101 protein-coding genes and 2 pseudogenes are annotated in these 113339 nt (G+C 67.6%); 50 read left to right on the top strand and 53 right to left on the bottom strand.

What is annotated here, in order from left to right:
- The 10 genes from GD429_RS21435 to GD429_RS21390 all read right to left on the bottom strand — a co-directional run bounded on the left by GD429_RS21435 (window position 1) and on the right by GD429_RS21390 (window position 9584).
- A complete protein-coding gene (locus GD429_RS21435; protein ID WP_152859659.1) occupies window positions 1-384 on the bottom strand; it encodes a VOC family protein in 384 nt (127 codons plus the stop codon).
- A 105-nt stretch (window positions 385-489) separates the two neighbouring features.
- Window positions 490-1320, bottom strand: coding sequence for a heme ABC transporter ATP-binding protein (locus GD429_RS21430; protein ID WP_152859657.1), 831 nt, complete (start codon window positions 1318-1320; stop codon window positions 490-492).
- Window positions 1321-1339: 19 nt separating this feature from the next.
- Window positions 1340-2428 carry a FecCD family ABC transporter permease gene (locus GD429_RS21425; RefSeq protein ID WP_152859655.1) on the bottom strand — a complete coding sequence of 363 codons (1089 nt, stop codon included), beginning with the start codon at window positions 2426-2428 and terminating at the stop codon, window positions 1340-1342.
- A gap of 15 nt (window positions 2429-2443) precedes the next feature.
- Window positions 2444-3361, bottom strand: coding sequence for a helical backbone metal receptor (locus tag GD429_RS21420; RefSeq protein ID WP_321574763.1), 918 nt, complete (start codon window positions 3359-3361; stop codon window positions 2444-2446).
- Window positions 3358-4449 (bottom strand): hemin-degrading factor, encoded by a 1092-nt coding sequence (locus tag GD429_RS21415; RefSeq protein ID WP_152859653.1) that lies wholly within the window; start codon window positions 4447-4449, stop codon window positions 3358-3360. The genes GD429_RS21420 and GD429_RS21415 overlap by 4 nt, the downstream gene beginning before the upstream one ends.
- A 49-nt stretch (window positions 4450-4498) precedes the next feature.
- Window positions 4499-6766, bottom strand: coding sequence for a TonB-dependent hemoglobin/transferrin/lactoferrin family receptor (locus tag GD429_RS21410; protein WP_321574761.1), 2268 nt, complete (start codon window positions 6764-6766; stop codon window positions 4499-4501).
- A gap of 244 nt (window positions 6767-7010) precedes the next feature.
- Entirely contained in the window at window positions 7011-7238 is a 228-nt protein-coding gene (locus tag GD429_RS21405; protein WP_034181704.1) for a hypothetical protein, read from the bottom strand.
- A 210-nt stretch (window positions 7239-7448) separates the two neighbouring features.
- Window positions 7449-7832, bottom strand: a complete 384-nt coding sequence (locus GD429_RS21400) for a DUF6232 family protein (protein WP_072440201.1) — start codon at window positions 7830-7832, stop codon at window positions 7449-7451.
- 124 nt (window positions 7833-7956) lie between these two features.
- Window positions 7957-8217 carry a DUF2866 domain-containing protein gene (locus GD429_RS21395; RefSeq protein ID WP_011548992.1) on the bottom strand — a complete coding sequence of 87 codons (261 nt, stop codon included), beginning with the start codon at window positions 8215-8217 and terminating at the stop codon, window positions 7957-7959.
- A 206-nt stretch (window positions 8218-8423) separates the two neighbouring features.
- On the bottom strand, window positions 8424-9584 hold the full coding sequence (locus GD429_RS21390) for a porin (protein ID WP_152859651.1): 1161 nt from the start codon (window positions 9582-9584) through the stop codon (window positions 8424-8426).
- Window positions 9585-9891: 307 nt separating this feature from the next.
- Here GD429_RS21390 and GD429_RS21385 point away from each other — a divergent pair, with 307 nt between their 5' ends.
- A complete protein-coding gene (locus tag GD429_RS21385) occupies window positions 9892-10698 on the top strand; it encodes a MetQ/NlpA family ABC transporter substrate-binding protein (protein ID WP_034181708.1) in 807 nt (268 codons plus the stop codon).
- A gap of 136 nt (window positions 10699-10834) precedes the next feature.
- On the opposite strand, the gene GD429_RS21380 is transcribed toward GD429_RS21385, so the two are convergent.
- The 4 genes from GD429_RS21380 to GD429_RS21365 all read right to left on the bottom strand — a co-directional run bounded on the left by GD429_RS21380 (window position 10835) and on the right by GD429_RS21365 (window position 15166).
- The gene (locus GD429_RS21380; RefSeq protein WP_152859649.1) at window positions 10835-11950 is read right to left on the bottom strand and encodes a succinylglutamate desuccinylase/aspartoacylase family protein; all 1116 of its coding nucleotides are present in this window, start codon (window positions 11948-11950) and stop codon (window positions 10835-10837) included.
- Window positions 11951-12147: 197 nt separating this feature from the next.
- Window positions 12148-12930 carry an ABC transporter substrate-binding protein gene (locus tag GD429_RS21375; RefSeq protein WP_204422033.1) on the bottom strand — a complete coding sequence of 261 codons (783 nt, stop codon included), beginning with the start codon at window positions 12928-12930 and terminating at the stop codon, window positions 12148-12150.
- Between the two features lie 226 nt (window positions 12931-13156).
- The gene (locus tag GD429_RS21370; protein WP_034181711.1) at window positions 13157-14077 is read right to left on the bottom strand and encodes a LysR substrate-binding domain-containing protein; all 921 of its coding nucleotides are present in this window, start codon (window positions 14075-14077) and stop codon (window positions 13157-13159) included.
- A gap of 141 nt (window positions 14078-14218) precedes the next feature.
- Window positions 14219-15166: a GlxA family transcriptional regulator gene (locus GD429_RS21365; protein ID WP_152859645.1), complete on the bottom strand. Its 948-nt coding sequence runs from the start codon at window positions 15164-15166 to the stop codon at window positions 14219-14221.
- Window positions 15167-15273: 107 nt separating this feature from the next.
- On the opposite strand from GD429_RS21365, the gene GD429_RS21360 reads away from it, so the two are divergent.
- Window positions 15274-15582: a DUF3817 domain-containing protein gene (locus tag GD429_RS21360; RefSeq protein ID WP_111019019.1), complete on the top strand. Its 309-nt coding sequence runs from the start codon at window positions 15274-15276 to the stop codon at window positions 15580-15582.
- Window positions 15579-15980, top strand: coding sequence for a CopD family protein (locus GD429_RS21355; protein ID WP_152859643.1), 402 nt, complete (start codon window positions 15579-15581; stop codon window positions 15978-15980). Before GD429_RS21360 ends, GD429_RS21355 begins: the two co-directional genes overlap by 4 nt.
- 9 nt (window positions 15981-15989) lie before the next feature.
- On the opposite strand, the gene GD429_RS21350 is transcribed toward GD429_RS21355, so the two are convergent.
- From GD429_RS21350 to GD429_RS21340, 3 genes are all read right to left on the bottom strand, one after another.
- A complete protein-coding gene (locus GD429_RS21350) occupies window positions 15990-16583 on the bottom strand; it encodes a hypothetical protein (protein ID WP_152859641.1) in 594 nt (197 codons plus the stop codon).
- Window positions 16584-16795: 212 nt separating this feature from the next.
- Window positions 16796-18184, bottom strand: coding sequence for an NCS2 family permease (locus tag GD429_RS21345; protein WP_152859639.1), 1389 nt, complete (start codon window positions 18182-18184; stop codon window positions 16796-16798).
- Window positions 18185-18715: 531 nt separating this feature from the next.
- Window positions 18716-19348 (bottom strand): TetR family transcriptional regulator, encoded by a 633-nt coding sequence (locus GD429_RS21340; protein WP_227791699.1) that lies wholly within the window; start codon window positions 19346-19348, stop codon window positions 18716-18718.
- Window positions 19349-19441: 93 nt separating this feature from the next.
- Between GD429_RS21340 and GD429_RS21335 the strand changes: the two genes are divergently transcribed.
- The gene (locus GD429_RS21335; RefSeq protein ID WP_152859635.1) at window positions 19442-20107 is read left to right on the top strand and encodes an O-methyltransferase; all 666 of its coding nucleotides are present in this window, start codon (window positions 19442-19444) and stop codon (window positions 20105-20107) included.
- 140 nt (window positions 20108-20247) lie between these two features.
- Here the strand turns inward: GD429_RS21335 and GD429_RS21330 are convergent, their stop codons facing one another.
- The 7 genes from GD429_RS21330 to GD429_RS21300 all read right to left on the bottom strand — a co-directional run bounded on the left by GD429_RS21330 (window position 20248) and on the right by GD429_RS21300 (window position 26638).
- On the bottom strand, window positions 20248-20766 hold the full coding sequence (locus GD429_RS21330) for a DUF3455 domain-containing protein (RefSeq protein WP_152859633.1): 519 nt from the start codon (window positions 20764-20766) through the stop codon (window positions 20248-20250).
- A gap of 171 nt (window positions 20767-20937) precedes the next feature.
- Entirely contained in the window at window positions 20938-21942 is a 1005-nt protein-coding gene (locus GD429_RS21325) for an aldo/keto reductase (RefSeq protein ID WP_152859631.1), read from the bottom strand.
- A gap of 20 nt (window positions 21943-21962) precedes the next feature.
- Window positions 21963-23078 (bottom strand): alkene reductase, encoded by a 1116-nt coding sequence (locus tag GD429_RS21320; RefSeq protein ID WP_152859629.1) that lies wholly within the window; start codon window positions 23076-23078, stop codon window positions 21963-21965.
- A 69-nt stretch (window positions 23079-23147) separates the two neighbouring features.
- Window positions 23148-23954 (bottom strand): 2,5-didehydrogluconate reductase DkgB, encoded by an 807-nt coding sequence (gene dkgB, locus GD429_RS21315; protein WP_152859627.1) that lies wholly within the window; start codon window positions 23952-23954, stop codon window positions 23148-23150.
- Window positions 23955-24104: 150 nt separating this feature from the next.
- Complete coding sequence (locus GD429_RS21310; RefSeq protein ID WP_152859625.1) at window positions 24105-25067, bottom strand: LLM class oxidoreductase; 963 nt, start codon at window positions 25065-25067, stop codon at window positions 24105-24107.
- 13 nt (window positions 25068-25080) lie between these two features.
- Window positions 25081-25404, bottom strand: a complete 324-nt coding sequence (locus GD429_RS21305) for a MoaF-related domain-containing protein (protein ID WP_152859623.1) — start codon at window positions 25402-25404, stop codon at window positions 25081-25083.
- 31 nt (window positions 25405-25435) lie between these two features.
- Window positions 25436-26638, bottom strand: a complete 1203-nt coding sequence (locus tag GD429_RS21300) for an MFS transporter (protein WP_152859621.1) — start codon at window positions 26636-26638, stop codon at window positions 25436-25438.
- A gap of 101 nt (window positions 26639-26739) precedes the next feature.
- Here GD429_RS21300 and GD429_RS21295 point away from each other — a divergent pair, with 101 nt between their 5' ends.
- Window positions 26740-27684 (top strand): LysR family transcriptional regulator, encoded by a 945-nt coding sequence (locus GD429_RS21295; protein ID WP_152859619.1) that lies wholly within the window; start codon window positions 26740-26742, stop codon window positions 27682-27684.
- Window positions 27685-27796: 112 nt separating this feature from the next.
- Here GD429_RS21295 and zwf read toward each other — a convergent pair whose 3' ends face one another.
- On the bottom strand, window positions 27797-29272 hold the full coding sequence (gene zwf, locus GD429_RS21290) for a glucose-6-phosphate dehydrogenase (protein WP_152859617.1): 1476 nt from the start codon (window positions 29270-29272) through the stop codon (window positions 27797-27799).
- A 202-nt stretch (window positions 29273-29474) separates the two neighbouring features.
- Here zwf and GD429_RS21285 point away from each other — a divergent pair, with 202 nt between their 5' ends.
- From GD429_RS21285 to GD429_RS21270, 4 genes are all read left to right on the top strand, one after another.
- Window positions 29475-30053 (top strand): TetR/AcrR family transcriptional regulator, encoded by a 579-nt coding sequence (locus GD429_RS21285; RefSeq protein WP_321574757.1) that lies wholly within the window; start codon window positions 29475-29477, stop codon window positions 30051-30053.
- Between the two features lie 196 nt (window positions 30054-30249).
- On the top strand, window positions 30250-31122 hold the full coding sequence (locus GD429_RS21280) for an SDR family NAD(P)-dependent oxidoreductase (protein WP_152859613.1): 873 nt from the start codon (window positions 30250-30252) through the stop codon (window positions 31120-31122).
- Between the two features lie 265 nt (window positions 31123-31387).
- Complete coding sequence (locus GD429_RS21275; RefSeq protein WP_152859611.1) at window positions 31388-32578, top strand: M20 aminoacylase family protein; 1191 nt, start codon at window positions 31388-31390, stop codon at window positions 32576-32578.
- A 54-nt stretch (window positions 32579-32632) separates the two neighbouring features.
- Complete coding sequence (locus GD429_RS21270; protein ID WP_152859683.1) at window positions 32633-33955, top strand: MFS transporter; 1323 nt, start codon at window positions 32633-32635, stop codon at window positions 33953-33955.
- Window positions 33956-34019: 64 nt separating this feature from the next.
- On the opposite strand, the gene GD429_RS21265 is transcribed toward GD429_RS21270, so the two are convergent.
- Window positions 34020-34940: a LysR family transcriptional regulator gene (locus GD429_RS21265; protein WP_152859609.1), complete on the bottom strand. Its 921-nt coding sequence runs from the start codon at window positions 34938-34940 to the stop codon at window positions 34020-34022.
- A gap of 136 nt (window positions 34941-35076) precedes the next feature.
- Here GD429_RS21265 and GD429_RS21260 point away from each other — a divergent pair, with 136 nt between their 5' ends.
- Window positions 35077-35850 (top strand): transporter substrate-binding domain-containing protein, encoded by a 774-nt coding sequence (locus GD429_RS21260; RefSeq protein WP_152859608.1) that lies wholly within the window; start codon window positions 35077-35079, stop codon window positions 35848-35850.
- A 56-nt stretch (window positions 35851-35906) separates the two neighbouring features.
- Window positions 35907-37022 carry a succinylglutamate desuccinylase/aspartoacylase family protein gene (locus tag GD429_RS21255; RefSeq protein ID WP_152859606.1) on the top strand — a complete coding sequence of 372 codons (1116 nt, stop codon included), beginning with the start codon at window positions 35907-35909 and terminating at the stop codon, window positions 37020-37022.
- Between the two features lie 252 nt (window positions 37023-37274).
- On the opposite strand, the gene GD429_RS21250 is transcribed toward GD429_RS21255, so the two are convergent.
- The gene (locus GD429_RS21250; RefSeq protein WP_034181732.1) at window positions 37275-38060 is read right to left on the bottom strand and encodes an IclR family transcriptional regulator; all 786 of its coding nucleotides are present in this window, start codon (window positions 38058-38060) and stop codon (window positions 37275-37277) included.
- 444 nt (window positions 38061-38504) lie between these two features.
- On the opposite strand from GD429_RS21250, the gene pcaF reads away from it, so the two are divergent.
- A complete protein-coding gene (gene pcaF / locus GD429_RS21245; RefSeq protein WP_131949166.1) occupies window positions 38505-39707 on the top strand; it encodes a 3-oxoadipyl-CoA thiolase in 1203 nt (400 codons plus the stop codon).
- Between the two features lie 92 nt (window positions 39708-39799).
- Here the strand turns inward: pcaF and GD429_RS21240 are convergent, their stop codons facing one another.
- Together GD429_RS21240 and GD429_RS21235 are read right to left on the bottom strand one after the other, a co-directional pair.
- Complete coding sequence (locus tag GD429_RS21240) at window positions 39800-40327, bottom strand: DUF523 domain-containing protein (RefSeq protein ID WP_152859604.1); 528 nt, start codon at window positions 40325-40327, stop codon at window positions 39800-39802.
- Window positions 40328-40443: 116 nt separating this feature from the next.
- Window positions 40444-40722 (bottom strand): annotated as a pseudogene (locus GD429_RS21235) (SAM-dependent methyltransferase); the annotation flags it as partial.
- Window positions 40723-41029: 307 nt separating this feature from the next.
- Here GD429_RS21235 and GD429_RS21230 point away from each other — a divergent pair.
- Window positions 41030-42574 (top strand): PAS domain-containing methyl-accepting chemotaxis protein, encoded by a 1545-nt coding sequence (locus GD429_RS21230; protein WP_152859602.1) that lies wholly within the window; start codon window positions 41030-41032, stop codon window positions 42572-42574.
- A gap of 411 nt (window positions 42575-42985) precedes the next feature.
- A complete protein-coding gene (locus tag GD429_RS21225; protein WP_152859600.1) occupies window positions 42986-44530 on the top strand; it encodes a PAS domain-containing methyl-accepting chemotaxis protein in 1545 nt (514 codons plus the stop codon).
- Between the two features lie 115 nt (window positions 44531-44645).
- Here the strand turns inward: GD429_RS21225 and gabD are convergent, their stop codons facing one another.
- Together gabD and GD429_RS21215 are read right to left on the bottom strand one after the other, a co-directional pair.
- Window positions 44646-46115 (bottom strand): NADP-dependent succinate-semialdehyde dehydrogenase, encoded by a 1470-nt coding sequence (gene gabD, locus GD429_RS21220; RefSeq protein WP_034181738.1) that lies wholly within the window; start codon window positions 46113-46115, stop codon window positions 44646-44648.
- Between the two features lie 85 nt (window positions 46116-46200).
- The gene (locus GD429_RS21215; protein ID WP_105391109.1) at window positions 46201-47484 is read right to left on the bottom strand and encodes a 4-aminobutyrate--2-oxoglutarate transaminase; all 1284 of its coding nucleotides are present in this window, start codon (window positions 47482-47484) and stop codon (window positions 46201-46203) included.
- 126 nt (window positions 47485-47610) lie between these two features.
- On the opposite strand from GD429_RS21215, the gene GD429_RS21210 reads away from it, so the two are divergent.
- Entirely contained in the window at window positions 47611-49119 is a 1509-nt protein-coding gene (locus GD429_RS21210) for a PLP-dependent aminotransferase family protein (RefSeq protein WP_152859598.1), read from the top strand.
- A gap of 145 nt (window positions 49120-49264) precedes the next feature.
- Here GD429_RS21210 and GD429_RS21205 read toward each other — a convergent pair whose 3' ends face one another.
- Complete coding sequence (locus GD429_RS21205) at window positions 49265-50101, bottom strand: DMT family transporter (protein WP_152859596.1); 837 nt, start codon at window positions 50099-50101, stop codon at window positions 49265-49267.
- A 105-nt stretch (window positions 50102-50206) separates the two neighbouring features.
- Here GD429_RS21205 and selD point away from each other — a divergent pair, with 105 nt between their 5' ends.
- The 3 genes from selD (at window position 50207) to GD429_RS21190 (ending at window position 53297) form a co-directional block, all read left to right on the top strand.
- The gene (gene selD, locus GD429_RS21200; RefSeq protein ID WP_152859594.1) at window positions 50207-51271 is read left to right on the top strand and encodes a selenide, water dikinase SelD; all 1065 of its coding nucleotides are present in this window, start codon (window positions 50207-50209) and stop codon (window positions 51269-51271) included.
- Window positions 51272-51343: 72 nt separating this feature from the next.
- A complete protein-coding gene (locus GD429_RS21195) occupies window positions 51344-51934 on the top strand; it encodes a LysE family translocator (RefSeq protein ID WP_152859592.1) in 591 nt (196 codons plus the stop codon).
- A 283-nt stretch (window positions 51935-52217) separates the two neighbouring features.
- Window positions 52218-53297, top strand: coding sequence for a purine-nucleoside phosphorylase (locus tag GD429_RS21190; protein ID WP_152859590.1), 1080 nt, complete (start codon window positions 52218-52220; stop codon window positions 53295-53297).
- Window positions 53298-53505: 208 nt separating this feature from the next.
- Here the strand turns inward: GD429_RS21190 and GD429_RS21185 are convergent, their stop codons facing one another.
- Together GD429_RS21185 and ceoR are read right to left on the bottom strand one after the other, a co-directional pair.
- Window positions 53506-53799: a DUF4148 domain-containing protein gene (locus tag GD429_RS21185; RefSeq protein ID WP_152859588.1), complete on the bottom strand. Its 294-nt coding sequence runs from the start codon at window positions 53797-53799 to the stop codon at window positions 53506-53508.
- Between the two features lie 394 nt (window positions 53800-54193).
- A complete protein-coding gene (ceoR, locus tag GD429_RS21180) occupies window positions 54194-55198 on the bottom strand; it encodes a putative multidrug efflux transcriptional regulator CeoR (protein WP_152859586.1) in 1005 nt (334 codons plus the stop codon).
- Window positions 55199-55655: 457 nt separating this feature from the next.
- Here ceoR and GD429_RS21170 point away from each other — a divergent pair, with 457 nt between their 5' ends.
- From GD429_RS21170 to opcM, 4 genes are read left to right on the top strand one after another with little or no spacing between them, the layout of a single operon-like run.
- Entirely contained in the window at window positions 55656-56516 is an 861-nt protein-coding gene (locus GD429_RS21170) for an alpha/beta hydrolase (RefSeq protein ID WP_152859582.1), read from the top strand.
- A gap of 32 nt (window positions 56517-56548) precedes the next feature.
- Window positions 56549-57766 carry a multidrug efflux RND transporter periplasmic adaptor subunit CeoA gene (gene ceoA / locus GD429_RS21165; protein WP_152859580.1) on the top strand — a complete coding sequence of 406 codons (1218 nt, stop codon included), beginning with the start codon at window positions 56549-56551 and terminating at the stop codon, window positions 57764-57766.
- 45 nt (window positions 57767-57811) lie between these two features.
- Complete coding sequence (ceoB, locus tag GD429_RS21160) at window positions 57812-61012, top strand: multidrug efflux RND transporter permease subunit CeoB (RefSeq protein WP_152859578.1); 3201 nt, start codon at window positions 57812-57814, stop codon at window positions 61010-61012.
- 10 nt (window positions 61013-61022) lie between these two features.
- A complete protein-coding gene (gene opcM / locus GD429_RS21155) occupies window positions 61023-62558 on the top strand; it encodes a multidrug efflux transporter outer membrane subunit OpcM (protein ID WP_152859576.1) in 1536 nt (511 codons plus the stop codon).
- 104 nt (window positions 62559-62662) lie between these two features.
- On the opposite strand, the gene GD429_RS21150 is transcribed toward opcM, so the two are convergent.
- On the bottom strand, window positions 62663-63259 hold the full coding sequence (locus GD429_RS21150) for a TetR/AcrR family transcriptional regulator (RefSeq protein ID WP_152859574.1): 597 nt from the start codon (window positions 63257-63259) through the stop codon (window positions 62663-62665).
- 125 nt (window positions 63260-63384) lie between these two features.
- Between GD429_RS21150 and GD429_RS21145 the strand changes: the two genes are divergently transcribed.
- A complete protein-coding gene (locus GD429_RS21145) occupies window positions 63385-63816 on the top strand; it encodes a Tautomerase enzyme (protein WP_152859572.1) in 432 nt (143 codons plus the stop codon).
- Between the two features lie 65 nt (window positions 63817-63881).
- Here GD429_RS21145 and GD429_RS21140 read toward each other — a convergent pair whose 3' ends face one another.
- Window positions 63882-64772, bottom strand: a complete 891-nt coding sequence (locus tag GD429_RS21140) for a LysR family transcriptional regulator (RefSeq protein ID WP_321574751.1) — start codon at window positions 64770-64772, stop codon at window positions 63882-63884.
- A gap of 98 nt (window positions 64773-64870) precedes the next feature.
- On the opposite strand from GD429_RS21140, the gene GD429_RS21135 reads away from it, so the two are divergent.
- The gene (locus GD429_RS21135; RefSeq protein ID WP_034181836.1) at window positions 64871-65311 is read left to right on the top strand and encodes a PACE efflux transporter; all 441 of its coding nucleotides are present in this window, start codon (window positions 64871-64873) and stop codon (window positions 65309-65311) included.
- 176 nt (window positions 65312-65487) lie between these two features.
- Here GD429_RS21135 and GD429_RS21130 read toward each other — a convergent pair whose 3' ends face one another.
- From GD429_RS21130 to GD429_RS21110, 5 genes are all read right to left on the bottom strand, one after another.
- Window positions 65488-66339, bottom strand: coding sequence for an alpha/beta fold hydrolase (locus tag GD429_RS21130; RefSeq protein WP_152859570.1), 852 nt, complete (start codon window positions 66337-66339; stop codon window positions 65488-65490).
- A gap of 249 nt (window positions 66340-66588) precedes the next feature.
- Window positions 66589-66930 carry a DUF3579 domain-containing protein gene (locus GD429_RS21125; RefSeq protein WP_152859568.1) on the bottom strand — a complete coding sequence of 114 codons (342 nt, stop codon included), beginning with the start codon at window positions 66928-66930 and terminating at the stop codon, window positions 66589-66591.
- 25 nt (window positions 66931-66955) lie between these two features.
- Window positions 66956-68317, bottom strand: a complete 1362-nt coding sequence (locus GD429_RS21120) for a sigma-54-dependent transcriptional regulator (protein WP_152859567.1) — start codon at window positions 68315-68317, stop codon at window positions 66956-66958.
- Window positions 68307-70190 (bottom strand): sensor histidine kinase, encoded by a 1884-nt coding sequence (locus tag GD429_RS21115; RefSeq protein ID WP_152859565.1) that lies wholly within the window; start codon window positions 70188-70190, stop codon window positions 68307-68309. The genes GD429_RS21120 and GD429_RS21115 overlap by 11 nt, the downstream gene beginning before the upstream one ends.
- Window positions 70191-70312: 122 nt before the next feature.
- Complete coding sequence (locus GD429_RS21110) at window positions 70313-71677, bottom strand: 2-hydroxycarboxylate transporter family protein (protein ID WP_152859563.1); 1365 nt, start codon at window positions 71675-71677, stop codon at window positions 70313-70315.
- A 467-nt stretch (window positions 71678-72144) separates the two neighbouring features.
- On the opposite strand from GD429_RS21110, the gene GD429_RS21100 reads away from it, so the two are divergent.
- Genes GD429_RS21100 through GD429_RS21075 form a run of 6 tightly spaced genes read left to right on the top strand, consistent with a single transcriptional unit; the run spans window position 72145 to window position 78380 of the window.
- On the top strand, window positions 72145-72996 hold the full coding sequence (locus tag GD429_RS21100; RefSeq protein WP_152859559.1) for a MetQ/NlpA family ABC transporter substrate-binding protein: 852 nt from the start codon (window positions 72145-72147) through the stop codon (window positions 72994-72996).
- An 11-nt stretch (window positions 72997-73007) separates the two neighbouring features.
- Window positions 73008-74420 (top strand): LLM class flavin-dependent oxidoreductase, encoded by a 1413-nt coding sequence (locus GD429_RS21095; RefSeq protein ID WP_152859557.1) that lies wholly within the window; start codon window positions 73008-73010, stop codon window positions 74418-74420.
- A gap of 18 nt (window positions 74421-74438) precedes the next feature.
- Window positions 74439-75617 (top strand): methionine ABC transporter ATP-binding protein, encoded by a 1179-nt coding sequence (locus GD429_RS21090; protein WP_152859555.1) that lies wholly within the window; start codon window positions 74439-74441, stop codon window positions 75615-75617.
- On the top strand, window positions 75610-76266 hold the full coding sequence (locus GD429_RS21085) for a methionine ABC transporter permease (RefSeq protein ID WP_152859553.1): 657 nt from the start codon (window positions 75610-75612) through the stop codon (window positions 76264-76266). Before GD429_RS21090 ends, GD429_RS21085 begins: the two co-directional genes overlap by 8 nt.
- Window positions 76267-76320: 54 nt before the next feature.
- A complete protein-coding gene (locus tag GD429_RS21080) occupies window positions 76321-77172 on the top strand; it encodes a hypothetical protein (RefSeq protein ID WP_152859551.1) in 852 nt (283 codons plus the stop codon).
- Window positions 77169-78380, top strand: coding sequence for an acyl-CoA dehydrogenase family protein (locus GD429_RS21075; RefSeq protein ID WP_152859549.1), 1212 nt, complete (start codon window positions 77169-77171; stop codon window positions 78378-78380). The genes GD429_RS21080 and GD429_RS21075 overlap by 4 nt, the downstream gene beginning before the upstream one ends.
- A gap of 360 nt (window positions 78381-78740) precedes the next feature.
- Here the strand turns inward: GD429_RS21075 and GD429_RS21070 are convergent, their stop codons facing one another.
- The 3 genes and pseudogenes from GD429_RS21070 to GD429_RS21060 all read right to left on the bottom strand — a co-directional run bounded on the left by GD429_RS21070 (window position 78741) and on the right by GD429_RS21060 (window position 81527).
- Window positions 78741-80468 (bottom strand): YadA family autotransporter adhesin, encoded by a 1728-nt coding sequence (locus tag GD429_RS21070; RefSeq protein WP_152859680.1) that lies wholly within the window; start codon window positions 80466-80468, stop codon window positions 78741-78743.
- Between the two features lie 419 nt (window positions 80469-80887).
- Window positions 80888-81004, bottom strand: a pseudogene (locus GD429_RS21065) (transcriptional regulator); the annotation flags it as partial.
- A 58-nt stretch (window positions 81005-81062) separates the two neighbouring features.
- On the bottom strand, window positions 81063-81527 hold the full coding sequence (locus tag GD429_RS21060; protein ID WP_152859547.1) for an Lrp/AsnC family transcriptional regulator: 465 nt from the start codon (window positions 81525-81527) through the stop codon (window positions 81063-81065).
- 191 nt (window positions 81528-81718) lie between these two features.
- Here GD429_RS21060 and GD429_RS21055 point away from each other — a divergent pair, with 191 nt between their 5' ends.
- Complete coding sequence (locus GD429_RS21055; RefSeq protein WP_152859545.1) at window positions 81719-82345, top strand: LysE family translocator; 627 nt, start codon at window positions 81719-81721, stop codon at window positions 82343-82345.
- Between the two features lie 9 nt (window positions 82346-82354).
- Here GD429_RS21055 and GD429_RS21050 read toward each other — a convergent pair whose 3' ends face one another.
- On the bottom strand, window positions 82355-83200 hold the full coding sequence (locus GD429_RS21050; protein ID WP_152859543.1) for a helix-turn-helix domain-containing protein: 846 nt from the start codon (window positions 83198-83200) through the stop codon (window positions 82355-82357).
- 200 nt (window positions 83201-83400) lie between these two features.
- Between GD429_RS21050 and GD429_RS21045 the strand changes: the two genes are divergently transcribed.
- Together GD429_RS21045 and GD429_RS21040 are read left to right on the top strand one after the other, a co-directional pair.
- Window positions 83401-84354 (top strand): DUF2167 domain-containing protein, encoded by a 954-nt coding sequence (locus GD429_RS21045; protein ID WP_152859678.1) that lies wholly within the window; start codon window positions 83401-83403, stop codon window positions 84352-84354.
- The gene (locus GD429_RS21040; protein ID WP_152859541.1) at window positions 84351-85076 is read left to right on the top strand and encodes a site-2 protease family protein; all 726 of its coding nucleotides are present in this window, start codon (window positions 84351-84353) and stop codon (window positions 85074-85076) included. The genes GD429_RS21045 and GD429_RS21040 overlap by 4 nt, the downstream gene beginning before the upstream one ends.
- A gap of 74 nt (window positions 85077-85150) precedes the next feature.
- On the opposite strand, the gene GD429_RS21035 is transcribed toward GD429_RS21040, so the two are convergent.
- Window positions 85151-86527, bottom strand: a complete 1377-nt coding sequence (locus tag GD429_RS21035) for an MFS transporter (protein ID WP_152859539.1) — start codon at window positions 86525-86527, stop codon at window positions 85151-85153.
- Between the two features lie 247 nt (window positions 86528-86774).
- Here GD429_RS21035 and GD429_RS21030 point away from each other — a divergent pair, with 247 nt between their 5' ends.
- Together GD429_RS21030 and GD429_RS21025 are read left to right on the top strand one after the other, a co-directional pair.
- Window positions 86775-88352 carry an aldehyde dehydrogenase (NADP(+)) gene (locus GD429_RS21030; protein ID WP_152859537.1) on the top strand — a complete coding sequence of 526 codons (1578 nt, stop codon included), beginning with the start codon at window positions 86775-86777 and terminating at the stop codon, window positions 88350-88352.
- A gap of 289 nt (window positions 88353-88641) precedes the next feature.
- Window positions 88642-89193: a hypothetical protein gene (locus GD429_RS21025; RefSeq protein WP_152859535.1), complete on the top strand. Its 552-nt coding sequence runs from the start codon at window positions 88642-88644 to the stop codon at window positions 89191-89193.
- Window positions 89194-89391: 198 nt separating this feature from the next.
- Here GD429_RS21025 and kdgD read toward each other — a convergent pair whose 3' ends face one another.
- Window positions 89392-90306, bottom strand: a complete 915-nt coding sequence (gene kdgD, locus GD429_RS21020) for a 5-dehydro-4-deoxyglucarate dehydratase (protein WP_152859533.1) — start codon at window positions 90304-90306, stop codon at window positions 89392-89394.
- 231 nt (window positions 90307-90537) lie between these two features.
- Between kdgD and garD the strand changes: the two genes are divergently transcribed.
- On the top strand, window positions 90538-92091 hold the full coding sequence (gene garD / locus GD429_RS21015) for a galactarate dehydratase (RefSeq protein WP_152859531.1): 1554 nt from the start codon (window positions 90538-90540) through the stop codon (window positions 92089-92091).
- Window positions 92092-92175: 84 nt separating this feature from the next.
- On the opposite strand, the gene GD429_RS21010 is transcribed toward garD, so the two are convergent.
- Window positions 92176-92658: a cysteine hydrolase family protein gene (locus GD429_RS21010; RefSeq protein ID WP_152859529.1), complete on the bottom strand. Its 483-nt coding sequence runs from the start codon at window positions 92656-92658 to the stop codon at window positions 92176-92178.
- Between the two features lie 169 nt (window positions 92659-92827).
- On the opposite strand from GD429_RS21010, the gene GD429_RS21005 reads away from it, so the two are divergent.
- The 3 genes from GD429_RS21005 (at window position 92828) to GD429_RS20995 (ending at window position 94434) form a co-directional block, all read left to right on the top strand.
- Window positions 92828-93256 (top strand): nuclear transport factor 2 family protein, encoded by a 429-nt coding sequence (locus tag GD429_RS21005; RefSeq protein ID WP_152859527.1) that lies wholly within the window; start codon window positions 92828-92830, stop codon window positions 93254-93256.
- Between the two features lie 78 nt (window positions 93257-93334).
- Window positions 93335-93790 (top strand): RbsD/FucU family protein, encoded by a 456-nt coding sequence (locus GD429_RS21000; protein ID WP_152859525.1) that lies wholly within the window; start codon window positions 93335-93337, stop codon window positions 93788-93790.
- A 206-nt stretch (window positions 93791-93996) separates the two neighbouring features.
- Window positions 93997-94434 (top strand): DoxX family protein, encoded by a 438-nt coding sequence (locus GD429_RS20995; RefSeq protein WP_152859523.1) that lies wholly within the window; start codon window positions 93997-93999, stop codon window positions 94432-94434.
- 99 nt (window positions 94435-94533) lie between these two features.
- On the opposite strand, the gene GD429_RS20990 is transcribed toward GD429_RS20995, so the two are convergent.
- Window positions 94534-95844 (bottom strand): MFS transporter, encoded by a 1311-nt coding sequence (locus GD429_RS20990; protein WP_152859521.1) that lies wholly within the window; start codon window positions 95842-95844, stop codon window positions 94534-94536.
- Between the two features lie 317 nt (window positions 95845-96161).
- Window positions 96162-97298 (bottom strand): branched-chain amino acid ABC transporter substrate-binding protein, encoded by a 1137-nt coding sequence (locus GD429_RS20985; protein ID WP_321574748.1) that lies wholly within the window; start codon window positions 97296-97298, stop codon window positions 96162-96164.
- 648 nt (window positions 97299-97946) lie between these two features.
- Here GD429_RS20985 and GD429_RS20970 point away from each other — a divergent pair.
- Window positions 97947-98741 (top strand): AraC family transcriptional regulator, encoded by a 795-nt coding sequence (locus tag GD429_RS20970; protein ID WP_034181780.1) that lies wholly within the window; start codon window positions 97947-97949, stop codon window positions 98739-98741.
- 71 nt (window positions 98742-98812) lie between these two features.
- Here the strand turns inward: GD429_RS20970 and GD429_RS20965 are convergent, their stop codons facing one another.
- Window positions 98813-99076, bottom strand: a complete 264-nt coding sequence (locus tag GD429_RS20965; RefSeq protein WP_072444620.1) for a hypothetical protein — start codon at window positions 99074-99076, stop codon at window positions 98813-98815.
- 287 nt (window positions 99077-99363) lie between these two features.
- Window positions 99364-101256 carry a bifunctional sugar phosphate isomerase/epimerase/4-hydroxyphenylpyruvate dioxygenase family protein gene (locus tag GD429_RS20960; protein WP_152859515.1) on the bottom strand — a complete coding sequence of 631 codons (1893 nt, stop codon included), beginning with the start codon at window positions 101254-101256 and terminating at the stop codon, window positions 99364-99366.
- A gap of 257 nt (window positions 101257-101513) precedes the next feature.
- On the opposite strand from GD429_RS20960, the gene aroQ reads away from it, so the two are divergent.
- The 3 genes from aroQ to GD429_RS20945 are packed head-to-tail and all read left to right on the top strand — an operon-like array spanning window position 101514 to window position 104202.
- Complete coding sequence (aroQ, locus tag GD429_RS20955) at window positions 101514-101969, top strand: type II 3-dehydroquinate dehydratase (protein WP_034181783.1); 456 nt, start codon at window positions 101514-101516, stop codon at window positions 101967-101969.
- Window positions 101966-102820, top strand: coding sequence for a shikimate dehydrogenase (locus GD429_RS20950; protein ID WP_152859513.1), 855 nt, complete (start codon window positions 101966-101968; stop codon window positions 102818-102820). Before aroQ ends, GD429_RS20950 begins: the two co-directional genes overlap by 4 nt.
- 41 nt (window positions 102821-102861) lie before the next feature.
- Window positions 102862-104202, top strand: a complete 1341-nt coding sequence (locus GD429_RS20945; protein WP_152859511.1) for an MFS transporter — start codon at window positions 102862-102864, stop codon at window positions 104200-104202.
- Window positions 104203-104314: 112 nt separating this feature from the next.
- Here GD429_RS20945 and GD429_RS20940 read toward each other — a convergent pair whose 3' ends face one another.
- Window positions 104315-105424, bottom strand: a complete 1110-nt coding sequence (locus tag GD429_RS20940; RefSeq protein WP_152859509.1) for a 2-aminoethylphosphonate--pyruvate transaminase — start codon at window positions 105422-105424, stop codon at window positions 104315-104317.
- 402 nt (window positions 105425-105826) lie between these two features.
- Here GD429_RS20940 and phnS point away from each other — a divergent pair, with 402 nt between their 5' ends.
- From phnS to GD429_RS20900, 7 genes are read left to right on the top strand one after another with little or no spacing between them, the layout of a single operon-like run.
- The gene (gene phnS, locus GD429_RS20930; RefSeq protein ID WP_152859505.1) at window positions 105827-106918 is read left to right on the top strand and encodes a 2-aminoethylphosphonate ABC transporter substrate-binding protein; all 1092 of its coding nucleotides are present in this window, start codon (window positions 105827-105829) and stop codon (window positions 106916-106918) included.
- Between the two features lie 34 nt (window positions 106919-106952).
- Entirely contained in the window at window positions 106953-108056 is a 1104-nt protein-coding gene (phnT, locus tag GD429_RS20925) for a 2-aminoethylphosphonate ABC transport system ATP-binding subunit PhnT (RefSeq protein WP_152859503.1), read from the top strand.
- Window positions 108034-108954 carry a 2-aminoethylphosphonate ABC transporter permease subunit gene (gene phnU / locus GD429_RS20920; protein WP_152859501.1) on the top strand — a complete coding sequence of 307 codons (921 nt, stop codon included), beginning with the start codon at window positions 108034-108036 and terminating at the stop codon, window positions 108952-108954. The genes phnT and phnU overlap by 23 nt, the downstream gene beginning before the upstream one ends.
- Window positions 108944-109804: a 2-aminoethylphosphonate ABC transport system, membrane component PhnV gene (gene phnV / locus GD429_RS20915; RefSeq protein WP_152859499.1), complete on the top strand. Its 861-nt coding sequence runs from the start codon at window positions 108944-108946 to the stop codon at window positions 109802-109804. Before phnU ends, phnV begins: the two co-directional genes overlap by 11 nt.
- Window positions 109801-111108: a phosphonoacetate hydrolase gene (phnA, locus tag GD429_RS20910; RefSeq protein WP_193727156.1), complete on the top strand. Its 1308-nt coding sequence runs from the start codon at window positions 109801-109803 to the stop codon at window positions 111106-111108. Before phnV ends, phnA begins: the two co-directional genes overlap by 4 nt.
- Complete coding sequence (phnY, locus tag GD429_RS20905; protein WP_152859497.1) at window positions 111105-112559, top strand: phosphonoacetaldehyde dehydrogenase; 1455 nt, start codon at window positions 111105-111107, stop codon at window positions 112557-112559. Before phnA ends, phnY begins: the two co-directional genes overlap by 4 nt.
- 4 nt (window positions 112560-112563) lie before the next feature.
- Window positions 112564-113115: a phosphonate degradation HD-domain oxygenase gene (locus tag GD429_RS20900; protein ID WP_152859495.1), complete on the top strand. Its 552-nt coding sequence runs from the start codon at window positions 112564-112566 to the stop codon at window positions 113113-113115.
- The last annotated feature ends 224 nt before the right edge of the window (window positions 113116-113339 follow it).

Here is a 113339-nt window from a genome sequence, read left to right as displayed (position 1 = left end):
TCAGTCCGGCTGCATCACCTGAAAGACGTTACCCTCCGGATCGAGGCCGTCATACATCCGGTACGCGAAGCCGTCGTAGCGCTTGAGATCGCGCACGGTCACGCCATCACAGGCGTGCCGGTCGCGATGCGCGGCGATATCGGCGTCGATCGAGAACACGAGCTTCATGGTGCTTGCATCGGCATTCGCATGCACGGACGAGGCTGCATGGCGAAACGCCGGGCCCGCCAGATGCAGCGCCAGTTCGATTGCGCCCGCGTCGAGCACGACCCATTCACCGGCGATTTCCTCGATGACGGGAAGGTTGAAATACCGCTGGTAGAACGTCTTCAGCAATGCGACGTCGCGGACGTACAGGATGATGCGGGTCATCGGAAGCGGCATGTGGGTCTCCTCGAAGGCGATGCACGAATGATGTCGATTGAAAGTCGCTGTCGAAGGCAGCGCAGGACATCGAGCGACACGACGACCGTGCAGTATTTGCCTACGCTACGCAGGCACCATCACCGGCGGCGTACCGTCGCCGGTTTCCACCATCTTCACGGCGAATCCGTAGCACTGCGAGATATGCGCGGGCGTCATCACGTCGCGCGGCGCGCCGTGCGCGACGATCGTGCCGTCGGCGAGCATCGCGATCGTATCCGCGTGCCGCGCGGCGAGGTTCGGGTCGTGCACGATCGCAAGCACGCCGAGCCGCCATTCGCGTGCGACCGCGCGCACGGTATCGAGCAAGCGGTGCTGATGCGCGAGATCGAGCGCGGCGGTCGGCTCGTCGAGCAGCAGGTAGCGTGGGCCGCTTGCCGCACCGTCATCGTCCGGCCACAGCTGCGCGAGCACGCGCGCGAACTGCACGCGAGCGAGTTCGCCGCCCGACAGCGTCGTGACATCGCGACCGACGAGCGAGTCGGCACCCGCGCGTTCGAGCGCGCGCCACGCGATGTCGCGATCGCGGTGCGCGATCACGTGCCGCGCACCGCTGCGCCGCGCATGCGGATAACGGCCGAGCAGCACGATTTCGTCGACGCTGAACGGGAAAGCCGGCTGCGCGGCCTGCGGCAGCACCGCGCGCAGGCAAGCGAGCCTTGGCGCGTCGATGCGCGCGAGCGGTTCGCCGTTCAGCGTGATGTTGCCCGTCACGCGCACGCCGTTCGGCGCGACGCTGCCGGTCAGTTCGCCGGCGAAGGTCTTCAGCAGTGTGCTCTTGCCTGCGCCGTTGCGGCCGAGCAGCGCGGTCACGCGGCCGGGTTCGATCGACAGCGACAGGTCGCGAAGGATGGCGTTGTGTCGGCGGGCGACGTCGAGATGGTGAGCGGTCAGCATGGTCGTCGTGACGGAAGGGTTACCCGCCGAGCGCGCCGCGGCTTTTCCACAGCAGCGCGAGAAAGAACGGCGCGCCGAGCAGCGCGGTCAGCACGCCGAGCGGAATTTCGGCGGGCGCGGCGATCGTGCGCGCGGCGAGATCGGCGGCGAGCGTCAGCAACGCGCCGAGCAGCGCGGCGCCGGGCAGCACGACGCGCTGGTCGGGGCCGCACGCGAGCCGCACGCAATGCGGCGCGACGAGCCCGATGAAGCCGATGATGCCCGCGCACGACACGAGCGCGCCGACCGCGAGCGCGACCGCGACGAGCACGCGCCGCTTCAGACGCTGCACCGGCACGCCGAGATGCAGCGCCTCGGTTTCGCCGAGCTGCAACGCGTTCAGCGCATCGCGTTCGCGCGCGAGCAGCACGCAGCCGATCGCGACGCACGGCGCAACGGCCGCCAGCGCGGACCATTGCGCGCCGCCGAGGCTGCCGAGGCTCCAGAAGGTCAGCGAGCGCAGCTGCGCGTCGTCGGCGACGAACGTGAGCAACCCGATCGCCGCGCCGACCAGCGCGTTGATCGCGATGCCTGCGAGCAGCAGCAGCGGCAGCGCGAGCCGGCCGCGCGATGCGGCGAGCCGGTAGACGAGCGCCGCGACCGCGAGCGCGCCCGCGAAGGCCGCGACGGGCAATGCGGCCGCGCTCACGTGCGCGGCAAATAGGGCGGGGCCGAGCACGATCATCGTCGTCGCGCCGAGTGCGGCGCCGCTCGACACGCCGACGAGCCCCGGATCGGCGAGCGGATTGCGGAACAGCGCCTGCATCGCGGCGCCGGTCGCGCCGAAGCCGCCGCCGACCAGCAGCGCGAGCGCGACGCGCGGCGCGCGGATGTCGAACAGCACCGCGCGTGCCTGCCGCGCGGCCGCATCGCCGGTCAGCGCGGCCCATGCCTCCGCGAGCGGAATGCGGTACGCGCCGACGCACAGCGCGACGACGGACATTGCGCACACGAGGCACGCGAGGGCGGCCAGCGCGAACGGCGCGAAGCGGCGCGACGTGCCGACGCGCGCGGCGCCGGAGCGCGAGGCGGGCGACCGCGTGTGGAAAGGCGAAGCGTGTGCGGGCATCGGGGCGGTCCGGAATCAGGCGAGCGCATCCGACAGGCGTCGGTGCAGGGTCGTGACGGCGAGCGGCAGGCGCGGGCCGAACCCGAGCAGGAACAGCGCATCGAGCGACACGACGCGCTGCGCGCGGCCGGCCGGCGTCGCGCCGAAGCCGGGCGTGGCGAGCAGCGCGGCGCGGCCGCCGACGGCCGCGAGCCCTTCGTCGGAGATCAGCATGACGTCGGGCGCGGCGGCGGCGAGCGCCTCGGTCGTCAGCGGCTTGTAGTGATCGAAGCCCTGCATCGCGTTGCGCGCGCCCGCATAGCGGATCATAGCGTCGGCGGCCGTGCGCTGGCCGGCGACGAGCGCGTGGTTGCCGGTATGGTTCAGCACGAACAGCACGCGCGGCGGCTGCGCGCCGCCGGGCGCGCGCGCGGCGACCGCGTCGCGCGCGGCCTGCCAGTCGCGATCGAAGCGCTGCAGCAGCGCGGCGCCCGCATCGCGTACGTCGAGCGCCTGCGCGACGCCGGTGATCTTCGCGCGCACCGACTCGACGTCGTGGCGTTCGTCGAACGTCGTCACCGCGACGCCGGCGCCTTTCACCTGCGCGATCGCCGTGGGCGGGCCGGCTTCCGCCGACGCGAGCACGAGATCGGGCCGCAGCGACAGCAGTCCCTCGGCCGACAGCGCGCGCTGGTAGCCGACTTTCGGCAGGCGCTTCGCGGCGTCGGGGTACGTGCACGTCGTATCGGCGCCGACGAGCCGGTAGCGGGGCGTCTCGGCGCCGCCGAGCGCGAATGCGGTTTCCGCGAGCGCGCCGCCGATCACGACCACGCGCTTCGGCGCGGCCTGCGCAGTCTGTGCGAGCACGCGGCCCGGCAGCGCGCCCGCGAGCGCGCCGGCAGCCGCGCTCGCCAGCACCGCGCGGCGCCGCGGATCGAACGATCGCGCGCTCACCGCGCGTCCCCGCGTGCGGCCGGCGGCAGCGTCGCAACGAGCGCGCGCCAGTCGTCGCGTTCGACCTTGCCGGGCTTGCGTTCGCCGAACAGCAGCGCGACGTGGTCGCCCTGCCGGTCGAACAGTTCGAGCGACGTGACGATGCCGTCGCTCGTCGGCTTCTTCACGACCCACGCGGCGGCGATCAGGTCCTCGCGCACGTGCAGGTTGAAGCCCGGGTCGAGCACGTTGATCCAGGCGCCGACCTCGCGCACGTTCGCGACGGGGCCCGTATGGATCTGGATCATCCCCGCATTGCCGACGAACACCATGATCGGCTGGCCGCTTTGCGCGGCCCGTTCGAGCACGTGGCGCAGCGCATGCGCGGTTTCGACCGGATACGCGTATTGCGGATCGGCGAGGCGCAGCGCCTGCATGCGGCTCACGCCGAAACGCTGCGTGATGCCGAAGAACTGGTGCGTATCGGTCATTGCGTCCCACGCCGCGCGAAAGCCCGCGACGTCGATCTCGGTGTCGGCGCGCTCGGGCGTCTTCGGTGCGGCGGTCGCGACGTCGAGGCCCGGCTCCTGCGAAGGCGCGCGCCAGCGTTCGACGAATGCGTCGTACGCGGCGTGGTCGCTGTGCGCGCGCAGGTAAACCTTGTGGATCGCACGACCCTGCGCGTCGAAGAACTGCAGGCTCTTCAGCGGGCCGTGCGCGGTCTCGTCGCGCACCGCGAACGCCGACACCCAGTGGCGATAGAAGATCCGCAGGTCGATGTCGCCGAGCGCGAGGCCGACAGGGCCGTCATGGCTCATCTGCGCAAATTCGCCGTCCTTTTCGTGGACGGCCGTGTCGTTGCGCGTGAGCGCCATCACGCGGCCGAGGCGCGGCATTTCCTCGAACATCGCCGGAAAGCGCGCGTCGAGCCGCACGACGTGCTCGCCGACGAACGCGGCGAGCGCCTCGCCTTCGCTGACGCCGAGCGCTTGCGCGACGTCGCGGTTGCGAAGCTGGCGCTCGCTCTTGAGCTTGATGAACGCGTCGCGCAATGCGGCGGCCGCGCGGGCCGGGCCGGCCGGTTGGCCGGGAAGGGCGGATTGCATCATGTCGGACTCCTTCAAGGAACGGTTGGGGTGGCAGCGCGGGCGTCGCGCATCAGAAATCCACTTTCATGCTGACGGCGACCGTGCGTCCGGACGACGTATATGCATCGAGCACCTGCGAATCGGCGGCGATGCCGCGCACGTCCGACCAGTTCCAGTACTTGCGGTCGAACAGGTTGCGGATGCCGATCGTTGCGCTCACATGTTTGTTGAAGCGGTAGCCGCCGCGCAGGTCGACGACGAACGACGACGGCGGCGTGAAGCACGCCTTGTTCGAACAGTCGGACTTGTCGATGTCCTTGTCGCGTTTCGCGGCCTGGAACAGCAGGTCGGTCTGCACGAACCAGCGCTCGCCCGGCTCGTAGCGCACGCCGAACACGGCCGAGAACGGGTTGACCGTATTGAGCGGCTGGCTGGCCGCGCCGTCGTTCTGCGTCGAGCCCTTCGTGAACGCCATCGCCGTCTTCAGCGTGATGCCGTTCGGCATCGCCCATTCGGCGCGGCCCTCGAGGCCGTGGATGCGCGCGTCGGCGAAGTTCACGTACTGGAATACGAACGGGTCGGCCGGCCGGCCGCTGCCTGCGATCGTCGTGCGCGAGATGAAGTTGCGGTAGCGGCCCGTGAACGCGGCCGCGCTGTAGCGCACGACACCGTAGCCCGTGCCGGCCTTGCCGCGCAGGCCCGCTTCGAACGTGTCGCTCGTCTCGGGCTTGAGGTTCGGATTGCCGATCGACGTATAGCCGTACACCGGGTTCGAAAAGCTGCTGTTGACCTGGTCGGGCGTCGGCGCACGGAAGCCGTGCGCGTACTGCACGTACGGAATGACAGCAGGCGTGATCTCGTAGAGCACGGCGACGCGCGGCGACAACTCGTTCGCACTCGTCGACACGGCCTTGCCGGTGAACAGCGGATCGTTCCCGGTCGGGCTCAGCCGGTACGTGTCGAAGCGCAGGCCCGGCGTGACGAGCAGGCGGCCGTAGCCGATCTGGTCCTGCACGAACGCGCCGAACAGCGTGTAGTCGGTGTCGGGGAACGCCTTGTTCGGGAACGCTTCGCCGACGCCCGGCACCGTGCCATTGCGCATATTCGTCACGCGCGACAGGCTGCCGTCGACGCCATAGAGCAGCTTGTGCGCGAGCGGGCCGGTCGCGAAGCCGCTTTCGGCGAACGCGGAGCCGCCGAACGTGCGTTCCTTGTACTGGTTGTCGCGCGAACGCGAAGGCTGCCTGCCGCGCGTCTCGAACGCGTATTGATCCTGCTTCGCGTCCTGGTAGTAGAACTGCACGTGCGCGGTCTGGAACCAGCGGAACGCGTCGTCGCGGAAGTCGTAGTCGACGCTGAAGCGGTTGCGCTCGAGCCGGTCGTGGGTCGTGAGGCCGAGCGTGGTCGGCGGATTGATCGCGGACAGCACGTCGGTGCTCACGCGTCGCTGCACGGTTTCCGCGGTGAGCTTGATCGTGTCGCGCGCGGTGGGCGTCAGCACGAGCTTGCCGAGCAGCGATTCCGAATAGACGTCCTGCGGGTTCGACGTCGTGCGCAGCGTGCTCGCCGAGTTGTTGCCGCCGCGTGTGTCGACCTCGTGGCCGCGCCGGCCGTCGGCGATGATCATGCCCTGCACGCGATCGTTGCCGCCCGCGGCCGACACGGTCGCGCCGATGCTGCGGTCGGCCGAGTCGTAGCTCGGCCGGAACGAGAAGTAATAGGGCTTGTTGTAGATCGACAGCAGGTCGCGCGGATCCTTCGTGATGAAGTTCACCGCGCCGGTCAGGCCGTCGCTGCCGTAGAGCGCCGAGGCCGGCCCGCGCAGGATCTCGATGCGCTTGAGCGTGTCGAGATCGGCGTAGTCGCCGCGCCCGGCTTCGAGGGGCCCGAACGAGAACGCGCTCGGCAGGCGGATGCCGTCTTCCATCAGCAGCACGCGATTGCCTTCGAGGCCGCGGATGTTGATGCTCGAATCGCCGTCGCGGCCGCCGCCGAGCGCGGCGCTGCCGGGCCGGTACGCGGTGCGGCGCACCGTGATGCCCGGCTCGTAGCGCAGTGCGTCCTTGATGTTGGTGGCCTGCTGTTCCTCGAGATCGTCGTCGGTGATCACCGACACGGACGCCGCCGTGCGGCTCGCGGCGGTGGCGGTGCGGGTGGCCGTGACGGTGACGGGGTCGAGCAGCGCCGCATCGCCGCGCGTGGACGCGGCGACGAGGACGGCAGGAGGCGGGGTGGCGCCTTGCGGCGACGAATCGGCGTGAGCCGGGGCGGCGGACAGGCCGAACGCGCCGAACAGCGCGGCGCAGATCGGCCGCCGCGCCAGCGGATAGCAATGCACAGGTGGTCTCCCATTGACGAAAACAAGCCCGAAGGCTGGCTGGGTGACGCGTTCACCTGGCTGGCCCGTCCGCGCGCGGCATGCGGCGAACGGCGAATTGAAAGGAACTGATAACTTTACCATTGTAAATGAGAATCATTATCAATTCAAGGACGGCAAGCGGCCCATGCGGGTGAGCGCTTACCTGCTCGGCTCGAGCGAGCCGCGGCGGGAAATTCGGGAGAAACGCGTTGGCGCGCGAGCGCTAGGCCAGCGCTTCGATGCGGATCAGCAGGTTGCGCGCATGCGCGATGAACGCATCGTGCGTTGCGCGATCGCTGTGGCTTTCGAGGCCCGCCTGTTCGGCGAACGCGATCTGTTCGGTGTAGAGGTCGACGAGCGCGCGGCGTTCGTCAAGGGGAAGCGCGCGGATCATCGACACGAGCAGCAGTTCCTGCGCGCGAAGCATGCCGGACAGCAATTGAACGTTCATGCCGACCTCCTCGGACGATGCGGCGGCGGGCCGCTCTTTCCATACTAGGCGGTCGGCGTACGCAGCGCAGGCGCTGAACTCACGATGATGACGCGGGAAGCCGATTCGATGAAGACGACTCGGCCCGACGCAGCGATGCGCTGCGCGAGCCGATACGCGCCGCGCGCATCCGCGAACCGCGACCCGAAGCGTGCAGGGATGCGAAAGGAATCAGCCGGCAGCCGTCGCGGCCTGCGCATCTCGCACGACCTGCGCGACGCGTTCGACGAATTCGGCATCGACGCTCGACAGCGCTTCGCGCTTGCCGTCGGGCATCTCGACCATCAGGCGATACGTGACGTCCTGCGTGGTCCAGGCGAGATAACCGACGACGGCGAGCATCACGCCGACGACGAGTGCGGCGCTCGATGCGCCGATGCCGCCTGCAATGGCGGCCGCCGCGCCGATCAGCGAGATCAGCGCCGGAACGACGCGGTTTTTCGGAATCTTGACGACGTCGACATGGCGGATGTCACGCAGTGCGAATACCTGCCCGGCGGCCGACAGGCCGTTGCGCGTGATCATGACGCCGCGTTCGTTGAATGCGTTTTCCATCGTGTGTTGCGTGGACGAAAACGCGCAGCGTAGCAGGTTTCGTTGCCGCGTCAAACGAGACCGACTGCCGCACGATGCGTGCGGGGCGGCCGAAACACGGGAAGCGGGTGGAACAGGGAGCCGTTCAGAACTGCAGCCGGCCGTCGCCGTAAAGCCGGCCCGGCACGTGCGACGCGACGACCTCGGCGATCTCTTCGTCGGTCGATTCGGCCGGCACGATCTGGCGCCGCGCGGGCGCGTCGAGATGCATCGTCCATTCGACGAGCCGGTACGGGCGGCCCCACGGGCGCTGCATTTCTACCGATACGCGGCAGCTCTGGACCGGCAGCGAGTGTTGGCACGTCAGAATCGCGTGCAGATGGCTGAAAACGGTATCTTCGATCATCATGGCCTCCGATCCTGTCTTGTTGGCAATCGATGGCGGCGCCGTCGGCATTTAAAAAAAAAGCCGCCGATGCTCAGGCGGCCAACAGGGGGGGTGAGAGCATCCTCTCAGCCCAGAATTAAGCGAAACTTAAAAGCAGATAAAAAAGCGCCCCGCGTGGAGCGGGGCGCTTCTTGCCGTCGTGATCCGCGAGTTAAGCGGATGCTTTAGAACTTGTGACGGATACCGACGCGAGCGGCGAGCTGGTTCGACGAGCCGTTGCCCGACGTGTTGAAGTAGCTCGTGCTCGAACCGATCTGCGCCTGCACGTTGTTGCCCGACGCCTTCTGGTAGACGACGAGGCCGTACACGTCCGTACGCTTGCTGAGCGCGTAGTCGAGCGCCAGGTTGCCCTGGTTCCAGTGCGCCGAGCTGCCGCTCTGCGTCGCGTTCGTGTACGTGTAGCCGGCTGCTGCCGACAGGGCCGGCGTGATCGCGTACTTCAGGCCTGCTTCGTATGCGTTGTAGAACGTGCCCGATGCGCCGCTCGCGAGCGGGGTGAACTGCGTGCGCGTCCACAGCAGCCATGCGGTCGCCGGGCCGAAGATGTAGCGGCCGCCGACGCCATACGTGCGCAGGTCGCGGATGTTGCCCGTGCTGATGTTCGCGATCGTCGTCGAGAACGCCGGCGTCGACTGGCTCGGGAAGCGGATGTCCGTGTACGCGGCGCCGAGGGCGAACGGGCCGTTCGCGTAGTTCAGGCCGAAGCTGTATGCGCGCGACGAGCCTGCCGTCGTCGTCGTGCCCGACGTCGTGGCCGGTGCGCCGGCGAAGTCGGTCGAGTTCGAGAAGCCGTACAACGCGCCGAACGTGAAGCCCGCGTAGTTCGCGCTCTGGAACTTCACCGAGTTGTTGATGCGGCTGGACGTGAGCTGGTCGACGTCGTTCACGTGGTACGCGTAGTTGCCCGCGACCGTGTTGCCGCCCGTCGAGTAGTTCGAGCCGAGGACGTCGGTCGAGAACGAGTACTGACGGCCGAACGTGACCGTGCCGTATTGCGACTGGCTCAGGCCGACGTAAGCCTGGCGACCGAAGATCGCGCCGCCCTGGCCGATCGTGCCGTTGCCGCTGTTGAAGCCGTTTTCGAGCACGAAGATCGCCTTCAGGCCGCCACCGAGGTCTTCGGTGCCGCGCAGGCCCCAACGGCTGCCCTGGGCAACGCCGTCGTCGTACTTGAACAGCTTGCCCGAGCCGCCGGTGGCGGTCTTGCTGTGGTTCACGTAGCTGATACCGGCATCGATGACGCCGTACAGGGTCACGCTGCTTTGCGCGTGTGCCGTGCCGGCCGTTGCTGCGAGGGCGGCGATGGTCAACAGTTTCTTGTTCAAAGGATTCTCCGAGCGAATAAATGGCGTGTCCAGTTGCGGTTCCGGCGCTCTCTGTGGGCGCTTTCACGGACCGGCGGCAACTTTATCGGCGGGCCACGTAATGAATATGACAGCGACTGTCATATGAAGAATGTGTGGCGCCGATGCGACATTGGATTCTGCCCGGTTGTATAGCGGGGAGTTATACCGATTTCGGCTGAGATTCGATCGGAATCGGGAATATGCACATGAAATAAGCTTGGTTGGTGCTGTTCGGGCCCCGTGCCACGATCCGTGCTTCAACAACGACACGGGACAAGAGGACACCATGCGACGTTCGATCCTGACCGGCCTCGGCGCACTCGCCGCGGCGCTGGCATTCGCGGCGCCCGGCGCGCACGCCGACCCGCAAACGCTGAAGATCGGCACGATGAGCGGCCCCGACGCGCAGATCTGGACCGAAGTGACGAAAGTGGCCGCGCGCGAAGGGCTTGCGATCAAGGTCATCGAATTCAACGATTACGTGCAGCCGAACGCGGCGCTCGATTCGGGCGACCTCGACGCGAACGGCTTCCAGCACCAGCCGTTCCTCGACAGCCAGATCAAGCAGCGCGGCTACCGGATCGTCAACGTCGGGCTCACCTATACGGCGCCGATGGGCTTCTATTCGAAGAAGATCAAGTCGCTGAAGGACTTGCCGGTCGGGGCGAAGGTCGGGATCCAGAACGATCCGTCGAACGGCAACCGCGCACTGCTGCTGCTGCAGAAATACGGGGTGATCAAGTTGAAGCCGGGCGCCGGCACGAACGGCGTGAACGCGACGCCGCTCGACGTGGCCGAGAATCCGAAGAAGATCAGGATCGTCGAACTCGACGCCGCGCAGCTGCCGCGCGCGCTGCCCGATGTCGATGCCGCGTCGATCAACACGGATTACGCGGTGAAGGCGGGGCTCACGCCGGTGAAGGATGCGATCGCGATCGAGGATCTGCGCGGGCCGTACGCGAACCTGATCGCGGTGCGCGCGCAGGACAAGGACAAGCCGTGGGTGAAGAAGCTCGTCGCGGCCTATGAATCGGACGACGTGCGCAAGTTCATCGACCAGAAGTTCGGCGGCGCGATCGTGCCGGCGTTCTGAACGTTCACGCGTGCCGCCGCCCGGCGGGGATCGCCGGGCCTGTCGGAAAGCAAATCGCCCGCGCAAGCGGGCGATTTCATTGGTGCGTGTTGGAACGCGTCGATGCGCGCCGTTGCCCGGCGCGCGGGCCGATCGCTCAGGCCGACAGCAGCGAGCCCGTGCGGATCGCGGTCGCGCCGGCGATTCGCGCGACTTCCATGCCGGCCGTCGCGAAACGCACGATCTGGCGCGCATACAGCACGCCCGACACGCTGCTCTTCAGCGTGACGACGCGATCGGTCAGCGGATCGACGATGTCGGCCACTTCCTGGCCGGCCTCGATCATCGCGCCGACCGGCGTGCGGAACACGATCACGCCCGACACCGGCGCGACGAGCGGATCGGTGCCCGCGAGCGGTGTGGCCGGGTGCGCGAGCGGCGGCAGCGGCGCCGGCGTGCCGTCGACGACGCCACGCTCGGTCAGGTATTCGACGATTGCCTGAGAATCCTTTTCGGCAAACTCGTACGACACGTCGCGTTCGCTGCGCAGTTCCACCGTGACGGAAATGGCGCCGTTCGGGATCGGGAAGCGGTCGCCGAAGCGGTTGCGCAGATCCGACCAGCAGAAGCTGTGGATCTCGTCGAACGGGTTGCCGACCGAATTCAGCGCGAGCAGCGACGCCTGCGCGTCGAGGTAGCGCGACAGCGGCTCGACGTCCGGCCACAGATCGGGATTCGTATAGAGGTGCATCACCGCATCGCTGTCGCAGTGCAGGTCGAGCACGATATCGGCGTCGAACGACAGCTTCTGCAGCGCGAGGCGCTGCGAGTCGAGCTCGGTGCGCGGCTTCTGCTCGTCGAGCGCTTCGCGCATCGCGGCGCGCACGGCGACGAGGTTGTGCTGCGCGTCTTTCGTGAGCCGGCTTTCGACGCGCGGCAGCACGAGCGCCGCGAGATCGTAGAAATTGCGGTTGAAGTTCTGCATCGAGCCGAGCTCGAAGCGGCCGAGGTGATCGCCGAACACGTGTTGCGACAGGCCGATCGGGTTCGGCACGGGCACGATGACGACTTCGCCGCGCAGCTTGCCGGCCGTTTCGAGCGCGGCGATCTTGCGGCGCAGCAGCGCGGCGACCAGCATGCCGGGCAGTTCGTCCGCGTGCAGCGACGACTGGATGTAGACCTTCTTGCCGCCGCGCGGGCCGTAGTGGAAGCTCGTGATCTGGCGTTCGGTGCCGACGGCGGGGGAAATCAGCGGATGGGTCTGCGTTTGCATGATGAGGGGAGTGCGGCGCAGCCGCGAATGATCCGGTGTGCGTGGAAGATCGATTGTACGTTGCCTGCGTCGCCGCCATCAAACCGGTTACCGAACACGCTGATTTTCCTTGAGAATCATAGGGTTGGTGCGGAAAAAAAACGGGCTCCTTGCGGAGCCCGTTTGCGTCGAGGCGAATTGCTCGCTTGCTTGCCGTATTACTTGCCGTAGACGTCGAAATCGAAGTACTTCTTCGCGATCTTGTCGTACGTGCCGTCCTTGCGCATGCCGGCGATCGCGCCGTCGATCTTCGCCTTCAGGTCGGTGTCTTCCTTGCGCAGGCCGATGCCGGCGCCGTTGCCGAGCGTCTTCGGATCGTCGATATCCTTGCCGGCGAAATCGAAGCCCGCGCCGCGCGGCGTCTTCAGGAAGCCGATCTCGGCCTGCACCGCGTCCTGCAGCGCGCCGTCCAGACGGCCCGCGATCAGGTCGGCATAGACCTGGTCCTGGTTCTGGTAGGGGACGACCTTCACGCCCTTCGCGGCCCAGTAGGTCTTTGCGTAGGTTTCCTGGATCGTGCCCTGTTCGACGCCGATCGACTTGCCCTTCAGCGATTCGGCCGTCGGCAGCAGGCCGGCGCCCTTCTTCGCGACGAGGCGCGTCGGCGTGTTGAACAGCTTCGACGAGAAGCCGATCTGTTCCTGACGCGCCGGCGTCATCGACATCGACGACAGCACGCCGTCGAACTTGCGCGCCTTCAGCGCCGGGATCATCCCGTCGAAGTCGTTTTCGATCCACACGCACTTCGCGTTCATGCGGCGGCAGATTTCGTTGCCGAGGTCGACGTCGAAGCCGACCACCTTGCCGTCGGGGCCTTTCGATTCGAAAGGCGGGTAGCTTGCGTCGACGCCGAACCGCACGGTCGTCCAGTCCTTCGCGTACGCGCTGCCGGCCGATACGGCAAGCAGGGCCACGGTCACAGCCGCAAGAATCTTTTTCACTCGGTGACTCCTCGTTTTGTTCGATGGGTGCGCGGTTGTGCCGCGCCGTAAGCCTTCGGTCCGGCACGGCTTCGCGCCGGACTGTCCGTTTCGCCCGCCCGATGCGGGCGCGCGACGTGCGGAGATTATCAAGACAAAATACCGGCAGGGCGCCTAGGACAAGCCCCGATACCGGGCCCGGCGGCAGCGCGCGGACGCGCGCGACCGTTTCAGACACAGGAACGATTCAGCCGAGCGTTTCGTTGACCGCCCGCTGCAGGCACGTGACGAATTGCGAAACGGCGGGCGTGGGCAGCATGTCGCGCCGCGCGATGATCGACAGGTCGAAGCGCGGCATGCTTTCGTCGAGTTCGGCCGTGCGGACGCCGAGCGGCGCGACCATCGCGGCGAGCGGGCGCGTGAAGCAGCCGATCACGTCCGAGCGCGCGACGAGCCCGAGCGTCACCGCGAACGACATCGGCGATCTCAGCAGGCGTTTCGGCAGCGGCAGCCCGCGCGCCTCGAACATCCCGACCATCACGCTGTGCGGAAACTGCTCGGCGCCGACGGTGACGATCCACTCGGCGTCGAGCAGTTCCTCTAATCGGCGCGCATGCGCGAGCGGGTGGCCTTCGCGCATCACGACGGTGAATTCGGTCGACAGCAGCGGCGATTGTGTGAAATCGCGGTCGAGCGCGGGCACGTGGTGCATCGCGGCGATGTCGAGCGTGCCGTTGCGCAACTGCGCGAGCGCGTCGGGCACCGTCACTTCCTCGAGATGCAGGCTGACGTTCGGCATCGACCGGCGGAACGCCGTCACCGCGTGCGGCAGCGCCGTCAGCGCGATCGACGGCATCGTGCCGACCGCGACGCGCCCCGACATCTCGCCTTTCACCTGCTCGACGGCCTCGACCGTGCGGCGGATGTCGCCGAGCAACTGCTCGGCGCGCGGCAGCAGCGCGTGGCCGCAGGCGGTCAGCTCGACGCCGCGCACGCTGCGCGCGAGCAGCTCCGCGTTGAGCGCCGTTTCGAGTTCGCGGATCGTGTGCGTGATCGCGGGCTGCGTGACGCCGAGCTCGCGCGCGGCGGCGCGCAGGCTCTTGAGATGCGCGGCGGAGACGAACGCCTGGAGCTGCGCGATGTTCAGGGGATTGCGGATGCGGGTCATCGGTCGGGTCCGGTTGGCGCGAAAGGGGCTTTGGCGGGCGAGGTGGCGGGGGCGGCGGCCTCCGGTAGCGATCCTGACGATTGTGCGCGCGGGTTCACGTCGCCGGGTCGAAGCATCGGGTGCCGATGCGCAGCGCGAACGTCATGCGCCGGACCGCGCGCGGAACGCGTGGCGATACCGCTGCGGCGACGTGCCGACGATGCGCGCGAACCGCTCGCGAAACGCGGTCACCGAACCGAACCCGGCTTCCGTCGCCACATGTTCGATCGACAGCTCCGTGACTTCCAGCAACTGCTGCGCATGCCTGACGCGTGCGGTCTGCAGCCATTGCCGCGGCGACGTGCCCGTCTGCTCCTGAAAGCGCCGCGTCAGCGTGCGCACGCTCGTCGACGCCTTGCGGGCCATCGCGTCGAGCGTGAGCGGCTTGCGCAGGTTGGCCTGCAGCCAGTCCATCAGGCTTTGCAGCCCGTCGGTGCCGGCCGGCCATTCCGGCGCGATGAACTGCGCCTGCCCGCCTTCGCGCACGCGCGGCGCCACCGCGTAGCGCGCGGCGTCGACGGCGACCGCCGCGCCGTAGTCGGCCTGGATCATGTGCAGGCACAGATCGAGGCCGGCCGCTGCGCCGGCCGATGTCAGGATCCGGCCGTTGTCGATGAACAGCACGTTCGGGTCGACCGTCACGTTCGGGTAGCGGCGCGCGAGTTCGCCGGCCGCCAGCCAGTGCGTGGTCGCGCGCAGGCCGTCGAGCAGCCCGGCTTCCGCGAGCACGAACGCGCCGCTGCAGATCGACGCGATCCGGCAACCGCGTGCGGCTGCCGCGCGCAGTGCCGCGATCACGCGGCGCGACGTGGGCGCGAGCGGCACGGACGTGCCGGGGACGACGATCGTGTCGACGTCGGCGAGCGCATCGAGTCGAAACGCGGGCCGCAGTTCGAACAGGTCGCCGGCCACGCGCGCATGCTCGCTGCACACGCGCACGCGGTACGCAGGCTCGACGCCGGGCGAACGCACGCGCGCGAACGTGTCGCATGCGACGCCCAGATCGAACGGGACGACATCGGGCAAAGCGAGGACGGCGACCGTATGCATGGCGTTCGAGACCGTGGCCAGAATCCGTTTAAAGATGGCATTCTAGCCAATGGATCGGGCCTGTACCACACGCCATAATTGCGGCTGACCAACCTGGGGGCCCATCGATGAAACAAGACGATCGCAATGCGTTGCGCAACCTGCAATACCTGTCGCTGCTGGAGGCGACCACGCTCGTCGTGCTGGTGTGCATTGCGGTGCCGCTCAAGCACCTGGCCGGTTATCCGGTGGCGGTATCGATCATGGGGCCGATTCACGGCATCGCTTTCGCGATGTACGTGTGGGCGGTCGTCGGCACCGCGTCGAGCGGGCTGTGGAGCAAGGGCGACGTCGCGCGGCTCGTGCTGTCGGCCGTCGTGCCGTTCGCGGGGCTGGCGAGCGCCGGATGGATCGCGCGCAGGAGGCACGCGCAATGATCTACCTGCTGCTCAAGGCCGCGCATGTCGTCGCCGTCGTCACGTTCGTCGGCGGGCTGCTGATGTTGTCCGTCGGCGTCCGTATCGCCAACCTCGCCGTGCATCGCGCGGTGCGGCGCTGGGATCGTTCGGTAACGGCGCCCGCGCTCGCGCTCGTCTGGATCACGGGGATTGCGATCGCGCTGAGCGGACACTGGTTCGGCGCTGCGTGGCTGTCGGTGAAGCTCGCGGTCGTCGTCGCGCTGTCGGCGCTGCACGGGATGCTGGCCGGCACGCTGCGGCGCATGGAACGCGACGATCTCGTCGTCGTGCCCGCGCCATGGCTCGGTCAGGCAGCGGGCGCTGTCGTGGTCGCGACGGGGATCGTCGTCGGACTGGTCGTGATCAAGCCGTTTTGATGCGTGGGCCTACGCCAGCGCCGTTTCGACCGCCGCCAGCATGCGGCGCCGGATCCAGCCGCTCCCCAGCCGGATCGCGAGCCAGTACGGCGTGAACAGCCGCCGCGTCCGTGCGATCGGGCAGTGGATGAAGGTTTCGGTGCGCAGGATGTATGCACCCGATGCCAGCCCGACGACTTCGAACCGGAGCACCAGCTTCGCGTCGCGTGGGTCGTCGTGGCGGACGAAGGCCGCTGCATCGGCGATGGCGCGCACGTCGGTCGTCGGGCGCCAGAAGCGTCCGACGAGACCGAGCGACAGCGACGTGTCGTCCCGGTGAAGCAGCGTGAACGTGTGGAAACCGAAACGCGCGCGTTCGCTTCGGGCCGGCCCGTTGCGAAACGTGTCGACGACGGCCGTCGGGAATTCGCGCACCGTCATCAGGGTATCGATGACCGGATCGGCGCGCATGTCGAGCGACGCGACCGCGTCGATGATGCGGGCCGGCGGCGCATGGATCGGCTGCGATTCATGCACTTCGTGGAAGCCGAACGACGGGATGAACGGCGGCTTGCGCGCCGAGGTCCGGGTGCTCGATTCGGAGACGATGCCGAGCGCGTTCATGGCGGCTCCTGAAGGCAAAATGTGATCGTAGCACCGGCCGTGAATTCGCGTCGCGCCGCTTCGGCGATGCGCGTCGCACCGCGCCGCATCGACAAAAAAAGCCCGGAAACTCGCGTTTCCAGGCGGGAGACCATCAACGATGATGGTGGAGGAGACGTTGTCGCCCCGATGCGCGCCGTCCTTCTGTCGGCGACGTCGCGCATGATCCGCGGTCAGATTGCCCAGCCGCCGAGATAGAACGTGACGAGCACGGCCGCGATCAGCACGGTGCCGACGTTGAGCTTGCGGAATTCGCCGCTCGCGATGCGGCCGATCACGAGCGTCGAGAAGCCGAGCATGATGCCCGTCACGATGTTCGCGGTCAGCACGATGAACACGGCACACACGAGGCCCGACATCGCGTCGACCATGTCGTCCATGTGCAGCTTGCTCACGCTGCCGAGCATCAGCAGGCCGACGTACATCAGCGCGGGTGCGGTGGCGTACGACGGCACGAGGCCCGCGAGCGGCGAGAAGAACATCACGACGAGGAACAGCAGGCCGACCACGGCTGCCGCGAGGCCCGTCTTCGCGCCGGCGGCCACGCCGACGCTCGACTCGATGTAGGCCGCCGCCGGCGCACCGCCGAGGAAGCCGGAGAAGATCGAGCTGATCGAATCGGCGGTCAGCGCGCGGCCGCCGTTGATGATGCGGCCGTTCTCGTCGAGCTGGCCGGCCTGCCCGGCGACCGCGCGGATCGTGCCGGTCGCGTCGAACACGGCAGTCATCACCAGCGCGAGCACGCTCGGCAGCACGGCCATCGACAGCGCGCCCTTGATGTCCATCGCGCCGATCAGCGACGCATGGCCCGGCGCGCTCAGCGACGGCAGCGCGAAGATGCCGTGGTATTTCACGGCCGGGTCGAACACGAGGCCGAACACCGAGATCGCGATCACGACGAGCAGGATGCCGCCCGGCACGCGACGCTTTTCGAGGCCGAAGATCGCGGCGAGGCCGACGACCGACATGATGACCGGGAGCGCGGTGATCTGGCCGAGCGAGACCGGCAGGCCGGCGCCCGGGTTCTTGATCACGAGGCCGACGTCGTTCGACGCGATCAGCAGCAGGAACAGGCCGATGCCGATGCCGGTGCCGTGCGCGACGCCCGCGGGCAGGTTGCGCAGGATCCACGAACGTACGCCGGTGACCGAGATGCCCGTGAACACGAGGCCCATCAGGAACACGGCGCCGAGCGCGACCGTCGGATGCAGCCCCTTGCCGAGCACGAGGCCGAACGCGGTGAACGCGGTCAGCGAGATCGCGCAGCCGATCGCGATCGGCAGCTTCGCCCACAGGCCCATCAGCAGCGAGCCGAACGCGGTGGTGAGGCAGACCGCGACGAACACGGCGCTCGTGTCGAAGCCGGCCTTGCCGAACATGCCGGGCACGACGAACACGGAATAGACCATCGCGAGGAACGTGGTCACGCCCGCAATGATTTCGCGGCGCTGCGTGCTGCCGCGCGACGAAATGCCGAAGTACCGGTCGATGACTCCCGTGGTGCCAAAGTCAGTTTCTTTCGCGCCGACGCCGACCGTCGGCTGCACCGGGGTATCACTCATGAGCTTGCTCCTTTATCAGCATGCTGAAACGGCCCGTAGCGAGCCGTCGTCAGGGTGTCTCGAATCTGGTTGGAATTGTCGGCAACGTCGTGGGGACGAATGACGCACGATCCGTGTCGCTACGCGCGGATCGAAACGATCGCGAGCGAGTCGCGTCGTACGACGCGCGGTGTGGTCGACCCCGTCACGTGTGCTTTGCCGTAGCGAAGGTTAGGCGAACCGCCCATCACGTCCCATTGGAGGAAGAGCATGCAGCGCATGTCGCAGCGCTTATATCGGCGTGAAACGGGGCTTCGTCGTGCCGGAACGCGTGTATACGCCTAGTTCGAATCCGTTAACGCGACTATTTGAATGCGGCGTCGGCGGGCGGGGCGGAAGCGGGTGGCGCATCGAGTATTACGAAAGTCTTTCGTCGTGGCCGGGAACGCTGGCGGAAGCGGCTGCGCACGCGGTGGTTCGCGCGCTGCGCGCTACCTGCATCCGGACGATACGGCGCGTCGCGCGTGTGCGGATCTCGCTCCCGTCCAGGCATCAGTTGTGGGCGAGACGCTCGAGGTACGCGCAAAACATGTCGCTCATGGCCGCCGAATACGCGTCGATTTCCGCGAGCGTGCGCTCGCTTTCCGAAAACGCCTTGCCGGCCGTGGCGAGCGTGGTGGTGATCAGGTCGCATGCGAGCGCGCGTGCGGCATCCGGCGCATCGGGCAGCGCCTCTCGCATGAACGTCTGGAAGATGCGGTTGCCGGCCGCCTTCGCTTCCTGTGCCTCGGGCGCGTCGCGATAGAGCGGCGCGGCGTCGTCGAGCGCGATGCGCATGCGCGCCTCGTCGCATTCCGAGCGGATGAACGCGTGGACGGCCGTGCGCAGCCGCTCGAGTGGCGTTTGACGCGCGTCCTCCAGCATTGCGCGCAGCATCTCGGAGGTCTGCCGCCATTCGTCGTGCTGCAGCCGGAACAGCACGGCCGCCTTGTTCGGGAAGTACTGGTACAGCGAGCCGACGCTCACGCCGGCGCGCTCGGCGACGCGCGCCATCGTGAAACGCTGCGCGCCTTCGCTCGCCAAAACCTGAACAGCGGCCTGGAGGACGTCTTCGACGAGACGCGTCGAGCGGGCCTGCTGGGGCTGTTTGCGCGTGGCGATCCGGGTGTTTCGGCGGTCGGTCATGAGCGGTCTGCCAATGCGAATAGTGAAACCTGAATAGTTCGTCATATTCTAATCGGGTGCAACGACGCACTCAACCCGATCCCGGAGATTCGCATGACCACCCTGATTCTCGACCCGCTTGCCTCGCTGCTGGAGCGCCTGTTCGACGAGGCCGACGCGTCGTCGCCCGCGACGAGCCCGGACTTTGCCGACCTGTCGCACGACGAGCACGCGCGGCTGATGCGCAGCAAGACCGACTACACCGATTTCTATGCGCGCCTGAAGGACTATCCGCTTGCCGTATCGCGCGACACGGGCACGCTGCTGTACATGCTCGCGCGCAGCAGCGGCGCGCGGGCGATCGTCGAATTCGGCACGTCGTTCGGCATTTCGACGCTGCATCTCGCGGCCGCGCTGCGCGACAACGGCGGCGGCCGGTTGATCACGAGCGAGTTCGAGCCGTCGAAGGTCGTGCGCGCGCGGGCGAACCTGACGGCCGCCGGGCTCGCCGATCTCGTGGAGATTCGCGAAGGCGATGCGCTGCGCACGCTGGCGGCCGATCTGCCCGAAACGGTCGACCTGCTGCTGCTCGATGGCGCGAAGGCGCTGTATCCCGAGATACTCGCGCTGGTCGAACCGCGGCTCGGGGCGGGTGCGTTCGTCGTTGCCGACAACGCGGAATACAGTCCCGACTACCTTGCTCACGTGCGCGCGCCGGAAAACGGCTATCTGTCGGTGCCGTTCGGCGGCGATGTCGAGCTGTCGATGCGGATACGCTGACGCGCGCGCATCATTTCGTAGCCGGAACGACGACGAAGAAGACGCTGGGTGTCCGATCCATAAATGCAGGATAACTGATCAGATGGACGGACTGCGAGCAACCTGAAGGCGGCGTCCGCGCTTGGAGACGCCGCCGTGCGTTACTTCAGGAACACGTATCGTGCGAAATACGGAAAGCGGCCGATCGCATGCTCGGTCGCACACGTCGCGGCCGGCGGCGTGCCGCCCGCGGTATCGAGCCGCTGCACGAAGCGCACGCCGGTCAGCGTGCCGGTTGCGGCCGGCGTCGCGGCGAGCAGCAGTTGCGGAATGCTGTTCGCGCGTGCGCTCGGCGCTTCCGCGAGTTTCTTGCCGGTAATGCGGCTGCCGTCGAGCGCTTCCCACGACGGCCCCGCGCCGTGCCGGACGACGAGCGTGCCGCCGGCGTCGAACAGCGTCGCCTCCGGGCGCTGGAGCGCCCACGCGAGCCGGTGTTCATTGTCGTATTCGCATGCGTAGATCTGCACGCCGGTCGCGGTCGTCGACAGCAGGGGCGTCGCAGGCTCGGGCGGCGCGAGACCGGCCGCATCGTCGGCGTAAGCCGGCAACGTGAAAGCCGAGAAGGAAAGGCCGGCCGCGAGGGCCAGCAGCATGTCGCGTTTCGGGGAGCGGCTTGGCATGGCGGGGCGTCCTTTCAGGTCGGGTGACGGTCGTGCGGAGTCGATCCTGTAAACGCTAGACGCCGATTGCGCAGGCTGCAATTCGGAAATGGCAATCGCGGCGATAGTCGCCGCGATTGCGTGGGAGCGGATGTGCGCGGCCGCTCGTCGCGGCGGTCGCGCGGAAGCGGCTCAGGCCGCGCCGGCCGGCGTCGGCGCGTGCTCGGCGATCAGGCGTTCGGCCTTCAGCGCGTCCCACAGTTCGGACGGAATCGGCGCCGCGGCAAGCCGCAGGTTCTCGTCGATGCGATCGGGCCGGCTCGCGCCGGGGATCACGGCGGCGACGGCAGGGTGCGCGAGCGAGAACTGCAGCGCCACCGCACGAACATCGACGCCGAAGCGTTCGCTGATCTGCCGGATGCGCGCGACGCGATCGAGCATGTCCTGCGTCGCCGGCTGATACTCGAAGTGGGTGCCGCCGGCGAGCACGCCGGAGTTGTACGGACCGCCGACGATGATGCCGAGCCCGCGCGCGACGCTTTCCGGCATCAGCCGTTCAAGCGCGCCCGCATGGTCGAGCAGCGTGTAGCGGCCGGCCAGCAGGAAGCCGTCGGGATCCGAGCGTTCGAGTGCGAGCTCGCACGGCTCGACGCGGTTCACGCCGAGGCCCCAACCCTTGATGACCTTTTCGTCGCGCAGCCGCGTGAGCGCTTTCGCCGCGCCCGACATCGCGACGTCGAACACGTCGAGCCAGCGCTCGCCGTGGAAGTCGATGGCCGGATCGTGGATCCACACGGTGTCGAGCCGGTCGGTGCGCAGCCGCTCGAGGCTCGCTTCGATCGAGCGCAGCGTGCCGTCCTCGGTGTAGTCGTAGACGATCTTGTTCGGCAGGCCGTGGCGGAACAGGCCGCCCTTTTCGCCGAGATCGCGCTGCGACGCGTCCTCGTGTTCGTCGAGGACCAGCCGGCCGACCTTGGTGCCGAGCGAATATTCATCGCGCGGACGGCCTGCGAGCGCTTCGCCGAGGCGCAGCTCGGCGAGGCCCGCGCCGTACAGCGGAGCGGCGTCGAAGTAGCGGATACCGCTTTCCCAGGCCGTGTCGACCGTCGCCAGTGCTTCTTCGTTCGGGATGTCGCGATACATGTTGCCCAGCGGCGCCGTGCCGAAACCCAGGCGGGAAGGGAGCGTGATTCTCATGTCGGACTCCTGCGGATCGTTCACGCGGCGGCTTGCGCGAGCGTCGGATAGTCGGTCAGGCCTTGCGCACCGCCGCCGAACAGCGTGTTGCGGTCGTGCGGCGTGAGCGAGGCGCCGGTGCGCAGGCGCTCGGGCAGGTCGGGGTTCGCGACGAACGGGCGGCCGAATGCGACGAGGTCGGCCCAGCCGGCGGCGATCGCTTCGCGCGCGCGCTCGGCGGTGTATGCACCGGCGTAGATCAGCACGCCCGGGTACGCGGCGCGCAGTTGCCGCTTGAATTCGACCGGCATCAGCGGTGCGTCGTCCCAGTCGGCTTCCGCGATGTGCAGGTAGCCGACGCCGAGTTCGCCGAGCAGCTTCGCGGCAGCGAGGTAGGTCGTTTCCGGATCGTCGTCGACGCAGCCGTTCAGCGTGGTCAGCGGCGCGAGGCGGATGCCGACGCGCGATGCGTCGCCGGTGCCTTCGATCAGCGCCTGCGCGACTTCGCGCGGGAAGCCCAGCCGGTTTTCCAGCGAGCCGCCGTACGCGTCGGTGCGCGTGTTCGCGTTCGAGTCGATGAACTGGTTCACGAGATAGCCGTTCGCGCCGTGCAGCTCGACGCCGTCGAAGCCGGCTTCGATCGCGTGGCGCGCGGCGGCGCGGTACTGGCCGACGATCTCGCGGATTTCGTCGACCGTCAGCGCGCGCGGCTCGGACGCCTGCACGAAGCCCGGCGTGCTGCCGTCTTCGCCGGCGATGAACACGTTCACGCCCTTCGCCTGGATCGGCGACGACGACACGGGTTGCCGGCCGCCGAGCAGGCTCGTGTGGCTCAGCCGGCCGACGTGCCACAGCTGCGCGAAGATGCGGCCGTGCGCGGCATGCACGGCGTCCGTCACCTTGCGCCAGCCGGCGACCTGCGACGGCGTGTGAATGCCGGGCGTCCACGCGTAGCCCTTGCCGAGCGGCGCGATATAGGTGCCTTCGCTGACGATCAGGCCCGCGCTCGCGCGCTGCGCGTAATACGCGGCCATCAGTTCGTTGGCTTCGTCGCCGGGCTGGCTCGCGCGCGAACGCGTCATCGGCGGCATCACGATGCGGTTCGGCAGCGTCAGTGCGCCGAGTCGCAGCGGTTGGAAAAGCGGGTCCTGGGTCATGATGATGTCCTGTCGGTGCCGCGGCCGGCTGGCCGCGGACGGGTCAAATGTCGAATGGCGGGCGGCGCGTCAGTCCCACTTCGGCGCGAGGCCGGCCGGGTCGACTTCGCGGCCGTTGCGGTCGAGCGCGGCGATCTGCGCCATGTCGTCAGCGGTCAGGCGCAGCGTCTGCGCGAGCAGGTTGCTCGCGAGGTTCTCGCGCTTCGTCGACGACGGAATCACCGAGTAGCCGAGCTGCAGCGCCCACGCGAGTGCGACCTGTGCGGGCGTCGCGTCGTGACGTTGCGCGATCGCGCCGATCACCGGGTCGCCGAGCACCTTGCCGTACGCGAGCGTCATGTACGACGTCACGTGGATGCCTTCGCGGTTTAGGAACTCGACGAGCTTGCGGTTCTGCAGGTACGGGCTCAGTTCGATCTGGTTCGTCGCGATCACATCCTTGCCGACGGCCGCGATCGCTTCCTTCGTCAGTTCGATGTTGAAGTTCGAGATGCCGATCCGGCGCGTGAGGCCCTTTTCCTTCGCGTCGGCCAGCGCGGTCATGAACGTGTCGAGCGCGACGCCGTTGTCCGGGGCCGGCCAGTGGATCAGCGTCAGGTCGACATGGTCGGTGCGCAGCTTGCGCAGGCTTTCTTCGAGGCTCGGCACCAGCTTTTCCGGCGCGTAGTTGTCGACCCAGATCTTGGTGGTCAGGAACAGGTCCTCGCGGCGCACGCCCGATGCGGCGATCGCTTCGCCGACCTCGGCTTCGTTGCCGTAGATCTGCGCGGTGTCGATCGCGCGGTAGCCGACCTCGAGGCCGTTGCGGACCGAGTCGATCACGACCTGGCCTTGCAGGCGGAAAGTGCCGAGGCCGAATGCGGGAATCTTGCTCATCGTGTGCTCCTGGGAGAGGGGAACGGTTGCGGTATGCGAGTCATTCTGGCGTTTGAGACTGATGAGATAAACGCCTTTAGAGGTCAAAAATATTTGATTAAAATTCAAATATCGGTTGTGAGCCGGGCCCGCGGCGGGCTGGTGCCGGCCTTATGCGACGCGTGTTTGCGCGCTCGCGCTCGTGTTCGCATTCGCATGGAACGCAGGCAGCACCTCCGCTGCGATCTCGGCCATCGTCTCGTCGAGCGGACGGCGGTTGCGGCGGAAATGCAGGCCGATGTGCCGCACGCCGGCGTCGCGCATCGCAGCGAGTTCTTCGGTCAGCGCGATGCGTCCCGCGCGGGCGCCGAAGCGGTGCCGCTGCAGCGGTTCGTGCGGGTCTTCCGCGAGGTCGAGGTGGATGAAGCTCACGTACGGCTTGTCGCCGGCTACGGCGCGCCAGTTCGCGGCGCGCTGCGCGTGGTCGGCCGGCGTGCCCGGATACGCGAGGCAGCCGTCCATGTGCTCGCCGATCCACGCGGGCGTCTGCTGTGCGAGGCCTGCGACGAGCAGCGGCACCGGCGAACGGGCGGCGGGCAGCACGTCCAGCCCGGGCGGCAGGTGCCCGCGCGCGCCGTCGCGCAGCAGTGCGATCTGGTCGCGGAAATTCGCGCCGCGCGATGCGAAGTCGCGGCCGAACAGCGGATATTCGACGGGACGGTCGCCGCTCGCTACGCCGAGCAGCAGGCGGCCGCCGCTCAGTTCCTGGATCGTCGCGGCCGATTTCAGCGTCAGCAGCGGTTCGCGCAGCGGCAGCACGACGGCCGCCGTGCCGAGCAGGATGTCGCGCGTGATGCCGGCGAGGTAGCCGAGATACGAGAACGTTTCGAACACCTGCGCGGCGTCGCCGAACGACGGGTCGTACACCGGCACGTCGCGCACCCAGAGCGCGCGGAAGCCGAGCGTGTCGGCCAGTTGCGCGAGCTCCGCGTGGATGGCGAGGTCCGGCACGCCGGGGCGGCGGCCGTCGTGCTGGCGCTTCGCGTCGCCGGCCGGCGACCAGTCGTTGTCGAGCGGCAGTTCGATGCCGATGCTGAAGCCGCCGTCGGCGAGTTTGTCGAGTGAAGTGGACATGGTCTAGCTCCGTTCAGACCGCGCGCAGGCTGCCGTCGAGGCGGTGGAAATCGAGCGACGACGCGGTGAAGAACGAGCGCGACGTGCCGGCGGCGAAATCGTCGATATGCACGACCGTCGCGCGGTCGGCTTCCTGCCACGAGATCGCGTAGGTCTCGCCGGCGATGTGCTGCCACGTGCAGGCGACTTCGCCCTTCGCGCCGGCGTAGGTGCCTTCGGTGATCTCGTAGCGCATGCGGCGGCCGTCCTCGTCGTACGCGTTGAGCGCGGTGAGGCCGTCGTAACGGACTTCGAAGGTCTTGCCGGCGAACGGCGGACGCTGGGTCGATGCGTTCATGCTGATCAGCTCCTGCAAAAAGATGTGACGTTCAATGGGCGAGTTCGACGGGTTCCGCCGTGCGTTCCGGCAGCCCGTGGTGGCGGTCGAGACGGCCGCTCAGTGCGGTGAGCGCGAACGCGCCGAGCGTGACGACGGCGGCGATCCACGGCGTGTGGCCGAGGCCGACGCTCGCGACGATCAGGCCGCCGAGCGACGATCCGCCGGCGACGCCGAGGTTGAACGCGGCGATGTTGAAGCCCGATGCGACGTCGGTGGCGTCCGGCGCGAAGTGGCGCGCCTGCTTGACGACGTACACCTGCAGCCCGGGCACGTTGCCGAACGCGACCGCGCCCCACGCGAGCATCGTCAGCACCGCGAGCCATTTGACGTGGATCGTGAAGGTCAGCGCGAGCAGCACGATCGCGAGCAGCAGGAAGATCCGCTTGAGCGCCTTCACGGGGCCGACGGCGTCCGCGAGCTTGCCGCCCCACACATTGCCGACCGCGACCGACAGGCCGTAGCCGACGAGCACGAGGCTGACCTGCGACGGCGTGAAGCCGGCGATCTGTTCGAGCAGCGGCGCCATGTACGTGAACGCGATCAGCGAGCCGCCGTAGCCGACGGCCGTCATCGCAAAGACGAGCAGCAGGCGCGGCTCTCCGAGCACGCGGAGCTGGCGGGCGAGCGGCGCCGGCGGCGTTTGCGGCAGGGCGCGCGGCACGAATGCGACCGCGCCAAGGAACGCGACGAGGCCGAACAGCGCGACGATCAGGAACGTCGCGCGCCAGCCGAAGTGCTGGCCGATGAAGGTGCCGAGCGGAATGCCGGCGACGAACGCGACGGTCATCCCGCTGAACATCGTCGCGATCGCGCTGGCCGCCTTGTCCTTCGGCACGAGCGTGGTCGCGATGATCGAGCCGACCGAGAAGAACACGCCGTGCGCGAGGCCGGTGAGGATGCGCGCGACGATCAACGATTCGTAGCCGGGCGCCTGCCATGCGACGAGGTTGCCGACGGTGAAGAGCGCCATCAGCGCGGCGAGCAGCGTCTTGCGCGGCACGCGGCCGGTGAGCGCGGTAAGGAGCGGCGCGCCGATGGCGACGCTCAGCGCGTACAGGCTGACGAGCAGGCCGGCCGACGGCAGGCTGACGCCGAGGTCGGCGCCGATCGTCGGGATCAGCCCGACGATCACGAATTCGGTGGTGCCGATGGCAAACGCGCTGATGGTCAGCGCTAGCAGGGCGAGTGGCATGATGGGATCCTGGTTCCAGTAAGGATGGATCGCAGTGTGCCGCCTTTACTTTTGCTGAAAAACTGGTCTATAAACCAAATTGTTTTGATTTCAGATCAACAATGAAAGTCACGCTCGACGAACTCCAGGCCTTTGCCGCCGTGGTCGACACCGGTTCGATCACCGCCGCCGCGCAGCAGCTCGACCTCACCGTATCGGCGGCGAGCCGCACGCTCGCGCGGCTCGAGGAGAAGCTGAAGACCACGCTGCTGCGCCGGACCACGCGCCGGCTCGAACTGACCGAGGAAGGGCGCGCGTTCCTGCAGGACGCGCGCGCGATCATCGAATCGGTCGAGAACGCGGAGGAGCAGATGCTCGCGCGCCGCGAGATGCCGTCGGGGCGCCTGCGCGTCGACGCCGCGACGCCGTTCATGCTGCACGTGATCGTGCCGCTCGTGCGCGGCTATCGCGAACGCTTCCCGAAAGTCGAGCTGGAGCTGAACAGCAACGAAGGGATCATCGACCTGCTGGAGCGGCGCACCGACGTCGCGATCCGGATCGGCCGGTTGAAGGATTCGACGCTGCACAGCCGGCGCATCGGCAACAGCCGGCTGCGCATCCTCGCGAGCCCCGCGTATGTCGAAGCGCACGGACAGCCGCGCAAGGTCGAGGATCTCGGCAAGCACACGCTGCTCGGCTTCACGCAGCCCGAATCGCTGAACGTGTGGCCGATCCTCGGCACCGACGGCGAGCCGTGCCGGATCGAGCCGGGCATCTGGTCGTCGAGCGGCGAGACGCTGCGGCAGCTCGCGCTGGACGGCGCGGGCATCGTCTGCCTGTCGGATTTCATGACCGCGCAGGATCGCGAAGCGGGGCGGCTCGTGCAGGTGCTCGCGCGCCAGACGCTCGACGTCGAGCAGCCGATCCATGCGGTGTACTACCGCAATACCGCGATTTCGGCGCGGATCGCGTCGTTCGTCGACTACATGATCGAGGTGCTGGGCGGCGGCAGTAGCGGCAGCGATGCGCCGGCGCGGCGCAAGGCCGTGTGGCTGGAGTCGCGATAGCGGCGGCGGGCGGCTTGCGGGGGAAGGCGGGGCGAGGCGTGGCGGACATGCGCCCCGATCGGCCCGGCGTGCCGCGTGGCGGCACGCCGTCGTGCTGCGCGTCGTGTTGCGGTTATGCCTCTTCGGACCAGGACATGCCGTCGCGCGCGAGCAGCGCCGACGAGGCCGCGGGCCCGAACGTGCCGGCCGTATACAGGCGCGGCCGGTCGCCGAGCTGCTTCCAGCCGTCGAGGATCGGCTCCACCCACGACCATGCGGCTTCGAGCTCGTCGCGGCGCATGAAGTGCGTGAGGCGGCCGCGGATCACGTCGATCAGCAGCCGTTCGTACGCTTCCGCGCGCCGTTCCGGAATCGCCTGCTGCAGGTCGAGGTTCAGGCTCACGGGCACCATGTTCATGCCGCTGCCCGGTTCCTTCGCGAGCATCTGCAACTGGATCGATTCTTCCGGCTGGAGCTGGATCACGAGGCGGTTGCCGTAATGGCGCGGGCCGGTCGGGATGATCGAGAACGGCATGTCCGCGAACTCGATCACGATTTCCGACTGGCGGCGCTGCAGCCGCTTGCCCGTGCGCAGGAAGAACGGCACGTTCGCCCAGCGCCAGTTGTTGATGTGCGCGCGCAGCGCGACGAAGGTTTCCGCGCGGCTGTCCGCCGGCACGTTGTCTTCCTCGAGATAACCCTTGACCGGCTGGCCGTCGACCGCGCCGGCCGTGTACTGGCCGCGCACCGTTTCGCGCGCGACGTCCGACAGCGTCATCGGCCGCAGCGAGCGCAGCACCTTCAGCTTTTCGTCGCGTACCGCGTCCGGGTCGAGCGACACGGGCGGCTCCATCGCGACGATGCACAGCAGCTGCAGCAGGTGGTTCTGCACCATGTCGCGCAGCGCGCCGGTATGGTCGTAGAAGCCCGCGCGGCTGCCGACGCCGACCGTTTCCGCGACGGTGATCTGCACGCTGCGGATGTTCGGCGCCTGCCACAGCGGCCCGAAGATCGGGTTGCCGAAGCGCAGCACCATCAGGTTCTGCACGGTTTCCTTGCCGAGGTAGTGGTCGATCCGATAGATCTGCGATTCCTCGAAGTGCTTGCCGACCGCATCGTTGATCGCCTTCGCGGATGCGAGATCGTGGCCCAGCGGCTTTTCGAGGACGACGCGCGAGCGCGCGTCGACGAGGTGCGCGGCCGACAGGTTGTCGCAGATCGTCGTGAACAGCTCCGGCGACGTCGACAGGTAGAACACGCGGATCGCATCGCCGCGCGCCGCTTCGGCGAGCCGCAGGTAGTCGTCCGGCGCGTTCACGTCGATCAGCACGTACTTGAACAGGTCGAGGAAACGGCTCCATGCGTCGGCGTTGAACGCCTTCTCGTCGATGAACGGGCGCGACTGCTCGTCCATGAACTTGCGATAGCCGTCGATGCCCCAGTCGCGGCGGCCGACGGCGATGATGCGCGTCTCGGGCGGAAGGTTGCAGTGCAGGTGCGCCATGTACAGCGCGGGCAACAGCTTGCGGGCGGCCAGGTCGCCGCCGCCGCCGAAGATGATCATGTCGACGGGCCGGTCGGCCGCGGTCTGGGTAGGCTGATTCGTCATGAGTGGTTCGCGGTTTGAAACGGGGAACGTGAAACGAACGTCGAAGGCATCGGGCGCCGATGTGCCGGCACCGGTACGGCAAAACGATAATAGTGCACGGTTTTGATGGATTGCGTGTGCGTTCCCCCCAGATGTAACAGGGCTTGCGTTCCGTCGGACGGCCTGATTATGATTGAGCGCTCACTCATTAAAGGAATCGAACGTGGCCCGACCGCGCAGTCCCGACAAGCACGAAGCCATCCTCGCCGCCGCCGCCCGCGCGCTCGCCGAGGACGGCGCGACCGCGACGACCGCGCGCATCGCGCGGCTCGCCGGCGTGGCGGAAGGCACGGTGTTCACGTACTTCGAGACCAAGGATGCGTTGCTGAACGCGCTGTACCTGAGCCTGAAGGCCGACATGCGCGAAGCGATGATGGCCGGGTTTCCGGAAGGCGCGCCGGCGGAGCATGCCGTGCGGCATGCGTGGAACGGCTATGTATCGTGGGGTGTCGCGAATCCGGACGGGCGGCGCGCGCTGCAGCAGCTCGGCGTGAGCGGGCGTATCGACGACGCGCATCGCGCGGCCGGCGCCGAAGGCTTCGGCGCGATCCGCTCGCTGCTGCGGGAGCAGATCGTCGCGTCGCGCGGGCTGACGGCCGACGAAGCGCACGCTTTCTGCGCGGCGTTGTTTACGTCGATCGCGGAAACGGCGATGGAGTCGGTTGCGCGCGATCCGGCGCGGGCCGATGCGTACCGGGAAGCCGGGTTTCGTGCGCTGTGGGCTGTGCTGCACGCCGTGTGAGCGTGAGGCGAACGACGTGACGGAAGGGTTGGCCGTCGCGACGGCACAGGCGGTGCGTGCGCCGTACGACGGAAGGCAGGACGGTTTCACGGTTTCAGGCAGGGCGACGCATCGCACGAATCATCGATGCATCGTCGATATTAATGAGTGAGTAATCATTCATTTTCGTGGTTTCATCTTTTCGAGGAGTGGAAAAATGTCGAAGGTCTGGCTGGTAACAGGGGCCGCGCGCGGCCTGGGCCGAGCGATTTCGGAAGCCGTGCTGGCGGCGGGCGACCGGCTGGTGGCCGGCGCGCGCGATCCCGCGCGGCTGGCCGATCTGGCCGAGCAATACGGCGACCGGCTGCTGCCGGTGGCGCTCGACGTCACCGACGAAGCGGCGGCCGCGCGGGCCGTCTCGGCGGCACGCGAAGCGTTCGGCCGCATCGACGTGCTGGTGAACAACGCGGGTTACGGCCATACGGCGCCGTTCGAGCAGATGGGCGCCGATGACTTCCGTGACCAGATCGAAACGAACCTGTTCGGCGTGATCAACCTGACGCGCGCGGTGCTGCCGACGATGCGCGCGCAGCGCGCGGGCCACATCTTCCAGGTGTCGTCGGTCGGCGGGCGCACGTCGACGGCCGGTTTGTCCGCGTACCAGGCGGCGAAGTGGGCGGTCGGCGGGTTCAGCGACGTGCTGTCGAAGGAAGTCGCCCCGTTCGGCGTACGCGTGTGCACGCTGGAGCCGGGCGGGATGCGCACCGAATGGGCCGCGCAGGCGAAGCGCAGTGTCGACGGTCTGCTGCCCGACTACCAGCCTTCGGTCGGGACGATTCTCGAATTGCTCGGCGCGTATGGCGGCCATGAGGTTGGCGATCCGGTGCGGATCGCGAAGCTGATCGTCGAGCTGTCGCGTCGCGACGACGTGCCGATGCGCCTGCTGCTCGGCGGCGATGCGCTGTTCGTGTGCGAGCAGGCGGAAACGCAGCGCGCGGAAGAGGCGGCGCGGTGGCGGGATGCGACGCTGTCCACGCAGTTTCCGGATGCGAAGCTGCCGGAGGGGCTGGACGCGTTGAAGCGCGTGTAATGAGCGCGGCCATGCGCGGCTCGCGCGGCGGCGCGGGCCGTGCGTAGCGGCAGGTCCGACGCGAGCGGCCGGACGATCGGCGGCCGGCCGTTGTGACGGGGGCGCGATAAACGCTCGCCCCCGTATTAACCCTGATTAATAAACCTTATCGCGGTGAAAAATTCCGCATCTTATTGAACCGATATCGGCTCGATATAGTGGCTCGCTTTCCCGCACGCACCGTCCGCGTGTGGCTGACACGCTGACAATCAGCAGGAGCCGCTTGATGACCACCGACGTCCGCTTCACCGAAATCGAGGATCTGATGCCCGCCGCCGGCGGGCTGCGCGAGATCCGTCACCACATCCATCACCATCCCGAACTCGCGTACGAGGAGCACGACACGGCCGCGCTCGTCGCGGACAAGCTCGAGCAATGGGGCTGGCAGGTGACGCGCGGGGTCGGCAAGACAGGCGTCGTCGGCACGCTGCGCGTGGGCGACGGCGCGCGCAGCATCGGCATTCGCGCCGACATGGATGCGCTGCCGATCATCGAGGCGACGGGCCTGCCGTATGCGAGCGGCACGCACGGCAAGATGCACGCGTGCGGCCACGACGGCCACACGACGATGCTGCTCGGCGCCGCGCAGCATCTCGCGAAGACGCGCAATTTCTCCGGCACCGTGCACCTGTATTTCCAGCCGGCGGAAGAACACGGCGTCGACAGCGGCGCGAAGAAGATGATCGACGACGGCCTGTTCGAGCGCTTCCCGTGCGACGCCGTGTTCGGCATGCACAACCATCCGGGCGCGGCGCCCGGCGTATTCCTCACGCGGCGCGGCCCGTTCATGTCGGCCGGCGACAAGGCGATCATCACGATCGAAGGCGTCGGCGGCCACGCGGCGCGGCCGCACCTGACGGTCGACCCGGTCGTCGTCGCGGCGAGCATCGTGATGGCGTTGCAGACGATCGTCGCGCGCAACGTCGACCCCGCGCAGCCGGCGGTCGTCACGGTCGGCTCGATGCACGCGGGCACCGCGAACAACGTGATCCCGAACGGCGCGCGCCTCGAACTCAGCGTGCGCTCGTTCAGCCCCGACGTGCGCGCGCTGCTCAAGCGCCGCATCGTCGAGCTGGCCGAAACGCAGGCCGCGAGCTACGGCGCGAGCGCGAATGTCGAGTACATCGAAGGCTACCCGGTCGTCGTCAATACGGATGCCGAAACGGATTTCGCCGCGCAGGTCGCGCGCGAGCTCGTCGGCGATGCGCACGTGGTCGAGCAGACCGACCTGCTGATGGGCAGCGAGGATTTCGCGTTCATGCTGCAGCAGCGGCCGGGCTCGTTCGTGCGGCTCGGCAACGGCGAAGGCGAGGACGGCTGCATGGTGCACAACCCGAAATACGACTTCAACGACCGCAACCTGCCGATCGGCGCGGCGTTCTGGACGCGTCTCGTGGAGCGTTACCTGGGGCGGTGATCGCGGTGGCGCGCGGCCGGCGCTTCCGGCCGTATTGAGAAGGAGACCGGAATGATGCAGAAAGACAATCTCGCACTGCACCCCGCACCGGCGGTGGCCGTCGAAGCCGGCGCACCCGCCGTGACGCGGCGCGGCGCGATCGCGGCGGCCGTGATCGGCAACTGGCTGGAATTCTTCGATTTCACCGTGTACGGCTTTTTCGCGGTGCTGATCGGCAAGCTGTTCTTCCCGTCGAGCGATCCGACCACGTCGCTGCTGCTGTCGGTCGCGACGTTCGCCGCCGGCTTCTTCACGCGGCCGCTCGGCAGCGTCGTGCTCGGCGTCTACGCGGACCGCAAGGGGCGCAAGGCCGCGCTGAACCTGACGATCATGCTGATGGCGCTCGGCACGGGCCTGATCGCGATCGCGCCGACGTATGCGCAGGCGGGCATGGCCGCGCCGCTGCTCGTCGTGTTCGCGCGACTGATGCAGGGCTTCTCGCAGGGCGGCGAATTCGGCGCGGCGACTACCACGCTGCTCGAACAGGGCGGCGCGTCGCGCCGCGCGTTCCGCGCAAGCTGGCAGCTCGCGACGCAGGGCGGCGCCGCGCTGATGGGCTCGGGCTTCGCGGCGCTGCTGTCGAACACGATGACGAAGGATGCGCTCGAAAGCTGGGGCTGGCGGCTGCCGTTCCTCGTCGGCGTGCTGATCGCGCCGGTCGGCATGTATCTGCGCCGCCGGCTCGCGGACGACGCGCCCGGCGACAGCCATCACGCGATCGAGCGCGGCGTGCTGCACGAGCTGTTCTCGAAGCACGCGCGCACGGTGCTGCTGCTGATGCTCACGGTGATGGGCGGCACGGTGTCGACCTACATCCTGACTTTCTACATGCCGACCTACGCGATCCATACGCTCGGCCTGCCGATGAAGCTGTCGATGTTCGTCGGCGTCGCATCGGGCTGCGTGATGCTGGTCACGTGCCCGTTGTTCGGCTGGCTGTCGGACCGGATCGGCAGCCGGCGCGTGCCGATCTTCGTCGGCCGCGGCGTGCTGGTCGTACTGCTGTTCCCGGCGTTCTGGCTGATGAATCATCATCCGACGCTGTCGGTGATCCTGCCGCTGACCGCACTGATGCTGCTGTTCTATTCGCTCGGCTCGGCGTCGGAGATGGCGCTGATGTGCGAGTCGCTGCCGCGCCATGTGCGCGCGACGGGCATCTCGATCGCGTATGCGCTCGCGGTGACGATCTTCGGCGGCACCGCGCAGCTCATCGCGACCTGGCTCGTGAAGACGACCGGCAGCAAGCTCGCGCCGGCCGGCTACGTGGCCGCGTGCGTGGTGCTGTCGCTGATCGCGGTCGCGATGCTGCGCGAGACGGCTCGGGAGTCGATGGACTGACGCGCGGCGTAGCGGGCATCCGGCAACTGGCATCCGGCGACGGGCATCCGTCGGCAAGACGCGCCTACCGCCCGCGCACCATCCTCAGGTACGACGCGAGCATCGTCGCGAGTTCCTGCGCGGCCGGCGCCAGCGGCACGGCCGCGCGCTGCAGCAGGCAGACGTCCTGCGATTCCGCCTGCTCGCGCACGGGCACCTTGGCGAGCGCGCCGGCGAACGGGCCGTGCCGCGTGATGGCTTCGGTTTCGAGTGCGAGGGAATCGGTCTGCGTGACGATCTGCAGCGTCTCGAACATGCCTTCGACGGTCGCGAGAATCTTCGGCGGCGGCTGACCGTGCGCGTCGAAGTATGCGAGCAGCCGGTTGACGACCGGGTCGGCGCTCAGGTTCGGCGAGCGCGTGGACACCCACGCGTAGCCGGCCAGCTCGGCGAGCGATTGCGCGTGCATCGCCGGATGCCCGGTGCGGCACACGACCACCGGCGCCGACGCATGCAGCGGCGTGACCGCGAGGTCGGTCGTGTCGGTCTGCTTCGCGACGTGCGAGATCGCGAAATCGATCGCACTTTCCCGCAGCCAGCCGATCATCATCCGCGACGTGCCGGTGCGCAGGTGCACGTCGACCTTGTCGAAGCGCGCGCGAAACGCGGTCAGCACGGGCGCGAACGCGTCGATCAGCGGTTCGGTCACGAGACCGAGCGTGACGGTGCCTTCGTATGCGCCGCTCAGTTGCCGGATTTCCCGCTCGACCTGCTCGCATTCGCCGAGGATCGAACCGGAGCGCGCGAGCAGCCGCTGGCCGACGGCCGTCGGCACGATCCCGCGATTGGTACGCGTGAACAGCGTCGCGCCGAGCATCGCCTCGAGGCTTTGCAGTTGCTGCGTGACGCCGCTTTGCGCGAGATCGAGCGCACGCGCCGCGGCGCGCAGGCTGCCGTGCTCGACGACGGCCTGGAAGATGCGAAGCTGGGATAGCGTGAACGCCATGGGCAAGCGCGATGCCGGTGATCGGAAATGCTGATCATGATAAGGCAGCCGATGATTCCGGCGGCGGCGCGTGCGCACTACGATCGCTGGCAGTCCGGCTCATGCCGTTTGCCCCTCTTCCTGCCTCCCGTCGATCATGAAACGCTTCCTCGTCCCGCTCGTTTCCCTGTGCATCGGATTGGCGGCCACATCCGCCGGCGCGCTCGACGCGCATGTCGTGCGTCTCGGCATCGACCCGACCTATCCGCCGATGGACGCGAAGGCGCCCGACGGCAGCCTGAAGGGTTTCGACGTCGATCTCGGCAACGAGATCTGCCGTCGCGCGCAGTTGCGCTGCCAGTGGGTCGAGCTCGAGTTTTCCGGGATAATTCCCGCGCTGCAGGCGCGCAAGATCGACGCGATCCTGTCGTCGATGGCGATCACCGAGAAGCGCGAGAAGCAGATCCTGTTCTCGTCGAAGCTGTTCCGTTTCAAGTCGCGGCTCGTCGCGCGGCCCGAGAGCGGGCTCGGCAGTTCGGCGGCGTCGCTGGCCGGCAAGCGCGTCGGCGTGCAGTCGGGCACGCAGTTCGAATCGTGGGCGCTCGCGCACTGGGCGCCGGCCGGCGTCGGCGTGGTGCCGTACAAGAGCCAGGACGACGTGTTCGCCGATCTCGTCAACGGCCGGCTCGACGCCGCGCTGCTCGGTACGGTGGAAGCCGATTACGGGTTCCTGCGCCAAGCGCGCGGCAAGGGCTTTGCGTTTGTCGGCGCGCCGCTCGACATGGGCGATCGCGGTGTCGGCATCGGCATGCGGCAGTCCGATACGGCGCTCAAGACGTCGATCGATGGCGCGATCGCGTCGATGCTGAAGGACGGCACCTACGACAGGATCGCGAAGCAGTACTTCGATTTCAACCCGTACGGCGACTGAGCGCCGTGCATGGCGGGTTCCCCGATTCCTCCGCTTTCATCCGTTCGAGACCATCGATGCAGATTCGCACCACACCGCTCCTGTCGCCGTCGATCGGCACGCAGCGCACGCTGACGAGCTTTCATTTCGGGCCGGCCGATACCGGCCGCAAGATCTACCTGCAGGCCGCGCTGCACGCGGACGAGACGCCCGCGATGCTTGCGGCGTTCGTGCTGAAGCAGCGTCTCGCGCAGCTCGATGCGGCAGGCCGGCTCGCGGCCGAGATCGTGCTCGTGCCGGTCGCGAACCCGGTCGGCCTCAATCATCATCTGCTCGGGCAATTCATCGGCCGTTTCGACCTCGCGAGCGGCCGCAATTTCAATCGCGGCTTCCTGCCGCTCGCGGAAATCGCTGCGCGTGCGCGCGACCGGCTCGGCGACGACCCCGAACGCAATCGCGCGATCGTGCACGAATGCGTCGGCGCGGCGCTCGACGATATCGCGCCGCGCACCGAATTCGACGCGCTGCAGCTCGCGCTGCTGAAGCTGTCGCATGACGCCGATGTCGTGATCGACCTGCATTGTTCGCTCGAAGCGGTGATGCACGTGTACACGAGCGACACCGCGTGGCCGGAGGTCGAGCCGCTGGCGCGCTATCTCGGCGCGGACGTGTCGCTGCTCGCCGAGGATTCCGGCGGGCACGCGTTCGACGATGCGCATCACCTGCTGTGGTCGCAGTTGCGGCAGCACTTGCCGGACGGCACGCCGATGGCGGCCGGCACCGTGGCCGTGACGGTCGAGTGCCGCGGCCAGCGCGACGTGACGTATGAATATGCGGAACGCGATGCCGATGCGCTCGTCGACTATCTGGTGTGGCGCGGCGCGGTGCAGCGCGAACGCGCGCCGCTGCCGCCGCTTGCCGCGCCGGCCACGCCGCTCGCGGGCAGCGAGCAGTTATATGCGCCGGTGAGCGGGATTCTGGTGCACCGTGCGGCGATCGGCGCGACGATCCGCGCCGGCGATCCGCTGTTCGACATCGTCGATCCGCTGACGGATGCGATCACGACAATCTCGAGCGGGACCGATGGGGTGTTCTATATGCGGCGCGCGATCCGTTTCGTGACGGCCGGTGCGCCGCTCGGCCGCGTGACGGGCACGGTGCCGGTGCGCACGGGGATGTTGCTCGGCGCGTGAGCGGGCGGCATGTCCGAAGGACGCCGCGCATTTTCGTTCTCGTCAGATTGACCGGGGCTCGTCGCGTCACTAGATTGTGCGGCGCGGAGTTTGCTCCGTGTTCCGTGAGAAGAACGTTGCAAGAGGGTCAGAGTTGGCGGGCAGCTTGTGCTGCCCGCTTTTTTTTCTTTACGGAGAATGTCGTATCGCCGATACGACAATTGCATCGGGCAGAGCGGCCTGACGATCCGCTACGTATGCGCGCCCCGTCACTCACCCGCGCCTTGCCACCAGCTCCGACACCGTCTGCGCGGCCTGCTGCAGCGGCCCGAGAAATTCCTTCACCATCTGCTTCGCGGTATGCCGCTGCGCGTTGCCGCTGATGTTCATCGCCGCGATGATCTGCCCGCGCCGGTTGCGGATCGGCGCGGAGATCGACATCAGGCCCACTTCGAGTTCCTGGTCGACCACGGCCCAGCCTTGCTGGCGCACCTGTGCGATCGTCGCCTTCAGTTCGCCGAGGTCCGTGATCGTGCGCGGCGTGTGCGCGCGGATGTTGCTCTGCGCGAGCGTTTCGTCGAGCGCCGCGTCGTCGAGCGCGGACAGCAGCACGCGGCCCATCGACGTGCAGTACGCGGGCAGCCGGCTGCCGATCGACAGGTTGATCGTCATGATCTTGTGCGTCGGCACGCGCAGCACGTAGACGATCTCGGTGCGGTCGAGCACGGCGGCCGAGCAGCTTTCGTGGATCTGCGCGGACAACTGTTCCATCACGGGATCGGCGAGATTCCAGAACGGCATCGACGTCAGGTACGCGAAGCCGAGCTCGAGGATCTTCGGCGTGAGCCGGAACAGCCGGCCGTCGGCGTCGACGTAGCCGAGCGTCTGCAGCGTGAGCAGGATCCGGCGCGCGCCCGCGCGCGTCAGGCCGGTAGCCGACGCGACCTCGGTGAGCGTCTGCTCGGGACGCGCCGCGTCGAACGCGCGGATCACCGCGAGGCCGCGCGCGAACGACTGCACATAGGAGTCGCCGGGTTTCTGAGTGTCTTCGGTTGTCATGGGCGGTTGGAATATCGTGCAGCCGAGAAGATAGCGCATGGGGCCTGACACGCCAACCGCATGGCGGACCGGGCGCTTGACAGGTCGTCCCCGCACTCCCTATGATGCGTTGAACGTTCGATACACGATCTTATGTTCGTATATAGAACATTTAAGCGCATCCCGGCGGGTTATGCAAGGGGCGCGCCCGTTCATTTCCCAGCCTTGTATGTGGCCGGAGCCGGCGCTAGCGCGCCAACTCTGATCGACCGCCGTGGGGCTGGAGTAAGCGCTAAAGCGTCAACTCCAGCCAACCACGCCATGGGATCGGACTAAGCGCTAAAGCGCCAACTCCGATCGACCGCCGTGGGGTTGGAGTAAGCGCTAAAGCGCCAACTCCAGCCAACCACGCCATGGGATCAGAGTAAGCGCTGAAGCGCCAACTCTGATCGACAGGAGACACTGATGACCGAAGCTTTTCTGTGTGATGCGATCCGTACCCCTATCGGCCGTTACGGCGGCGCGCTGTCCGGCGTGCGCGCCGACGACCTGGGCGCGGTGCCGCTCAAGGCGCTCGTCGAGCGCAACCGCGACGTCGACTGGACGGCGATCGACGACGTGATCTACGGCTGCGCGAACCAGGCCGGCGAGGACAACCGCAACGTCGCGCGCATGTCGCTGCTGCTCGCGGGCCTGCCGCAGGGCGTGCCGGGTTCGACGATCAACCGGCTTTGCGGTTCCGGGATGGATGCGGTCGGCGTGGCCGCGCGCGCGATCAAGTCGGGCGAGGCCGCGCTGATGGTCGCGGGCGGCGTCGAGAGCATGACGCGCGCGCCGTTCGTGATGGGCAAGGCCGCGAGCGCGTTCGCGCGCCAGGCCGACATCTACGATACGACGATCGGCTGGCGCTTCGTCAATCCGCTGATGAAACAGCTTCACGGCGTCGATTCGATGCCGGAGACGGCCGAGAATGTCGCGGTCGACTACAACATCAGCCGCGCCGATCAAGACCTGTTCGCGCTGCGCAGCCAGCAGAAGGCTGCGCGGGCGCAGCAGGACGGCACGCTCGCGGAGGAAATCGTTGCAGTCACGATTCCGCAGAAGAAGGGCGATCCGGTCGTGGTGTCGCGCGACGAACATCCGCGCGAGACGTCGCTCGAAACCCTCGCGAAGCTGAAGGGCGTCGTGCGCCCGGACGGCTCGGTGACGGCCGGCAACGCATCGGGCGTCAACGACGGCGCCGCCGCGCTGCTGCTGGCAAACGAAGAAACCGCGAAGCGCTTCGGCCTGACGCCGCGCGCACGCGTGCTGGGCATCGCGACGGCCGGCGTCGCGCCGCGCGTGATGGGCATCGGCCCCGCGCCGGCCACGCAGAAGCTGCTTGCGCGACTCGGCATGACGATCGACCAGTTCGACGTGATCGAGCTGAACGAGGCGTTCGCGTCGCAGGGCCTCGCGGTGCTGCGCATGCTCGGCGTCGCCGACGACGATCCGCGCGTGAACCCGAACGGCGGCGCGATCGCGCTGGGCCATCCGCTCGGCGCATCGGGCGCGCGTCTCGTGACGACCGCGATGTACCAGCTGCATCGCACGAACGGCCGTTTTGCGCTGTGCACGATGTGCATCGGCGTCGGCCAGGGCATCGCGATCGCGATCGAACGCGTCTGACCCGCGTTACGCGGCGAAGCGACCGAACAAGCGTCGCTTCGCCGTTCCCCGAACGATGCGCGGCACGACAATCGTCGTGCCGCGCATTGTCGTTAACCGGCCTGCGATATCTGCCTGAGGCGCGCGTCGAGCGCGTCGATCTCGGTATCCGCGAACACCTCGATGCCGTGCTCGCGCAGCAATGCCGCCGTGACACCGGCGCCCGCGTGCCGCCGGTTCGCGAAACTCCCGTCATAAAGGAAGGTGCTGCCGCACGACGGACTGCCGTCGGCCAGGATCGCGAAGCGGCAATCGTGCGCGCGCGCGAGCGCCAGCGCGGTTTGCGCGCCGGAGACGAACGGCGCCGTCACGTCGGTTCCGTTCACGTCGACGATGCGTGCGGCGCCCGACAGAACCCGCTGCCCCGATTCGCCATCCGCGATTTCGGCGGGCGGGCGCGGCACGCTGAGGCCGCCTGCCAGTTCGGGGCAGACGGGCACGAGACGCCCTTCGCGCAGCCACCGTTCGAGCGCCTCGTGCGCGGCGGTTTTGGCCGAGCCGTTGTAACGCACCGGATGACCGATCACGCACATGCTGACGAGGATCTTCGGCGTGGCTTGCGGCTGCGGTTCGTTCTGCAATTTCGCTCTCCGTGTCGGCTGATGGTAGCCGCGGCAAAGCGGGAAATTCTACGCGTCACCCGCATGCCGGTGCGTCAGTTCGCAGGCCTTTCCAGATGAATGTCTTCCGGCGCGAGCGCGTACAGCGCCGGGTCGGGCGATGCGCTGATCGTGAAGCCGATCGCTTCGTCGGAGATGCCGACGCCCGTCGCGTCCGCGCCGTCGCGCACGAGGCTCGGCGTGTCCTGCCCTGCGTTGCACTGCAGGAGCCGCAGGCCCGTGACGTCGCCGAGCAGCTCGCGTTCCGTCGAGCCGCCATGGCGGAAAAAGGCGGCCTGATCGCCTTTATGGCGGTTATGCGCGACTGTCGCCGTATTCCAGGGCCGTCGATTCAGTTCATGCAAAGCCTTTTTCATCGAATTCGAATGCCGGTTGAATGAGGCAGGTCAGGCCGAATCGTTTCACCGCTCGCAACGAATGCCGGTATTGACACGCTCCGCGTTGTGACATGCGCATCAGCGCGCGCGGCGACTATCGCCGGATTATTTGATCGAAATCATTGTGCCGGCTGAATTGCATATTTCATGGGCGCAAAGGGTAAGGTTTTCCGCCGGATTGCCGACAGTAAAAAAGAAGACCGTCGTAAAGCGATAAACCGTTTTTCGGCTACTGAGCGCGATTTCAGCGCGACGCGGACGACAGATCCGCCTTTCGGAGCCTTGCATGCGCAACAACCAGCCCGTTACCCAACAAGAATTCGATTTTCCCGACGACGTCACGCTGATGTCGACGACCGATGCCGACGGCACCATCACGTACGCGAACACGACGTTCGCGCAGGTGAGCGGCTTCTCGAACGAGGAACTCGTCGGCCAGCCGCACAACGTGGTGCGCCACCCGGACATGCCGCGCGAGGCGTTCGCCGACATGTGGGCGACGCTCCGGCGCGGCGAGCCGTGGACCGCGCTCGTGAAGAACCGCCGCAGGAACGGCGATCATTACTGGGTGCGCGCGAACGCGATCCCGGTGATGCGCGACGGCGAGCCGCAGGGCTACATGTCGGTGCGCACGAGGGCGCCGCGCGACGAGACCGCCGCTGCCGACGCGCTGTATCGCGCGTTTCGCGAAGGCAAGGCCGGCCAGCGCCGGTTTCACAAGGGGCTGGTCATTCGTACCGGGCTGCTGCGCATCGCGTCGCTGTCGCAGACGATGTCGGTGCGTGCGCGCGTTCATGCGGCGCCGTGCGTGCTGGCGCCGGCTGTCATCGGCGCGGGCTGGGCATGCGGGCTGGCCGGCGGCGGGCTCGCGGCGTTTGCCGGCGTGACGGTCGCCGTGGCGGCGGCGGCCGGGTTGTGGCTCGACGCGCAGATCGTGCGTCCGCTGAAGCGGCTGCACGACCAGGCGCTGAACGTCGCGACCGGCGAAAGCCGGCGCGGCGCGCGGATGAACCGCGTCGACGAGATCGGGATGACGCTGCGCACGATCAACCAGCTCGGGCTGATGTTCCGCTGGCTCGTCGACGACGTCAGCGAACAGGTGCACAACGTGCAGCGCGCGAGCAACGAGATCGCGCAGGGCAACAACGACCTGAGCGCACGCACCGAGCAAGCCGCGTCGAGCGTGCAGCAGACGGCGGCGTCGATGGCCGAGATGACGGCGACCGTCGACAGCAACGCGGAAACCGCGCTGCAGGCCAACCGGCTCTCGGTGTCGGCGAGCGATGCGGCCGAGCGCGGCGGAAAGGCGGTGAGCGAAGTCGTCACGACGATGAACGACATCACCGACAGCTCGCGCAAGATCGCGGACATCATCGGCGTGATCGACGGCATCGCGTTCCAGACCAACATCCTCGCGCTGAATGCGGCGGTCGAGGCCGCGCGTGCGGGCGAGCAGGGGCGCGGCTTCGCGGTGGTCGCGGGCGAGGTGCGGGCGCTCGCGCAGCGCAGCGCGAACGCGGCGAAGGAGATCAAGACGCTGATCGGCGCGAGCGTCGAGCGGGTCGAGTCGGGCGCGCGGATCGTCGATGGCGCGGGCAAGACGATGGAGGACATCGTCACGCAGGTGAAGCGCGTATCGGACCTGATCGCGGAGATCAGCTCGTCGACGGCCGAGCAAAGCACGGGCGTTGCGCAGGTCGACCAGGCGGTCGTGCATCTGGACAACATCACGCAGCAGAACGCGGCGCTCGTCGAGCAGAGCACGGCGGCGTCGGAGAGCCTGAAGCAGCAGGCGACTCGGCTCGTGGATGCGGTGAACGTGTTCAGGTGATCGTCGGGCGCGCGCGACATGCGTGCCCGATCAATGCATCCGGCTTGTCGCGCGCCATGCGAGTTCAGGTTTCTCGATTCAATCGAAATACGCCAAACGACTGATGTCCGTATTTCGGATTTTGCGTTCATCCATTGAATCGACTCGGAGGGAATTGCGCGAAATAATCCGCCGAATGGCTGTCGAACCGTTGCCCAGCCTGGTGGTTTATTTCATCCATAAACAAATTGTTTGGTGAAAACAAGATGATGCATATTCAATGCATATTTTCCCTAATGCAGCATAATGTTTTCGCCGAATTTGCCGAAAGCGCAGGAGCATGACCTACGCGCTTGCGGATCGACCGCAATGCGCGGGGTCTCGAATCAATCGACAAGCGGGCGCAAGATCCGCTACCCGGAGCTCCTCACCATGCGCAACAACCAGCCCGTCACGCAACGCGAATTCGAATTCCCCGACGATGCGACGCTGATGTCGACGACCGATGCCGACAGCCATGTCACGTATGCGAACGCGGCATTCATCCAGGTCAGCGGGTTTTCTCCCGACGAGATCGAAGGTCAGCCGCACAACGTGGTGCGCCACCCGGACATGCCGAAGGAGGCATTCGCCGACATGTGGGCGACGCTCAAGGGCGGCGAGCCGTGGACCGCGCTCGTGAAGAACCGCCGCAAGAACGGCGATCATTACTGGGTGCGCGCGAACGCGGTGCCGGTGATGCGCAACGGGCAGCCGAAGGGCTATATGTCGGTGCGCACGAAAGCGTCGCGCGACGAGATCGCCGCTGCCGAGGCGCTGTACAAGGAATTCCGCGAAGGGCGCGCGGGCAACCGGCATTTTCACAAGGGGCTGATCGTCCGCAAGGGCATTGCGGGCTTCACGTCGCTGTTCCAGACGATGTCGGTGCGCGCGCGGCTCCATGCGTCGCTGTGCGTGCTCGCGCCGGTGGTGGTGGCCGGCGGCTGGGCATGCGGGCTGGCCGGCGGCCCGCTCGCGGCGTTCGCGGCGGTGACGGCGGGCGCCGCCGTTGCCGCGGGCCTGTGGCTCGATGCGCAGATCGCGCGCCCGCTCATGCAGTTGCGCGACGAGGCGTTGCGCGTCGCGACCGGCGAGAGCCGCAGCGGCGTGCGGATGAACCGCGTCGACGAGATCGGGATGACGCTGCGCACGATCAACCAGCTCGGGCTGATGTTCCGCTGGCTCGTCGACGATGTCAGCGAACAGGTGCACAACGTGCAGCGCGCGAGCAACGAGATCGCGCAGGGCAACAACGACCTGAGCGCGCGTACCGAACAGGCATCGACGAGCGTGCAGCAGACGGCGGCGTCGATGGCCGAGATGACGGCGACCGTGTCGAGCAACGCGGAGACGGCGCTGCAGGCGAATCAGTTGTCAGTGTCGGCGAGTGAAGCCGCCGGGCGCGGCGGGCAGGCGGTAAGCGAGGTCGTCGCGACGATGAACGACATCACCGACAGCTCGCGCAAGATCGCGGACATCATCGGCGTGATCGACGGCATCGCATTCCAGACCAACATCCTCGCGCTGAATGCGGCCGTCGAGGCGGCGCGCGCGGGCGATCAGGGGCGCGGCTTCGCGGTGGTCGCGGGCGAGGTGCGGGCGCTCGCGCAGCGCAGCGCGAACGCGGCGAAGGAGATCAAGACGCTGATCGGCGCGAGCGTCGAGCGGGTCGAGTCGGGCGCGCGGATCGTCGACGGCGCGGGCAAGACGATGGAGGACATCGTCACGCAGGTGAAGCGCGTGTCGGACCTGATCGCGGAGATCAGCTCGTCGACGGCCGAGCAAAGCACGGGCGTTGCGCAGGTCGACCAGGCGGTCGTGCACCTGGACAACATCACGCAGCAGAACGCGGCGCTCGTCGAGCAGAGCACGGCGGCGTCGGAGAGCCTGAAGCAGCAGGCGACGCGGCTGGTCGATGCGGTGAACGTGTTTCGCTGATCGCGGGGAGGAGAGGCGACGCGGGCGCGGCGGAGAGGGGTACCGGCCCGCGTCGGACCGCCCGGTTCCGGCCGGGCGGTCAGCGCCTGTCACCGAAGCGACAGGCGCTGAACCGTCACACGGCGAGGCAGAGGTACTTGATCACGACGTAGTCGTCGATGCCGTAGTGCGAGCCTTCGCGGCCGAGGCCTGACTGCTTGACGCCGCCGAATGGCGCGACTTCGTTCGAGATCAGGCCCGTGTTCACGCCGACCATCCCGTATTCGAGCGCTTCGGCGACCTTCCACACGCGGCCGATGTCGCGGCTGTAGAAGTACGCGGCAAGACCGAACTCGGTGTCGTTCGCGAGGCGGATCACCTCGTCGTCGCTGCCGAACTTGAACAGCGGCGCGAGCGGCCCGAACGTTTCTTCCTTCGCGACCTTCATCGCCGGCGTGACACCCGTCAGCACGGTCGGCTCGAAGAAGCCGTGGCCGAGCGCGTGGCGCTTGCCGCCCGTCACGACGGTCGCGCCCTTCGCGAGCGCGTCCTCGATGTGCGCCTCGACCTTCAGCACGGCCGCTTCGTTGATCAGCGGGCCTTGCGTGACGCCCGGCTCCGTGCCGCGACCGACCTTCAACTGGCCGACCGCCGCCGCGAGCTTCTGCGCGAACTGGTCGTACACGGCTTCATGCACGTAGAAGCGGTTCGTGCACACGCACGTCTGACCGCTGTTGCGGTACTTCGACGCGATGGCACCCTGTACGGCCGCATCGAGATCCGCGTCGTCGAACACGATGAACGGTGCGTTGCCGCCGAGTTCCAGCGAGACCTTCTTGACCGTCGCCGCGCACTGCGCCATCAGCAGGCGGCCGACCGGCGTCGAGCCGGTGAACGACAGCTTGCGCACGATCGGGTTCGACGTCAGCTCGCCGCCGATCGCCTTCGGGTCGCCCGTGACGACGCTGAACACGCCGGCCGGCACGCCGGCACGCTCGGCCAGCACGGCCATCGCGAGCGCGGAGAACGGCGTTGCCTCGGCCGGCTTCACGACGATCGGGCAGCCTGCTGCGAGCGCCGGGCCGACCTTGCGCGTGATCATCGCCGCCGGGAAGTTCCACGGCGTGATCGCCGCGCACACGCCGATCGCTTCCTTCGTCACGACGATGCGCTTGTCGCTCGCCGGCGTCGGGATCGTGTCGCCGTACACGCGCTTGCCTTCTTCCGCGAACCATTCGAGGAACGACGCCGCGTAGCCGATCTCGCCCTTCGCCTCGGCCAGCGACTTGCCCTGCTCGGTCGTCAGGATCAGCGCGAGGTCGTCGGCGTTTTCCATCATCAGGTCGTGCCACTTGCGCAGGATGACCGCGCGTTCCTTCGCGGTCTTCTTGCGCCACGCCGGCCATGCGGCGTTCGCGGCGTCGATCGCGTGACGCGTCTCGGCCGTGCCCATCGCCGGCACGGTGCCGAGCAGGCCGCCCGTCGCCGGATTGCGGACTTCGAACGTCTCGCCGTTCGATGCGTTTTGCCATTCGCCGTTGACGTACGCCTGCTGGCGGAACAGCGACGGATCTTTCAGTGCCAGGGTTTCCTGAACAGTGCTCATGTGTATGTAGCCTGCCTTGAAGATGAAAGACGAAACGGCCGCCGCCGTCCTGACGACGGCGGCGGCGCATTCAGTTGACGGGAACTCAGGCCGGCACGCCGACCGTTTCCTTCAGCACTTCCTCGAGGATCACGAGCGCTTCGTCGAACACGGCTTGCGGGATCGTCAGCGGGAACAGGAAGCGCACGACGTTCGAGTACACGCCGCACACGAGCAGCAGCAGGCCGCGCTCGAGCGCACGCGCCTGCACGCGCTTCGTGAATTCCGCATCCGGCTCGCCCGAGCCCGGCTTCAGGAACTCGACCGCGACCATCGCGCCCGGGCCGCGCACGTCGGCGATCTGCGGCACGTCGGCCTGCAGCGCGTTCAGCTTCGCCTTCAGCACGTCGCCGAGTTGCGTGGCGCGCTCGCACAGCTTCTCTTCGTCGATGATCTCGAGCACCGCGTGCGCCGATGCGACCGCCAGCGGGTTGCCCGCGTACGTGCCGCCGAGGCCGCCGGGCGCTGCCGCGTCCATCACGTCCGCACGGCCGACGACGCCCGACAGCGGCATGCCGCCCGCGAGGCTCTTCGCCATCGTGATCAGGTCGGCCAGCACGTCGTAGTGCTGCATCGCGAACAGCTTGCCGGTACGCGCGAAGCCCGTCTGGACTTCGTCGGCGATCAGCAGGATGCCGTGTTCGTTACAGATCTTGCGCAGCGCGCGCACGAATTCGGCCGGCGCCGGGTTGAAGCCGCCTTCGCCCTGGACCGGTTCGAAGATGATCGCGGCGACGCGCTTCGGATCGATGTCGGCCTTGAACAGCATCTCGATCGCCTTGATCGAGTCGGCCGTCGTCACGCCGTGCAGCGCGGTCGGGTACGGGGCGTGGAACACGTCGCCCGGGAACGGGCCGAAGTTCAGCTTGTACGGGGCGACCTTGCCGGTCAGCGCCATGCCCATCATCGTGCGGCCGTGGAAGCCGCCCGAGAACGCGATGACGCCCGGACGGCCGGTCGCGGCGCGCGCGATCTTGATCGCGTTCTCGACGGCTTCGGCGCCGGTCGTGAAGAACGCGGTCTTCTTCGGGAAGTCGCCCGGCGCGCGTGCGTTGATCTTCTCGGCCAGCTCGACGTACGACGCGTACGGGACGATCTGGTAGGCGGTGTGCGTGAAGCTGTTCAGCTGATCCGAGATCGCCTTGACGATCTTCGGGTGGCGGTGGCCCGTGTTCAGCACCGCGATGCCGGCGGCGAAATCGATGAAGCGGCGGCCTTCGACATCCCACAGTTCCGCGTTCTCGGCACGGGCTGCGTAGAAATCGCACATCACGCCGACGCCGCGCGGGGTGGCGGCGTTCTTGCGGGCCTGCAGGTCGGCATTCTTCACGGTCATCTCCTTGATGTTCTGTCCGGTGGGTAGAAAATCGGGCGCGTTGGCAGCCCATGGAGCCGACTATAATCACATTTGGCTCTGGCAATCAGAGCCATTTCAATAAATATTCAGGAGCCAATCATGCGCGCGAGCGTGTTGTCGGACTGGCTGGCGCAGCGCCTCGTGCGCGGCGGCGAACAGCCGATCTACCGGCAGCTTCACCGGCTGCTGCAACAGGCGATCCTGTCGCGCGAACTGCCGGCCGGCACGCGCGTGCCGTCGTCGCGGCTCTTGGCCGCCGAGCTCGGGATCGCGCGCAACACGGTCACGCAGGTTTACGAACAGCTTGCGCTCGAAGGTTATGTGAACTCGGCGACGGGCCGCGGCACGTTCGTCGCCGACAGCGCGCCGGACGAGATCGTCGGCGCGCCGCCCGACGCGGCGGCCGGCCCGGCTGTCGTATTGCCGTCCGCGCGGCGGCTGTCCGCGCGCGGCACGCGGCTCGTCGAAGGGGCCGGCGTGTCGAAGCGCCAGGGCGGCGCGTTCATGCCGGGCGTGCCCGATGTGTCGCGATTTCCGGCGCGCGTGTGGACACGGCTGCACAACAAGTACTGGCGGCGCCTGCGCCCCGACCTGCTGACCTATGCGCCGGGCGGCGGGCTCGCGCTGCTGCGCGAGGCGCTGGCCGACTACCTGCGCACGTCGCGCTCGGTGCGCTGCACGCCCGAGCAGATCGTGATCACGACCGGCATCCACCAGTCGATCGACCTCGCGGTGCGGCTCCTGACCGATCCCGGCGACGCGATCTGGACCGAGGACCCGTGCTACTGGGGCGTGCGCAGCGTGCTGAACGTGTCGGGGCTGACCACGCGGCCGATTCCGGTCGACGACGAAGGCATCGCGCCGTCGGCCGCCGATCTCGCCGAACCGCCGAAGCTGATGCTCGTCACGCCGTCGCACCAGTATCCGCTCGGGATGGTGATGAGCCTCGCGCGGCGCCGGATGCTGCTCGAATACGCGCGCCAGCACGGCTGCTGGATCATCGAGGACGACTACGACAGCGAATTCCGCTACGGCAGCCGGCCGCTCGCGTCGCTGCAGGGTCTCGATACGGCCGGGCAGGTGATCTACGTCGGCAGTTTCGGCAAGACGCTGTTCCCCGGGCTGCGGGTCGGCTACCTGGTCGCACCGGAACCGCTCGCGGAAAGCTTCGCGACCGCGAGCGCCGAGCTGTATCGCGAAGGGCAGTTGCTGCAGCAGGCCGTGCTCGCCGAATTCATCGCGGAAGGGCATTTCGTGTCGCATATCCGCAAGATGCGCACGCTGTACGGGCAACGCCGCGAGGTGCTGCTCGATGCGGTCGCGCGCCGCTACGGCGACACGCTGCAGGCGCTCGGCAGCGACGCGGGGCTGCATCTCGTCACGCAATTGCCGGAAGGCGTCGACGATCGCGCGGTCGCGCAGGCCGCGCTCGAGCGCAATATCGTCGTGCGGCCGCTGTCCGGCTATTACGCGGATCGCGGGCGCGCGGCGTCGGGGCTGCTGCTCGGTTATGCGTGCGTACCGGAGGACGAGATCGCGCCGGCATTCGCGACGCTCGCGGAGGCGATCGACGAGCGGGCGTTCGGCGGGGTGGCGGTGGCTGCTTGATGGTCGATGGTGTCGCTGCGTCGCGGAGCAGTGCGAGTCGATCGCCACCGTCTCTCCGCGGCGCGGATGGAACGTACGGGCGGGCGGCGAGATGCGCGGGCCGCATCCCGGGCGTCGGTGCGACGAAGGTCGTCGGCCCGCGCGCCTACAACCGGATCAGCGCTGCACCCGCCACGACCAGCGCACATGCGGCGAGCCGCTGCGCGCCGGGCCGCTCGCGCATCACGAACCAGCCGATCGCGACCGCGAAGATCGAACTCGTTTCGCGCAGCGCCGACACGGTCGCGACCGGCAGGTGCCGGTACGCGAGGATCACGATCGCATAGGCTGCGAGCGAGATCGTGCCGGCGATCGCCCCCTGCTTGAGCGCGCTGCGCGAGCCGAGCACCGCGCGCGGGCCGCCGCGCAGCGCGCAGACGAGCACGAGCTGCGGCACGCTCCACAGCAGGTACACCCACGCGATGTAGCCGAGCGCGCTGCCGGACACGCGCGAGCCGATCCCGTCGCAGATCGAATACGCGGCGATGAACACGCCCGTGAGCAGCGCATACGGCACGCCTTCCCCGGAGAACCTGAAGCCGCGGCGCAGCGCGAGCGACATGATGCCGAACGACACTAGCGCGATGCCGGCGAAGCCGAACGGCGTCGGCCGCTCGTGCAGCATCGCGAACGCGAGCACCGACACGAGCAGCGGCGACATCCCGCGCGCGATCGGATAGATCTGCCCGAACTCGCCGCTGCGGTAGGCGCGCACGAGCGTGAAGCAGTACGCGATCTCGAGCGCGGCCGACGCGGCGACATACGGCCATGCGGCGGGCGCCGGCGCGGGCAGCAGCACGGCGCCGGCGACGCCGAACGCGAGATACGGCAGCGACATCGTGCCGAGCTGGACGAGCCGGTCCTCGCTGACGTGCAGGAATGCATTCCAGATGGCGTGCAGCAGTGCGGAGCACAGCACGAGGCCGATGAACAGGTGATCCATGAACGAGGGGGCGGACGAGGGCGGGCGCCGACGATTATGTAGCTATCGGGCGCGCTCGCGCGGAATTGTCGATAATGGAGCGTTGTTATTCACCGGATGCCGACGATGACCGAAGCCACCCAAGCCCAGCCTGCCGTTCCGCGCCTCACGAGCCTGTCGCACGGGGGCGGCTGCGGCTGCAAGATCGCGCCGGGCGTGCTGTCCGAGCTACTGAAGCGCGCGACGCCGCCCGCGCTGTTCCCCGACCTGCTGGTCGGCACCGAGACGTCCGACGACGCGGCCGTGTACCGGCTGAACGACGAGCAGGCGATCGTCGCGACCACCGATTTCTTCATGCCGATCGTCGACGATCCGTTCGACTTCGGCCGCATCGCGGCGACCAACGCGCTGTCCGACGTCTACGCGATGGGCGGCAAGCCGATCCTCGCGCTCGCGCTGGTCGGCATGCCGATCAACGTGCTGCCGCACGAGACGATCGCGGCCGTGCTGCGCGGCGGCGAATCGGTGTGCGCGGACGCCGGCATTCCGGTCGCGGGCGGCCATTCGATCGATTCGGTCGAGCCGATCTACGGGCTCGCGGCGATCGGCGTCGTGCATCCGTCGCGCGTGAAGCGCAACGCGGCCGCGCGCGCGGGCGACGTGCTCGTGCTCGGCAAGCCGCTCGGCGTCGGCGTGCTGTCGGCCGCGCTGAAGAAGAACCAGCTCGACGCCGCGGGTTATGCGCAGATGGTCGCGACGACCACCAAGCTGAACCGGCCGGGCACCGAGCTCGCCGCGCTGCCGGGCGTGCACGCGCTGACCGACGTCACGGGCTTCGGGCTGCTCGGCCATACGCTCGAACTGGCACGCGGCGCGCATCTCACCGCGCGTGTGCACTACGCATCGCTGCCGTGGCTCGCGGGCGTCGAGGCGTTCGTCGCCGACGGCGTGTTCACCGGCGCATCGGGCCGCAACTGGGCCGCATACGGCACGGATGTGCGGCTCGCCGACGGCCTGCCGCCCGTCGCACAGGCGCTGTTGACCGATCCGCAGACGTCGGGCGGCCTGCTCGTCGCGTGCGCGCCGGAAACGGTCGACGAAGTCCTCGCGTGCTTCCGTGCCGACGGCTTCGACCACGCAGCCGTGATCGGCGAGATGGTGGACGGGCCTGCGCGCGTCGACGTCGCCTGACGCGGCGTTGCCGCACCGGATCGTTCGGCGGTCGCTGGAATCGATGCCTTCCCTCGAAGGCATCGGCGACCGATGAACGACTTCCTGTTCGGGCTGACGATCGCGCTGTCGGTTGGGCCCGTCGCGCTGATGATCGCGAACTACGGCATGCGCGCCGGCACCGCCACCGGCATGCGCGCGGCGGTGGGCGTGGCCGCTGCCGACGGCTGCTATGCGGTCGTCGCGTTTACGATCGGCGCGATGCTCGCGAGCACGCTCGCGTCGCACCTGTCGCTGTTCCGTGCCATCGGCGCGCTCGTGTTGCTCGCGATGGGCACGCGGATGCTGTGGCAGGCGCTGACGGATCGGCGCCGCACGCTCGACGGCGATGTACCGACGCCGGGCAATCGCCCGTTCACGTCGATGTTTTTCGTCACGCTCGCGAACCCGCTGACCATCCTGCTTTTCTATGGCTATGCGACGGCTGCCGCCGGTGCGCATCGGCACTGGCTGTTCGGCGCCGCGTGCGTGTTTGCCGGCAGCCTCGCGGGGCAGCTCGTGTTCGCATTCGGCGGCAGTGCGATCGGGCGTATCGTGAAGTCGCCTGGGTGGCTCGCGGCGAGCCATGTGGTTGCCGCGCTGGTCGTGCTCGGTTACGGCGTCGCGGGGCTCGTGCGCGTATAGCGGTTCGGGAGCCGGCCGAAGTCGACGTCGACGACCGTGACGCGCATGGGTATGTCGGCGGGCGTTCGTGCCTGCCAACCGGATAGCATTCCTGACGGTTGCCGTGCACGGTGACGGTGCGAAACCAATGAAGCGCATCGCGTTGTGCAACACGCGCACCGTCGCACGAAACACGGGTGGCCGTTTCGTAGCCGGGTTCCGCATTGCGCAGGCCCGTTCTATACTCCCTCGCGCAGTCTCCGAGAGCCGTTCTCACCCAACATCACCGAAACAAGGAACGCCGATGCTGACTCGCTCCATTCTTTCCGCCGCCGCATTCTCGCTCGCGGCCTGTGCGACCGCGCCGTCGATCGCGCAGGACAACCAGGGCAACAACGCGGGCAACGCTGCATTTGCCGAGACCGGTGCACAGGGCCGCCCGGTCAAGGTCATGATCATCACGATGTTCGGTCCGGAGGGCCAGGCCTGGCTCGACCGGATCGGCCCGTGGCGCGACATCGCCGTGCCGGGCCTGTCGCCTGACTATCCGGCCGTTCACTGCAACAAGCAGGATGTATGCGTGGTGACGACCGGCATGGGCTATGCGAACGCGTCGGCGACGATCATGGCGCTCACGTTCTCGCAGCGCTTCGATCTGCGCCGCACGTATTTCCTGATCTCCGGCATCGCGGGCGTTGACCCCGCGCAAGGCACGGTCGGGTCCGCCGCGTGGTCGAAGTATCTCGTCGATTTCAGCCTGCAGTGGGAACTCGATGCGCGCGAGATTCCGTCTGGCTGGAACACCGGCTTTCTCGGCATCAACACGAAGAGCCCGAACGACAAGCCGCCGCTCGACTACCGCACCGAAGTGTTCCAGCTCAATCCGCAACTGACCGACGCCGCGTACGCGCTGTCGCGCAACGTCGTGCTCGCCGACAGCGCGCAGGCGCAGGCCGCGCGCGCGAAGTTCACGTATGCGCCGGCGAACCGGCCGCCGACGGTGATCCAGTGCGACACGTCGTCGGGCAACACGTGGTTCTCGGGCACGCTGATCGGCGAGCGCGCGCGCCAGTGGACGAAAATTCTGACCGACGGCAAGGGCACCTACTGCATGACCGCGCAGGAAGACAACGCGACATACGAAGCGCTCAAGCGCGCGGCGAGCGTGAAGCGGGTCGACCTGTCGCGCGTCGCGGTGCTGCGCACGGGCTCCGATTTCGACCGGCCGTATGCGGGGCAGACGAGCGCCGACAACCTGCTGAACTACGCGGACCAGGGCGGTTTCGCCCCGGCGACCGAAAACCTGTACCGCGCGGGCAACCCGCTCGTGCAGGACATCGTGACGCACTGGGGCGAATGGCGCGACGGCGTGCCGCGCCGCTGATGGCCGGACGGTGACTCAGCCGGCGGTCAATGCAAGTGAGGGGCCGAACGGAACGGCGTCCAGACCGGCGTGGTGTCGTCCCAGTGATCGAGCGGCGAAGGAAGTTGGTCGTTCATCATGTGCTCCTGCAACTAACTGACTCAGCGAGTCGTCGATGGGTGTTTCGCGACGCCGCGCACGGGGCGACCCGCTGCGCGGCGTCGCGCGTTTACCGGCCTCCGCCGGCGAGCTGGTTGCTTTCCGGCATCGAGCGATACGGGCCTTGTGCGAGTTCGAGCCCTTGCGGATACGAAGTCGCCTTGCGCAGGTACGCGAGCGTGCCGTCGCGGCGAGCCTGTTCGACTTCCGCGCTCACTTCGGCGCGCGTGCGCGGGCCGTTGTGCTGCGAGTACCACGACGTGTTGCCGTAGTCGCCGGCGTGCGGCGTGCCCGAATCGGCGAAGGCCGGTGCGGACACGGCGAGTGCGAGGGCAACGGCGGAGAGAAGGGTGCGGCGGTTCATGACGTAACTCCTCTGTGTCGGAGTTGGCGCTTCAGCGCTCGCTCCGGTCCCATCAAGCGGGATCTGTTCAATGCGCAACGAGGTGCGCGACAGGGTTTACTCTAGGTATCTGTTCGGTCGCGATAAATGCGGCAGACGCGAATTGATTTGTCGTTGCAAAGGAACAATCGTCATCCGCACGGCCGGCAGGGTTATGCGGAAATCGCCGGTAGCCCCATGCAGCGGGGCTCACACGGGTGCGACGACGGCGCGCAACGACGCACGCGGACGATTGCCGCGTTCTGCACAAAGGATTGCTGCGGATTCGGGAAAGATGGCAGGCACCGCGCGGGAACGCGGCGCGAAGGCGGGACAACGCGCGGGCCTTGCCGCCCGCGCGTGCTGGTTCAGACGATTACGCGACCCACTCGTTGATGACCGGCGTATCGAGCGCCGGCGCGCGTTCGGCTTCCTCGAACGTACGCTTGCTGCACGTCGCGTCGAGGCTGCCCTTGCCGCTCAGCAGCGGGCAGCGGTCGAACACTTCGGCGATCCAGTCGACGAACACGCGCACCTTCGGCGACAGATGGCGGCTGTGCGGATACACGACCGAGATCGGCATCGGCAGCGGCTTGATGCCGGGCAGCACTTCCTTGAGCCGGCCTTCGCGCAGGTGCGGCAGCACCATGAAGAGCGGCGGCTGGATCAGCCCGAAGCCTTCGATCCCGCAGGTCACGTATGCATCCGCATCGTTCACCGACACGATGCTTTCCATCTTGATCTCGGTTTCCTTGCCGTCGATCAGGAACGACCAGTCGATCGTGCGGCCGGTGCGGCTCGAGAAATAGTTGACGGCCTTGTGCTGGCTCAGATCCTCGATCGTCTTCGGCTCGCCGAAGTGCTCGAGATAGGCGGGCGCGGCGACCGTCACGCCTTCGAACAGGCCGACCCGGCGCGCGACGAGCGACGAGTCCTGCAGCGCACCGACGCGGATCACGCAGTCGACGCCTTCCTGCAGCAGGTCGACCGGGCGGTCGGACAAGCCGAGTTGCAGGTCGATGTCCGGATAGCGCGTGTGGAATTCGCACAGCGACGGAATCACGAGCAGCCGCCCGATCGAACCCGGCATGTCGATACGCAACTTTCCGTGCGGCTTCCGGTTGTTGGCCTGGAAGCTCGCTTCGGTTTCCTCGACGTCCGCGAGGATCCGCACGCATCTTTCGTAGTACGCGGCGCCGTCCGGCGTCAGCGACAGCCGGCGCGTGGTCCGGTGCATCAGCCGCACGCCGAGGAACGCTTCGAGATTCTGGATGATCGTCGTGACGGACGCCCGCGGCAAGCTGAGCGTTTCTGCTGCCTTGGTGAAGCTGCTTGTATCGACGACGCGAGTAAACACCTGCATGGCCTGAAGCCGGTCCATCACAACCTCCGCAATCTAGGGTCTGCTTGTATATGGGACGCGCATGCGTTGCCACGAGAACGGCCGCTCGCGAGGCGCGCGACGCCGCGAATACTGACGTATCGCCAAGGAGCGCAACGCGGCGAGCGGCCGTTCTCGTGGCAACCCCAAATTAAAAAATTCATGTCACGGGAATGCCCGAAATCGCCCGTATGGCGGCGTCGCTCGTCGCTTGTTTGGCTCGGCCAAACGGCGCTCCTCACTCCTTGCCCTACGAGCGATTTCGGGCATTCGCATGTGCGTTCCATATGCAAGCAGACCCTTTTGCCGCCGGAACAAGAAGGCTGCGCTACCTCGTGGGTGAACGCAGCCTCGGATTGTTCGGGGTCGTTGAATTGTGTTGCCGGATTATAGGCATTTATCCCAATGTCTGCCGGACCCAGAATTCGTTCCATCTCGAAATGGATGCTGCATCGTCATGGACGCTTCTGAATTCAGCAAATTCCTGAAAGCCGCGCTGCCCGCGCAAGCCTTGGCGGGCGCGGCGCTGACGGTCGCCGAAGTGGAAATTCCCGGCTACGCGCAGGACATCGTGCTGCGCCTCTACCGCCGCCCGGACAAGACCGGGTTGCCAGTAGTGCTTTATTTCCACGGCGGCGGTTTCGTCCGCGGTTCGCTCGAAGACGCCGATTTCGCCGCGCGTTTTTTAGCAGAACGCTTACCAGCTCTCGTAGTGTCGGTCGATTATTCGCTCGCGCCGGCCTTTCCTTTTCCGGCCGCGCCGGAGGATGCGTATCGCGCGGCCGTGTGGGCCGCGACACGTGCTCGCGCGTTCGGCGGCAATCCGAAGAAGATCGGTGTCGCGGGCCATGACGCGGGCGGCCAGCTCGCGAACTGTCTGGCATTCATCGCACGCGACCGCGGCGAAGTGTCGATCGCCGCGCAGGCGCTGTTCGGGCCGATGCTCGACCCGAGCATGACCCGCATCGGCGACGCCGAGCGCCTCGCGTCCGACATCACAGCGCGCGAATGCGCGGCCTGTTATCGCGCGTATCTGCCGCAGGCGGCGCAGCGCATGCACCCGTACGCGGCGCCGATCGAATCGGTGCGCCTCGCGGGGCTGCCGCCGACGCTCGTCGTCACCGCGCAGAACGACGTGCTGCACGTCGAAGCGGAGAAATATGCGGGCTGCCTGATTTCGTCGGGTGTGCTCACGCAGGTGATCCGCTATCCGGACATCACGCACGCCGCGCTAGCGACGCACGAAGCCGCATTCGAGGAAGCCGTGCGCTTCTTCCAGTGTCGCTTCAACGCGCGCCAGCCGAACCGTTCCGAATAACCAGAACCAATCCACGTTTACTGGAGATCCACATGGCCATCCTACGCACCTCCCGTTCCCGAATCGCGACAGCGGCGATCGTGACGCTCGCCGTCGTCGGCCTCGGAACGTTCGGCGCAATGCGCGTGAGCGCGAACGCGCCCGAAAAAGCGGCCGCGCCGCTGCCCGAAGTCGATGTCGCGACCGTCGTGCCGCAGACCGTGACCGACTGGCAAGGTTATTCGGGCCGCCTCGAAGCGATCGAGAAGGTCGACGTACGCCCGCAGGTGTCGGGCACGATCGTCGCGGTGAATTTCAAGGACGGCGCGCTCGTGAAGAAGGGCGACGTGCTGTTCGTGATCGACCCGCGCCCGTACCAGGCCGAAGTCGACCGCGCGGCCGCGCAGCTCGCGGCCGCCCAGGCGCGCAACGGCTATGCGCAGACCGACTGGCAGCGCGCGCAGCGGCTGATCGGCGACAACGCGATCGCGAAGCGCGATTACGACGAGAAGCAGAACGCAGCCCGCGAGGCGGCGGCGAACGTGAAGGCGGGCGATGCCGCGCTGGAAACGGCGCGCATCAACCTCGGCTATACGCGGATCACCGCGCCCGTGTCGGGCCGCGTGTCGCGCGCGGAGATCACGGTCGGCAACGTCGTGTCGGCCGGCGCATCGGCCGCGCCGCTGACGACGCTCGTGTCGGTGTCGCCGATCTATGCGTCGTTCGATGCGGACGAGCAGACCTACCTGCAATACATCAACGGCGCGCGCGACGGCCGCAAGGTGCCGGTCGAGCTCGGCCTCGCGAACGAAACCGGCTACTCGCGCAGCGGCGTGATCGATTCGGTCGACAACCGGCTCGACACGTCGTCGGGCACGATCCGCGTGCGCGCGCGCTTCGACAACGCCGACGGCGCACTCGTCCCGGGCCTCTACGCGCGCGTGAAGGTGGGCGGCAGCGCGCCGCACGAGGCGCTGCTCGTCGACGACGCGGCGATCAACACCGACCAGGACAAGAAGTTCGTGTTCGTCGTCGACCAGCAGGGCCGCGTGTCGTACCGCGAAGTGCAGCAGGGGATGCAGCACGGCAACCGGCGCGTGATCGTGAGCGGGCTTTCCGCGGGCGACCGCGTGATCGTGAACGGCACGCAGCGCGTACGGCCCGGCGAGCAGGTGAAGCCGCACATGGTCCCGATGACGGGCGGCGATGCGCCGTCCGCGCCGCTCGCGAGCACCGCGAAGCCGGCCGCACCGGCGAAGGCGGATTCGTAAGCGGTCCGCCGCTTCGCATCCGCGTTCAACCAGACAGAGCCAGAAATGAACATATCCAAATTCTTTATCGACCGGCCGATCTTTGCAGGAGTCCTATCGGTGATCATCCTGCTCGGCGGGGTGATCGCGATGTTCCTGCTGCCGATTTCGGAATATCCGGAAGTCGTGCCGCCTTCCGTGATCGTGAAGGCGCAGTACCCGGGCGCGAACCCGAAAGTGATCGCCGAGACGGTCGCGTCGCCGCTCGAGGAGCAGATCAACGGCGTCGAGGACATGCTCTACATGCAGTCGCAGGCGAACAGCGACGGCAACATGACGATCACCGTCACGTTCAAGCTCGGCACCGATCCGGACAAGGCCACGCAGCTCGTGCAGAACCGCGTGAACCAGGCGCTGCCGCGCCTGCCGGAAGACGTGCAGCGGCTCGGCATCACCACGGTGAAGAGCTCGCCGACGCTGACGATGGTCGTGCACCTGATCTCGCCGGACAACCGCTACGACATGACCTACCTGCGCAACTACGCGCTGATCAACGTGAAGGATCGCCTGTCGCGGATCCAGGGCGTCGGCCAGGTGCAGCTGTGGGGTTCGGGCGACTACGCGATGCGCGTGTGGCTCGATCCGCAGAAGGTCGCGCAGCGCGGGCTGTCCGCCGAGGACGTCGTGCAGGCGATTCGCGAGCAGAACGTGCAGGTCGCGGCCGGCGTGATCGGCGCGTCGCCGTCGCTGCCCGGCACGCCGCTGCAGCTGTCGGTGAACGCGCGCGGCCGTCTGCAGACGGAAGACGAGTTCGGCGACATCGTCGTGAAGACGACGCCGGACGGCGGCGTCACGCGCCTGCGCGACATCGCGCGGATCGAACTCGACGCATCCGAATACGGGCTGCGCTCGCTGCTCGACAACAAGCCGGCCGTCGCGATGGCGATCAACCAGTCGCCGGGCGCGAATTCGCTGCAGATCTCGGACGAAGTGCGCAAGACGATGGCCGAGCTGAAGCAGGACATGCCGGCGGGTGTCGACTACAAGATCGTCTATGACCCGACGCAGTTCGTGCGCTCGTCGATCAAGGCCGTCGTGCACACGCTGCTCGAAGCGATCGCGCTGGTCGTGATCGTCGTGATCGTGTTCCTGCAGACCTGGCGCGCGTCGCTGATTCCGCTGATCGCGGTGCCGGTGTCGATCATCGGCACGTTCTCGCTGCTGCTCGCATTCGGGTATTCGATCAACGCGTTGTCATTGTTCGGGATGGTGCTCGCGATCGGTATCGTGGTCGACGATGCGATCGTCGTCGTCGAGAACGTCGAGCGCAACATCGAAAGCGGGATGAATGCGCGGCAGGCGACCTACAAGGCAATGCAGGAAGTGAGCGGGCCGATCATCGCGATCGCGCTGACGCTCGTCGCCGTGTTCGTGCCGCTCGCGTTCATGTCGGGCCTGACCGGCCAGTTCTACAAGCAGTTCGCGATGACGATCGCGATCTCGACGGTGATCTCGGCGTTCAACTCGCTGACGCTGTCGCCGGCGCTGTCCGCGATCCTGCTGAAGGGTCATGGCGAAAAGGAAGACTGGCTCACGCGCGTGATGAACCGCGTGCTCGGCGGCTTCTTCCGCGGCTTCAACAAGGTGTTCCATCGCGGCGCGGAGAACTACGGCCGCGGCGTGCGCGGCGTGCTGTCGCGCAAGACGCTGATGCTGGGCGTGTACCTCGTGCTGGTGGGCGCGACCGTGCTGGTGACGAAGGTCGTGCCGGGCGGTTTCGTGCCCGCGCAGGACAAGGAATACCTGATCGCGTTCGCCCAACTGCCGAACGGTGCATCGCTCGACCGTACCGAGAAGGTGATCCGCGACATGGGCTCGATTGCGCTGAAGCAGCCGGGCGTCGAGAGCGCGGTGGCGTTCCCGGGGCTGTCGGTGAACGGCTTCACGAACAGCTCGAGCGCGGGCATCGTGTTCGTCACGCTGAAGCCGTTCTCCGAGCGGCACGGCAAGGCGCTGTCGGCCGGCGCGATCGCCGGCGCGCTGAACCAGCAGTACGGCGCGATCAAGGACTCGTTCGTCGCGGTGTTCCCGCCGCCGCCGGTGCTCGGCCTCGGCACGCTCGGCGGTTTCAAGATGCAGATCGAGGATCGTGGCGCGGTCGGTTATGCGCGGCTTGCGGATGCGACCAACGACTTCATCAAGCGCGCGCAGCAGGCGCCCGAGCTTGGCCCGCTGTTCACGAGCTACCAGATCAACGTGCCGCAGCTCAACGTCGATCTCGACCGCGTGAAGGCGAAGCAGCTCGGCGTGCCGGTCACGGACGTGTTCAACACGATGCAGGTGTATCTCGGCTCGCTGTACGTGAACGACTTCAACCGCTTCGGGCGCGTGTACCAGGTGCGCGTGCAGGCCGATGCGCCGTTCCGCCAGCGTGCTGACGACATCCTGCAGTTGAAGACGCGCAACGACAAGGGCGAGATGGTGCCGCTGTCGTCGCTCGTCACGGTAACGCCGACGTTCGGCCCTGAAATGGTCGTGCGCTACAACGGCTACACCGCGGCCGACATCAACGGCGGCCCGGCGCCGGGCTTCTCGTCGGGCCAGGCGCAGGCCGCGATCGAGCGGATCGCGCACGAGACGCTGCCGCGCGGCGTGCGGTTCGAGTGGACCGACCTCACGTACCAGCAGATCCTCGCGGGCAACGCGGCGATCGTCGTGTTCCCGATCAGCGTGCTGCTCGTGTTCCTGGTGCTCGCCGCGTTGTATGAAAGCCTGACGCTGCCACTCGCGGTGATCCTGATCGTGCCGATGAGCATTCTGTCGGCGCTGACGGGCGTGTGGCTCACGCAGGGCGACAACAACATCTTCACGCAGATCGGCCTGATGGTGCTGGTGGGGCTGTCCGCGAAGAACGCGATCCTGATCGTCGAATTCGCGCGTGAACTGGAGCACGACGGCAGGACGCCGCTCCAGGCCGCGATCGAGGCGAGCCGGATGCGGCTGCGCCCGATCCTGATGACGTCGATCGCGTTCATCATGGGTGTCGTGCCGCTCGTCACGTCGACCGGCGCGGGTTCGGAGATGCGGCACGCGATGGGCGTCGCGGTGTTCTTCGGGATGCTCGGCGTGACGCTGTTCGGGCTGATGCTGACGCCGGTGTTCTACGTCGTGCTGCGTACGCTCGCGGGCGGCAAGATCCACGTTGCCGGCAAGGACTCGGCCGGGTATGGCGTGCCAGCCCAGGGCGTACCGGCTTCGGATGCTTGAGGATAAGAAGATGGACAACATGCACAACACGAATGGCCTGATGCGCTTCGCGAAGGCGGCGGCCGCGAGCACTCTGCTCGCGACGCTGCTCGCCGCGTGCGCGGTGGGCCCCGACTACAAGCGCCCGGATGTGTCGACGCCCGCCGCGTTCAGGGAAGCGCCGACGCTCGCCGCGGGCGAACAGGCCGGCACGTGGAAGACGGCCGAGCCGTCGGACGGCGCGCACCGCGGCGAATGGTGGACGGTGTTCGGCGACCCGGTGCTCGATTCGCTCGAGACGCAGGCGCTCGCCGCGAACCAGAACCTGAAGGCCGCGGCCGCGCGTGTCGAGGAAGCGCGCGCGGCGACGCGTTCGGCGCGCTCGCAATGGTTCCCGCAGGTCGGCGCCGGTTTCGGGCCGACGCGCGAAGGGCTGTCGTCGGCGTCGCAGTTCCAGCCGCAAGGCACGGGCCCGACCACCGCGACGCTGTGGCGCGCGCAGGGCACGGTGTCCTACGAGGCCGACCTGTTCGGCCGCGTCGGCCGCAACGTCGAGGCGTCGCGCGCCGACCAGGCGCAGAGCGAAGCGCTGTTCCGTTCGGTGCAGCTCGCGCTGCAGGCGGACGTCGCGCAGAACTACTTCGAACTGCGCCAGCTCGACTCGGACCAGGACCTGTACCGCCGCACGGTGGAATTGCGCGATCAGGCGCTGAAGCTCGTGCAGCGCCGCTTCAACGAAGGCGACATCAGCGAGCTCGACGTGTCGCGCGCGAAGAACGAGCTGGCCAGCGCGCAGGCCGATGCGGTCGGCGTCGCGCGCCGGCGCGCGGCTTCCGAGCACGCGCTCGCGATCCTGCTCGGCAAGGCGCCCGCGGATTTCGCGTTCAAGGAAACGCCGATCGTGCCGGTCGGCGTGAAGATTCCGGCGGGCCTGCCGTCCGCGCTGCTCGAACGCCGTCCGGACGTGTCGGCGGCCGAGCGCGCGATGGCGGCCGCGAACGCGCGGATCGGCCTCGCGAAGTCGGCGTATTTCCCGAAGCTCGATATCACGGGGGCGTTCGGTTATGAGGCGTCGACGCTCGGCAACCTGTTCCTGTGGTCGAGCCGCACGTTCCTGCTCGGGCCGTTCGCCGGTACCGCGCTGACGCTGCCGCTGTTCGACGGCGGGCGCCGTGCGGCCGGCGTGCAGCAGGCGCGTGCGCAGTACGACGAACAAGTTGCGAACTATCGGCAGCAGGTGCTCGTCGCGTTCCGCGAGGTCGAGGACAATCTCGCCGACCTGCGCTTGCTCGATGATCAGATCCGCGCGCAGGACGCGGCCGTCAATGCGTCGCGCCGTGCGGCGACGCTGTCGCGCACTCAGTATCAGGAAGGCCAGGTCGCGTATCTCGACGTGATCGACAGCGAGCGCTCGGTGCTGCAGTCGCAGTTGCAGTCGAACCAGTTGACCGGTGCGCAGGCCGTGTCGACCGTGAACCTGATTCGTGCGTTGGGCGGCGGGTGGGGCGCGGCGCCGACGGCGGTTGGCGATGCGGCGACGGCCAGGCAGGAAGTCGCCGTGCGTTGAGATGCCGGCCCGCGACGGGCCGCCGTAGCAGGTGGATGATCGAAGAACCCCGATCCGTGATGACGCGGATCGGGGTTTTTTATTGACCGTTCATCGGCCGTCCGCTATGCCTGCTGCTCCGGTTTCACGTCCGTGCGTTCCGCGATCACCACCGCGTACCGGCCGACCGCATCGGCGATGCGTTCCGCCAGCGCGGGGTCGCGCACCGCGCGCGCGAGCGTGACGCCGCCTGAAAGCAGCGCGAGGAATGCGATCGCTCGGTCGTCGTCCGGTGTGTCGCCCAGTCCGGACGATACTTCGTCGACGATCTGCCGCAATGCCTGTTCGTACGCGTCGCGCGTGTCGTCGTCGGCGCGCATCACTTCGGGGGACAGGCTCGGCAGCGCACAGCTTTCGCCGAGTTCGCAGGTGCGCCGCGGCCCGAGGTAGAACGAAACGAACGGGCGCCGCCAGCGCGCGCCATGTTCGGCCTTGAACGTCGCGACCCCTTGTCGGAGCTGGTCGAGGCCGGCGAGGACGACACTGCGGAATGCTTCACCCTTCGATTTGAAATGCCCGTAGAACGCGCCGTTGGTGACGCCCGCCGCCTTCGTCAGCGGACCGATGCCGGAGCCGCCATACCCCTCCTGACGGAACAATCGGCTCGCGGCATCGAGGATGCGCGCGCGGGTTTCGTGCTTGTGCTCGACGGAATAACGCATGACAGGCTCGCTTCAGAGCGATCGCTCTTTATCTTGCAAAGAGAGCGATCGGTGTCTAATGTATAGAGAGTGACTGATATTTATATCACGTCACGATTCCGATCACCTGACCAGGAGGAAGTGCGATGCCGATCACGCTAACAGTATCTGAAGGGGTTTTCACGCCGGACGACGAAGGGCCGGTATTTGCCGAGCTGACCGATGCGCTGCTGGATGTCGAAGGGTTGACCGGGAATGCGTTCCTGGCGCCGAACGTGGTGGGCACGCTCAACGTGCTGCCGCGGCACCGGACCTTCGTGCGTGGACGCGCGGAGCCTGCCGCATTCGTCGAACTGAAGCTTCCCGCCGTGGCGCTGGCGGCGCCCGACACGCAGCGGCAATTCGTCGAACGGGCGACCGCGATCGTGCTGCGCCGGGCCGGCGGGCGGCTGACGCCGGCGCAAGTGTGGGTGAATGTCGTCCATGCCGTCGACGGCGGATGGGGGATTGCCGGACGACGCTACGACAACGCGTCGCTCGTCGATTCGATCCAGAGTGCGGCCGCGGCTGCGCAGTAACTGCAACTAACGGTCGATCCGTCATGCGTTGACCGACGGTGCGGCGGCAATCGCCGCCGCACCGGTTACGTGGTTTCGCCAGCAGCCCGCAGCGCCTGCACCAGTTCGCTCGCCGCCTTGCCGAGCCCAGTGTGTTTCGGCCGCCGCAGGTACACCGGCAGCGGCAGCCCGTTGCGGATGTTCGCGAACGCGAGCGGTGCGAGTTCGCCGGCCGTGACATACCGGCCGATCATCGATGCGGGCAGGTTTGCCCAGCCGTGACCGGCTGTCACGAGCGCGATCGCGGTGGCCATGTCGGTCACCTTCCATGTGCGGTTGCCGATCACGGGCCGCACGTCGGTCAACTGCCGCTCCGGATCGGCGATCACGATCTGCCGGAAGCCAGACAGCCGCTCGATCGCTTCAGGATGCGCGGCTTCGGCGATCAGCGGATGGCTCGGCGCGGCGACCGCAATGAGCGTTTCGGTCCACAGCGCATGGATCTGTTCTTGCGGATGCAGGTCGAGCCCGCCGTACGCGACGCACAGATCGACGGCGCCGCGGTGCAGCGCGTCGACGATCGCGTCCTGCGGCGCCGTGACGATGCTGATCGCGAGCGCCGGATATTTCGCGGCGACTGCCGTCAGCGCGCGGGCGACGGGCGCGCTGTCGAGTTCGGCCGCGAGCCCGAGCCGCAGTGTGTCCTCGACGCCTTCCGACAGGTGCTGCGCATGCGCGCGCAGCGCGTGCAGCCGTTCGGCGATCGAGCGTGCATCGGGCAACAGCGCGGCCATTGCAGCGGTCGGTGTCGGTTCGCGCGTGCCGCGGTCGAACAGCACGAGATCGAGTTCGGCCTCGAGGTTCGCGATCGCCATGCTGACCGCCGACGGCGTGCGGCCGAGCGCGCGCGCGGCCGCCGAGAACGAGCCTTTGTCGATGACGGTCAGCAGCATGTCGATGTGGTCGCTGGTCAGCACGTGCGGCCTCCTGTCAGAAAAATTGAAAGGACCTGACTTTGGCGGACAGGGTACCCGCTGCTAGTCTCGCCACCTTGTTCGATTCGAAGGGGATGTTCATGCAAGGCTGGAAGCGACGCATAGTCTACGTCGTGATGTTCGAGGTGCTCGGCATCCTGATCGCGTCGACGGTGCTCGGCGTGCTGAGCGGCGCGAGCGCCGAAACGAGCGGCCTGCTGGGCGTGATGATCTCGACGACGGGCGTCACCGTCAATTTCCTGTACAACCTCGCGTTCGAGGCGTGGGAGCGGCGGCGCGCGGCGACGACGCGCACCGTGGGGCGGCGCGTGCTGCACGCGGTCGGTTTCCAGGTCGCGCTCGTGACGTTCCTGATCCCGCTGATCGCATGGTGGCTCGACGTGTCGCTGGTGCAGGCGTTCCTGTTCGACGCGGTGCTGATCGTGTTCTTCCCGATCTTCACGTTCGTGTACAACTGGTCGTTCGACAGCGTGTTCGGGCTGCCGGATGCGGTGACGCGGAAGGCCGACGCGGCTGCGTGATGCAATGCGCCGCGCCGGTGTCCGGCACGCGGACGTGGATCGTTCAGAGGTGTCCGGATCCGCGCGGCGGATGCGCCGGTGATGTGCGGCGGGCGACAGGAAAGCGATGCGGGGCGGGCCCGCACCGTTTCCGGATGAAGCAGGAGAACCGGGCGGAACGAACGCCGCCCGTGAACTTACGCGGCGATGAACTCGTGCACGTAGCGGTTGAACACGGCGGGGCTCGCTGCATTCATCCCGTGCGACGCGCCGGCGACGGTCTGCCGTTGCGCATCACCGATCCACTGCGACAGCGTGTCGACGTTGTTGCGGAACATCTTCGGGCTGCGCTGGCCGTCGATCAGCAGCGTGCGGCATGCGATATCGCCGGCCGTGTGCTGCGAATACGCGGGCAGCGGATCGCGCAACTGCTTCGGCAGCGTGCTCGCGTTGTCGATCGCCATCGTGCGGAAGCGCGACGTGCTCTTTTTCCATGCGCCGGGCAGGCTCACCGAATCGACGAACATCTCGAGGCCGGACTCGACGTCGCCTTGCCCGATCAGGTTCACGGCCTGCGTGCGCAGCGCGATCGCGGCAGCCGGCAGCGCGGCTTCGCGCACGCCCTGCTGCTGCAGCGGGCCGCCCGGATCAGCGAGCGTCAGCGTGTCGACGAGCTGCGGATGCTGGCGTGCGACGTTGAACGCGACGCTGCCGCCGCGCGAATGACCGACCAGATGCACGGGGCCGAGATCGAGCGCGTCGATGAATTCGGCGAGCTCGTCGACGTGGTTCTGCCAGCTGAACTCGTCCTGGATGCCTGCTTCGACGGCCGGCCAGTAGTGGCTGAGGCTCGGCGCGATGCAGCGGTAGTGGGCCGACAGCGATGCAAGCTGCGGATCCCAGTAGCGGTAGTCGCACAGCGAGCCGTGCACGAACACCATCGGCGCGCCGCTGCCCCGCTCGACATACGGCAGGCTGATGCCTGACGAAAGCGTCGCAAATTGCAGGTCGGGGTTCGCGAGCACGGACGGCTCGATTCGCATGTTCATGACTGAAAGACTCAAAGGTGCGTCAACACGACGCAACTATGCATCACGGCGACCTGCAAGGAAAACGCATAATTTTCATCGTGACGATCAATTTTATTGATGGCTCGGCTGAAAACCCTTGTCAGAGCGTGGTCATGCATCGAAGCCTTCAATCATCTGACGATTGATTTCGGCGGAGGAAGGGCGTGCGGTGGCCTGCGCGCACGCGCAAACGCACCGGAAAAGAGGGGAGGCAGGGGGCTCTGCGCGTCACCGCACCGCCAACGCAGGCGCAGTCTGAAGCTCGACGGGAAGGTCGTTATCGGCCGCGAACTGCATCGCGAAGTCGAACGCGTCCGCGCATACGTCGCGCAATTCGTCCGACACGAACAGGCATTTGATGCCGCCGTCGACGACCGGCATCGCGAGCCGCGACAGCGCGCACGGATAGCCGGGACGCCGTTCGCCGACGAACAACGTGATGACGCCCGCGAGGCGTTCGGGCCAGTCGCTCGGGCGGAAGGTCTTCTGCGCGCGCGTGACGCCGCGGATCAGGTGGCCGCGGGTTTGGCCAATGAGGCGGCCGTGTTCGGTGACTTCGATGCGATTCATGCTGTGGTGCGTGTCCTCGTTCGCGTCATTCGCCGCCGTCGGCCGCCGCGTCGCCGCGCGCGGGAATCCGCAGGTTGCGCAGCTTGTGATAGAGCGTCTTCTTCGGCATGCCGAGCGCGACGCTTGCGTCCGCAACGTTGCCGTGGTGACGCTGCAGCATGTCCTCGATCAGCATCCGTTCGAAATACGCGAGCTGTTCCGCAAGCGTGCCGCCCACGGCGGGTGCGCCGCCCGACGTCAGCAGGCTGTCGCCGGTCAGCCCGAGCACGAAGCGGTCGGCCACGTTCTGCAGCTCGCGCACGTTGCCGGGCCACGCGTGCGTCATCAGTTCGGACACCTGCGCAGCCGTGACGACCGGCGCAGGCTGCCCGAAGCGCCGCGCGGCCGCGAGCACGAAATGCTCGAACAGCAGCGGCACGTCCTCGCGCCGCTCGCGCAGCGGCGGCAGCTCGATCTGCGCGACGTTGAGGCGATACAGCAGATCCGCGCGAAAGCGCCCGTCGGCTGCGAGTTCGGCGAGATCGGCCTTCGATGCGGCAACCACGCGGCAGTCGACCGGAATCAGCTCGTTCGCGCCGAGCCGCTCGACCACGCGCTCCTGAAGCACGCGCAGCATCTTGATCTGCAGCGAAATCGGCATCGTCTCGATTTCGTCGAGGAACAGCGTGCCGCCATGCGCCCATTCGATCTTGCCGATGCGCTTCTTGATCGCGCCGGTGAACGCGCCGGCCTCGTGGCCGAACAGTTCGCTCTCGAAGATCTGCTCAGGCAGGCCGCCGCAGTTCAGCGCGACGAAATGTGCATCGCGCCGGCCGCCGAAGTCGTGCAGGCTGCGCGCGATCAGTTCCTTGCCGGTGCCCGTTTCGCCGGTGATCAGCACCGACACCGACGTATCGGCGAGGCGCAGGATCTTCTTGCGCACGTCGGCCATCGCGGGCGACTTGCCGAGCACGTACGCTTCGATGCCCTGCCAGTTGTTGAGCGCCGCGCGCAGCCCCTGCACTTCGAGCGTCAGGCGGCGCTTCTCGACCGCGCGCGCGACGCGGCCGGCGATCACGTCCGACGAGAACGGCTTCTCGATGAAGTCGTACGCGCCGACCTGCATCGCGCCGACGGCCGTCGAGATATCCGCGTGGCCGCTGATCAGCACGACCGGGATCTGCGCATCGACGGCCATCACGCGGTCGAGCAACTGCAGCCCGTCGATGCCCGGCATCCGCACGTCCGACACGATCACCACCGGCGCGCCGGGCGCGACGTGCGCGAGCGCGTCGGCGGCCGACGCGAACGCGTCGACCGGGAACCCGGCGAGCGCGACGGCCTGCTCGACGCCGATCCGGACGTTTTCATCGTCCTCGACGACCAGCACCCGAATCTCATCTTCCATGCTCTGTCCTTTGCAGCGTCGCCGCCGCGAATTCGATACTGAACTGCGCGCCGCCTTCGTCGCGGTTCGTCGCGGCGATCTTCGCGCCGAACGCCTCGACGATGCGCGACGTGATCGCGAGGCCGAGCCCGAGGCCCTGGCCGCGCGGCTTGGTCGTGACGAACGGCTCGAACAGGTGCGGCAGCACGTCGGGCGCGATGCCGGCGCCGCTGTCGGCGATCGTGAAGCGCACGCGGCCGGCTTCGTCCGCGTCGGCCGCCTCGATGACGATGCGGCGCACGGGCGCATCGTGCACCGCGTCGAGCGCGTTGCCGAGCAGGTTCACGATCACCTGCTGCAACTGGCTCGATTCGGCCGACACCGCCGTGCCGGGCGCGATGTGCACGTCGAGCCGCACGCCTTCGTCGCGGATCCGCGCGTCGTAGATGAGCCGCGCATGTGCGACGGCCTCGTTCAGCGACACCGCGACGCGCTCGACGTCGGGCTTGCGCGCGAAGGTTTTCAACTCGCCGGTGAGCACCGCCATGCTGTCGACGAGCTTGCCGATCCGTTCGAGATTGGCATCGGCCTGCGCCGGCTGGCCGCGCGCGAAGAACGTGCGCGCGTTGTCGCACAGCGTGCGGATCGCGACGAGCGGCTGGTTCAGCTCGTGCGTGAGGCCGGCGGCCATCTGCCCGAGCACCGCGAGCTTGCCCGCGTGCACGACTTCCTGCTGCGAATCGCGCAGCCGCTGCTCGGTGCGCTCGCGCTCGACGATCTCGCGCTGCATCTGCTCGTTCGCGGCCGTCAGCGCGGCCGTGCGCTGCGCGACGGTCAGCTCGAGCCGGTCGTTCGCGCGGCGCAGCGCGTCCTGCGCATTCAGCCTTGCGACGATCGCGCGGCGGCGCTGGATCGCGTAGCCGGCCAGCAGCGCGGCGATCAGGAACGCGCCCGTGACGAACACGAACGCCGTCTGCTGCTGGCGCCGCGCGCCCGCGATGTCGAGCAGCACCATCAGCGAATCGCCGGCCTGCGGCGCGGGCCGCGACATCACCAGATAGCGTGTGTTGTGGCCGGCGCGGCGCGGATCGGGGAACGTGCCGAGCCACGCGGCCGCGCTGCGGTCGCCGATGCGGCGGTACGGCAGCGCGTCGACGGTACGGCCTGCGTATTGCCGCGACGCCTGGATGTCGCGCTGCTGCTGCGCGGTGATCGGGCGCAGCGCGGTGAATTTCCATTCGGGTTCGGTCGAGATCACGACCACGCCGTTGCTGTCGACGACCATCGCGGCGACGCCCGGCGCGCGCCAGGCCGATTCGAGCGAATCGACGCTGATCTTCACGGCGGCCACGCCGATCGGCACGCCGTCGTCGCGCACCGCGCTGGCGAAATAGACGCCCGGCACGCCCGTGTTGGTGCCGATGCCGAAGAAGCGGCCGCTGCCGCGCGCGAGCGCGTCCTTGAAGTACGGCCGGTACGACACGTTGGTGCCGACGAAGCTGAGCGTCTCGTTCCAGTTGCTGGCGGCGATCACCTCGCCTTGCAGGTCGATCACGTCGACCGCGCCGCTGCCCGCGTCGCGGTTCACGGCTTCGAGGTACGTGTTCACCGTGTGCACGAGATCGGGCGCGTCGTGCGGCGCGGCCTTCAGCATCGCGCGTACGCCGTCCTGCCGCGCGACCAGGCCGGGCAGGATCTCGAAGCGACCGAGCTCGCTCTTCAGGCTCGACGCATACAGGTCGAGCCGGTGCGCGCCGGTTTCCTCGAGCGCGTCGATCGCGCGTTCCCACGCGAAATCGACGGCCGCACCGGCCACGCCGACATACAGCACGGCCGCCGACGCCCAGCCCCACCACGGGATTCCCTTGAAGCTCTTCTGCACGTTCGCCCTCATCGAAGCCCGCTACCGGCCGTCCGCAACCGGCCGTCCGCAATCGGCCGGCCCTAACGACGCGCGCCGCGCGCCGGCAGCGGCGCGTGCGAAGCGGCCTGCGCGACGGTGCGCGCGGCGGTGCGTCACCCGAAGTGCGCGACCAGGATCAGCGTGACCGTGACGACGATCGCGCCGCCGATCCGCGTCGCGATCTGCGCGAACGGCATCAACTGCATCCGGTTCGCGGCGGTCAGGATCGCGACGTCGCCGGTGCCGCCTTGCCCGCTATGGCACGCGTTCACGATTGCGGTGTCGATAGGGTACATCTTCATCAGGCGGCCGACCACGAAACCGGTGCCCATCAGCGTCGCGACGGTCGACACGATGGTCACGACGTTGACGATCGTGAACGCGGCGGTCAGCTTGTCCCACGGCGTCATCGCGACGCCGATCGCGAACAGCAGCGGATACGTGACGGCGGTCGAGAAGAACTTGTAGACGACGAACGCGCCTTCCTGCAGCGGCGGCGACACCGCGCGCGCGAGCTTCACGAGCACCGCGAGGAACAGCATCGCGACCGGTGCGGGCAGGCCGAACAGCTTGTGCGCCATCAGGCCGACGAGGTACAGCGTGATCGCCGTGATGCCGGCGCCCGCGATGTGCGTGACGTCGACGTGGCCGCGGATTTCTTCGTTTTCCGGCGTCATGTCGCCGGATTCGCCGACCTGCAGGCGGCCGTTGCCGGTCAGGTGCGGCAGGCGCTTGCCGAGCATGTCGAGCGCACCCGACAGGATGATCGCGGTCAGGCTGCCGAGCATCACCGGCGGCAGCACCATCGCGAACATCTCGCCTTGCGGCAGGTGCATCAGTTCCGAATAGCCGATCGACAGCGGAATCGCGCCTTCGCCGACGCCGCCGGCCATGATCGGCACGACGATGTACAGCAGCGTGTGGCGCGCGCCGAGGCCGAGCGCGGTACCCACCGCCGTGCCGACGATCGCCGCGGCGACCGAGCCGGCCGCGAGCGGGATGAAGATCTTCACGAAGCCCTGGATCAGCACGCGGCGATCCATGCTCAGGATGCTGCCGACGATGATCGACGCGATGAACAGGTACAGGAAGTTGGTCGACTTCGTGAATTCGACCGTCAGGTTCAGCACTGGCTTCGGCAGCAGGTGGTAGTAAGTGAGCGCCGACGGCACGAAGGTCGCGAAGATCGCGGCCGCGCCGATGTTGCGCAGCAGCGGCAGGCGCTTGCCGAGTTCGGCGCACGTGAAGCCGAAGAACGCGAGCACGGCGATCGCCATCGAGATTTCGCCGGGCACCTTGCCCGTCACCGCGAAGCCGACGATCAGCCCGAGCAGGATCACGTAGACCGGCAGCGGGATGATGCCGATGCGGATTTCCATCAGCTTCCACCAGCCTTCCGGCCAGAAGCGTGCGCGTGTGGCGGGGCCGGCTTCGGCAATCGGCTCGGGATGGGACGGGGTATGGATAGAGGTCTGCAAGACGTGTCTCCTGATGTTGGAATGCCTGCTTTGCTTCGCGGCATCGTGTGCCGACTATTACGCAACCTCCGTGCCAAGGCGCAGGCCTGCAGGCGTGCTTGCAGATCGTTGATTCATAAGGAATTTGTATCGTCTGCGGAAAGGGCCGCGCGGAGGCTGTTCCGAGATTTCGGAATTCGTGCGGCGGGCAGGCCGAGATTTCGGCTGGATGGCGCGTCAGGCGCACGGTCAGCCCGGCCGCGCCCCGATCTCGCCCTGTACGCGCCCCGTATCGCCGCGCCCCGATCACCCGCCATATCGCCGCGCGCGATTTTCTTCGCACAATCGCTTCGTAGACCGCCCCCTCGCCGCTCTCTATCATCGGCTGATCCTTTTCCGATGCGACGACGACTGTCCGGAGAACGCCCGCGCGTTCGCCGCGGCGTCGCTCATCCGTCGATACCGTCTTTGGACAGGAGAGTGGTTCCATGCTGCATGCCGTTTTTTCCGCCCGCTTTTCCTCCGGCCGCTTCGCGCGGCCGGCCCGCCTGCTGGCGGCCGCGCTGCTCGCCGGGTTGTTCGGCGTCGGGCTGCTGAACGGCGCGCGCGCCGACACCGCGCAGCTGAAGGTCGGCATCTCGACCAGCCCGCAGATCGAGGCGCTGAAGATCGCCGCGAAGGAGGCGAAGGCGCAGGGGCTCGACGTGAAGATCGTCGAGTTCACCGACTGGAATACGCCGAACGCGGCGCTCGCGAACAAGGACATCGACGTCAACTACTTCCAGCACATCCCGTTTCTCGAGAACGCGAACAAGCAGGGCGGCTACAACTTCGTGTCGATCGCGCCCGGCACGATCATGAAGATCGGCCTCTACTCGAAGAAGGTGAAAAGCTTTGCCGAGCTGAAGGACGGCGCGCGCGTCGCGATCGCGAACGATCCGGTGAACGGCGGGCGCGGGCTGTTGCTGCTGCAGCGCGCGGGCCTGATCGCGCTGAAGCCGGGCGCCGACTATCGCGCGACGACGCACGACATCGTGTCCAACCCGAAGCACCTGAAGATCATTCCGCTCGAAGCGTCGCAGCTCGCGCGTTCGCTCGACGACGTCGATCTCGCGCAGGGCTACCCGAGCTTCATCAAGCTCGCCGGCACGACCGACCCGAACAGCGCGCTGCTGTTCGACGGCACCGAGAACAAGATCTTCGCGATCCAGTGGGTCGTGCGGCCCGACAGCGTGAACGACCCGCGCATCCGCAAGTTCATCGCGATCTACCAGCACTCTCCGGCCGTGCGCAAGGCGCTCGACAACGCGTTCGGCTCGCTGTACGCGATCGCGTGGTGACGGAGGCGCACATGACGACGGCGAACCGGAAGAAGATCCTGCTCAACGCATTCAACATGAACTGCGTCGGGCACATCAACCACGGGCTGTGGACGCATCCGCGCGACCGCTCCGCGCACTACACCGATCTCGACTACTGGGCCGATCTCGCGAAGACGCTCGAACGCGGCAAGTTCGACGGAATCTTTCTCGCGGACATCGTCGGCGTGTACGACGTGTTCGGCGGCGGCCCCGACGCCGCGCTGCGCGAATCGGTGCAGGTGCCCGTCAACGATCCGTTGCTGCTCGTGCCCGCGATGGCGCAGGTCACGCGGCATCTCGGCTTCGGCGTGACCGCGAACCTGACCTACGAGCCGCCTTACCTGTTCGCGCGCCGCATGTCGACGCTCGACCACCTGACGAAGGGGCGGGTGGGCTGGAACATCGTCACCGGTTATCTCGACAGCGCCGCGCGCGGGATGGGCCTCGCGCAGCAGATCGGCCACGACGACCGCTACGAGCGCGCGGACGACTACATGGACGTCGTCTACAAGCTGTGGGAACAAAGCTGGGACGACGATGCGGTGATCCGCGATGCACAGGCACGCGTGTTCGCGCAGCCGGGCAAGGTGCGGCGCGTGAAGCACGACGGGCCGTTCTATTCGGTCGACGCGATCCACCTGAGCGAGCCGTCGCTGCAGCGCACGCCGGTGCTGTACCAGGCCGGTTCGTCCGCGCGCGGCGTCGAGTTCGCGGGCCGGCATGCGGAATGCGTGTTCGTCAACGGGCAGAGCAAGGCCGCCGCGCGCGCGGCCGCGCTCGACATCCGCGCGGCCGCCGCGCGGCAGGGGCGCGACCCGGCGTCGATCCGGATCTTCGCGGGCGTGAGTGTCGTGACGGCCGAGACCGAGCGGCTCGCGCGCGAAAAATTCGACGAATACCGGCGCTACGCGAGCCCCGAAGCCGGCCTCGCGCATTTCGCGAGTTCGACCGGCATCGACTTCGCGAAGTACGGTCTCGACGAACCGATCTCGTACGTGAAGACCGATTCGATCCAGTCGGCCGTCGACGCGATCTCGCGCAAGAGCACGACCGGCACGTGGACCGTGCGCCGGATGCTCGAACAGATGTCGCTCGGCGGCCGGTATGCGCCGATCGTCGGTTCGCCGTCGCAGGTCGCGGACGAGCTGCAGTCATGGATCGACGAGACCGGCATCGACGGCTTCAACCTGACGCGCACCGTGATGCCCGAGTCGTTCGAGGATTTCGTCGACTGGGTCGTGCCCGAGCTGCAGAACCGCGGCGTCTACAAGGAAGACTACGATCCCGCGCCGACGCTGCGCGAGAAACTGTTCGGCGCGGGTGCGCGCCTGCCTGCGTGGCACACCGGCGCGCAGCACCGGCCGGCCGCCGTGCCCGAACCCGCGCATCCCGCGCACGCCTGAACGTGACGGAGCGAAGCGATGACGCAATTGTTCGATACGCTGGGTTTCATCGACGCCTCGGCCGCGCGCGCCGGCGCCGCAGCAACGGTGCATGAGACGACGGCTGCGCCGGCCGATGGCGTGGCCGTGTCGCTGGAGCAGGTCGGCAAGGTGTTCGCGACGCCGCGCGGCCAGGCCGCCGCGCTGCGCGACGTGACGCTCGACGTGCGGCGCGGCGAGGTGTTCGGGATCATCGGCCGCAGCGGCGCCGGGAAGTCGACGCTGCTGCGGCTCCTGAACGGCCTCGAACGGCCGAGCTCGGGCCGCGTGCGCGTGCAGGGCGTCGACGTCGGCGCGCTCGACGAGGACGGGCTTGTCGCGCTACGCCGCCGCACCGGCATGGTGTTCCAGCATTTCAACCTGCTGTCCGCGAAAACGGTATTCGAGAACGTCGCGCTGCCGCTGAAGATCGCCGGCGTGCCGAAGGCCGAGCGCGTGCGCAAGGCCGACGCGCTGCTCGAACTCGTCGGGCTGACCGCGAAGCGCGACGCGTATCCGGCGAGCCTGTCGGGCGGGCAGAAGCAGCGCGTCGGCATTGCCCGCGCGCTCGTGCACGATCCCGAGGTGCTGCTGTGCGACGAGGCGACGTCGGCGCTCGATCCCGAGACGACGCAGTCGATCCTCGCGCTGCTCGCCGACATCAACCGCCGCCTCGGGCTGACGATCGTGCTGATCACGCACGAGATGGAAGTGATCCGCGCGGTGTGCGACACGATCGCGGTGATCGAACAGGGCGAAGTCGTCGAAACGGGCCCCGTGTGGCGCGTGTTCGGCGATCCGCGCCACGGCGCGACGCGCGCGCTGCTCAGCACGCTGGTGCACGACCTGCCGGCCGAGCTGGCCGCGCGCGTGCGGCCGCTGCCCGAGCAGGCCGCATTGCCGGACGGTGCGCAGGTCGTGCTCGACGTTCGTTATACGGGCGAGAGCGGCGGCGAGCCGGACGTCGGCGCGCTCGCGGCGGCGCTCGGCGGCTCCGTGCGTTTCCTGCACGGCGGGATCGAGTGCATCCAGGGGCATGCGCAAGGGCGGCTCGTGATCGCGGCCGCGCCGCGCGTGGATGACGCCGGCCAGTCGCCGGCACGCGGCGGCGCGGTTGCCGCGCTGCTCGAACGCGCGCGCCGCCACGCGAATCACGCGGAGGTGCTCGGCTATGTTTGAGCTCTGGTGGCCCGAACTGCTCGACGCGATCCGCGACACGCTGTCGATGGTCGCCGCATCGGCCGCGATCGCGGCGCTGATCGGCATCCCGCTTGCGGTGATCCTCGTGACGACCGCGCCCGGCGGCATCTACGCGCGACGCGGCGTGAACGCGGTGCTCGGCGCGCTCGTCAACGTGTTCCGTTCGACGCCGTTCATCATCCTGCTCGTCGCGCTGCTGCCGTTCACGCGCGTGCTGATCGGCACGACGATCGGCGTATGGGCGGCCGTCGTGCCGCTGTCGATCGCCGCGATCCCGTTCTTCGCGCGGATCGCCGAGGTGAGCCTGCGCGAAGTCGATCGCGGGCTGATCGAGGCCGCGCTCGCGATGGGCGCGAAGCGCCGCCACATCGTGTGGCACGTGCTGCTGCCCGAAGCGCTGCCCGGCATGCTCGGCGGCTTCACGATCACCGTCGTCGCGCTGATCGGCTCGACCGCGATGGCGGGCGCCGTCGGTGCGGGCGGGCTCGGCGATCTCGCGATCCGCTACGGCTATCAGCGTTTCGACACCACCGTCATGGCGACCGTGATCGTGATCCTGATCGTACTCGTTTCGGCCGTGCAAATCACGGGCGACCGTCTGGTCCGACGTGTGACCCGGCGTACCTGAGCGACGCCACGAGCGTCTGCTCGCTTCATTCATGACCCTGAGAGAACAATACCCATGACCTTGCCCATCGGCGCGCCGCGCGAATGGAACGGACAATTCGAGGAAGCGCTGTTTCTCGACGTGGCGCGACGCCATCGCCCCGGCTTCCCAGACAAACTCGCCACGCCGCCGCGCGAGCCGGCCAACGCGGACGAGCTGGCCGCCGTCGCCGACTACTACACGAAGATGGCGTCGCACGACCTGTTCATCGTGCAGGTCGTCGCGAAGGCGATCGACACGCTGTTCCGCGACGATCCGCATTTCCAGCTGATCCTGTCGCGCCAGCTCGGCGACGACGGCGCGCATGCGGTGATCGGCCGCGAACGCGTGACCGAACTGACGGGGCGCGATCCGCTGCCGGAAGTCGACCGGCTCGTCGCCGCGCACTGGGCGCGCATCGGCGATATCGCGGTGCGCGACGTCGCTGGTTTTCTCGCGTTCGAATGGCATTACGAGCTGCACATCCTCGCGAAGCTGTGGATCCAGCGCAAGACCGGCCGGATCGGAGACGGCGCGATGCGCGAGCACGGCGAGAACCGGATCCGACCGGACGAGGAATGGCATCGCGTGCAGATCGTCCAGTGGTGGTTCGACAAGCTCGCCGCGCTGCCGGCGGCGGAACGCGAAGCGCTGATCGATCGCGTGATCGCGGCCGACGAGGAAACGCAGGCGCGGCTCGACGGTTATCTGCACGACGAGTACGCGCATACCGCGCACGTGTTCGGCGCGGATATCGCCGAATACCGCGCGATCTACGACGACTGGCGGCGCGAGATCCTGTCGCGGTTGACCGGCAGGCGCGAACTCGGGAAACTCGTGCCGTTGTCGGACGCCGTCTCGACCCAGGAACAGGAAGCCGTCGCATGAACGATCCACGCGGCCCGGCGACGCTCGCCGCGGCAACGGATGTGCCAGCAATCGATCGGGACGCACTTGCACGCGTTATCGACGAACTGCACGCAACCGCCGCCGCACGCGACCGCGCGGGCGGTCACGCGGCGCAGGAGAAACAGTGGCTCGCCGACGCGGGCCTGCTGACGCTCGCGGTGCCGCGCGCGTTCGGCGGGCAGGAAGCCGCGTGGTCCGCGATCTACGACGCGATCCGGCAGATCGCGCGCGCCGACAGTGCGCTTGCGCATCTCGTCGGGTTTCAATGCCTGCAGGTGGTGAGCGTCGACGTGTGGGGCAGCGCCGCGCAGCGCGAACGTTATCTGCGCGGCACGGTCGAGCAGCGCTGGTGGTGGGGCAATGCGGTCAATCCGCTCGACACGCGCCTCGTTGCGACCGCGACGCCGGACGGCGGCTACCGGCTCGATGGCGTGAAGGGCTTCTGTTCGGGCACGCGCGGCTCGCAGCGGATGACGGTGTCCGCGCACGATCCGGAAACCGGCCGCACCGTGTTCGGCGTGGTGCCGACCGATCGCCCGGGGATCGCGGTCAACGACGATTGGGACCCGATCGGCCAGCGCCAGACCGACAGCGGCAGCGTGCGCTTCGACGGCGTGACGCTCGCGCCGGACGAGGTGCTGCACCGTTCCGAGACGCCGCCGACGCCGCGCGCGACGCTGCGCACGCTCGTGTCGCAACTCGTGCTGACGAACCTGTTCGTCGGGCTCGCGGAAGGCGCGTTGGCTGAGGCACGCGATTATGTGCTGAAGCATGGCCGGCCGTGGATTCACTCGGACGTCGAGCGGGCCGAGGACGATCCGTACACGCTGCAGCGCTTCGGCGACATGCGCGTGCGTGCGGTTGCCGCCGCGGCATTGGCCGATCGCGCGGCCGATGCATTGCAGCGCGCGTGGGCGCGGCAGGACGCGCTGACGGCCGACGAACGCGCGGAAGTCGCGCTCGCGGTATCGGAAGCGAAGATCGTCGCGCAGCGTGCGGCGCTCGACAACGGCGAGGCGCTGTTCGACGCATGCGGCGCACGCGCGACGGCCGCGTCGCTCGGCCTCGATCGCTTCTGGCGGAATGCGCGCACGCATACGCTGCACGATCCGCTCGACTACCGGCTGCGCGATGTCGGCCGGTTCGCGCTGACGGGAGAATTGCCGCCGGCGTCGCTGTATACGTGATACGTGACGACGGGGCCGCGGCGGTGGCGCTTCGCGGTGGCTCCACACTGACCGCAAGCGCCGGTGCCTGCCGCCCATGCCGGCACATCGTTCGTTCCACGTGCTGGACGCCTTCGACGGATGCGCGGTCACGGGCTGGCCCGTGGTTGTGCATGGGCAGATAGCCGTGCGCGACGGCGCGCTGAACGGACAGCCGGCAGGGCAGACCGCGACGTTTCCGGATACGGCGGCGTAGCCTGCTGCCGCGACCGGGAAACCGGCGTGCCGCGTGAGACCGTGGCGCCATCGACGCGGTCGCGCCGATGGCTTGCCTTGCGGCGTCAAGCAACCGTCTCTTGACGCTTCACGGGCCGAGCACGCTTACCAGCGGTAGCCGACGCCCGCACCCGCACCGAACGAGCCGTGGCCGGAAACCGCCGTCGTCACCGAACCCTTGACCAGCCATTTCGCCGTCGCGACGGAAAGACCGACCGCCATCGCGCTTTGACCGCCATACGTGCCGCCGCCGAGCGCGACCACCTTTTCACCCGGCAGCACGGCTTGCGGCATGTTCGCCATCGCGATCGCGCTTGCCGTGCCCGCATTCGCGTCTTTGCGATACTTCGACATTTCTTCGCGAACCGAATTGATTGCGCCGTTCAACTGACGCACGTTGACGCCGTCCGTCGGCGCCGTGCCGTCGGCCATGTTGGTGAGCTGACGCTCGGCGCCCGGCGCGCCGATCGATACCGTGTTGTCCCGGTCGGCGACCGAATTCGCTCCCAACGCGACCGAATTGCTGGCGGTCGCGCGGCTGTTCGTGCCGATCGCGGTAGAGTCCTTGCCGGAGACATTCGACCCTGCGCCGATCGCCGTTCCGTTCGGCGCGGTGACTTTCGAATTCGTGCCGATGGCGGTTCCGTTCGGCGCGGTGACGGTGGAATTGACGCCGATGCCCGTGCCGTTGTCGCCCGAGACATTCGAGCCGTTGCCGACCGCGGTTCCGTTCGGCACGCTGACCCGCGTATTTTGGCCGATTGCGGTGTCCGTACCATCCGTCACCGTGCCGCTCGGGACGCTCGACGAAATTTTGCCGACGGTCGTCGTGAGCGTTGCCAGATCCGCCGTCAACGTGGAAACCTGGTTTGCGATCGAGAAGAGTTGCGAGCCGTTGACTGCATCCGTGCTGGTCGCGCTGATCGCGCCGGCCGCGACGTTCACGATCTGACGCTCGGCGCCCGCGCTGCCGACGCTGACCACGCCCACCGGCGTGCCGGCGAAGCCGCCGTAGCTGACGCCGTTGAGCGTCACGCTGTTGACGGTGGCGAAAGCGCGCGTAGATGCGTTCGAGCCCAGTGCGACGGAATTCGCATCGGCGGCGTTCGCGCCTTCGCCGATCGCGACCGCATTCACTGCGGATGCCGTCGCACGGGCGATGGCGATGCTCCCGACAGCGGAGGCCGAACTGTCGACGCCGAGCGCTACCGCATCGTTCGCGCCGGCGTTTGCCTGAAAGCCGAGTGACGTACCGCCGGCCGCAATGCTGCCCTTGCCCACGGCCGTGGAGAATGTCGTGGTGGCGCTGGCGCTTTGCCCGACCGCCGTCGACTGGTCGACGGCGAACGCGCCCTGGCCGAAGGCGGATGCCGTCGTGCCGTTCGCGATGGCTCCGTTGCCGACTGCCGTCGCCTGGGTTCCGACCGCGCTTGAGGCCGCGCCCATCGCCGTCGCCTGGTCGCCGGTTGCCACGGCATTTCCGCCGACGGCCGTCGCAAACGTACCGGTCGCGGCCGCCATGCGGCCGATTGCGACGGTTTCGCTATAGGCTCCGGTCGACGAGCCCGAATTCGCGACTGCCGCAGTGCCGATCGCCACGTTGTCGCAGCCCGTTGCAGCGGCCGGATACGTGCCGCTTCCCGAGATGGCGATGTTGCCGACACAGCCGGCCGACGTTTCGGTCGACGTCCCGTTCTGCACATAGTCGGCGCGCGCGGGTGCGGAAGCCGCGAATGCGACAACCGCTGCGCTCACGGCGATGGCCAGCGCTGCTTTCGACTTCGCCGGCGCGCGCAGTGCCGGATTCCCCAACCCTCGATGCATCTTGCTCATGTTTTTCCTAGGCTCGATATAAAAATTGTGTTGTGGCTTGCTTGTCGTTCTCACGATTTCCCGATCGCAGTGCATTCGCGATTTTTTTACCGAAGCCCTTGTTCGAATACAGTCCAATTGAAAAGATGTCCTAAACAAATTTGACATTCGACGGAGTGAGTCCAGGGGGAAATGGCACGGGTGCCGCTACATTTGACGTTTTCCGGAACGCGGACGCGTCCCGGATCTGCAGCATTGAGATGCGACGACGCATTTTGATCGGACTCGCCAGCGCCCATGTTTGCCATGGCGCCCGATCTCTATGCTTTGGGGAAAGTTCGTCGTCTTGATGGTTGCGCCGACCGCCGGCATACCGGTCCTGGGCGCGGAGGCCGGCGTTCGGGCGTCGGCTTACGTCAATCTCCGCAGTGCGCTTGCTACTACACCGCCAACGCGTCCGCCAGCGCCCGCATCGCGTCCACCGTCTCCGGATTCGCCGGAAAGAACGCCTCGATCGCGAGTTCTGAAAGCGTCACGTCGACCGGTGTGCTATGAACACCGCGTCGTCGCGCTGAACGGGCAGCCGGCAGGGCGGGCCGTCACGTTCCTGGATGCCTAGATCGGCAGCCGGACCGTCTGCTTGATGCGCTTCAGCGGAATCTCGGTTTCGACGTTGCGTACGCCTTCGATCTGCGTGAGCGTTTCCATCTGGAAGCGCTGATAGTCGTCGAGATCGCGGGCGATGACGCGCAGCAGGTAGTCGTAGCTGCCGGCCATCAGATGGCATTCGAGCACTTCGGGCGCTTGCTCCATCTCGCGCGCGAAGCGCTCGACCGTCGCCTTGTCCTGGCGCTCCAGCGTGACGCGCACGAACGCCGTGAACCTCAGGTCGACGGCGGCGGGGTTCAGCAGTGCGACATAGGCGTCGATGACGCCCTGCTCTTCGAGCAGGTGAACACGGCGCAGGCAGGGCGTGGCCGAGAGTCCGGCCTGTTGCGCGAGTTCGGCATTCGTCTGGTTCGAATTCTGTTGCAACGCACGCAGAATGCGCCGGTCGATCGCGTCCAGCTTGGTTGGCATTTTTTGACTATCGTGAATATGAATATTAGAGAATAGCTCCAAATTCAGTATTCGAACTAGCCAAATACGCATCCAATCTCCACGACAACGCACCGATAATCTGACGACCAGCCGGCATGTGCAACGCGCCGCAGCCGCACACGGCGCGCGCGATTCCCGTCCCCCCGGCAATTCCCTTCAGGAGATCTCCCATGCCGCACGTATCCTGGCTGCCGTTCATCGCCACGTCCCTTCTGATCATCGTCACGCCGGGCCAGGACATGGTTCTCGTGATGTCGCGCACGCTGTCCGGCGGCACGCGCGCGGGCCTCGTGACCGCGGCGGGCGTCAGCGTCGGGCTGCTCGTGCACACGATGCTCGCGACGCTGGGGCTGGGCGCGCTTCTTCAGGCATCCGAATGGCTGTTCACCGCGCTGAAGGTGATTGGCGCGCTGTACCTGCTGTACCTCGGCATCACGCTGCTGCGTTCGTCGGGCGAGCTGACGCTCGCAAGCAGCCGCGGCGCGCCGGAATCGCGGCTGCGCACGTTCGCACAAGGCGCGCTGTCCAACGTGTCGAATCCGAAGGTCGCGCTCTTCTACCTGGCGTTCCTGCCGCAGTTCGTCCCTGCGGGGGCCGCACATCCGATGCTGTCGCTGTTCGTGCTGGGCGCGACGTTTGCTGGTCTGACGTTTCTCGTCAAGGGGCCGGTCGCGCTGTTCGCCGGCCTGCTGTCGGCGTCGATTCGCCGCAATCCGCGCATCCTGACCCGCATGCATCGCGTCAGCGGTGTGGTCCTGCTGGCGCTGGGCGTGAAGCTGGCGCTAGAGCGCCGCTGATGGCGGTCCTTACGCCGCCAACGCGTCCGCCAGCGCCCGCATCGCGTCCACGGTCTCCGGATTCACCGGGAAAAACGCCTCGATCGCGAGTTCCGACAGCGTCACGTCGACCGGCGTGCCGAACACCGTCGTCGTACTGAAGAACGTCAGCTCGCCGCCCGCCGTGCGCAGCCGAAGCGGCACGGCGATATCCGCGAAGTCGGTGCGCGCGTGCGTGTCGTCGCGCTGGCCGGCCGGCGCCGGATACGCGGCGAGCTCGTCGCGCAGCGCATGCAGCGTGCGGTCGCCGCTCGCATCGATCTGCCGCTGCAGTCGATGCAGGATGTGCGCGCGCCATTCATGCCAGTTGACGATCTGCGACGCGAGGCCGTCCGGATGCAGGCTCAGCCGCAACACGTTGACGGGCGGCTGCAGCAGCGCCGGATCGGCCTGCGCGACCAGCGCGCCGAGCATCCGGTTCGCGGCGAGCAGCGTCCAGTAGCGGTCGACCGCGAGCGCCGGGTACGGCTCATGGCCGCGCAGCACGGCTTCGACCGCATGGCGTGCGGCATCCAGCTGCGGATCCGAGAACGGCCGCTCGCGAAACAGCGGTGCAAAGCCGGCCGCAACCAGCAGCGCATTGCGTTCGCGCAGCGGCACGTCGAGCCGCTCCGCGAGATGCAGCACCATCTCGCGGCTCGGCTGCGCGCGGCCCGATTCGACGAAGCTCAGGTGGCGCGCGGAGACTTCCGCGTCGAGCGCGAGCGCCATCTGGCTCAGGCGCCGGCGCTGGCGCCACGTGCGCAGCAGCGGGCCGATGCCGGACGCGCGGCCGGCGGACGGGGAGGGCGAATGAAGGGCGGCGGTCGGGTTCATGCAGCAGATGATAGGCAATCCCGTGCGCGTTGGGCATTACCTGCGACGTAAGCATCGCGCCGTTCCCCGGGCGCCCCTGGCGCTGCGTTACCATAGCCTCCGTGCCACCTGAGAGGCGATTCCGGACCCGCGACGACAACGCATGGGCCGGTTCCGCGCACGTTTACAACAAGGCATTCCAGGGGAATCCAACAATGAAAATGAAAAAGCTCGCCGTTCGGCTCGCCTGCGTGGCGACGCTCGCACTCGCCGCGGCCAGCGGCCATGCGCAGACCGAAGCTGCGCAGGTGGAAATGCGGGCCGCCGCCGCTGCCGCCAACGAGGCCGTCGTCAAAGGGCCGACCGACATCGACGTGAAGCATGAAGCCGTGCTGAGGCTGAAGGCCGGCGAGTCGTTCGTGCCGGCTGCCGAAGCCGGCCGCTACCTGCGCTCGATGGGCAACTCGATCGACGAATCGAAGCTGGTCGGCCTCGTGCTGCCCGACGACCCCGATGTCGACTGGATCTCGGTCGTGTCGTTCGAGCCGAGCGGCTACATCCGCGACGACGACGCGAAGGACTGGAAGCCCGACGACCTGCTGAAGAGCCTGCAGGCCGGCACCGAGGAAAACAACCCGGCGCGCAAGGAGCGCGGCCTGCCCGAAACCGAGGTGGTCGGCTGGGCAAAAGCGCCCGCGTACGACGCGGCCACGCACCGGCTCGTGTGGTCCGCGATCATCCGCGACAAGGGTGCGGCCCCGAACGCCGCGAACGACGGCGTGAACTACCGGACGCTCGTGCTCGGCCGCGACGGCTACCTGTCGCTGACGATGGCGTCGACGCTGGCCGATCTGCCGAAGTACAAGGCGTCGGCAGACGACCTGCTGTCGAACATCAGCTTCAACGACGGCAAGCGCTACGCCGATTTCAACAAGTCGACCGACCATGTCGCCGAGTACGGCCTCGCGGCGCTGATCGTCGGCGTCGGCGCGAAGAAGCTCGGCCTGCTCGCGCTGATCGGCGCGTTCGCGGTGAAGTTCTTCAAGATCGGCGCGGTCGCGCTGCTGGCCGGCGGCGCGGCGCTGAAGCGCTTCTTCGGGCGCAAGCCTAAGCCGGCCGCGGTGCCGGCCGTCGCCGATGCGTCCGACTTGTCCGGCACGGAGCGCAAGGAATGACGAAGCTGTTGCTGCTGATCTTCGGCGGCCTCAAGCTCGGCAAGGTGCTCGTTTCGGCGGGCACCATGCTGGCGTCGATCGCCGTCTACGCGCTGTTCTACGGCTGGCGGTTCGCGGCCGGTTTCGTCGCGCTGCTGCTGGTGCACGAGGCCGGCCACTACCTGGCCGCGCAGCGGCGCGGGCTCGACGTCGGGCTGCCGACGTTCATCCCGTTCGTCGGCGCATGGATCCAGCTGAAGGAGATGCCGCACGACGCGGAAACCGAAGCGTATGTCGGGCTCGCCGGGCCGTTCGTCGGCACGCTCGGCGCATTGGCCTGCTACGCGATCGCACGCCACTACGACAGCAACCTGCTGCTCGCGCTGTCGTACACGGGCTTCTTCCTGAACCTGTTCAACATGATTCCGCTGTCGCCGTTCGACGGCGGGCGGATCACCGCGGTGCTGTCGCCGCGCATCTGGTTCGCGGGCGTGCCGGTGCTGATCGCGCTGTTCGTGTATCGCCCGAGCCCGCTGCTGATCGTGATGGCGATCCTCGCGCTGCCGCAGCTGAAGCGCGCGTGGCGCTACGATCCCGACGCGCCGGAGAACCGCGTGTACTACGCGACGTCGATCGAGGCGAAGACGACCTACGCGCTCTGCTACGTCGGCCTGCTCGCGTTTCTCGCGCTGATGACGTCCGGCGTGCACGACATGCTGCGCGTCGTGCATTCCGCGACCTGACGCAAGAACGGCGGCCGCTTTTACGCGGCCGCCGTCGTCGTCCATTCCTTTCCGACGAAGTTTTCCGCCGAAGCTCACGCGTCGCGATGACGCAGCTCGACCCGCTTGATGTCCTTCACGATCACGAGATAGCTGAACACGGTGACGAGCGCGTTCAGCCCGACGAACACGAGCGCGCCGTTGAACGAGCCGCTTGCGCCGACGAGATAGCCGATCGCGATCGGCGCGACGATGCCGGCCGTGTTGCCGAACATGTTGAACAGGCTGCCCGACAGGCCGATCGCTTCCTTCGGCGCGGTATCCGCGACGACGGCCCAGCCGAGCGAGCCGATCCCCTTGCCGAAGAACGACACGGCCATCAGCACGATCACGAGCGCTTCGCTGTCGACGTAATTGCAGCCGATGATGACCATCGACAGCAGCATCCCGCCGACGATCGGGATCTTGCGCGCGAGCGTCAGCGACACGCCGCGGCGGATCAGCGCGTCCGACAGCATCCCGCCGAGCACGCCGCCGAGGAACCCGCAGATCGCCGGCAGCGACGTCATGAAACCGGCCTTCAGCAGCGACATGCCGCGTGCCTGCACGAGGTAGATCGGGAACCACGTGAGGAAGAAGTACGTGAGCACGTTCACGCAGTACTGGCCGAGGTACACGCCGATCAGCATCCGGTTCGACAGAAGCTGGCGCACGTAATACCAGCCGGCGACGCGGCTGCCTTCGGACGCCGCACCGGTGCCGCGCGATTTCGTCCGCACGAGGCCGCCGCCCTGCTCGATATGGTCGAGCTCCGCGCGGTTCACGGCCGGATGGTCGGCCGGATCCGTCATCGCGCGCAGCCACAGGAACGCGAGCGCGATGCCCGCGAGGCCGAGCCACAGGTACACGTGATGCCAGCCGTACGCATGCGTGAGCCACGCCATCAGCGGCGAGAACACCACGGCCGCGAAATACTGCGCGGCGTTGAAGATCGCCGACGCCGTGCCGCGCTCGGCGGTCGGGAACCAGCTCGCGACGACCTTCGCATTGGCGGGGAACGCGGGCGCCTCTGCGATGCCGACCGCGAAGCGCATCGCGAACAGCGCGGCGACCGCGAACGCGGCGCTGCCGCCGAGGCCGATCATGCTCTGCAGCAGCGTGAACGCCGACCACAGGAAGATGCTTGCCGCATACACGCGCCGTGCGCCGAAGCGGTCGAGCAGCCAGCCGCTCGGCAGTTGCGCGAGCACGTACGCCCAGCTGAACGCCGAGAAGATGTAGCCCATCGTCACCGGATCGATGCCGAACGCCTTGCGGATCGGCGTACCGGTGATCGACAGCGTCGCGCGGTCCGCGTAGTTGAGCGTAGTGACGACGAACAGCATCGCCAGGATCCAGTTGCGCACGGCGGTCCGGCGCGCGCTGCGCGCGAGGTCGATCGGAAGATCGCGAGGGGTGGTCTGGTTAGGCATGATAATGTACGTCGTCGTATGACATGGAGGGAAGTTTATGGGCAATGCCTGAGTGCAGAAACCTCGGGTTTTCCCTTTGGTGAGTGATGCCAGATAGTAAGAATGCCGTGATAAGGTTGACTGTAAGAGGATTTCGGGGGTGCCGCCGGCGGGCCGGAAGTTGGCGCGAATAATGAATTGGCGTCGGCAGACATCGTATCTGCTGAGATACAATGGACGATTCATTCCCGAACTACGGAGACACCCCATGCAACTGACAGGAGAGATGCTGATCGGCGCCGAAGCGGTGGCCGGCTCGGCCGGACCCTTGCACGCGTTCGACCCGACGAAGGGCGCACCGATCGATGCGCCGGCGTTCGGTGTCGCAACGCAGGCCGACGTCGACCGCGCGTGCGAACTCGCGCGCGACGCGTTCGATGCGTACCGCGCGCAGCCGCTCGCGGCCCGCGCGGCGTTTCTCGACGCGATCGCGGATGAAATCGTCGCGCTCGGCGACGCGCTGATCGAGCGCGCGCACGCCGAAACGGGCCTGCCCGTCGCGCGGCTGCAGGGCGAGCGCGGCCGCACCGTCGGCCAGCTCCGGCTGTTCGCGCGCGTCGTGCGCGACGGGCGCTTCCTCGCCGCGTCGATCGATCCCGCGCAGCCCGCGCGCACGCCGCTGCCGCGCGCGGACCTGCGGCTGCAGAAGGTCGGGCTCGGGCCCGTCGCCGTGTTCGGGGCGAGCAACTTCCCGCTCGCGTTCTCGGTGGCCGGCGGCGATACGGCGTCGGCGCTCGCGGCCGGCTGCCCGGTGATCGTGAAGGCGCACGAAGCGCACCTCGGCACGTCCGAGCTGGTCGGCCGCGCGATTCGCGCCGCGGTTGCGAAATGCGGGATGCCGGCCGGCGTGTTCTCGCTGCTGATCGGACCCGGCCGCGTGACCGGCGCGGCGCTCGTCAGCCATCCGGCGATCCAGGCCGTCGGCTTCACCGGTTCGCGGCAGGGCGGCATGGCGCTCGTGCAGCTCGCGAACGCGCGCCCGCAGCCGATTCCCGTCTACGCGGAAATGAGCAGCATCAACCCGGTCGTGCTGTTCCCGGCTGCGCTTGCCGCGCGCGGCGACGCGATCGCGACGGGCTTCGTCGATTCGCTGACGCTCGGTGTCGGCCAGTTCTGTACGAACCCCGGCCTCGTGCTCGCGATCGACGGCCCCGATCTCGACCGCTTCGAAGCCGTCGCCGCGCAGGCGCTCGCGAAGAAGCCGGCCGGCGTGATGCTCACGCGCGGCATCGCCGATGCGTATCGCAGCGGCCGCGGCAAGCTGGCCGAGTTGCCGGGCGTGCGCGAAATCGGCGCGGGCGAGGCCGCGCAGACCGAATGCCAGGCGGGCGGCGCGCTGTACGAAGTCGGCGCGCAGGCGTTCCTGGCCGAGCCGGCGTTCAGCCACGAGGTGTTCGGGCCGGCGTCGCTGATCGTGCGCTGCGGTGATCTCGACGAAGTCGCGCGCGTGCTCGACGCGCTCGAAGGCCAGCTCACGGCCACGCTGCAGATGGACGCCGACGACAAGCCGCTCGCGCGCCGGCTGCTGCCGATCCTCGAACGCAAGGCCGGACGCCTGCTCGTCAACGGTTACCCGACCGGCGTCGAGGTGTGCGATGCGATGGTGCACGGCGGCCCGTTCCCCGCGACGTCGAACCCGGCCGTCACGTCGGTCGGCGCGACGGCGATCGAGCGCTTCCTGCGGCCCGTGTGCTACCAGGACTTCCCGGACGACCTGCTGCCCGAAGGGCTGCAGGAAAGCAATCCGCTTGCGATTCCGCGTCTGCGGGACGGGAAGGCGGAGTGACGGGCCTGATCGACTGAGGGTGCGGTTCCCGGTAGTTGGTGCGCCCGGGGCAGAGAAACAGAAAGGCGGAAGTGGCCGGTGGGCCGCTTCCGCCTTTTTTGCATGGCGGGCGTTTGTGCCGCCGGTCTCGTCGGTCAGTGGGCGGGGCGGCGGCACCCGAGGGCCAGACTGCCGTCGATCTTGCCGTCTTCCGCGTCCCCCCAATTTCTCCTACAGTAGCGAAGCCCCGGGCCGCACGGTCCGCGGGCGAGCCTGAGAGACCGACAAAAGACAACGAGGGAACCTTCCGATGAACATCAACAAGCGTGGCGATCACCTGTTCGCGGCCGGATTGTGGAAAGCGATCGGCGACGTCGCGAAATCCGTGCGCACCCAGGTCGGCCAGTACAGCGAAGGGCGCGTGCTCGCGAATGCGCTGCTGGAATTCCAGCGCGACCTGGGCGGCAGCGAATTCGACCTGACGATCAACCAGGGGCGGCTCGTCACGGGCGCCGACGCGCATTCGCTCATGTTCGGGCAGGCCGTCCGACGTTTCCGGCAGGACATGGAGGCGCTGGTGTTCGCGCTCCAATACCGGCGCAGCATCGACGAGCGCGACCAGGGCCTGCGCGCCGAAGCGTTGACACAGGCCAACAGCCAGCTCGCGACCGCGAAGCAGTCGGCGACGATCACGGTCGGCCGGTTCTTCGACGCGGTTGTCGATCGCGACGTGCTCGGGCAGATCCTCGACGGCGAATCGAATGCGCGTGCGCGTACGGGCGCGCAGGGGCAGATCGAGGCGACGCGGGTCAAGCTGGGGAACGTGCGCCACCGGATCGTCGGGATCATCGCGCAGATGTGACGGAGGCGGCCGGCCCGCGGAGCGGGTGGCGTCGGGTGGAGCGCCGCGACGCCGCACGCATCGCGGCGGATGCGTGCACGATTACCGATACAAACGGGCGCGGCAGGGTCAAACCGGCCGCGACACAAAAACGTTGCGCACTGCGTAACGGCGAGCCGGCCGAGGCGCCGACAAAGGCGCCGCGCCGGCCACCCGCGCTTACTGCGGGCCCATCTTCTTGATCAGCACGTCGAGCTCCGCTGCCTCTTCGTCGGTGAGGTCGACGAGCGGCGCGCGCACGGGGCCCGCGTCGTGGCCGACGAGTTTCGCGCCCGCCTTCACGATACTGACCGCATAGCCCGCGCGGCGATTGCGGATCTTCAGGTACGGCAGGAAGAAATCGTCGATCAGGCGGCCGACCGTCGCATGGTCGTCCTTCGCGATCGCTTCGTAGAATTCCATCGCCGTCTTCGGGATGAAGTTGAACACGGCCGACGAGTACACCGGCACGCCGAGCGCCTTGTACGCGGCGGCATAGACTTCGGCCGTCGGCAGGCCGCCGAGGTACGCGAACCGGTCGCCGAGCCGGCGGCGGATCGTGACCATGCTTTCGATTTCGCCGACGCCGTCCTTGAAGCCGATCAGGTTCGGGCAGCGGTCGGCGAGGCGCTCGAGCATGTCGGCGTTCAGCTTCGAATTCGCGCGGTTGTACACCACGACGCCGATCTTCAGCGCGCGGCACACCTGCTCGACGTGGGCGGCGATCCCTTCCTGGCTCGCTTCGGTCAGGTAGTGCGGCATCAGCAGCACGCCGCTCGCGCCGAGGCGTTCGGCTTCCTGCGCATATTCGATCGCGACGCGCGTCGCGCCGCCCGCGCCGGCGAGGATCGGCACCTTGCCCTTGCAGGTTTCCGTCGCGACGCGGATCACGTCCGAATACTCGCGCTGCGTGAGCGAGAAGAATTCACCGGTGCCGCCGGCCGCGAACAGCGCGCTCGCGCCATACGGCGCCAGCCATTCGAGGCGCTCGGCATAGGTGGTCGGGCGGAAGTTGCCGTCGGCGTCGAAGTCGGTCAGCGGAAACGACAGCAGGCCGTGGGAAATGATTCGTTTGAGTTCTTGCGGTGAAGTCATGGTTGGGGTCGTCCGTCTAGCGCGAGTGCTGGGTTCGTCGGGAACGGCATACGGGCCACATTGGCGATGTCGTTGTATGTCATCGTACAACGAGGGGAAAGGTGGTGCAAGCGGTTTGCTGGCCGTTCGATGGTAGGGTCTTTCCGGATAAGGGTTTACGCAGAATCCCCGGTTGGGGTCGAGTGTCGTATGATGACTAACGATATGACCGGTCGCTTCCAGGAAATTCCGATGACTGCTTCCCCTCTCTACATCCGCGTGCATCCGGACGACAACGTCGCGATCGTCGTCAACGACGGCGGCCTGCGCGAAGGCGCGACGTTCGCCGACGGGCTGACGCTGCGCGAAGGCGTGCCGCAGGGGCACAAGGTCGCGTTGGCCGACCTCGCGGCCGGCGACCCGATCGTCCGCTACAACGTGGTGATCGGCTACGCGCTGACCGACCTGCGGCGCGGCAGCTGGGTCAACGAGCGCACGATGCGCATGCCCGAGCCGCCGGGGCTCGACGACCTGCCGCTCGCAACGCGTGCCGCGCCGCCGCTGGCGCCGCTCGAAGGCTATACGTTCGAGGGCTTCCGCAATGCCGACGGCTCGGTCGGCACGCGCAACATCCTCGCGATCACGACGACCGTGCAGTGCGTGTCGGGCGTCGTCGAGCATGCGGTGAAGCGGATCAAGGCCGAGCTGCTGCCGCGCTATCCGAACGTCGACGACGTGGTCGGGCTCGAGCACACGTACGGTTGCGGCGTCGCGATCGATGCGCCCGACGCCGACATCCCGATCCGCACGCTGCGCAACATCAGCCTGAACCCGAATTTCGGCGGCGAGGTGATGACCGTGAGCCTCGGCTGCGAGAAGCTGCAGCCCGAGCGCCTGCTGCCGCCCGGCACGATTCCGGTGGCTGCCGACGGCGCGACCGACAACGGCGGCGTCGTGTGCCTGCAGGACGCCGCGCACGTCGGCTTCAACTCGATGATCGACTCGATCATGAAGATGGCCGAATCGCATCTCGAGCGGCTGAACCGCCGCCGCCGCGAGACGTGCCCCGCGTCGGATCTCGTCGTCGGCGTGCAGTGCGGCGGCAGCGACGCGTTCTCGGGGCTCACCGCGAACCCGGCCGTCGGCTTCGCGGCCGACCTGCTCGTGCGCGCGGGCGCGACGATCATGTTCTCCGAGGTGACGGAAGTGCGCGACGGCGTCGCGCAGCTCACGTCGCGCGCGGCGAACGAGGATATTGCACGCGAGATCATCCGCGAAATGGACTGGTACGACCGCTATCTGCAGCGCGGCCGCGTCGACCGCAGCGCGAACACGACGCCCGGCAACAAGAAGGGCGGCCTGTCGAACATCGTCGAGAAGGCGATGGGTTCGATCGTGAAATCGGGCAGCGCGCCGATCGCCGGCGTCGTGCGTCCCGGCGATCGCGCGCGGCAGAAGGGGCTGCTGTATGCGGCGACGCCCGCGAGCGACTTCATCTGCGGCACGCTGCAGCTCGCGGCGGGGATGAACCTGCACGTGTTCACGACCGGCCGCGGCACGCCGTACGGTCTCGCGCAGGTGCCGGTGATCAAGGTCGCGACGCGCAGCGACCTCGCGCGCCGCTGGCACGACCTGATGGATCTCGACGCGGGGCAGATCGCGACCGGCGCGGCCACGATCGAGGATGTGGGCTGGGAACTGTTCCGCCTGATGCTCGACGTCGCGAGCGGCAAGCGCCGCACGTGGGCCGAGCAATGGAAGCTCGCGAATGCGCTGACGCTGTTCAATCCGGCGCCGGTGACCTGACGCGCGCGGTGGTTGCCGCCAGACGATGCGGGCGCCCATGGGCGCCCGTTTTCATTGCGGCTGCGCAAGGTGGGAATGGCGCGGCTACGCGTTGTCCGGCAGATCGAACAGCTGTCGCGCGTACTCGACGCGGCCGAAGTGATGTTTCCAAAGGCGCACGCCGAGCTCGCCGCTGCGATCGAGCGACGAACCGGCCGTGAGATCCGCGAGCAGCGTCGGTTGCAGGCCCGCGTCGAACAGCGCGAAGCCTGCCGCGAGCACGCATGTGTCGGTCTGGATGCCGCAGACGAGCACGCGTTCCGGTGCGAGCGCATGCAAGTAGTCGATGACTTCGGCCGTGGGTCCGTAGCCGTGCTTGACGAAGATGCGATTGGCCGCGATCAGGCTGTCGTCGTCGCGGGACGAATGCCAGCGGAGCTGCCGCTCGAACGGCACGCGCGCTTCATCGTGACGCTCGATCATCGCAACGGTCGGCAGGCGTCCGACCAGTGCGCGGATGCGGGCGACGAGCCAGTCGGGCGGCGCAAACGTCGGCTGGATGTCGACGATCAGGAGCACTTGCTGCATGGCGGGTAACGTCCGAAGTGCGGAGTGCTCCGATTCTAGCCCGACGCAACCGGTGCGATTTCCTTACCTCGCACGTAATCGACCGCCCGCGCGAGGCCGGCGACGATAGCTGCACGCGGACACGAAACGTTCGCGGCATCGTCCCCTCATCGACACAAGGAGCCTCGCCATGAACACCGCCCGATCCGCCCAATCCGCATCGTCCGCATCGTCCGCATCGTCCGCATCGTCCGTTCACGCCGACCTGATCGACCGCTACTTCGACGCATGGAACGAACCCGACGTCGCGCGCCGCCGCGCGCTGATCGATGCGACCTACGCGAGCGACGCGGCTTATCGCGATCCGCTGATGGCCGGCGACGGCCACGCGGGCATCGACACGATGATCGCGGCCGTGCAGGAGCGCTTCCCCGCATACCGCTTCCGTCGCACGACCGACGTCGATGCATTCGGCCAGCACCTGCGGTTCTCGTGGGCGCTCGTGTCGCCCGACGGCGCGGCGATCGTGAAGGGCTCGGACTTCGGCACCGTCGACGCGTCGGGCCGCCTCGCGTCGGTCACCGGTTTCATCGACGAAATGCCGGCCGCGGCGTCGTGAAGCGAGCGGCGCATGCGCAGTGACCGCCGGGATCGGGTAACGTTACGCATTCGTTCCTGATCCCGGAGACAAACCGACATGCTGAAGAATCTCGATCCGCTGCTGCACGCCGATATCCTGCACACGCTGCGTGCGATGGGCCACGGTGACGAAGTCGCGATCTGCGACGCGAATTTTCCGGCGGAATCCGTCGCGGAGCACACGGTGGTCGGCCGCGCGCTGCGGATCGACGGCGCCGATTCGGCGCGCGTCGCACGTGCGGTGCTGTCCGTGCTGCCGCTCGATACGTACGTCGACACGCCCGCATGGCGGATGGAAGTCGTCGGCGACGCGGCAGCAGTGCCGCCCGTGCAGCGCGAGGTGCAGGCCGAGATCGACCGCGCGGAAGGGCGTGCGGTGCCGCTCACGGGCATCGAGCGTTTCGGGTTCTACGAGCGCGCGCAGCAGGCGTACGCGGTGATCGTCACCGGCGAGCTGCGCGGCTACGGCTGCTTCATCTTCAAGAAAGGCGTGCTGTTGAGTGACGCGGGCTAAACACGCCTTTTGCCTCTTTTTCGTGCCGCCGCCAGCGGGCCGCGCGGCCGGCGCCGTGTAAAGATTTGCTACAACCTTTTTCTTGGACCCGGCCGAAAGACCCTCTATGCTGGCCCATTTGCCGCAGGCCCAGCAGGGCCGCGCGGCCCTCGAGCTTCACGGGCGCGCCCCGTGCGGCCGGCCGAATTGCATACGAGGAGAGAGGCATGACGCGTTCCGTCGATTCCGGCGTCATTTTTTTCGCACGCCTGGCGCTGGCGGCGTTGTTCCTGTGGGGCGGTGTGATGAAGCTGCTCGGCTACGGCGATTTCGTCGGTTACCTGCATGGGCTGAACATGCCGTATCCGCAGGTTGTCGCGCCGATCGTCGTCGCGATCGAAGGGCTCGGCGGCCTGCTGCTGATCGTCGGCTACAAGGTGAAGCCGCTCGCGCTGCTGATGGCGTTCTATACGGTCGCGACCGCGATGGTCGGGCACAATTTCTGGGACGCGACGGACGCCGCGGTCCAGCACGAGATGGTGATCCACTTCTGGAAGAACATCGCGATCGCCGGCGGTTTCCTGCTGCTGTTCGTCACCGGTGCCGGCGGCGCAAGCATCGACGGCCTGCGTCGTCCGAGTTCGTCGTACGGCGGCCTGCGCTGATCGCACGCGCGCCGTTGCGCTGAAACAAAACGAAAGGGCCGAATCCCGCACGCCGCGGGATTCGGCCCTTTGTTCATGGAACGGGCGCGCGCGCCGCGTTCAGTGCGCGTCCTTCACGTCCTTCGCATCCTTCGAGAACTGCACGGCGATCGCGCCGAGCACGCAGATCGCCGCGACGTACACGACCGGTGCGAGCGGATTCGACTTCATCATCAGCGACACGATCACCGGCGTGAGGCCGCCGAAGATTGCATACGCGACGTTGTACGAGAACGAGATGCCCGAGAAGCGCACGACGGCCGGGAAGCTCCTGACCATCACGAACGGCACCGCGCCGATCGTGCCGACCATGAAACCCGCGATCCCGTAGTAGAGCGGCAGCGTCGACGCGTCGGCCGCGACCTGCACGAACAGCAGGTAGTAGCATGCGGCCAGCCCGAGGCCGCCGATGCCGAGCACGTGCTTCGCGCCGATCCAGCCCGCGAGCGAACCCGCGGTGATGCAGCCGGCCGTCAGGCACAGCGTCGCGACGCTGTTCGCGAACAGCGTCGTCGCGGGCGTCAGGTGGAACTGCTTCTGCAGCAGCGCGGGCGTCATCAGGATCACGACGACGATCGCGGCCGACAGCATCCACGTGAGCAGCATCGACACGATCACCGCGCGGCCATGGTCGCGCAGCACGGCCTTCAGCGGAATCTCGGCCGCGAGCGCCTTCTTCGCCTTCATTTCGGCGAACACCGGCGTTTCATGCAACCAGCGGCGCAGGTACACGGAGAACAGCCCGAACACGCCGCCGAGCAGGAACGGGATGCGCCATGCGAACGCACCGACTTCGGCGCTCGAGTAACGGCTGTTGATGCCGGCGGCGACGAGCGAGCCGAGCAGGATGCCGGCCGTGAGGCCCGCGGTCAGCGTGCCGCATGCATAGCCGATATGGCGCGACGGCACATGCTCGGACACGAACACCCACGCGCCCGGCACTTCGCCGCCGACCGCTGCGCCCTGCAGCACGCGGAACAGCAGCAACAACACCGGCGCGAGGATGCCGATCGAGTCGTAGGTCGGCAGCAGGCCCATCAGCAGCGTCGGCACGGACATCATCAGCACGCTCAGCGTGAACATCCGCTTGCGGCCGAACAGGTCGCCGAAGTGCGCCATGATCACGCCGCCGAGCGGGCGCGCGAGATAGCCGGCCGCGAAGATGCCGAACGTCTGCAGCTGGCGCAGCCAGTCGGGAATGTCGTGCGGGAAGAACAGCTGCCCTATCGCCGGTGCGAAGAACACGAAGATGATGAAGTCGTAGAACTCGAGGGCGCCGCCAAGTGCGGCAAGGCCAAGGGTCTTGTAGTCGCTGCGCGTGAGCGCGCGTTCGGCGGCGCGAGGCACGCCGCTCAATTCGGAAGCTTGCATGGTCAGGACGATCGGTTTTCGAATGTAGTTGTCGGTGCTGCGTCTCCAGGGCCCGCTATCGGCATGGACTGACAAGGCGCGGCTTGCGTCGTCGAAGCGTGTCGGGTGCCGGATAGGGCACGAAACACGCATCGCCGCACCGGGATGGGGCGCGGCGCAGACGAAGCGTCAAAGCGGGTGGGGGGATTCTACAGGAGCGCGAAATGCGCGCGCGCGGGCGCGCGCCGAGGAAGGCTTCGGACCATGAAGCGGAAGCGCGCGCGGCGCGGGCGGCCGGTGAGCCGCTTCCCGCGCCGCACGGGGCAGGGTCTCGCGTATCAGTTGCCGGCGATCGTATCGACCGGCTTGAACGCGCCGTGCTCGACCTTGTAGATCGTGACCGGCGCATCCTTCAGGTCGCCCTTCGTGTCGTACGCGATGCCGGGGGCCGACACGCCCTTGATCGACACCTTGCCGAGATACGGCGTGTACACCTTCGGGTCGGTCGAGTTCGCGTCCTTCATCGCGGTGAGCAGCGCGATCGTGCCGTCATACGAGTACGGCGAGTACGTGATCACGTCTTCGTTGAAGCGCGCCTTGTAGCGTGCCGCGTAGCCGGCGAAGCCCGGCATCTTTTCCTTCGGCAGCCCGCCCATGTACACGATCGCGCCTTCGGCCGCTTCGCCGCCGACCTTCAGGAACGTCGGCGAGCGCGACATCTCGCCCGTCACGAACGCCGATTTCATCCCGAGCTGGCGCATCTTGCGGATCATCGGCGACGATTGCGCGTCGCCGCCGCCGTAGAAGACGGCGTCCGGGTTGACGCCCTTCAGGTTGGTCAGGATCGCCGAGAAATCGAGCGCCTTGTCGTTCGTGAAATCGCGCTTGACGATCGTGCCGCCCGCCGCCTCCACGGCCTTCGCGAATTCGTCGGCGATGCCCTGGCCGTAGGCCGTGCGGTCGTCGATGATCGCGATGCGCTTGAAGCGCAGCGTCTTCACCGCGTACGTGCCGACGATGCGGCCAGCCTGCGCGTCGCTCGTCAGCAGCCGGTAGGTCGTCTTGTAGCCGCGCGCCGTGTATTGCGGCGACGTCGCCATCGAGATCTGCGGCAGCCCGGCGCGATCGTACAGGTCGGACGCCGGAATGCTGGTGCCCGAGTTGAAGTGGCCGATGATCCCGCGGACGTTGTCGTCGATCAGCCGCTGCGCGACGGTCGTGCCCGTGCGCGGGTCGGCCTGGTCGTCCTGCGAATCGAGCTGGAACGTGACGGGCTTGCCGCCGATCGTCGGACGCGTCGCGTTGAAGTCGGCGATCGCGAGCTGCACGCCCTTCTGCATGTCCGTGCCGTAGTTCGATTGCGGGCCGGTCAGCGGTGCGGCGAAACCGATCTTGACGACGTCGGCGGCGATGGCGTGCGTGCCCGACAGTGCGCAGGCGGCAGCCAGCGCGACGTGCGATACCTTCAGCTTCACTTTCACTTCCCCTTGATGGCGTGGTTGGGCCGCCGCCGGCTAGCGGGCCGGTGCGGTAAACCGGGCGAGACGTATCGATCGGCAGGCCGATGCGAAGGCCGTGCGTGCTCGCCGCGTGCGGCCCCGGGCTGTGCCGGAATCGGCGTGCGCGGCGGGTGATGCGGCGGGCCGTGCACGCCGATTGCCGTAGCGGCGGGATGTCGTCTCGTAACCGTGAAGCGAAGTCTAGATAGCGAAAATGCGCGCGTCTTGCGCGTTCGGTGCGCGGCCGGCGACGATATCGGCATATCGTCGATTACCCTGATATATGCCGAAATCGTCATGCCGAATGCGCAAACGCGCCAAGACGCGGTGCGTCCGCATTTTTAGGATGGTGGATCCGGGCGCGCGTTGCCGGTGCGTCAGCGCGGCAGGTCGGCATCGGCGCATGCGTGACTGCATGCGGCGGCGCAAGCGGATTCGCGGCCGGCCGCCGTACGTGCGGCGCGGTGGTTGCGCGCGCAACGTCTGTCGCTTGCCGATGCCGGCCGATCGGCGTCGCGATGCGACGGCTGCCGCCAACTTGCCTGCCCCCGCGATCGGCGCGACGCGATTGAAGGGGCGCTCCTATAATCGACGCCATCTGCCACTCGCTTCGCGGATGCCGGGATGACGACCTTGCTTGCCGTACCGCCCATGAGCCTGTCCGACACGTTGCGCTACCAGCCCGACAACGCCGATTTCGGCGCGATGCTCGCGCACTTCCGCCTGCTCGAACCGGTGTTCGATGCGCTGCCGGACGTCGCGTTCTTCGTGAAGGATGCGAGCGGCCGCTACGCGCTCGTCAACCGCACGCTGGCGATGCGCTGCGGCTACAAGGACAAGCGCGACCTGCTCGGCAAGACGACCGACGAAGTGTTTCCGCGCCGCTTCGGCCGCAGCTATTTCGAGCAGGACATGGCGACGATCAACGCCGGCCAGCAACTGATGGACCAGCTCGAGTTGCACCTGTATCCGGGCCGCCAGCCGGGCTGGTGCCTGACCTGCAAGGAGCCGCTGCGCGACGCCGCGGGCAAGGTGGTCGGCCTCGCGGGCATCTCGCGCGACCTGAAGGCGCACGAGGGATCGCATCCGGCCTACAGCAAGCTCGCCGACGTGGTCCAGCATATCCAGGATCACTACGTGCAGCCGCTGAACCTGAAGCATCTCGCGCAGATGGCCGGGATGTCGGTCGCGCAGCTCGAACGCTATTTCCACAAGGTGTTCCACCTGACGCCGCGCCAAGTGCTGCTGAAGACGCGGCTCGATGCGGCCACCGCGCTGCTCGTCACGCACGACAAGGTGACCGACGTCGCGGCGTTATGCGGCTATACGGATCACAGCGCGTTCACGCGCCAGTTCAAGGCGACGGTCGGCGTGACGCCGACGGAATACCGGCTGATGCTGCAGGAGCGGGCGGGGTGACGCGATACGCCGGAAGTGCCGATGCGATCGCAGGGATCGGGGCAATACGGGGAAGCGGGGAAAACGGCGGCTCAGCGGTAGCCGAGCCCTTTCAGGACGGCCGTGCCGTCTTCGGTCAGGCGGAAGCTCGGGGCCGTATCGGCATCGAGCTTGATCATCTCGACGAGGCCGGCTTCCTGCAGCGCGGGCAATTCGGGTTTGGCGTTCGCGCCGATCGGTGCATGCAGCAGCACGAGCAGCGTCGCGATTTCGTGATGACTGAGCAGGCGGCGCAGCATCGTCTTCTTTGCAGGGGGCGCGGCCTGGCGGCCCGCGGGTGCTTCTACGGCGCTCATCGCTTTCCTCCTTTTCGAGATAACCATCGGGTACTGGTTGCGGATGGTGCCGTCGAAGACTTAAGCGATTCTTAAAACCGTGGCGGACGACGCGATGCTGCGCTGCGGTACGGGTTACCGTATGTAACGTCATACGGAGCGCGGCTTCCGGCCGGGGCGCGGTCAGCCGCGCGGGCTGGTGCTCGGCCGCTCGATTCGCCACGATGGTGCACGCGGGAAGCGGCCCTTTGAATCGGGCGCGGGCCGCGAAGTGATCCGGCCCCAGACTCCCGATTCGCGTCCTTCCCTTATTTCCTGCGCTGCGCCTGCGCGGCGAGCCGCACGGCCGCGTTCGTCGCGCCGTAGCCGTCGTATCCACCGCGCCGCTCGACGATCTCGAGCGAGAAGCGGTTGTCGACCAGTTCCGTATACGCGTGCAGGAATTCGCCACCGTGCTCGTCGCGGTCGTACAGCAGGTGGTGCGCGCTCAGCGTGTCGATCAGTTCGTCCGACAGCGCGTAGCGCGCGGCGAGATCGTCGTAGTAGTTCGGCGGAATGCGCAGGAACGGTACGCCGTCGGCCGCGAACGCGGCGATCGTCTTCACGATGTCGTCGGTGCGGAACGCGACGTGGTTCAGCCCCGTGCCGTGGTAACGATCGAGCGATTCGGCGACGGCCGTATGACGGTCGACCGACGCGTTCAGCGCGATCCGCACCGAGCCGTCGGCGCTGCGCACCGCGCGGCTGCGCATCAGCCCGTATGGATCGGGCACGAGCCAACTGCGCTCGGCCTCGAAGCCGAACGCCGTCTTGAAGAACAGGATCCACGTGTCGAGCGCGTCGGCCGGCAGCGCGAGGCACACATGGTCGATGCCCGTCAGCGGGCCGACTTCGCTCGGGCCGTCGATGTCGGTCAGCACGAAGTCCGATTCATACAGCGTCGGTGCGTTCGGCGCTTCGTCGACGAAATACTCGAGGCTGCCGTCCGGCGCCTGCACGCTCGGCAGCACGCGCTCGTTCGGCCCGACGCGGCCGGAGAACGGCGCGTAGCCGAAGCCGGCCGCGCGGTCGAATGCCACTTTCGCGTCGTCGACGCGGAACGCCGACGCGCACAACGACAGCCCGTGCTGCTGGAAGAACACATCGGCGAACGAATCACGCTCCGCGTTCAGCACGATCGACGCGGCGCCGTGCTGGAACAGCGTCACGTCCTTCGAGCGGTGCCGGCCTGCGAGCCGGAAGCGCATCCTGCCGAGCCATTCGCCGACGGTCGCCGCTGCCTGCGCGTCGACCGCGAATTCGATGAACTGGAACCCGACGTGCGCGGGCGGCGCCGGCGGCGCGAAGAGCGGCTGGCTGGCGGCCGGCGCACGGCCGTCCTGTGCAAGCCGCGCGCGTGTCAGTTCTTCCAGATAGAGCAGCGAGCGATGGCCGTCGGCGGCCGTGATCGCGGTCGGCGCCGCGCGGAAGCCGTCGTTGAAGATTTCGAGCGACAGCGGCCCCGTGTAGCCCGACTCGATCACGCGTGCGGTGAAGCGCGCGAGGTCGAAGTCGCCCTGGCCCGGGAACGAGCGGTAGTGACGGCTCCATTCGAGCACGTCCATCGCGAGTTTCGGCGCATCGGCGATCTGCACGAACGCGATCCGGTCGCCGGGAATCTCGGCGATCGCATCCGGCGAATCGTCGAGCGACAGCGTGTGGAAGCTGTCGAGCGCGAGGCCGAGATGCGGGCTGTTCACCGCATTCACGAGTTTCCACGCATGGCCGTACCGGTTCACGACGCGGCCCCACGCAAGCGCTTCGTACGCGGCGACCACGCCGGCCTGCCGCGCGGCTTCCGCGAGCGCGCCGAGCTGGTCGACGAGCAGCCCGTCGTCCGCGATCGTGTCGGCCGACACGTTGCTGCAGACGAGGATGCGGTCGGTGCCGAGCGCATGCATCACGTCGAACTTGCGCTTGATGCGATCGAGGTTGCGTGCGAGCTGTGCCGCGCTCACGCCCTCGAAATCGCGAAACGGCTGGAACAGCACGATGTCGAGGCCGAGATCGGCGGCCATGCGCCGGACGTCGGCCGGCGATCCGTCGAAGTAGACGAGGTCGTTTTCGAAGATTTCGACACCGTTGAAGCCTGCGGCCTGGATGGCGGCGAGCTTCTCGGCGAGCGTGCCGGACAGTGACACGGTGGCGATCGAGCGCTGCATGGGCGAATCCTGCGGGTGAGCGGGGCATGGCGTCGGTCGAACCGGCCCTGAATGAACCAGTCGTTGAGTTCCGGGCGCGCGCCATATCCCGAATTTACTGGGTAAGTGACATGGATTATACAAACTAACTAGGTGGTACAAATTAGCGAAAACCCGGAAAGACATTGCGCTTGCGCAAGCGCACACTAGCGCCAAATCTTGACGTCAGGGGGCGAAGTCGGCTAGCGATTCGCCCCCGTTTTAGGAGCAGAATCACCATGAGCAAGCACAAGGTGCTGGTGCTGAACGGCCCGAACCTGAATCTGCTGGGGACACGCGAGCCCCACATTTACGGCGCGGAAACGCTCGCCGACGTCGAGCAGCGCTGCCGCGCGGCGGCCGACGGGCTCGGGCTGGAGATCGACTTCCGCCAGTCGAACGCCGAGCACCAGCTGATCGACTGGCTGCATGCGGCGCGTCACGACACGCACGGCATCGTGATCAACCCGGCCGCCTATACGCATACGTCGGTGGCGCTGGCCGATGCGCTTTCCGCGATCGCGAAGCCGGTGATCGAAGTGCATATCTCGAACGTGCATCGCCGCGAGGCGTTCCGCCACCATTCCTATGTGTCGGCGGTCGCCGAAGCCGTGATCTGCGGCTGCGGCACCGAAGGCTATGTGTTCGCGCTGCAGCGTCTGTCGACGCTGTTTGCGCAGGGAGCCGCGCGATGAGCCGCCCGTCGTTTCTGATCGGCCTGATCGGCCAGGGCATCGGCGGTTCGCTGTCGCCGGCGATGCACGAGGAAGAAGGATTCCAGCAGGGCTTCGGCTACGTCTACAGGCGCATCGATCTCGACGTGCTCGGCGTGACCGCCGACGCGCTGCCGCAACTGCTCGATGCCGCGCAGCGGATGGGCTACAACGGGCTCAACATCACGCATCCGTGCAAGCAGCGCGTGATCGAGCACCTCGACGCACTGTCGGACGACGCGCGCGCACTCGGCGCGGTCAACACCGTGCTGTTCAAGGACGGCAAGCGGATCGGCCACAACACCGACTGGTCGGGTTTCGCGAAGTCGTTCCGCCGCGGGCTGCCCGACGCGTCGCTCGAACGTGCCGTGCAGCTCGGCGCGGGCGGCGCGGGCGCGGCCGTCGCGCATGCGGCGCTGCAGATGGGTGCCGCCGAACTGACGATCTTCGACGTCGACGGCACGCGCGCCACGGCGCTCGCGGGCGAACTGCAGCAGCGCTTCCCGGCCGCCCGGGTCACGCCGGGCAGCGATCTCGCGGCCGCGATGCACGCCGCGACCGGCCTGATCCATTGCACGCCGACCGGCATGGCCAAGCATCCGGGCCTGCCGCTGCCGGCCGAGCTGCTCCACGCGGGCATGTGGGTTGCCGACATCGTGTATTTCCCGCTCGAAACCGAGCTGATCCGCGCCGCGCGCGCGGCCGGCTGCGCGACGCTGCCGGGCGGCGGGATGGCCGTGTACCAGGCCGTCGATGCGTTCGAGATCTTCACCGGACGAACGCCGGACGACGAGCGGATGTTCGAACACTTTCAGTCGCTCGTCGCACGCTGACCCTTCTACCGACTAGCTGAAAAATAGACCAGGAGACAACCATGCAGCACACCACCCACACGAACGCCGCGTCCGCGGCGGCCGGTACGGTCCGGCGGACCTCGGCGCGCTACAAGATCCTCGCGCTGCTCGCGATCGGCACGATGATCAACTATCTCGACCGTACCGTGCTGGGGGTGGCTGCGCCGCAGCTCACCAAGGAGCTCGGCATCAACGCGGCCGTGATGGGCATCATGTTCTCCGCGTTCTCGTGGACGTACGTCGCGATGCAGGTGCCCGGCGGCCTGTTCCTCGACCGCTTCGGCAGCAAGATCACCTATTACTGGTCGATGACGCTGTGGTCGCTGTGCACGCTCCTGCAGGGCTTCGTGCCCGGCGTCGGGACGCTGCTCGCATGCCGGCTCGGCCTCGGCGTGACGGAAGCGCCGTGTTTCCCGACCAACAGCCGCGTCGTCGCGACGTGGTTCCCGCAGAACGAGCGCGCGATGGCGACGGGCACCTATACCGTCGGCGAGTACATCGGCCTCGCGTTCTTCAGCCCCGTGCTGTTCGCGCTGATGGGCGCGTTCGGCTGGCGCTCGCTGTTCTGGGTCGTCGGTGCGGTTGGCATTGCCTTCGGTCTCGTCTGGTGGAAGTTCTACCACGAGCCGCGCAACCATCCGGGCGCGAATGCGGCGGAACTGGCCTATATCGAGGCCGGCGGCGGCCTCGTGCACGCCGCGCGCAAGGCCGGCGACAAGGACGGCAAGGCCGCGCAGACGAAGTTCAGCTGGTCGATGGCCGGCAAATTGCTGAAGAAGCGCCAGCTCGCGGGCATCTGCCTCGGCCAGTTCGCCGGCAACTCGACGCTCGTGTTCTTCCTGACCTGGTTCCCGACCTATCTCGCGACAGAGCGCCACATGGGCTGGCTGAAGATCGGCTTCTTCGCGATCATGCCGTTCATCGCCGCGTCGGTCGGCGTGATGTTCGGCGGGATCTTCTCCGACTGGCTGCTGCGCCGCGGCAAGTCCGCGAACCTCGCGCGCAAGCTGCCGATCATCGCCGGCCTGCTGCTCGCGTCGACGATCATTCTCGCGAACTACGTGCAAAGCAACGAAGCCGTGATCGCGATCATGTCGGTCGCGTTCTTCGCGCAGGGGATGGCCGCGCTCGGCTGGACGCTCGTGTCCGACATCGCGCCGGACGGCCTGCTCGGCGTGACCGGCGGCATCTTCAACTTCGCGGCGAACCTGGCCGGCATCATCACGCCGCTGGTCGTCGGCTTCATCGTCGCGTCGACCGGCTCGTTCGTCGGCGCGCTCGTATTCATCGGCGTGATCGCGCTGGTCGGTGCGCTGTCGTACATCTTCGTCGTCGGCGACATCAAGCGGATCGAGCTGTAAGCACAAACTCCACGCACATCTCGTGTGTTCGCCCGGCGGCCGGTTGGCCGCCGGGCTTTTTTGTTGGTGCGCCGGCTGATGCGCCGGCTTGTGTCCCGGCGCGCGTGCCGAGTTATGCGCGCTGCACGGCGATCCCGAGCGATTCGACCGCCTGCGCGACCGCAGCGACCGCGCGCCGGATGTCGTCGGCATCGATCGCGCCGATGCAGCCGACGCGGAACGTCTCGAGCTGCGTCAGCTTGCCCGGATACAGGATGAAGCCCGCGTCGCGCACCGCGTCGTAGAAGCGGCGGAAATCGTAGGCCGGATGGTCGGGCGCGTGGAACGTGACGATCACGGGCGCCTGCACGCTCGCGTCGAGGAACGGCACGAAGCCGAGCGCGCGCATCGATTCGACCAGCGTCCGGCAGTTCTCCGCATAGCGCGCGCCGCGCGCCGGCTGGCCGCCTTCGGCGAGGTACTGGTCGAGCGCGGCGCGCAGCGCGGCGATCACGTGCGTCGGCGGCGTGAAGCGCCACTGGCCGGTCTTGCGCAGGTATGCATATTGATCGTGGAGATCGAGCGCGAGCGACCGCGAGTTGCCTTCGCTCGCATCGAGCGCGTCGCGCCGCACGATCGCGAAACCCATCCCCGGCACGCCTTCGAGGCATTTGCCGCTCGCCGAGATCAGCGCATCGATGCCGCTGTCAGCCAGCGCGATCGGCAGCGCGCCGAACGAACTCATCGCATCGACGATCAGCCGCTTGCCGTGCCGCCGGCACACGGCCGCGATCGCGTCCAGCGGATTCAGGATGCCGGCGCTCGTCTCCAGGTGCACGAGTGCGACGTGCGTGATGCGCGGCTCGCGTGCGAACGCGGCCTCGACCGCGGTCGCGTCGACGGCCGCGTCTTCGCCGAACGGCAACGCGATCGCGTCGATGCCGAGCCGGCCGAGGATCTTCAGGATGCGCGCGCAATACGCGCCGTTGTCGGGCACCAGCACGACGCCGTCGCGCGGCACCAGCGTGCCGAGCGCGGCCTCGACCGAGAACGTGCCGCTGCCCTGCATCGGCACGCACACGTAGTCGTCGCCGCCGCGCGCGATCGCGACGAGGTCCGTGCAGACGCTGGCCGTCATCTGGTTGAAAGCGGCGTCCCACGACCCCCAGTCATGTTGCATTGCGTGGCGGGTTGTGGCGGACGTGGTGAGCGGGCCGGGCGTAAGAAGGATCGGATCTGGCATGGTTTTTCTCCAGCAAAGGGCGAACGAAACGCCGGGCGGCATTTCAGAATGACTTGCATGATATTGGCAAAATGTGTCATTTTTTGGAAATTGTGGCACTCGTCACGGGGTTGTCATTGAACGCTGTGATCCTTCGGTTGCCGCGCGAAACCAACCGCAGCGCGGCGGCGAGGCGGGCCGCTTATCGGCCTGCCCGGAGATAACAGGCCTTGCATGGGGCCGGACGAAGCGCGGAAGCGCCAACGCCGGCCGACCGCGAGGCATGGGGCCGGAGTAAGCGCTGAAGCGCTAACTCTGGCCGACAGCTTTGCATGGGGCCAGAGTAAGCGCTGAAGCGCCAACTCTGGCCGACAGCGCCGGACATGCCCCGGCCGTTTGGTGTTCCGCCTACGGAGAAGTGAGATGACACTGCAGAATTCCTCGCGCGCCGCTGCCGGCGCGTTCCGCAAGCTCGCGCTGGCCGCCTGTGCCGCCGGTCTGCTGCAAGGTGCCGCGCTGCCGGCTCACGCGGCAAACGCGGTCGTGCTGTACACGGCGGACGGTCTCGAGAACCTCTATCGCGATGTGCTGCCGGCCTTCGAGAAGAAGGAAGGCGTCAAGGTCAACATCGTGACGGCGGGCAGCGGCGAGGTCGTCAACCGCGCGAACATCGAGAAGAATTCCCCGAAGGCCGACGTGATCGTCACGCTGCCGCCGTTCATTCAGCAGGCCGGCCAGATGGGCCTGCTGCAGGCGTACCAGAGCGTGAACTACAAGAACGTGCCGGCGATCGCGAAGGCCGAGGACGGCACGTGGGCGACCTTCGTGAACAACTACTTCTCGTTCGCGATCAACCCGGACGTCGTGAAGAACCAGCCGAAGACGTTCGCCGACCTGCTGTCGCCGAGCTATTCCGGCAAGGTCGCGTACTCGAACCCGGCCACGGCCGGCGACGGGATGGCCGTGCTGATCCTGACGACCTCGCTGATGGGCGAGGACAAGGCGTTCGACTACCTCGCGAAGCTGTCGCAGAGCGTGAAGTTCCACACGAAGGGCACGGGCTACCTGAACGTGCTGCTGTCGCGTAACGAGATCAGCGTCGCGAACGGCGACCTGCAGATGGACCTCGACGATGCCGAACACGGCGCGCTGTCCGTCAAGCCGATCTTCCTGGCAGCGAAGGACGGCGACCAGCCGACCACGTTCCAGCTCCCGTACGGCATCGGCCTGATCAAGAGCGGCCCGAACCAGGACGCCGGCAAGAAGCTGATCGACTACCTGATGTCGACGGAGGTGCAGTCGAAGGTGCCGGACATGTACGGCATCCCGGGCCGCACGGACGTGCCGCTGGCAGGCAAGAACGGCGAAGCGGTCAAGAAGGCGATCGCGGGCGTGAAGCTGATCCCGGTCGACTGGGCCCAGGTGATGGCGAAGAAGCCGGTGTGGATCGAGCGCTGGAAGAAGGACGTGATCGGCAGCTCGGGCAAGCAGCTCGACGTCGTCAAGCCGAAGTGATCGGCGCACGCCGCCTGCATCAGCGAGCAAGAGGATGAACCCGGTGGAAACCGCCTTGACCCATCCCGGCGCATTCGGCGCCGCCGAACCGCATGCGACGCTGCGGTCCGGCGCGCCGGGCGGCGTGCAGATCGAGCACCTGAACGTGCGCTACGGCGCACGTACGGTGCTGGAAGATCTGTCGCTGTCGATCGGCGCCGGCGAATTTCTGACCGTGCTCGGCAAGAGCGGCTGCGGCAAGACCACGCTGCTGCGCTTCATCGCCGGGTTCGTGAAGGCCGACGGCCTGACCGGCACGCTGACCGTTGCCGGACGCGACCTGACCTATGCGCCGCCGCACAAGCGCAATCTCGGTCTGCTGTTCCAGAATTACGCGCTGTTCCCGCACCTGTCGGTGTTCGAGAACGTTGCATTCGGGCTGCGCGCGCGCGGGATGGCGTCGTCGGAAGTGACGCGACGCGTCGCCGACGCGCTGAAGCTCGTGCAGCTCGGCGATGCGGGCCACCACCTGCCCGCGCAGCTGTCGGGCGGAATGCAGCAGCGCATCGCGCTGGCCCGCGCGCTCGTGATCGAGCCGGACGTGCTGCTGCTCGACGAGCCGCTGTCGGCGCTCGACGCCAACCTGCGCGCGTCGGTGCGCAGCGAACTGAAGGCGCTGCACGAGCGCCTGCCGAACCTGACCGTCGTCTGCGTGACGCACGACCGCGACGACGCGCTCGTGCTGTCCGACCGCGCGCTGTTGCTGCGCGACGGCCGCGTCGCGCAGCTCGGCACGCCGCAGCAGCTGTACGACGCGCCGCGGGACGGCTACGTCGCGCGCTATCTCGGCCCGGCGAACCTGCTGCCGCCGCGCGTGATTTTCCCGCTCGGCGATCCGCGCCACGAAGTGCGCGACAAGGTCGCGTGCGTGCGCCCCGAGCGCCTGACCGTGATGCCGCTCGCGGCCGGTGGCCTGCACGGCACGGTGACGTCCGTCGAATGGCAGGGCGCGGACCTGTCGATCGCGGTCGTGATCGACGCGGCGCCCGACGAACCCGTGCGCGTCACGATGCAACGCGGCCGTGGCGCTGCCCCCGAGCGCGGTGCACGCGTTTCCCTGCATTGCGAGGCAGACGATGTCATCTTTATCGAGCCCTGAAGCCGGCCTGCCGCCGCACGTGCTCGCGTCCGCCGCCGCGCACGCCGCCGTCGCGCGGCGCCGCAAGCGCATGGGCGACCTGCACCTGGCCGCGCTCGCGGTCGTCGTGCTGGGCCCGCTCGTCGTCTATCCGCTGGTGCGGCTCGTACTGCTGAGCGTATCGGGCGATCACGGGCTGAGTTTTGCCGCATACCGGACCTTCTTCGGCAACCCCGACACGCGCAACGTGCTGCTGACGACGCTCGGTGTGCTGTTCGCGAGCGCCGGCACCGCATCGGTGCTCGGCGTGCTGCTGGCCGCGCTGCTGTTCTTCAAGCCGTTTCCGGGCGCGTCGCTCGTCACGCGCTTCCTGGAACTGTACGTCGCGTTTCCGTCGTTCCTCGTCGCGTTCACGCTGATCTTCCTGTACGGCTCGCAAGGGTCGATCGGCATCGCGCTGCAGCACCTGTTCCATCTCGAGAATCCGCCGCTCGATTTCCTGTTCGGCATCGGCGGCGTGATTCTCGCGCAGACCGTGTTCTATACGCCGTTCGTCGTGCGGCCGACGCTCGCGTCGTTCGCGACGCTCGACCTGCGGCTGATCGAAGCCGCGCGCAGCCTCGGTGCGCCCGGCTGGATGCTTGCGCGCCGCGTCGTGCTGCCGATCGCATGGCCGGGCATCGCCGCCGGTACCGTGCTGTGCTTCCTGCTGACGCTGAACGAATTCGGGATTCTGCTCGTGCTCGGCAGCGCGCGGCTCGTGACGCTGCCGGTCGCGATCTACAGCAGCGCGACGGTCGATCTCGACCTGCCGACCGCGTCGGCCGGCGCGGTCGTGATGCTCGCGCTGTCGCTGGCGCTGTATACGGTTTATCGCCGGGTGAACCGGCGTGCGACGGGAGGGAACGATGTCCGCTGAATTCCGTATCGGGCAGGCCGTGCCGCGCCACCGGATCGGCTGGAGCGACGCGTTGCTCAAGCATGCGTCGCGCGTCGCGCTCGCGCTGGCCGCGTTCACATGCTTCTGGCTGTTCGTGCTGCCCGTCGTCGTCGTCGCGCTGTCGAGCGTGGCGACGCAATGGTCGGGCACGATCTTGCCGGCCGGCTATAGCCTGCGCTGGTTCGAGCGGCTCGGGTCGCCGGAATACGACGCGCTGCTGACGAGCCTCGAAATCGGCTTCGGCGTGTCGGCGATCGGCACGATCCTCGGGCTGTGGCTTGCGCTGGCGCTCGAAGGGCGCGACCGGCGCGGCCTCGGCGCGGTCGTGGACGCGCTCGTGATGGTGCCGAACGGCGTGCCGAGCGTCGTGCTCGGGCTCGCGGTGCTGATTGCGTATCACCAGAAGCCGGTCGACCTGTCGAGTTCGGCGGCGATCGTCGTGCTCGTGCAGCTCGCGCTGATTCTGCCGTTCTGCTATCGCTGCGCGGCCGCCGCGCTGCGTCCGGAGCTAACCGTGCTGCGCGAAGCCGCGGCGAGCCTCGGTGCGCCGCCCGCGATGGTGCTGCGCCGCGTGCTGCTGCCGCAACTCGTCCCGGCGCTGCGCGCGAGCCTCGCGCTCGGCTTCGCGCTGTCGCTCGGCGAGCTCGGCGCAACGCTGACGGTTTATCCGCCCGGCTTCGCGACCGTGCCGATCGTCGTGATCGGCCAGGTCGAGCGTGGTTATTACCTTCCGGCATCGGCGCTGTCGCTGCTGATGCTCGGCGCGTCGCTCGCGGCGCTGCTGCTGATCGCCGCGCGCGTGCCGCGCGGCACGCGGACGGCATCATGAACGCCGCGTTCGCCTTGCGCCGTCCCGGTGAAGCGTCGGAGACCGGCGCATCGCCGGATCTCGCGGGACGCTCGGTCGACGTCAACGGCCGGCGCTACCGGCTGCCGGTCGAGCCGACCGTCGTCGTCTGCGTCGATGGCTGCGAGTACGACTATCTCGAACGTGCGGTGGAAGCGGGCGTCGCGCCGTTCATCGGCCGGATGATCGCGGAAGGCACGGCGTGGCGAGCCGATTGCGTCGTGCCGACCTTCACCAACCCGAACAACCTGTCGATCGTCTGCGGCGTGCCGCCGTCGGTCCACGGGATCTGCGGCAACTATTTCTGGGACGCGGCCGCCGACGGCGGGCGCGGCGCCGAAGTGATGATGAACGACCCGGCCTATCTGCGGGCCGGCACGCTGCTCGCGGCGGCGTCCGACGCCGGTGCGCGGGTGGCCGTCGTGACGGCGAAGGACAAGCTGCGCCGGCTGCTTGGCTGGCAGTTGAACGGCGTCTGCTTTTCGGCCGAGAAGGCCGCGCAGGCGAATCTCGCGGAAAACGGCATCGCCGACGTGCTCGACTGGGTCGGCCTGCCGTCGCCGGATGTCTATAGCGCGGCGTTGTCCGAATTCGTATTCGCGGCCGGCGTGCGGCTCGCGCAGACGCGGCAAATTGATCTGATGTACCTGTCGACCACCGACTACGTACAACACAAGTGCGAGCCGGGTAGCGCAGGCGCGAACGCGTTCTACGCGATGATGGACGGGTACCTCGCGCAGCTCGACGCGCTCGGCTGGGCGATCGGGCTCACGGCTGACCACGGGATGAACGCGAAGCACGATCCCGCGACCGGCCGCCCGAACGTGGTCTATCTGCAGGATGCGTTCGACGGCTGGTACGGCGCGCAGGCCGCGCGCGTGATCCTGCCGATCACGGATCCGTACGTCGTGCACCACGGCGCGCTGGGTTCGTTTGCAACCATCTACCTGGCGCCAGGCGTCGACCGGGCCGAGGCGATGTGGCGCGTCGGCGGCCTCGACGGCGTCGAGCTCGTGCTTGACAACGCGGAAGCCGCCGCACGTTTCGAGCTACCGGCCGACCGGATCGGCGATCTCGTCGTGACCGGCCGCCGCGACATGACGCTCGGCACGCGCGAGCGCGAACACGACCTGTCGGGCCTCACGGTGCCGCTGCGTTCGCATGGCGGCGTGTCGGAGCAGGAAGTACCGCTGCTGTTCAATCGCCGTATCGAGCGGGACGATCCCGCGCGTCGCCCGCGCAACTTCGACGTGTTCGATTTCGTGCTGAACCGGATCGCGACATGATGGCCCACCCCCGGCAAGACCATCCCGAGTTTCGCGCCGAGGCGCTGCGCTGGTGCGGCACGCGCGCGACGCGCGAGCGCACCTTCGATATCGACGATCCTTATACGGGTGCGCGGGTCGGTACCGCGCCGCTCGCCAGCGTCGACGACGTGCGCGTCGCGTTCGATTACGCGATGGCCTACCGGCCGAAGCTCACGCGCTACGAGCGTTCGCAGATCCTCGAACGCGCGGCCGCGCTGCTGCGCGAGCGCACCGAGGAAGCGTCCGACCTGATCACGCTCGAATCGGGGCTGTCGAAACAGGATTCACGCTACGAGATCGGCCGCGTTGCCGACGTGCTGAAGTTCGCGGCACTCGAGGCGCTGCGTGACGACGCGCAAAGTTTCTCGTGCGACCTGACGCCCCACGGCAAGGCGCGGCGCGTGTTCTCGCAGCGGCAGCCGCTCGACGGCGTGATCGTTGCGATCACGCCGTTCAATCATCCGATGAACCAGGTTGCGCACAAGATCGCGCCGGCGATCGCGACCAACAACCGCGTGATCGTGAAGCCGTCGGAGAAGGTGCCGCTGTCGGCGTTCTATCTGGCCGATCTGCTGTATGAGGCCGGACTGCCGGAGCCGATGCTGCAGGTGCTGACCGGCGATCCGCGCGAGATCGCGGACGAACTCGTTACGCATCCGCATGCATCGCTGATCACGTTTACCGGCGGTGTTGCGATCGGCAAGGCGATTGTCGCGCGGGCCGGCTACCGGCGCATCGTGCTGGAGCTGGGCGGCAACGACCCGCTGATCGTTCTCGAAGACGCCGATCTCGAACGCGCGGCATCGCTGGCGGTGCTCGGCTCGTACCGGAATTCGGGCCAGCGTTGCACGGCCGTCAAGCGGATGCTGGTGCAGCGCTCGATCGCGCCCGCATTCACCGAGCTGCTCGTCGAGAAGACGCGCGCGTGGAAGTACGGCGATCCGTTCGATCCCGCGAACGAAATGGGCACGGTGATCGACGAGGCGGCGGCGCGGCTGTTCGAGGCGCGGGTCGCAGAGGCGGTTGCGCGGGGCGCGCGCCTGCTGACCGGCAACGTGCGGCGCGGCGCGCTGTATGCGCCGACCGTGCTCGACAACGTCGATCCGTCGATGACGATCGTGCGCGAAGAGACGTTCGGCCCCGTATCGCCCGTCATCACGTTCGACACGATCGACGACGCGATCCGGATCAGCAACGGAACGGCGTTCGGGCTGTCGTCGGGTGTCTGTACGGACAGCACGGCGGCCGTCGTGCGGTTCGTGAACGAGCTGAACGTCGGCACCGTGAACGTATGGGAAGTGCCCGGATACCGGATCGAGCTGTCGCCGTTCGGCGGCATCAAGGATTCGGGGCTCGGTTACAAGGAAGGCGTTCAGGAGGCGATGAAGAGCTTCACGAACCTGAAGACGTTTTCGCTGCCTTGGGAGTGAGCGAATGGCATTGACGGTGGAAGATATCCACGGGCTGTTTCGCGAGCACGGCCATGTGGCCTATAGCGGGGAGCCCGTCACGCAGCGCGAGCATGCGTTGCAGAGCGGATTGCTGGCGGAAGAGGCGGGGGCTGACGAAGCGCTGGTTGCGGCGGCGTTCCTGCACGACCTCGGGCATCTGCTGAATCGCCAGGGCGAGACGCCGAGCGCGCGCGGGATCGACGATCTGCATCAGTATTACGTGTTGCCGTTCCTGCGGCCGCTGTTTTCCGACGCGGTGCTGGAACCGATCCGGCTGCACGTCGATGCGAAGCGCTGCCTGTGCCGCACGGACGCCGGCTACTTCGAGAGCCTGTCGCCGGACTCGGTGCGCAGCCTCGCGCTGCAGGGCGGCATCTTCAGCGAAGAGGAGACGGCGGCGTTCCTGCAGCGCCCGTTTGCGGAGGACGCGCTGCGTTTGCGCCGCTGGGACGATACGGCGAAGGAAGCAGGGAAGGTGACGCCGGATCTCGATCACTATATGGAGATCGTCGCGCGCCAGGTGCGCGCAGACTGACGGTTGCGCTGCTTCTATATAAGGCCCCGCACGCGGCAGCGTGCGGGGCCTTATATTTTTTGAGAAACCCCTTGCGCAGTTCGAAGAGGCTGCCTACAATCACGCCTCTTTCGCGCTAACGGAAACGCGGCGCGGGAGAGGGGAAGCGAAGTCGGTGGTGTGCAGCAGGTTGGGCGCACGGCTGACGCAGGAAGATGGACCCCGCAGTCGCAACGAAGCAGTTA

Origin of the sequence: Burkholderia sp. BE17 (assembly GCF_009362305.1) — a bacterium.
In the GTDB taxonomy this organism is placed as follows: Bacteria; Pseudomonadota; Gammaproteobacteria; order Burkholderiales; family Burkholderiaceae; genus Burkholderia; species Burkholderia pyrrocinia_C.
This window is presented reverse-complemented; position numbering and strand designations above follow the sequence as displayed.

Excerpts from the sequence above, each read along its gene's own strand:
- GD429_RS21230 (WP_152859602.1), top strand. The coding sequence starts at position 41,030 with ATGCGCAACAACCAGCCCGTTACCCAACAAGAATTCGATTTTCCCGAC.
- GD429_RS21225 (WP_152859600.1), top strand. The coding sequence starts at position 42,986 with ATGCGCAACAACCAGCCCGTCACGCAACGCGAATTCGAATTCCCCGAC.
- ceoR (WP_152859586.1), bottom strand. The coding sequence starts at position 55,198 with ATGGACCGGCTTCAGGCCATGCAGGTGTTTACTCGCGTCGTCGATACA.
- GD429_RS21010 (WP_152859529.1), bottom strand. The coding sequence starts at position 92,658 with ATGCAGCAAGTGCTCCTGATCGTCGACATCCAGCCGACGTTTGCGCCG.
- GD429_RS21430 (WP_152859657.1), bottom strand. The coding sequence starts at position 1,320 with ATGCTGACCGCTCACCATCTCGACGTCGCCCGCCGACACAACGCCATC.
- GD429_RS21400 (WP_072440201.1), bottom strand. The coding sequence starts at position 7,832 with ATGGAAAACGCATTCAACGAACGCGGCGTCATGATCACGCGCAACGGC.
- phnS (WP_152859505.1), top strand. The coding sequence starts at position 105,827 with ATGACACTGCAGAATTCCTCGCGCGCCGCTGCCGGCGCGTTCCGCAAG.
- GD429_RS21305 (WP_152859623.1), bottom strand. The coding sequence starts at position 25,404 with ATGAACGCATCGACCCAGCGTCCGCCGTTCGCCGGCAAGACCTTCGAA.
- GD429_RS21100 (WP_152859559.1), top strand. The coding sequence starts at position 72,145 with ATGCTGCATGCCGTTTTTTCCGCCCGCTTTTCCTCCGGCCGCTTCGCG.
- GD429_RS21210 (WP_152859598.1), top strand. The coding sequence starts at position 47,611 with ATGCGCGCGAGCGTGTTGTCGGACTGGCTGGCGCAGCGCCTCGTGCGC.
- GD429_RS21325 (WP_152859631.1), bottom strand. The coding sequence starts at position 21,942 with ATGAGAATCACGCTCCCTTCCCGCCTGGGTTTCGGCACGGCGCCGCTG.
- GD429_RS21355 (WP_152859643.1), top strand. The coding sequence starts at position 15,579 with ATGATCTACCTGCTGCTCAAGGCCGCGCATGTCGTCGCCGTCGTCACG.
- GD429_RS21405 (WP_034181704.1), bottom strand. The coding sequence starts at position 7,238 with ATGAACGTTCAATTGCTGTCCGGCATGCTTCGCGCGCAGGAACTGCTG.
- GD429_RS21310 (WP_152859625.1), bottom strand. The coding sequence starts at position 25,067 with ATGTCCACTTCACTCGACAAACTCGCCGACGGCGGCTTCAGCATCGGC.
- GD429_RS21330 (WP_152859633.1), bottom strand. The coding sequence starts at position 20,766 with ATGCCAAGCCGCTCCCCGAAACGCGACATGCTGCTGGCCCTCGCGGCC.
- GD429_RS21035 (WP_152859539.1), bottom strand. The coding sequence starts at position 86,527 with ATGCCTAACCAGACCACCCCTCGCGATCTTCCGATCGACCTCGCGCGC.
- GD429_RS21275 (WP_152859611.1), top strand. The coding sequence starts at position 31,388 with ATGACCACCGACGTCCGCTTCACCGAAATCGAGGATCTGATGCCCGCC.
- GD429_RS20945 (WP_152859511.1), top strand. The coding sequence starts at position 102,862 with ATGCAGCACACCACCCACACGAACGCCGCGTCCGCGGCGGCCGGTACG.
- GD429_RS21095 (WP_152859557.1), top strand. The coding sequence starts at position 73,008 with ATGACGACGGCGAACCGGAAGAAGATCCTGCTCAACGCATTCAACATG.
- GD429_RS21145 (WP_152859572.1), top strand. The coding sequence starts at position 63,385 with ATGCCGATCACGCTAACAGTATCTGAAGGGGTTTTCACGCCGGACGAC.
- GD429_RS21365 (WP_152859645.1), bottom strand. The coding sequence starts at position 15,166 with ATGCATACGGTCGCCGTCCTCGCTTTGCCCGATGTCGTCCCGTTCGAT.
- phnT (WP_152859503.1), top strand. The coding sequence starts at position 106,953 with ATGAACCCGGTGGAAACCGCCTTGACCCATCCCGGCGCATTCGGCGCC.
- GD429_RS21000 (WP_152859525.1), top strand. The coding sequence starts at position 93,335 with ATGCTGAAGAATCTCGATCCGCTGCTGCACGCCGATATCCTGCACACG.
- GD429_RS21040 (WP_152859541.1), top strand. The coding sequence starts at position 84,351 with ATGACGAAGCTGTTGCTGCTGATCTTCGGCGGCCTCAAGCTCGGCAAG.
- GD429_RS20950 (WP_152859513.1), top strand. The coding sequence starts at position 101,966 with ATGAGCCGCCCGTCGTTTCTGATCGGCCTGATCGGCCAGGGCATCGGC.
- GD429_RS21080 (WP_152859551.1), top strand. The coding sequence starts at position 76,321 with ATGACCTTGCCCATCGGCGCGCCGCGCGAATGGAACGGACAATTCGAG.
- GD429_RS21185 (WP_152859588.1), bottom strand. The coding sequence starts at position 53,799 with ATGAACCGCCGCACCCTTCTCTCCGCCGTTGCCCTCGCACTCGCCGTG.
- GD429_RS21120 (WP_152859567.1), bottom strand. The coding sequence starts at position 68,317 with ATGGAAGATGAGATTCGGGTGCTGGTCGTCGAGGACGATGAAAACGTC.
- garD (WP_152859531.1), top strand. The coding sequence starts at position 90,538 with ATGACTGCTTCCCCTCTCTACATCCGCGTGCATCCGGACGACAACGTC.
- opcM (WP_152859576.1), top strand. The coding sequence starts at position 61,023 with ATGGACAACATGCACAACACGAATGGCCTGATGCGCTTCGCGAAGGCG.
- GD429_RS21025 (WP_152859535.1), top strand. The coding sequence starts at position 88,642 with ATGAACATCAACAAGCGTGGCGATCACCTGTTCGCGGCCGGATTGTGG.
- gabD (WP_034181738.1), bottom strand. The coding sequence starts at position 46,115 with ATGAGCACTGTTCAGGAAACCCTGGCACTGAAAGATCCGTCGCTGTTC.
- GD429_RS21075 (WP_152859549.1), top strand. The coding sequence starts at position 77,169 with ATGAACGATCCACGCGGCCCGGCGACGCTCGCCGCGGCAACGGATGTG.
- GD429_RS20970 (WP_034181780.1), top strand. The coding sequence starts at position 97,947 with ATGACGACCTTGCTTGCCGTACCGCCCATGAGCCTGTCCGACACGTTG.
- GD429_RS21205 (WP_152859596.1), bottom strand. The coding sequence starts at position 50,101 with ATGGATCACCTGTTCATCGGCCTCGTGCTGTGCTCCGCACTGCTGCAC.
- aroQ (WP_034181783.1), top strand. The coding sequence starts at position 101,514 with ATGAGCAAGCACAAGGTGCTGGTGCTGAACGGCCCGAACCTGAATCTG.
- GD429_RS21335 (WP_152859635.1), top strand. The coding sequence starts at position 19,442 with ATGACCACCCTGATTCTCGACCCGCTTGCCTCGCTGCTGGAGCGCCTG.
- GD429_RS21125 (WP_152859568.1), bottom strand. The coding sequence starts at position 66,930 with ATGAATCGCATCGAAGTCACCGAACACGGCCGCCTCATTGGCCAAACC.
- GD429_RS21360 (WP_111019019.1), top strand. The coding sequence starts at position 15,274 with ATGAAACAAGACGATCGCAATGCGTTGCGCAACCTGCAATACCTGTCG.
- GD429_RS20940 (WP_152859509.1), bottom strand. The coding sequence starts at position 105,424 with ATGCCAGATCCGATCCTTCTTACGCCCGGCCCGCTCACCACGTCCGCC.
- GD429_RS21045 (WP_152859678.1), top strand. The coding sequence starts at position 83,401 with ATGAAAAAGCTCGCCGTTCGGCTCGCCTGCGTGGCGACGCTCGCACTC.
- GD429_RS21295 (WP_152859619.1), top strand. The coding sequence starts at position 26,740 with ATGAAAGTCACGCTCGACGAACTCCAGGCCTTTGCCGCCGTGGTCGAC.
- GD429_RS21150 (WP_152859574.1), bottom strand. The coding sequence starts at position 63,259 with ATGCGTTATTCCGTCGAGCACAAGCACGAAACCCGCGCGCGCATCCTC.
- GD429_RS21070 (WP_152859680.1), bottom strand. The coding sequence starts at position 80,468 with ATGAGCAAGATGCATCGAGGGTTGGGGAATCCGGCACTGCGCGCGCCG.
- GD429_RS20990 (WP_152859521.1), bottom strand. The coding sequence starts at position 95,844 with ATGCAAGCTTCCGAATTGAGCGGCGTGCCTCGCGCCGCCGAACGCGCG.
- GD429_RS20995 (WP_152859523.1), top strand. The coding sequence starts at position 93,997 with ATGACGCGTTCCGTCGATTCCGGCGTCATTTTTTTCGCACGCCTGGCG.
- GD429_RS21340 (WP_227791699.1), bottom strand. The coding sequence starts at position 19,348 with ATGACCGACCGCCGAAACACCCGGATCGCCACGCGCAAACAGCCCCAG.
- GD429_RS21265 (WP_152859609.1), bottom strand. The coding sequence starts at position 34,940 with ATGGCGTTCACGCTATCCCAGCTTCGCATCTTCCAGGCCGTCGTCGAG.
- GD429_RS21130 (WP_152859570.1), bottom strand. The coding sequence starts at position 66,339 with ATGAACATGCGAATCGAGCCGTCCGTGCTCGCGAACCCCGACCTGCAA.
- GD429_RS21190 (WP_152859590.1), top strand. The coding sequence starts at position 52,218 with ATGCTGACTCGCTCCATTCTTTCCGCCGCCGCATTCTCGCTCGCGGCC.
- GD429_RS21380 (WP_152859649.1), bottom strand. The coding sequence starts at position 11,950 with ATGCAAACGCAGACCCATCCGCTGATTTCCCCCGCCGTCGGCACCGAA.
- GD429_RS21425 (WP_152859655.1), bottom strand. The coding sequence starts at position 2,428 with ATGCCCGCACACGCTTCGCCTTTCCACACGCGGTCGCCCGCCTCGCGC.
- GD429_RS21260 (WP_152859608.1), top strand. The coding sequence starts at position 35,077 with ATGAAACGCTTCCTCGTCCCGCTCGTTTCCCTGTGCATCGGATTGGCG.
- GD429_RS21345 (WP_152859639.1), bottom strand. The coding sequence starts at position 18,184 with ATGAGTGATACCCCGGTGCAGCCGACGGTCGGCGTCGGCGCGAAAGAA.
- GD429_RS21350 (WP_152859641.1), bottom strand. The coding sequence starts at position 16,583 with ATGAACGCGCTCGGCATCGTCTCCGAATCGAGCACCCGGACCTCGGCG.
- GD429_RS21320 (WP_152859629.1), bottom strand. The coding sequence starts at position 23,078 with ATGACCCAGGACCCGCTTTTCCAACCGCTGCGACTCGGCGCACTGACG.
- GD429_RS21255 (WP_152859606.1), top strand. The coding sequence starts at position 35,907 with ATGCAGATTCGCACCACACCGCTCCTGTCGCCGTCGATCGGCACGCAG.
- selD (WP_152859594.1), top strand. The coding sequence starts at position 50,207 with ATGACCGAAGCCACCCAAGCCCAGCCTGCCGTTCCGCGCCTCACGAGC.
- GD429_RS21250 (WP_034181732.1), bottom strand. The coding sequence starts at position 38,060 with ATGACAACCGAAGACACTCAGAAACCCGGCGACTCCTATGTGCAGTCG.
- GD429_RS21005 (WP_152859527.1), top strand. The coding sequence starts at position 92,828 with ATGAACACCGCCCGATCCGCCCAATCCGCATCGTCCGCATCGTCCGCA.
- GD429_RS21115 (WP_152859565.1), bottom strand. The coding sequence starts at position 70,190 with ATGAGGGCGAACGTGCAGAAGAGCTTCAAGGGAATCCCGTGGTGGGGC.
- GD429_RS21270 (WP_152859683.1), top strand. The coding sequence starts at position 32,633 with ATGCAGAAAGACAATCTCGCACTGCACCCCGCACCGGCGGTGGCCGTC.
- GD429_RS20965 (WP_072444620.1), bottom strand. The coding sequence starts at position 99,076 with ATGAGCGCCGTAGAAGCACCCGCGGGCCGCCAGGCCGCGCCCCCTGCA.
- GD429_RS21170 (WP_152859582.1), top strand. The coding sequence starts at position 55,656 with ATGGACGCTTCTGAATTCAGCAAATTCCTGAAAGCCGCGCTGCCCGCG.
- GD429_RS21060 (WP_152859547.1), bottom strand. The coding sequence starts at position 81,527 with ATGCCAACCAAGCTGGACGCGATCGACCGGCGCATTCTGCGTGCGTTG.
- GD429_RS21280 (WP_152859613.1), top strand. The coding sequence starts at position 30,250 with ATGTCGAAGGTCTGGCTGGTAACAGGGGCCGCGCGCGGCCTGGGCCGA.
- GD429_RS20900 (WP_152859495.1), top strand. The coding sequence starts at position 112,564 with ATGGCATTGACGGTGGAAGATATCCACGGGCTGTTTCGCGAGCACGGC.
- GD429_RS21415 (WP_152859653.1), bottom strand. The coding sequence starts at position 4,449 with ATGATGCAATCCGCCCTTCCCGGCCAACCGGCCGGCCCGGCCCGCGCG.
- phnA (WP_193727156.1), top strand. The coding sequence starts at position 109,801 with ATGAACGCCGCGTTCGCCTTGCGCCGTCCCGGTGAAGCGTCGGAGACC.
- GD429_RS21090 (WP_152859555.1), top strand. The coding sequence starts at position 74,439 with ATGACGCAATTGTTCGATACGCTGGGTTTCATCGACGCCTCGGCCGCG.
- zwf (WP_152859617.1), bottom strand. The coding sequence starts at position 29,272 with ATGACGAATCAGCCTACCCAGACCGCGGCCGACCGGCCCGTCGACATG.
- ceoB (WP_152859578.1), top strand. The coding sequence starts at position 57,812 with ATGAACATATCCAAATTCTTTATCGACCGGCCGATCTTTGCAGGAGTC.
- GD429_RS20960 (WP_152859515.1), bottom strand. The coding sequence starts at position 101,256 with ATGCAGCGCTCGATCGCCACCGTGTCACTGTCCGGCACGCTCGCCGAG.
- dkgB (WP_152859627.1), bottom strand. The coding sequence starts at position 23,954 with ATGAGCAAGATTCCCGCATTCGGCCTCGGCACTTTCCGCCTGCAAGGC.
- GD429_RS21395 (WP_011548992.1), bottom strand. The coding sequence starts at position 8,217 with ATGATCGAAGATACCGTTTTCAGCCATCTGCACGCGATTCTGACGTGC.
- phnU (WP_152859501.1), top strand. The coding sequence starts at position 108,034 with ATGTCATCTTTATCGAGCCCTGAAGCCGGCCTGCCGCCGCACGTGCTC.
- GD429_RS21135 (WP_034181836.1), top strand. The coding sequence starts at position 64,871 with ATGCAAGGCTGGAAGCGACGCATAGTCTACGTCGTGATGTTCGAGGTG.
- kdgD (WP_152859533.1), bottom strand. The coding sequence starts at position 90,306 with ATGACTTCACCGCAAGAACTCAAACGAATCATTTCCCACGGCCTGCTG.
- GD429_RS21435 (WP_152859659.1), bottom strand. The coding sequence starts at position 384 with ATGCCGCTTCCGATGACCCGCATCATCCTGTACGTCCGCGACGTCGCA.
- GD429_RS21300 (WP_152859621.1), bottom strand. The coding sequence starts at position 26,638 with ATGCCACTCGCCCTGCTAGCGCTGACCATCAGCGCGTTTGCCATCGGC.
- GD429_RS21385 (WP_034181708.1), top strand. The coding sequence starts at position 9,892 with ATGCGACGTTCGATCCTGACCGGCCTCGGCGCACTCGCCGCGGCGCTG.
- GD429_RS21030 (WP_152859537.1), top strand. The coding sequence starts at position 86,775 with ATGCAACTGACAGGAGAGATGCTGATCGGCGCCGAAGCGGTGGCCGGC.
- pcaF (WP_131949166.1), top strand. The coding sequence starts at position 38,505 with ATGACCGAAGCTTTTCTGTGTGATGCGATCCGTACCCCTATCGGCCGT.
- phnY (WP_152859497.1), top strand. The coding sequence starts at position 111,105 with ATGATGGCCCACCCCCGGCAAGACCATCCCGAGTTTCGCGCCGAGGCG.
- GD429_RS21050 (WP_152859543.1), bottom strand. The coding sequence starts at position 83,200 with ATGAACCCGACCGCCGCCCTTCATTCGCCCTCCCCGTCCGCCGGCCGC.
- GD429_RS21370 (WP_034181711.1), bottom strand. The coding sequence starts at position 14,077 with ATGACCCGCATCCGCAATCCCCTGAACATCGCGCAGCTCCAGGCGTTC.
- ceoA (WP_152859580.1), top strand. The coding sequence starts at position 56,549 with ATGGCCATCCTACGCACCTCCCGTTCCCGAATCGCGACAGCGGCGATC.
- phnV (WP_152859499.1), top strand. The coding sequence starts at position 108,944 with ATGTCCGCTGAATTCCGTATCGGGCAGGCCGTGCCGCGCCACCGGATC.
- GD429_RS21085 (WP_152859553.1), top strand. The coding sequence starts at position 75,610 with ATGTTTGAGCTCTGGTGGCCCGAACTGCTCGACGCGATCCGCGACACG.
- GD429_RS21055 (WP_152859545.1), top strand. The coding sequence starts at position 81,719 with ATGCCGCACGTATCCTGGCTGCCGTTCATCGCCACGTCCCTTCTGATC.
- GD429_RS21195 (WP_152859592.1), top strand. The coding sequence starts at position 51,344 with ATGAACGACTTCCTGTTCGGGCTGACGATCGCGCTGTCGGTTGGGCCC.